104 protein-coding genes and 4 tRNA genes (1 of these 108 running past the window's edge) are annotated in these 111,776 nt (G+C 62.1%); 59 read left to right on the top strand and 49 right to left on the bottom strand.

Annotated elements, in window-relative coordinates; translation table 11 throughout:
- Together radA and AC1RL5_RS23260 are read left to right on the top strand one after the other, a co-directional pair.
- Window positions 1–510 carry the 3' portion of a DNA repair protein RadA gene (gene radA, locus AC1RL5_RS23265; protein WP_011063580.1) on the top strand. It extends 858 nt beyond the left edge of the window, so 510 of the gene's 1,368 nt are visible here — the last part of the coding sequence; its start codon lies beyond the left edge, outside the window; the stop codon is at window positions 508–510.
- A gap of 34 nt (window positions 511–544) precedes the next feature.
- Complete coding sequence (locus AC1RL5_RS23260) at window positions 545–1,273, top strand: hypothetical protein (RefSeq protein ID WP_072452980.1); 729 nt, start codon at window positions 545–547, stop codon at window positions 1,271–1,273.
- A 7-nt stretch (window positions 1,274–1,280) separates the two neighbouring features.
- Here AC1RL5_RS23260 and AC1RL5_RS23255 read toward each other — a convergent pair whose 3' ends face one another.
- Window positions 1,281–1,649, bottom strand: coding sequence for a PilZ domain-containing protein (locus AC1RL5_RS23255; RefSeq protein ID WP_011063578.1), 369 nt, complete (start codon window positions 1,647–1,649; stop codon window positions 1,281–1,283).
- A gap of 54 nt (window positions 1,650–1,703) precedes the next feature.
- Window positions 1,704–2,165 (bottom strand): methyltransferase family protein, encoded by a 462-nt coding sequence (locus AC1RL5_RS23250; protein ID WP_015637107.1) that lies wholly within the window; start codon window positions 2,163–2,165, stop codon window positions 1,704–1,706.
- A gap of 216 nt (window positions 2,166–2,381) precedes the next feature.
- Here AC1RL5_RS23250 and AC1RL5_RS23245 point away from each other — a divergent pair, with 216 nt between their 5' ends.
- From AC1RL5_RS23245 to yjiA, 3 genes are all read left to right on the top strand, one after another.
- The gene (locus tag AC1RL5_RS23245) at window positions 2,382–4,448 is read left to right on the top strand and encodes a carbon starvation CstA family protein (RefSeq protein WP_011063576.1); all 2,067 of its coding nucleotides are present in this window, start codon (window positions 2,382–2,384) and stop codon (window positions 4,446–4,448) included.
- 16 nt (window positions 4,449–4,464) lie between these two features.
- Entirely contained in the window at window positions 4,465–4,662 is a 198-nt protein-coding gene (locus AC1RL5_RS23240) for a YbdD/YjiX family protein (protein ID WP_007937254.1), read from the top strand.
- Between the two features lie 114 nt (window positions 4,663–4,776).
- The gene (yjiA, locus tag AC1RL5_RS23235; protein WP_492590087.1) at window positions 4,777–5,748 is read left to right on the top strand and encodes a GTPase; all 972 of its coding nucleotides are present in this window, start codon (window positions 4,777–4,779) and stop codon (window positions 5,746–5,748) included.
- A 6-nt stretch (window positions 5,749–5,754) separates the two neighbouring features.
- Here yjiA and AC1RL5_RS23230 read toward each other — a convergent pair whose 3' ends face one another.
- The 5 genes from AC1RL5_RS23230 to AC1RL5_RS23210 form a co-directional block, all read right to left on the bottom strand.
- Window positions 5,755–6,450: a GntR family transcriptional regulator gene (locus AC1RL5_RS23230; RefSeq protein WP_011063574.1), complete on the bottom strand. Its 696-nt coding sequence runs from the start codon at window positions 6,448–6,450 to the stop codon at window positions 5,755–5,757.
- Between the two features lie 35 nt (window positions 6,451–6,485).
- Window positions 6,486–7,199 (bottom strand): FadR/GntR family transcriptional regulator, encoded by a 714-nt coding sequence (locus AC1RL5_RS23225; RefSeq protein ID WP_041119954.1) that lies wholly within the window; start codon window positions 7,197–7,199, stop codon window positions 6,486–6,488.
- 79 nt (window positions 7,200–7,278) lie between these two features.
- Window positions 7,279–8,592 carry a C4-dicarboxylate transporter DctA gene (locus tag AC1RL5_RS23220; RefSeq protein ID WP_015637104.1) on the bottom strand — a complete coding sequence of 438 codons (1,314 nt, stop codon included), beginning with the start codon at window positions 8,590–8,592 and terminating at the stop codon, window positions 7,279–7,281.
- Window positions 8,593–8,944: 352 nt separating this feature from the next.
- Complete coding sequence (gene glyA, locus AC1RL5_RS23215; RefSeq protein ID WP_041119952.1) at window positions 8,945–10,198, bottom strand: serine hydroxymethyltransferase; 1,254 nt, start codon at window positions 10,196–10,198, stop codon at window positions 8,945–8,947.
- Between the two features lie 196 nt (window positions 10,199–10,394).
- On the bottom strand, window positions 10,395–14,243 hold the full coding sequence (locus AC1RL5_RS23210; RefSeq protein WP_072452984.1) for a bifunctional diguanylate cyclase/phosphodiesterase: 3,849 nt from the start codon (window positions 14,241–14,243) through the stop codon (window positions 10,395–10,397).
- A 282-nt stretch (window positions 14,244–14,525) separates the two neighbouring features.
- Here AC1RL5_RS23210 and ettA point away from each other — a divergent pair, with 282 nt between their 5' ends.
- Window positions 14,526–16,190, top strand: a complete 1,665-nt coding sequence (gene ettA, locus AC1RL5_RS23205; RefSeq protein WP_011063569.1) for an energy-dependent translational throttle protein EttA — start codon at window positions 14,526–14,528, stop codon at window positions 16,188–16,190.
- A gap of 287 nt (window positions 16,191–16,477) precedes the next feature.
- Window positions 16,478–17,815 carry an NADP-specific glutamate dehydrogenase gene (gdhA, locus tag AC1RL5_RS23200; RefSeq protein ID WP_041119950.1) on the top strand — a complete coding sequence of 446 codons (1,338 nt, stop codon included), beginning with the start codon at window positions 16,478–16,480 and terminating at the stop codon, window positions 17,813–17,815.
- Between the two features lie 6 nt (window positions 17,816–17,821).
- On the opposite strand, the gene AC1RL5_RS23195 is transcribed toward gdhA, so the two are convergent.
- The 4 genes from AC1RL5_RS23195 to AC1RL5_RS23180 form a co-directional block, all read right to left on the bottom strand.
- Complete coding sequence (locus AC1RL5_RS23195; protein WP_072452986.1) at window positions 17,822–18,313, bottom strand: GreA/GreB family elongation factor; 492 nt, start codon at window positions 18,311–18,313, stop codon at window positions 17,822–17,824.
- Window positions 18,314–18,386: 73 nt separating this feature from the next.
- Window positions 18,387–18,743, bottom strand: a complete 357-nt coding sequence (locus tag AC1RL5_RS23190) for a hypothetical protein (protein WP_011063566.1) — start codon at window positions 18,741–18,743, stop codon at window positions 18,387–18,389.
- Between the two features lie 159 nt (window positions 18,744–18,902).
- Window positions 18,903–20,756, bottom strand: a complete 1,854-nt coding sequence (locus tag AC1RL5_RS23185) for an Lnb N-terminal periplasmic domain-containing protein (protein WP_492590085.1) — start codon at window positions 20,754–20,756, stop codon at window positions 18,903–18,905.
- Window positions 20,757–20,848: 92 nt separating this feature from the next.
- A complete protein-coding gene (locus tag AC1RL5_RS23180) occupies window positions 20,849–21,337 on the bottom strand; it encodes a DUF3015 domain-containing protein (RefSeq protein ID WP_011063564.1) in 489 nt (162 codons plus the stop codon).
- Window positions 21,338–21,613: 276 nt separating this feature from the next.
- Between AC1RL5_RS23180 and AC1RL5_RS23175 the strand changes: the two genes are divergently transcribed.
- Together AC1RL5_RS23175 and AC1RL5_RS23170 are read left to right on the top strand one after the other, a co-directional pair.
- A complete protein-coding gene (locus tag AC1RL5_RS23175) occupies window positions 21,614–24,052 on the top strand; it encodes a Lon protease family protein (RefSeq protein ID WP_015637098.1) in 2,439 nt (812 codons plus the stop codon).
- A gap of 214 nt (window positions 24,053–24,266) precedes the next feature.
- On the top strand, window positions 24,267–24,608 hold the full coding sequence (locus AC1RL5_RS23170; RefSeq protein ID WP_047289320.1) for a PA4575 family protein: 342 nt from the start codon (window positions 24,267–24,269) through the stop codon (window positions 24,606–24,608).
- Window positions 24,609–24,611: 3 nt separating this feature from the next.
- Here the strand turns inward: AC1RL5_RS23170 and AC1RL5_RS23165 are convergent, their stop codons facing one another.
- The gene (locus AC1RL5_RS23165) at window positions 24,612–26,438 is read right to left on the bottom strand and encodes a hypothetical protein (RefSeq protein ID WP_072452988.1); all 1,827 of its coding nucleotides are present in this window, start codon (window positions 26,436–26,438) and stop codon (window positions 24,612–24,614) included.
- A 162-nt stretch (window positions 26,439–26,600) separates the two neighbouring features.
- On the opposite strand from AC1RL5_RS23165, the gene AC1RL5_RS23160 reads away from it, so the two are divergent.
- The 3 genes from AC1RL5_RS23160 (at window position 26,601) to bamJ (ending at window position 28,274) form a co-directional block, all read left to right on the top strand.
- Window positions 26,601–27,089 (top strand): TIGR00645 family protein, encoded by a 489-nt coding sequence (locus AC1RL5_RS23160; RefSeq protein ID WP_015637095.1) that lies wholly within the window; start codon window positions 26,601–26,603, stop codon window positions 27,087–27,089.
- Window positions 27,090–27,223: 134 nt separating this feature from the next.
- Window positions 27,224–27,529 carry a DUF6482 family protein gene (locus AC1RL5_RS23155; protein ID WP_011063559.1) on the top strand — a complete coding sequence of 102 codons (306 nt, stop codon included), beginning with the start codon at window positions 27,224–27,226 and terminating at the stop codon, window positions 27,527–27,529.
- A 127-nt stretch (window positions 27,530–27,656) separates the two neighbouring features.
- Window positions 27,657–28,274, top strand: coding sequence for a BamJ family beta-barrel-assembly machinery protein (gene bamJ, locus AC1RL5_RS23150; protein ID WP_007924751.1), 618 nt, complete (start codon window positions 27,657–27,659; stop codon window positions 28,272–28,274).
- Window positions 28,275–28,363: 89 nt separating this feature from the next.
- On the opposite strand, the gene AC1RL5_RS23145 is transcribed toward bamJ, so the two are convergent.
- The 3 genes from AC1RL5_RS23145 to AC1RL5_RS23135 all read right to left on the bottom strand — a co-directional run bounded on the left by AC1RL5_RS23145 (window position 28,364) and on the right by AC1RL5_RS23135 (window position 30,271).
- Window positions 28,364–28,633: a PA4570 family protein gene (locus tag AC1RL5_RS23145; RefSeq protein ID WP_011063558.1), complete on the bottom strand. Its 270-nt coding sequence runs from the start codon at window positions 28,631–28,633 to the stop codon at window positions 28,364–28,366.
- A gap of 205 nt (window positions 28,634–28,838) precedes the next feature.
- Window positions 28,839–29,180 carry a zinc ribbon domain-containing protein YjdM gene (locus AC1RL5_RS23140; protein WP_011063557.1) on the bottom strand — a complete coding sequence of 114 codons (342 nt, stop codon included), beginning with the start codon at window positions 29,178–29,180 and terminating at the stop codon, window positions 28,839–28,841.
- Between the two features lie 122 nt (window positions 29,181–29,302).
- A complete protein-coding gene (locus AC1RL5_RS23135) occupies window positions 29,303–30,271 on the bottom strand; it encodes a polyprenyl synthetase family protein (protein ID WP_011063556.1) in 969 nt (322 codons plus the stop codon).
- Window positions 30,272–30,649: 378 nt separating this feature from the next.
- Between AC1RL5_RS23135 and rplU the strand changes: the two genes are divergently transcribed.
- The 5 genes from rplU (at window position 30,650) to AC1RL5_RS23110 (ending at window position 34,459) form a co-directional block, all read left to right on the top strand.
- Entirely contained in the window at window positions 30,650–30,961 is a 312-nt protein-coding gene (rplU, locus tag AC1RL5_RS23130; RefSeq protein ID WP_003228361.1) for a 50S ribosomal protein L21, read from the top strand.
- Between the two features lie 35 nt (window positions 30,962–30,996).
- Window positions 30,997–31,254: a 50S ribosomal protein L27 gene (rpmA, locus tag AC1RL5_RS23125; protein ID WP_003228360.1), complete on the top strand. Its 258-nt coding sequence runs from the start codon at window positions 30,997–30,999 to the stop codon at window positions 31,252–31,254.
- Window positions 31,255–31,449: 195 nt separating this feature from the next.
- Complete coding sequence (gene cgtA, locus AC1RL5_RS23120; RefSeq protein ID WP_011063554.1) at window positions 31,450–32,673, top strand: Obg family GTPase CgtA; 1,224 nt, start codon at window positions 31,450–31,452, stop codon at window positions 32,671–32,673.
- 186 nt (window positions 32,674–32,859) lie between these two features.
- Window positions 32,860–33,978, top strand: a complete 1,119-nt coding sequence (proB, locus tag AC1RL5_RS23115; RefSeq protein ID WP_011063553.1) for a glutamate 5-kinase — start codon at window positions 32,860–32,862, stop codon at window positions 33,976–33,978.
- Window positions 33,979–33,997: 19 nt separating this feature from the next.
- Entirely contained in the window at window positions 33,998–34,459 is a 462-nt protein-coding gene (locus tag AC1RL5_RS23110) for a CreA family protein (protein ID WP_072452991.1), read from the top strand.
- A gap of 116 nt (window positions 34,460–34,575) precedes the next feature.
- Here AC1RL5_RS23110 and rpsT read toward each other — a convergent pair whose 3' ends face one another.
- Window positions 34,576–34,854 (bottom strand): 30S ribosomal protein S20, encoded by a 279-nt coding sequence (gene rpsT, locus AC1RL5_RS23105; protein ID WP_007924739.1) that lies wholly within the window; start codon window positions 34,852–34,854, stop codon window positions 34,576–34,578.
- A 252-nt stretch (window positions 34,855–35,106) separates the two neighbouring features.
- On the opposite strand from rpsT, the gene murJ reads away from it, so the two are divergent.
- The 6 genes from murJ (at window position 35,107) to ispH (ending at window position 42,563) form a co-directional block, all read left to right on the top strand.
- Window positions 35,107–36,645 carry a murein biosynthesis integral membrane protein MurJ gene (murJ, locus tag AC1RL5_RS23100; RefSeq protein WP_011063551.1) on the top strand — a complete coding sequence of 513 codons (1,539 nt, stop codon included), beginning with the start codon at window positions 35,107–35,109 and terminating at the stop codon, window positions 36,643–36,645.
- A gap of 128 nt (window positions 36,646–36,773) precedes the next feature.
- Window positions 36,774–37,718: a bifunctional riboflavin kinase/FAD synthetase gene (gene ribF / locus AC1RL5_RS23095; RefSeq protein WP_176876778.1), complete on the top strand. Its 945-nt coding sequence runs from the start codon at window positions 36,774–36,776 to the stop codon at window positions 37,716–37,718.
- Window positions 37,719–37,731: 13 nt separating this feature from the next.
- Entirely contained in the window at window positions 37,732–40,563 is a 2,832-nt protein-coding gene (gene ileS, locus AC1RL5_RS23090) for an isoleucine--tRNA ligase (protein ID WP_015637091.1), read from the top strand.
- Window positions 40,556–41,068: a signal peptidase II gene (lspA, locus tag AC1RL5_RS23085; protein WP_011063548.1), complete on the top strand. Its 513-nt coding sequence runs from the start codon at window positions 40,556–40,558 to the stop codon at window positions 41,066–41,068. Before ileS ends, lspA begins: the two co-directional genes overlap by 8 nt.
- Window positions 41,061–41,513 carry an FKBP-type peptidyl-prolyl cis-trans isomerase gene (gene fkpB / locus AC1RL5_RS23080; RefSeq protein WP_011063547.1) on the top strand — a complete coding sequence of 151 codons (453 nt, stop codon included), beginning with the start codon at window positions 41,061–41,063 and terminating at the stop codon, window positions 41,511–41,513. Before lspA ends, fkpB begins: the two co-directional genes overlap by 8 nt.
- A gap of 102 nt (window positions 41,514–41,615) precedes the next feature.
- Window positions 41,616–42,563: a 4-hydroxy-3-methylbut-2-enyl diphosphate reductase gene (gene ispH / locus AC1RL5_RS23075; RefSeq protein WP_103408138.1), complete on the top strand. Its 948-nt coding sequence runs from the start codon at window positions 41,616–41,618 to the stop codon at window positions 42,561–42,563.
- Here the strand turns inward: ispH and AC1RL5_RS23070 are convergent, their stop codons facing one another.
- Entirely contained in the window at window positions 42,564–43,088 is a 525-nt protein-coding gene (locus AC1RL5_RS23070) for a GspH/FimT family protein (protein ID WP_103408139.1), read from the bottom strand.
- Between the two features lie 131 nt (window positions 43,089–43,219).
- Between AC1RL5_RS23070 and AC1RL5_RS23065 the strand changes: the two genes are divergently transcribed.
- The 7 genes from AC1RL5_RS23065 to thiO are packed head-to-tail and all read left to right on the top strand — an operon-like array spanning window position 43,220 to window position 49,939.
- Window positions 43,220–43,690 (top strand): GspH/FimT family pseudopilin, encoded by a 471-nt coding sequence (locus tag AC1RL5_RS23065; protein ID WP_177191013.1) that lies wholly within the window; start codon window positions 43,220–43,222, stop codon window positions 43,688–43,690.
- A complete protein-coding gene (pilV, locus tag AC1RL5_RS23060) occupies window positions 43,687–44,130 on the top strand; it encodes a type IV pilus modification protein PilV (RefSeq protein WP_015637088.1) in 444 nt (147 codons plus the stop codon). Before AC1RL5_RS23065 ends, pilV begins: the two co-directional genes overlap by 4 nt.
- Complete coding sequence (locus AC1RL5_RS23055) at window positions 44,127–44,837, top strand: PilW family protein (protein WP_072452999.1); 711 nt, start codon at window positions 44,127–44,129, stop codon at window positions 44,835–44,837. The genes pilV and AC1RL5_RS23055 overlap by 4 nt, the downstream gene beginning before the upstream one ends.
- Entirely contained in the window at window positions 44,837–45,319 is a 483-nt protein-coding gene (locus AC1RL5_RS23050) for a pilus assembly PilX family protein (RefSeq protein WP_258538618.1), read from the top strand. Before AC1RL5_RS23055 ends, AC1RL5_RS23050 begins: the two co-directional genes overlap by 1 nt.
- Window positions 45,306–48,368: a pilus assembly protein gene (locus AC1RL5_RS23045; protein ID WP_492590082.1), complete on the top strand. Its 3,063-nt coding sequence runs from the start codon at window positions 45,306–45,308 to the stop codon at window positions 48,366–48,368. Before AC1RL5_RS23050 ends, AC1RL5_RS23045 begins: the two co-directional genes overlap by 14 nt.
- 15 nt (window positions 48,369–48,383) lie before the next feature.
- Window positions 48,384–48,785 (top strand): type IV pilin protein, encoded by a 402-nt coding sequence (locus AC1RL5_RS23040; protein WP_072453005.1) that lies wholly within the window; start codon window positions 48,384–48,386, stop codon window positions 48,783–48,785.
- A gap of 53 nt (window positions 48,786–48,838) precedes the next feature.
- A complete protein-coding gene (thiO, locus tag AC1RL5_RS23035) occupies window positions 48,839–49,939 on the top strand; it encodes a glycine oxidase ThiO (protein ID WP_047289300.1) in 1,101 nt (366 codons plus the stop codon).
- Here the strand turns inward: thiO and AC1RL5_RS23030 are convergent.
- From AC1RL5_RS23030 to AC1RL5_RS23020, 3 genes are all read right to left on the bottom strand, one after another.
- Window positions 49,936–51,270 (bottom strand): sigma-54-dependent transcriptional regulator, encoded by a 1,335-nt coding sequence (locus tag AC1RL5_RS23030; RefSeq protein WP_492590080.1) that lies wholly within the window; start codon window positions 51,268–51,270, stop codon window positions 49,936–49,938. The genes thiO and AC1RL5_RS23030 overlap by 4 nt on opposite strands.
- A gap of 425 nt (window positions 51,271–51,695) precedes the next feature.
- Window positions 51,696–51,929 carry a PP0621 family protein gene (locus AC1RL5_RS23025; RefSeq protein WP_207239590.1) on the bottom strand — a complete coding sequence of 78 codons (234 nt, stop codon included), beginning with the start codon at window positions 51,927–51,929 and terminating at the stop codon, window positions 51,696–51,698.
- Between the two features lie 124 nt (window positions 51,930–52,053).
- Window positions 52,054–53,079 carry an outer membrane protein assembly factor BamD gene (locus tag AC1RL5_RS23020; protein ID WP_011063536.1) on the bottom strand — a complete coding sequence of 342 codons (1,026 nt, stop codon included), beginning with the start codon at window positions 53,077–53,079 and terminating at the stop codon, window positions 52,054–52,056.
- Window positions 53,080–53,229: 150 nt separating this feature from the next.
- Here AC1RL5_RS23020 and rluD point away from each other — a divergent pair, with 150 nt between their 5' ends.
- The 7 genes from rluD (at window position 53,230) to AC1RL5_RS22985 (ending at window position 58,320) form a co-directional block, all read left to right on the top strand.
- The gene (rluD, locus tag AC1RL5_RS23015; protein WP_492590078.1) at window positions 53,230–54,192 is read left to right on the top strand and encodes a 23S rRNA pseudouridine(1911/1915/1917) synthase RluD; all 963 of its coding nucleotides are present in this window, start codon (window positions 53,230–53,232) and stop codon (window positions 54,190–54,192) included.
- Window positions 54,189–54,914 (top strand): peptidoglycan editing factor PgeF, encoded by a 726-nt coding sequence (pgeF, locus tag AC1RL5_RS23010; protein ID WP_072453009.1) that lies wholly within the window; start codon window positions 54,189–54,191, stop codon window positions 54,912–54,914. The genes rluD and pgeF overlap by 4 nt, the downstream gene beginning before the upstream one ends.
- Before the next feature lie 130 nt (window positions 54,915–55,044).
- Entirely contained in the window at window positions 55,045–57,609 is a 2,565-nt protein-coding gene (clpB, locus tag AC1RL5_RS23005) for an ATP-dependent chaperone ClpB (protein WP_011063533.1), read from the top strand.
- 296 nt (window positions 57,610–57,905) lie between these two features.
- Window positions 57,906–57,981, top strand: a tRNA-Asn gene (locus AC1RL5_RS23000).
- 9 nt (window positions 57,982–57,990) lie between these two features.
- A tRNA-Pro gene (locus AC1RL5_RS22995) sits at window positions 57,991–58,067 on the top strand.
- 5 nt (window positions 58,068–58,072) lie between these two features.
- Window positions 58,073–58,148: transfer RNA gene (locus tag AC1RL5_RS22990), tRNA-Lys, on the top strand.
- Between the two features lie 95 nt (window positions 58,149–58,243).
- Window positions 58,244–58,320: transfer RNA gene (locus AC1RL5_RS22985), tRNA-Pro, on the top strand.
- Between the two features lie 224 nt (window positions 58,321–58,544).
- Here AC1RL5_RS22985 and AC1RL5_RS22980 read toward each other — a convergent pair.
- Window positions 58,545–59,756 carry an aminopeptidase P family protein gene (locus AC1RL5_RS22980; protein ID WP_072453018.1) on the bottom strand — a complete coding sequence of 404 codons (1,212 nt, stop codon included), beginning with the start codon at window positions 59,754–59,756 and terminating at the stop codon, window positions 58,545–58,547.
- 284 nt (window positions 59,757–60,040) lie between these two features.
- Between AC1RL5_RS22980 and AC1RL5_RS22975 the strand changes: the two genes are divergently transcribed.
- Both AC1RL5_RS22975 and AC1RL5_RS22970 read left to right on the top strand, forming a co-directional pair.
- Window positions 60,041–60,799, top strand: a complete 759-nt coding sequence (locus tag AC1RL5_RS22975) for a LuxR family transcriptional regulator (RefSeq protein WP_011063531.1) — start codon at window positions 60,041–60,043, stop codon at window positions 60,797–60,799.
- Window positions 60,800–60,894: 95 nt separating this feature from the next.
- A complete protein-coding gene (locus AC1RL5_RS22970) occupies window positions 60,895–61,785 on the top strand; it encodes a proline iminopeptidase-family hydrolase (RefSeq protein ID WP_072453021.1) in 891 nt (296 codons plus the stop codon).
- Between the two features lie 56 nt (window positions 61,786–61,841).
- Here AC1RL5_RS22970 and AC1RL5_RS22965 read toward each other — a convergent pair whose 3' ends face one another.
- The 3 genes from AC1RL5_RS22965 to AC1RL5_RS22955 all read right to left on the bottom strand — a co-directional run bounded on the left by AC1RL5_RS22965 (window position 61,842) and on the right by AC1RL5_RS22955 (window position 64,193).
- The gene (locus AC1RL5_RS22965) at window positions 61,842–63,140 is read right to left on the bottom strand and encodes an NAD(P)/FAD-dependent oxidoreductase (protein WP_015637074.1); all 1,299 of its coding nucleotides are present in this window, start codon (window positions 63,138–63,140) and stop codon (window positions 61,842–61,844) included.
- 60 nt (window positions 63,141–63,200) lie between these two features.
- Entirely contained in the window at window positions 63,201–63,374 is a 174-nt protein-coding gene (locus AC1RL5_RS22960) for a DUF3094 family protein (RefSeq protein WP_015637073.1), read from the bottom strand.
- A gap of 189 nt (window positions 63,375–63,563) precedes the next feature.
- A complete protein-coding gene (locus tag AC1RL5_RS22955; protein ID WP_011063528.1) occupies window positions 63,564–64,193 on the bottom strand; it encodes a DUF1780 domain-containing protein in 630 nt (209 codons plus the stop codon).
- 143 nt (window positions 64,194–64,336) lie between these two features.
- Between AC1RL5_RS22955 and AC1RL5_RS22950 the strand changes: the two genes are divergently transcribed.
- From AC1RL5_RS22950 to AC1RL5_RS22940, 3 genes are all read left to right on the top strand, one after another.
- Window positions 64,337–64,804 carry a hypothetical protein gene (locus AC1RL5_RS22950; RefSeq protein WP_026019989.1) on the top strand — a complete coding sequence of 156 codons (468 nt, stop codon included), beginning with the start codon at window positions 64,337–64,339 and terminating at the stop codon, window positions 64,802–64,804.
- Window positions 64,801–65,490, top strand: coding sequence for an energy-coupling factor ABC transporter permease (locus AC1RL5_RS22945; RefSeq protein WP_047289276.1), 690 nt, complete (start codon window positions 64,801–64,803; stop codon window positions 65,488–65,490). The genes AC1RL5_RS22950 and AC1RL5_RS22945 overlap by 4 nt, the downstream gene beginning before the upstream one ends.
- Before the next feature lie 63 nt (window positions 65,491–65,553).
- On the top strand, window positions 65,554–65,769 hold the full coding sequence (locus tag AC1RL5_RS22940) for a hypothetical protein (RefSeq protein ID WP_011063525.1): 216 nt from the start codon (window positions 65,554–65,556) through the stop codon (window positions 65,767–65,769).
- Between the two features lie 19 nt (window positions 65,770–65,788).
- Here the strand turns inward: AC1RL5_RS22940 and yacG are convergent, their stop codons facing one another.
- The 4 genes from yacG to AC1RL5_RS22920 are packed head-to-tail and all read right to left on the bottom strand — an operon-like array spanning window position 65,789 to window position 68,701.
- A complete protein-coding gene (gene yacG / locus AC1RL5_RS22935) occupies window positions 65,789–65,992 on the bottom strand; it encodes a DNA gyrase inhibitor YacG (protein ID WP_047289273.1) in 204 nt (67 codons plus the stop codon).
- On the bottom strand, window positions 65,989–66,612 hold the full coding sequence (coaE, locus tag AC1RL5_RS22930; protein ID WP_011063523.1) for a dephospho-CoA kinase: 624 nt from the start codon (window positions 66,610–66,612) through the stop codon (window positions 65,989–65,991). Before coaE ends, yacG begins: the two co-directional genes overlap by 4 nt.
- Window positions 66,609–67,481, bottom strand: coding sequence for a prepilin peptidase (locus tag AC1RL5_RS22925; RefSeq protein WP_492590076.1), 873 nt, complete (start codon window positions 67,479–67,481; stop codon window positions 66,609–66,611). The genes coaE and AC1RL5_RS22925 overlap by 4 nt, the downstream gene beginning before the upstream one ends.
- A 2-nt stretch (window positions 67,482–67,483) precedes the next feature.
- Window positions 67,484–68,701, bottom strand: coding sequence for a type II secretion system F family protein (locus AC1RL5_RS22920; protein ID WP_072453029.1), 1,218 nt, complete (start codon window positions 68,699–68,701; stop codon window positions 67,484–67,486).
- Window positions 68,702–69,030: 329 nt separating this feature from the next.
- Here AC1RL5_RS22920 and AC1RL5_RS22915 point away from each other — a divergent pair, with 329 nt between their 5' ends.
- Both AC1RL5_RS22915 and AC1RL5_RS22910 read left to right on the top strand, forming a co-directional pair.
- The gene (locus tag AC1RL5_RS22915; RefSeq protein WP_072453032.1) at window positions 69,031–69,447 is read left to right on the top strand and encodes a pilin; all 417 of its coding nucleotides are present in this window, start codon (window positions 69,031–69,033) and stop codon (window positions 69,445–69,447) included.
- A gap of 228 nt (window positions 69,448–69,675) precedes the next feature.
- Entirely contained in the window at window positions 69,676–70,032 is a 357-nt protein-coding gene (locus AC1RL5_RS22910; RefSeq protein WP_011063519.1) for a BON domain-containing protein, read from the top strand.
- 210 nt (window positions 70,033–70,242) lie between these two features.
- Here the strand turns inward: AC1RL5_RS22910 and AC1RL5_RS22905 are convergent, their stop codons facing one another.
- From AC1RL5_RS22905 to dksA, 16 genes are all read right to left on the bottom strand, one after another.
- Window positions 70,243–73,161: a DUF748 domain-containing protein gene (locus AC1RL5_RS22905; RefSeq protein ID WP_072453034.1), complete on the bottom strand. Its 2,919-nt coding sequence runs from the start codon at window positions 73,159–73,161 to the stop codon at window positions 70,243–70,245.
- A 105-nt stretch (window positions 73,162–73,266) separates the two neighbouring features.
- Window positions 73,267–74,283: a class I SAM-dependent rRNA methyltransferase gene (locus tag AC1RL5_RS22900; protein WP_072453037.1), complete on the bottom strand. Its 1,017-nt coding sequence runs from the start codon at window positions 74,281–74,283 to the stop codon at window positions 73,267–73,269.
- Between the two features lie 146 nt (window positions 74,284–74,429).
- Window positions 74,430–75,608 (bottom strand): acetyl-CoA C-acetyltransferase, encoded by a 1,179-nt coding sequence (locus AC1RL5_RS22895; protein ID WP_053150637.1) that lies wholly within the window; start codon window positions 75,606–75,608, stop codon window positions 74,430–74,432.
- Between the two features lie 159 nt (window positions 75,609–75,767).
- Entirely contained in the window at window positions 75,768–76,634 is an 867-nt protein-coding gene (locus AC1RL5_RS22890) for an oxygenase MpaB family protein (RefSeq protein ID WP_011063515.1), read from the bottom strand.
- A 53-nt stretch (window positions 76,635–76,687) separates the two neighbouring features.
- Complete coding sequence (acs, locus tag AC1RL5_RS22885; protein ID WP_072453143.1) at window positions 76,688–78,625, bottom strand: acetate--CoA ligase; 1,938 nt, start codon at window positions 78,623–78,625, stop codon at window positions 76,688–76,690.
- 128 nt (window positions 78,626–78,753) lie between these two features.
- Entirely contained in the window at window positions 78,754–80,418 is a 1,665-nt protein-coding gene (gene pgi / locus AC1RL5_RS22880) for a glucose-6-phosphate isomerase (RefSeq protein ID WP_103408067.1), read from the bottom strand.
- 246 nt (window positions 80,419–80,664) lie between these two features.
- Complete coding sequence (locus tag AC1RL5_RS22875; RefSeq protein ID WP_072453146.1) at window positions 80,665–80,832, bottom strand: aspartate 1-decarboxylase; 168 nt, start codon at window positions 80,830–80,832, stop codon at window positions 80,665–80,667.
- 105 nt (window positions 80,833–80,937) lie between these two features.
- Window positions 80,938–81,798, bottom strand: coding sequence for a pantoate--beta-alanine ligase (gene panC / locus AC1RL5_RS22870; protein WP_041119923.1), 861 nt, complete (start codon window positions 81,796–81,798; stop codon window positions 80,938–80,940).
- On the bottom strand, window positions 81,795–82,595 hold the full coding sequence (gene panB / locus AC1RL5_RS22865) for a 3-methyl-2-oxobutanoate hydroxymethyltransferase (RefSeq protein WP_492590225.1): 801 nt from the start codon (window positions 82,593–82,595) through the stop codon (window positions 81,795–81,797). The genes panC and panB overlap by 4 nt, the downstream gene beginning before the upstream one ends.
- Before the next feature lie 394 nt (window positions 82,596–82,989).
- Window positions 82,990–83,469 carry a 2-amino-4-hydroxy-6-hydroxymethyldihydropteridine diphosphokinase gene (gene folK / locus AC1RL5_RS22860; RefSeq protein WP_011063510.1) on the bottom strand — a complete coding sequence of 160 codons (480 nt, stop codon included), beginning with the start codon at window positions 83,467–83,469 and terminating at the stop codon, window positions 82,990–82,992.
- Window positions 83,470–83,472: 3 nt separating this feature from the next.
- Window positions 83,473–84,864 (bottom strand): polynucleotide adenylyltransferase PcnB, encoded by a 1,392-nt coding sequence (locus AC1RL5_RS22855; protein WP_011063509.1) that lies wholly within the window; start codon window positions 84,862–84,864, stop codon window positions 83,473–83,475.
- A 744-nt stretch (window positions 84,865–85,608) separates the two neighbouring features.
- Window positions 85,609–87,036 (bottom strand): sigma-54-dependent transcriptional regulator, encoded by a 1,428-nt coding sequence (locus tag AC1RL5_RS22850; protein ID WP_011063508.1) that lies wholly within the window; start codon window positions 87,034–87,036, stop codon window positions 85,609–85,611.
- A 22-nt stretch (window positions 87,037–87,058) separates the two neighbouring features.
- On the bottom strand, window positions 87,059–90,013 hold the full coding sequence (locus tag AC1RL5_RS22845; protein ID WP_185021770.1) for a sensor histidine kinase: 2,955 nt from the start codon (window positions 90,011–90,013) through the stop codon (window positions 87,059–87,061).
- Complete coding sequence (locus tag AC1RL5_RS22840; protein ID WP_003176118.1) at window positions 89,997–90,173, bottom strand: hypothetical protein; 177 nt, start codon at window positions 90,171–90,173, stop codon at window positions 89,997–89,999. Before AC1RL5_RS22840 ends, AC1RL5_RS22845 begins: the two co-directional genes overlap by 17 nt.
- Window positions 90,174–90,250: 77 nt before the next feature.
- A complete protein-coding gene (gluQRS, locus tag AC1RL5_RS22835; protein WP_093410309.1) occupies window positions 90,251–91,147 on the bottom strand; it encodes a tRNA glutamyl-Q(34) synthetase GluQRS in 897 nt (298 codons plus the stop codon).
- A gap of 138 nt (window positions 91,148–91,285) precedes the next feature.
- Window positions 91,286–91,726 (bottom strand): RNA polymerase-binding protein DksA, encoded by a 441-nt coding sequence (gene dksA, locus AC1RL5_RS22830; RefSeq protein WP_011063504.1) that lies wholly within the window; start codon window positions 91,724–91,726, stop codon window positions 91,286–91,288.
- Window positions 91,727–92,068: 342 nt separating this feature from the next.
- Here dksA and AC1RL5_RS22825 point away from each other — a divergent pair, with 342 nt between their 5' ends.
- Both AC1RL5_RS22825 and sfsA read left to right on the top strand, forming a co-directional pair.
- Complete coding sequence (locus tag AC1RL5_RS22825; protein ID WP_011063503.1) at window positions 92,069–93,241, top strand: pyridoxal phosphate-dependent aminotransferase; 1,173 nt, start codon at window positions 92,069–92,071, stop codon at window positions 93,239–93,241.
- Complete coding sequence (gene sfsA, locus AC1RL5_RS22820; protein WP_041119917.1) at window positions 93,241–93,954, top strand: DNA/RNA nuclease SfsA; 714 nt, start codon at window positions 93,241–93,243, stop codon at window positions 93,952–93,954. The genes AC1RL5_RS22825 and sfsA overlap by 1 nt, the downstream gene beginning before the upstream one ends.
- Here the strand turns inward: sfsA and AC1RL5_RS22815 are convergent.
- On the bottom strand, window positions 93,951–94,268 hold the full coding sequence (locus AC1RL5_RS22815) for a Rieske (2Fe-2S) protein (RefSeq protein ID WP_072453155.1): 318 nt from the start codon (window positions 94,266–94,268) through the stop codon (window positions 93,951–93,953). The two genes, sfsA and AC1RL5_RS22815, sit on opposite strands and share 4 nt — an antisense overlap.
- Window positions 94,269–94,487: 219 nt before the next feature.
- Here AC1RL5_RS22815 and AC1RL5_RS22810 point away from each other — a divergent pair, with 219 nt between their 5' ends.
- Genes AC1RL5_RS22810 through AC1RL5_RS22795 form a run of 4 tightly spaced genes read left to right on the top strand, consistent with a single transcriptional unit; the run spans window position 94,488 to window position 98,049 of the window.
- Window positions 94,488–95,363, top strand: a complete 876-nt coding sequence (locus AC1RL5_RS22810; RefSeq protein ID WP_492590227.1) for a heme/hemin ABC transporter substrate-binding protein — start codon at window positions 94,488–94,490, stop codon at window positions 95,361–95,363.
- Window positions 95,360–96,397 (top strand): FecCD family ABC transporter permease, encoded by a 1,038-nt coding sequence (locus tag AC1RL5_RS22805; RefSeq protein WP_011063499.1) that lies wholly within the window; start codon window positions 95,360–95,362, stop codon window positions 96,395–96,397. The genes AC1RL5_RS22810 and AC1RL5_RS22805 overlap by 4 nt, the downstream gene beginning before the upstream one ends.
- Complete coding sequence (locus AC1RL5_RS22800) at window positions 96,397–97,164, top strand: heme ABC transporter ATP-binding protein (RefSeq protein ID WP_011063498.1); 768 nt, start codon at window positions 96,397–96,399, stop codon at window positions 97,162–97,164. The genes AC1RL5_RS22805 and AC1RL5_RS22800 overlap by 1 nt, the downstream gene beginning before the upstream one ends.
- A gap of 21 nt (window positions 97,165–97,185) precedes the next feature.
- Complete coding sequence (locus tag AC1RL5_RS22795; RefSeq protein WP_492590229.1) at window positions 97,186–98,049, top strand: ChaN family lipoprotein; 864 nt, start codon at window positions 97,186–97,188, stop codon at window positions 98,047–98,049.
- 233 nt (window positions 98,050–98,282) lie between these two features.
- Here AC1RL5_RS22795 and AC1RL5_RS22790 read toward each other — a convergent pair whose 3' ends face one another.
- The 4 genes from AC1RL5_RS22790 to AC1RL5_RS22775 form a co-directional block, all read right to left on the bottom strand.
- On the bottom strand, window positions 98,283–99,083 hold the full coding sequence (locus AC1RL5_RS22790; RefSeq protein ID WP_011063496.1) for a Crp/Fnr family transcriptional regulator: 801 nt from the start codon (window positions 99,081–99,083) through the stop codon (window positions 98,283–98,285).
- 13 nt (window positions 99,084–99,096) lie between these two features.
- Window positions 99,097–99,369, bottom strand: a complete 273-nt coding sequence (locus AC1RL5_RS22785; RefSeq protein ID WP_011063495.1) for a TfoX/Sxy family protein — start codon at window positions 99,367–99,369, stop codon at window positions 99,097–99,099.
- A gap of 226 nt (window positions 99,370–99,595) precedes the next feature.
- Window positions 99,596–99,940, bottom strand: coding sequence for a pentapeptide repeat-containing protein (locus AC1RL5_RS22780; RefSeq protein WP_011063494.1), 345 nt, complete (start codon window positions 99,938–99,940; stop codon window positions 99,596–99,598).
- 93 nt (window positions 99,941–100,033) lie between these two features.
- On the bottom strand, window positions 100,034–101,590 hold the full coding sequence (locus tag AC1RL5_RS22775) for a bifunctional aminoglycoside phosphotransferase/ATP-binding protein (protein ID WP_072453162.1): 1,557 nt from the start codon (window positions 101,588–101,590) through the stop codon (window positions 100,034–100,036).
- A 115-nt stretch (window positions 101,591–101,705) separates the two neighbouring features.
- On the opposite strand from AC1RL5_RS22775, the gene mrcB reads away from it, so the two are divergent.
- From mrcB to msrQ, 9 genes are all read left to right on the top strand, one after another.
- On the top strand, window positions 101,706–104,030 hold the full coding sequence (gene mrcB / locus AC1RL5_RS22770) for a penicillin-binding protein 1B (RefSeq protein ID WP_072453164.1): 2,325 nt from the start codon (window positions 101,706–101,708) through the stop codon (window positions 104,028–104,030).
- A gap of 16 nt (window positions 104,031–104,046) precedes the next feature.
- Window positions 104,047–104,793, top strand: a complete 747-nt coding sequence (locus AC1RL5_RS22765) for a tetratricopeptide repeat protein (protein WP_072453167.1) — start codon at window positions 104,047–104,049, stop codon at window positions 104,791–104,793.
- On the top strand, window positions 104,793–105,128 hold the full coding sequence (locus AC1RL5_RS22760; RefSeq protein ID WP_011063490.1) for a YqcC family protein: 336 nt from the start codon (window positions 104,793–104,795) through the stop codon (window positions 105,126–105,128). The genes AC1RL5_RS22765 and AC1RL5_RS22760 overlap by 1 nt, the downstream gene beginning before the upstream one ends.
- Window positions 105,129–105,710: 582 nt before the next feature.
- The gene (locus AC1RL5_RS22755; RefSeq protein WP_026019946.1) at window positions 105,711–107,435 is read left to right on the top strand and encodes an acetolactate synthase 3 large subunit; all 1,725 of its coding nucleotides are present in this window, start codon (window positions 105,711–105,713) and stop codon (window positions 107,433–107,435) included.
- Between the two features lie 2 nt (window positions 107,436–107,437).
- Window positions 107,438–107,929 carry an acetolactate synthase small subunit gene (gene ilvN, locus AC1RL5_RS22750; RefSeq protein WP_011063488.1) on the top strand — a complete coding sequence of 164 codons (492 nt, stop codon included), beginning with the start codon at window positions 107,438–107,440 and terminating at the stop codon, window positions 107,927–107,929.
- Between the two features lie 45 nt (window positions 107,930–107,974).
- On the top strand, window positions 107,975–108,991 hold the full coding sequence (gene ilvC, locus AC1RL5_RS22745) for a ketol-acid reductoisomerase (protein ID WP_007959661.1): 1,017 nt from the start codon (window positions 107,975–107,977) through the stop codon (window positions 108,989–108,991).
- A 146-nt stretch (window positions 108,992–109,137) separates the two neighbouring features.
- Complete coding sequence (gene pssA / locus AC1RL5_RS22740; protein ID WP_011063487.1) at window positions 109,138–109,995, top strand: CDP-diacylglycerol--serine O-phosphatidyltransferase; 858 nt, start codon at window positions 109,138–109,140, stop codon at window positions 109,993–109,995.
- Window positions 109,996–110,058: 63 nt separating this feature from the next.
- The gene (msrP, locus tag AC1RL5_RS22735; protein WP_103408064.1) at window positions 110,059–111,072 is read left to right on the top strand and encodes a protein-methionine-sulfoxide reductase catalytic subunit MsrP; all 1,014 of its coding nucleotides are present in this window, start codon (window positions 110,059–110,061) and stop codon (window positions 111,070–111,072) included.
- Window positions 111,072–111,692 (top strand): protein-methionine-sulfoxide reductase heme-binding subunit MsrQ, encoded by a 621-nt coding sequence (gene msrQ / locus AC1RL5_RS22730; RefSeq protein ID WP_103408063.1) that lies wholly within the window; start codon window positions 111,072–111,074, stop codon window positions 111,690–111,692. Before msrP ends, msrQ begins: the two co-directional genes overlap by 1 nt.
- The last annotated feature ends 84 nt before the right edge of the window (window positions 111,693–111,776 follow it).

Here is a 111,776-nt window from a genome sequence, read left to right as displayed (position 1 = left end):
GCCCAGGAAGAGGTTCCGGGCAGCGTGGTGATGGCCACCTGGGAAGGCACCCGGCCGATGCTGGTGGAGGTCCAGGCGCTGGTGGATGACAGCCACCTGGCCAACCCGCGCCGGGTGACCCTGGGCCTGGACCAGAACCGCCTGGCCATGCTGCTGGCGGTGCTGCATCGCCATGGCGGCATCCCCACCCACGATCAGGATGTGTTCCTCAACGTGGTGGGCGGGGTCAAGGTGCTGGAAACCGCCTCCGACCTGGCGTTGATGGCCGCCGTGATGTCGAGCCTGCGCAACCGTCCGTTGCCCCATGACCTGCTGGTGTTTGGCGAAGTCGGCCTGTCGGGTGAGGTGCGCCCGGTGCCCAGCGGTCAGGAGCGCTTGAAGGAAGCGGCCAAGCACGGCTTCAAGCGAGCTATCGTGCCCAAGGGCAACGCGCCGAAAGAGGCGCCGCCGGGCTTGAAGATCATTGCCGTGACCCGCCTGGAGCAGGCGCTGGATGCACTTTTCGAGTAAGCATGCTGGTCTTTTTTGAAAGGAAGCAGGTGATATGGCCATGAGCGGATTCAGGAGGCGGGTGTTGGGTTGGGGGTTGCTGGGCTATTGCGGCCTGGCCCTGGCACAGCCGGCCGAGGTGCCGGAAGGCTATCGGATTGCCCAGCAGGTGCTGGTGGGCGACGGTTCGGTGCTGGAGGTGCTGGAGGATGTGCGCATCACCCCCCAGTTGCATGCCGATAGCTGGGGCAATGGCCTGGACGCCGACAGCTTTGCCGAGCCGGAGGGGGATCAGCCGAGCGCGCCGTTGGGAGCCCAGGCGCGCCTGGTGTCCGATAGCGGCGAGGTACTGGCGCAGAAGTCCCTGGGCTACCCGATGGCCACCGTGGAAAAGGCACCGCTGAACGGCCTGCCGTCCCCGGCGTTTTTCCTGACCATCGACCAGACCGCTCCCATGGGCAGCTACAGCGGCCCGGCCACCCAAGTGCTGATGCCGGAGCAGAATCAGTTGGACCCGGTGCTGTGCCAGGGGGAGGGCGCGGAGAAGCAGCCGCTGGTGTTTGCCCAGACCGGCAAGGCGGCCTGGCAGATCGTACCGTCCGTTGGTGGCGGCACGGAAAGCATCCAGCAGGTGTCGTCCGCTTCATCGATGGAGAACGAAGAGTTCGTCACCACCTATCGCACCTTCCGTTATGCCGACGGCCAGTGGACTGTCGCCACGCGCCAGCAGGCGGGTTACTGGGACACGGAAAGCGAGTTTCCCGAGCCCGCGCTGTTTCCCTGAAAGGGCATCAGATATCGATTAAGGCCCCGAGCTCGCGCTCAAGCTCCTCGGGGTCTCCCAGGTTCAACTCGATCAGGCGCCTGAGGTGCTCGATGGACTCCAGGCCGATGTGCAGGCAGACGAAGCCCAGTTGGCCCTTATTGTCATGGGCCAGTTGTACGTCCATGCGCACATCGGCGTCGGAGCTCAGGTGAATGTCGGCCTCGAAGGGGCGCGCCGGGTCGCCCAGCCACGGATCGGGGCGCTCGATCAGCAGGCCCTTCAGTGAAAGATCCAGCAGCCGTACCGGCCAGCGGTGGGTGCCTTGGCTGAGTTCGGTCCGGGCATCGAAGGCGATGCGTTTGAAGCGTCGGCGGTCGTCGTGTTGCTCGGTCATGGGCTGGCCCTCTGCATGGTGCCCTGAACTATAGACCCCGGTTCGCGCCTGTCGCTACAACCAGCGCCGGACCTTGCGGCAGTAGTCACGGTAGGGCTGGCCAAAGAGCTCCAGCAGTTGTCTCTCGTCCGGGCGGATCACCGTGCGGTTCATCAGGTACAGCAGCCCCGGCAGCAACAGCCAGGGCCACAGGTTGCCCAGCAGCAGGGCAATGGCGCAGTAGCCCAGGGTGTCGCCCAGGTTGATCGGGTTGCGCGAGATGGCGAAGGGGCCATCGCGGAGCAACTGGTCGGGCTGGTCGAAGTTGCTGGAGGTGGTGCGCTGTTGCCGGAAACGCCACATGGCCCAGAACGACAGGCCCTGCCCGAAGACGATCAGGATCACTGCCAGGCTGCGCACGCCGTTATTGACCGGCAGCGGCAAGGGCAGCCAGCCGCTGAGAAAAAGCGCCAGGGTCAGGCACAGTAAATACAGGAGTGGCGGTGGCAATGGCGGTTGTTCGGGTGGCGTTGACATGGAGGTTCCTGCGCCAGGGCTCAAGCGTGCGACTGTCGGCAAGTGCCCAGGGTTCCGTTTTTTTCCTGGCGTGCGCCGCTCAGGCAGATCGGGAGCAAGAAAAACCGCCCTCATAAGTTAAAAGAAGGCTCTAGACCAACGTGGGGGGTGGTCTTTAAGAGCAGTAGCGCTACACTCGAAACGCGGTTTTTCTATCCTCCTGGCTGGAATAAAAAAATGAAAAATAATAATAGCCTGTTGCGCCATGTTCCTTGGCTGCTGCTGGCAATCGTAGGAGCTTGCGCCCTTGGCGTAGTTGCATTGCGTCGCGGCGAGGCGATCAACGCCTTGTGGATTGTGGTCGCCGCCGTGGCCATCTATCTGGTGGCGTACCGGTATTACAGTCTGTTCATTGCCAACAACGTGATGCAGCTGGACCCGGGCCGGGCCACGCCCGCCGTGGTCAACAATGATGGTCTGGACTACGTCCCGACCAACAAGCACATCCTCTTCGGTCACCACTTCGCGGCCATTGCCGGCGCAGGCCCCCTGGTGGGCCCGGTGCTGGCGGCGCAGATGGGCTACCTGCCCGGCACCCTGTGGCTGATTGCCGGGGTGGTCCTGGCCGGCGCGGTGCAGGACTTCATGGTGCTGTTCCTGTCCACCCGGCGTAACGGCCGTTCCCTGGGCGACATGGTCCGTGAGGAAATGGGCCGCATCCCCGGGACCATCGCGCTGTTCGGCTGCTTCCTGATCATGATCATCATCCTCGCGGTGCTGGCGCTGATCGTGGTCAAGGCCCTGGCCGAGAGCCCGTGGGGCATCTTCACGGTGATGGCGACCATCCCGATCGCGGTGTTCATGGGCGTGTACATGCGCTACATCCGCCCGGGCCGCATTGGTGAGATCTCGTTGATCGGCGTGCTGCTGTTGCTCGGCTCCATCTGGCTGGGTGGCCAGGTGGCGGCGGATCCGGTGTGGGGCAAGATGTTCACCTTCACCGGCGTGCAGATCACCTGGATGCTGATCGGCTACGGTTTCGTCGCGGCAGTACTGCCGGTGTGGCTGATCCTGGCACCGCGGGACTACCTGTCGACCTTCCTCAAGATCGGCACCATCATCGCTCTGGCGATCGGCATCCTGATCACCATGCCCGAGCTGAAGATGCCGGCCCTGACCCAGTTCACCGACGGCACCGGCCCGGTGTGGAAAGGCGGCCTGTTCCCCTTCCTGTTCATCACCATCGCCTGTGGTGCGGTCTCCGGCTTCCATGCGCTGATCTCCTCGGGCACCACGCCCAAGCTGCTGGATAACGAAGCCAACGCCCGCTACATCGGCTACGGCGGCATGCTCATGGAGTCCTTCGTGGCGATCATGGCCATGGTCGCGGCCTCGGTGATCGAGCCGGGCGTGTACTTCGCCATGAACAGTCCGGCGGCCATCGTCGGCGGCGACGTGGTGGCGGTAGCCCAGACTGTCAGCAGCTGGGGCTTTGCGATCAGCCCGGACCAACTGCAGGCGGTGGCCAAGGACATCGGTGAAAACACCATCCTGGCCCGTGCCGGCGGCGCGCCGACCCTGGCAGTGGGGATCGCGCAGATCCTCCACCATGTATTGCCGGGTGAGAACACCATGGCCTTCTGGTACCACTTCGCGATCCTGTTCGAAGCCCTGTTCATCCTCACTGCGGTGGACGCCGGTACCCGTGCCGGGCGCTTCATGCTCCAGGACCTGCTGGGCTCCTTCGTTCCGGCGCTGAAACGCACCGAGTCGTGGACCGCCAACCTGATTGCCACCGCAGGCTGCGTGGCGCTCTGGGGCTACCTGCTGTACCAGGGCGTGATCGATCCTCTGGGCGGCATCAACACCCTGTGGCCGCTGTTCGGCATCTCCAACCAGATGCTGGCCGGTATCGCCCTGATGCTGGGTACCGTGGTGCTGATCAAGATGAAGCGCCAGCGCTACATCTGGGTCACCCTGCTGCCGGCTGTGTGGCTGCTGATCTGCACCACCACCGCAGGCTTCATCAAGCTGTTCGACGCCAACCCGGCGATCGGCTTCCTGTCGCTGGCGAAGAAATACAGCGATGCAATGGCCAACGGCCAGATCATCGCTCCGGCCAAGGACATCACGCAGATGCAGCACGTGATCTTCAACGCCTACACCAACGCGACCCTGACAGCCCTGTTCCTGCTGGTGGTGTTCAGCATCCTGTTCTACGCGCTCAAGGTCGGCATCGCCGCCTGGGGCAGCAAGGAGCGTACGGATAAAGAATCGCCCTATCAGGCCGTGCCGGACGCGTAACTCGAGGATTGCAACGATGTTCAATGACCTAAGTCGCCTCGGTAAATACCTCGGTCAGGCCGCGCGCCTGATGGTCGGCATGCCCGACTACGACAACTATGTCGAGCATATGCAAACCAAGCACCCGGACAAGCCGGTGATGTCGTACGAGGCGTTCTTCCGGGAACGCCAGGAGGCGCGATACGGCGGTAAGGGCGGTCCGAAGTGCTGTTGAAACACAGCGTTTGAGCCACACCCCTGTAGGAGCCGGTTTGCCGGCGATAGCGGTTCTTCGGACGCCATCGCCGACAAGCCGGCTTCTACGTTTTTATGCGTGGGAGATCCTGTTTTGCACAACCCTATTCCCGTGACCGTGCTCAGCGGTTTTCTTGGCGCCGGCAAGACCACTTTGTTGCGCCACCTGCTCAAGGCCGAGCACGGCCTGAAGATCGCCGTGATCGAGAACGAATTCAGCGATGCCGGCATCGACACCCAGTTGCTGGGCGAGCAGCCGGTACAGGTCATGACCCTGTCCAACGGCTGCGTCTGCTGCACTATCCACACCGACCTGACCAAGGCCCTGTACCTGTTGCTGGAGCGTCTGGACAGCGGCGAGATCGCCTTTGACCGGCTGGTGATCGAGTGCACCGGGCTGGCCGATCCGGCGCCGGTGGCACAGACCTTCTTCATCGATGAGGAACTGCGCGAACGCTATATCCTCGACGGCATCATCACCCTGGTGGACGCCAAGCACGCCGAGTTCCACCTGACCCAGACCATTGCCCAGGCGCAGATCGGTTTTGCCGACCGGCTGCTGGTGAGCAAGCGTGACCTGGTGGACGAGGCGACTTTCGAAGCCCTCTGCCAGCGCCTGACCCGGATCAACCGCCGGGCACCGATCCGCCTGGTGGAGCACGGCCAGATCGACCTGACCGAGCTGCTGGATGTGCGGGGGTTCAATCTCAATGCCGACCTGGGGGGCGGCCTCAGCCTGCGGCCAGTGAGCAAGGCGCCGTCAGTGGACCGGATTTCCAGCCTGGTGCTGCGCACCGAGCAAGCCCTGGACCTGGATCGCCTGAGCGAATTCATGAATGAGCTGCTGGAAGACCACGGCAAGCAACTGCTGCGCTACAAAGGTGTGCTGAGCGTTATCGACGAGCCCCGGCGCATGGTGTTCCAGGGCGTGCTCAAGCTCTATGGCTTCGATTGGGACAGCGAATGGGCCGAAGGCGAAGTGCGCGAGAGCGTGATGGTGTTCATTGCCGACGATCTGCCGGAAGAGAAGATCCGGCAGGGGTTCGAGCGGATGCTCGCGGGCTGATGGCGGCTACAGGCCGCCCAGCAGGCGCTGCTCCAGGTGCGCCAGGTGCTGGTTCATCAGGGTTTCGGCCTTTTCGGCATCGGCCTCCTGTAGTGCATCGATGATCTTCGAGTGTTCCTGCCAGGAGCAGTAGTTGCGGGCCTGGCCCTCGAACTGGGCGATGGCCAGTGAGGTCAGGGGCACCAGGCTGCCGAGGAACTGTGCCAGGGGCCCGTTGCCGGCGATTTCCGCCAGTTGCAGATGGAACTCCCCGGACAGGCGGATAGCCGGCCCGCGCTGGTCGCGGGCAATGGCCTCGCGCTCCTGGGCGATCAACTCGCGCAAGGGTTGCAACTGGCGCCGGGGCTGCTGGCAGGCCAGGCGCACCAGGGTGATTTCCGTCAGGCGCCGGGCATGCAGGATCTGCCGGGTCTGTTCCAGGTCCGGCGCCGCCACCTGGGGCCGGTAATTGGGCCGCAGGATCACCACTTGCTGATGGGAAAGCCGCGCCAGGACCTGGCGCACTATGCTGCGGCTGACGCCGAAGGCCTGCCCCAGGCTGTCTTCGGTGAAGCGGCTGCCGGGAGCGATGCGCTGTTCGAGAATGGCGTCGAAGATCTGCGGGTAGACATCATCCACCAGCAGCTTCCTTTCGCCCCGAGGGCGCCTTGGCAGGCTGGCCACCCGGGTGAAGGGATTGTTTTTCAGGGCGTAGCTGACCATGGCCTGTCTCCAGTCCGGTTGCTGACTCGGGGGGATTACTGGGCGCTGTTGCCCAGGTGATCGTCCGGGATATTCAGTTCGATGCCCATGCGCTGGCCTTCCTGGAGGATGTGCCGGCGCATCTCGGCGCTGGCCAGGGCGCTGTTCTTGTTGCGGATGGCCCGCACCACCGCCTCATTTTCTTCCAGGCGTTCGGCCAGGTGCTCCGGTGAATTGCGCAGGATCTGTGCACTTTGCTTGAGGGCATTGCTGGTCTGTTGCACCACGTTCTGGAAGATCGGGTTGCTGGTCAGGGTGAACAGTTCCTCGTGGAAGGCGATGTAGGCGTTGACCCCGGCTTCGCTGTCGCCGGCTTCAAGGGCTTCGCGCATGTCCATCAGGGTCAGGCGCAACTGGCCGACTTCCTTGCTGCTGATGGATTGCGCCACCAGGCCGACGATGAAGGGCTCCAGGGTGTAGCGCAGTTGCAGCACGTCTTCGAGGCTGGCCCCGGCCACTGCACTGTCGCTGCCCTGCGCTTCGTCCAGGGGGGTGTCCAGCACCACCACGCCTTTGCCGGGCATGGAGCGCACCAGGCCCAGGGTCTCCAGGACGATCACCGCTTCGCGCAGGCTGGGGCGGCTGATGCCCAGTTGCTCGGCCAATTCGCGTTGCCCTGGCAGCATGTCGCCGGAGCGCCACTGGCCGCGGGCCAGGGCGGCCCGGAGCTTTTCTACCACTGAATTCACCACTGTTGACGAGCTGATCACTGTTGACTCCATGAACGATTAATAGCGCGCTGTTGCCGCGCCGAGTGTTGTGCCTGCCGATGACAGGCACAAGATCGGGTCAAAATTCCTGCTGGTGGGCGCCGGTCACCGGTTTTCGGGCCTGGAAGGTGTAGCCCTGCTGGCCGCTGAGCACCTTGTTGGCCCGCTGCACGTCGATGTCCTTTTCCCAGCGGGCGATGGCGACGGTGGCCACGCAGTTGCCGATCAGGTTGGTCAAGGCGCGGCCAATGCCCATGAACCAGTCCACCGCCAGCACCAGCACCAGGCCCACCACCGGAATCGCCGGGATTGCAGTCAGGGTTGCCGCCAGGATCACCAGCGCCGAGCCGGGGATGCCGTGGGCGCCCTTGGAGGTGATCAGCGACACCAGAAGAATGGTCAAGAGGTCCGACATGGACAGCGGAGTGCCGGTGGCGTTGGCAATGAAGACGATGGCCAGGGTCAGGTAGATGGAGAAGCCGTCGAGGTTGAACGAGTAGCCGGTGGGAATCACCAGGCCTACGGTGGAACTGCCGATCCCCAGGTGTTCCAGCTTGCGCATGATCTGCGGCAGCACGGCGTCGGAGGAAGCGGTGCCGAGGACGATCAGCAACTCTTCGCGCAGGTACTTGAGAAAGGGCAGCATGCGCAGGCCCGACAAACGCATCACCAGGCCCAGGATCACCGCAACGAAGGCAAAGCAGGTCAGGTAGAACAGCCCCACCAGGCTGCCCAGGTGCTGCAGCGAATCCAGGCCGTACTTGCTGGTGGTGAAGGCGATGGCACCGAACACGCCGATGGGCGCCAGACGCACGATCATGCCCATGATGCGGAAGATCACATGGCTCAGTTCGTTGATCAGCCGGGAGATGCCCGAGGCGGCTTCACCCACCAGGTTAAGGGCGCTGCCGAACAGCACCGAGAACAGCAGTACCTGGAGGATGTTGTTCTCGGCGAAGGCACCGATCACCGAGGTGGGAATCAGGTCCATGAGGAACTGAGTGGTGGTGTGCATGTGCTGGCCACGCTGGGCGATGTCGCCCATGTCCGCGGTGGACAGTTGCTCCAGATGGATGTTGGCGCCGCTGCCGATGCCGGTGCTGAAGGCCATGATCAGGCCGATCACCAGGGCCACGGTGGTGAGGATCTCGAAGTAGATCACCGACTTGAGGCCGATGCGGCCGACCTTTTTCAGGTCGCCGGCACCGGAGATGCCGCTGACGACCACGCAGAACACGATCAGCCCGATCAGCATCTTGATCAGCTTGATGAAACCATCGCCTAGGGGTTTGAGCTGGGAGGAGTATTCGGGGAGGGTGAGTCCGCACACGATGCCGAGCATCAGTCCGAGGACAACCTGGAGGAAAATCGAACGCGAGCACCATCTGAGCATGGGGGGAATCCTGGTCGGTGTCCTGTCTGCCGTGCGCGGGGGATGCGCAGCGGATGGAGGACTTAATTATTGTGGTCTTACCGGTATGTCCAGTGCAGGCGCAGTCTACGCTCGGGTTTTATGGGTTTACAAGGGGGAGGGTGCAGATTGGCTTTACCGGTCTGACCAGTGGTTTTTCCTCCCCTGGCCACTGTAGCCGTTGTCGCAGGCTGCGATCGGCCGGACCAGCCGCCCGGGTATCCTGCGTTCGCAAGACCTCGCAGGCTCCTTTCACCGCCTGTCTGCGCGGCCCTGCGGGCACAAAAAAGCCCGGCACTGGGCCGGGCTTTTTCTGCTGCGGTCTGCGGGCTGATTAAGCGCCGTATACCGGCAGCTTCTTGCAGATGGCCTTGACCTTCTCACGCACGGCGTCGATCACCGCTTCGTTGTTCAGGTCCGCCAGGATGTCGCAGATCCAGCCGGCCAGTTCCTTGCACTCGGCTTCCTTGAAGCCACGAGTGGTCACGGCCGGAGTACCGAAGCGCAGGCCGGAGGTGACGAACGGGGAGCGTGGATCGTTTGGCACGGAGTTCTTGTTCACGGTGATGAAGGCTTTGCCCAGAGCGGCGTCAGCGTCCTTGCCGGAGATGTCCTGCTTGATCAGCGACAGCAGGAACAGGTGGTTCTTGGTACCACCGGACACCACGTCGAAACCGCGCTCGATGAACACTTCGGCCATGGCCTGGGCATTCTTCACCACTTGTTCCTGGTAAGCCTTGAACTCAGGCTGCAGTGCTTCCTTGAAGCAGATGGCCTTGGCGGCGATCACGTGCTCCAGTGGGCCGCCCTGGGCGCCAGGGAATACGGCGGAGTTGAGCTTCTTCTCGATGTCGGCGTTGGCGCGAGCTAGGATCAGGCCGCCACGTGGACCGCGCAGGGTCTTGTGGGTGGTGGTGGTCACGACGTCAGCGAATGGCACCGGGTTCGGGTAGACGCCAGCGGCGACCAGACCGGCCACGTGGGCCATGTCGACGAACAGGTAGGCACCGACCTTGTCGGCGATATCGCGAAAGCGCGGGAAGTCGAGGATCTGCGAGTAGGCAGAGAAGCCGGCCACGATCATTTTCGGCTTGTGCTCGACGGCCAGGCGCTCGACTTCGTCGTAGTCGATCAGGCCGTTGGCGTCGATGCCGTACTGGATAGCGTTGTACAGCTTGCCGGAGGAGGACACCGCGGCGCCGTGGGTCAGGTGACCGCCGTGGGCCAGGCTCATGCCCAGGATGGTGTCGCCGCCTTGCAGCAGGGCCAGGTAGACCGCGGCGTTGGCCTGGGAACCGGCGTGTGGCTGGACGTTGGCGTAGTCGGCGCCGAACAGCTCCTTGGCGCGGTCGATGGCCAGTTGTTCAACCACGTCGACGTATTCGCAGCCGCCGTAGTAACGCTTGCCCGGGTAACCTTCGGCGTACTTGTTGGTCAGTACCGAGCCTTGAGCTTCCATCACCGCTGGGCTGGTGTAGTTTTCCGAAGCGATCAGCTCAATGTGCTCTTCCTGGCGCTGAGCTTCTTGCTCCATGGCGGCAAAGAGATCGGCGTCGTACTTGGCAATAGTCAAATCACGGCTGAACATGGCGGTCCTCAAGGATCGGGGGCAGAAAAGGGAGGCATTCTAACCCAATGGGTTTTAGATGGCATATGAAAGGACATCATGTCGCAGACAAGTGGCCTTCACTTGGGTACGGGCTCGTGCAGGAGCTGGCTTGCCAGCGAAGAGGCCCCTGAGACCGCCTTCGCCGGCAGGCCGGCAATTACGCAAGCAGGAGATGTTAGTCGAACATGAACAGGGCGTCGTTGCTGAACTGCGCCTCGAAGCGGTTGGCCGGCATCGGCCGGCCGAACAGGTAGCCCTGGACCTCGTCGCAGCCATGTTCGCGCAGGAACTCCAGCTGTTCGTGGGTTTCCACGCCTTCGGCGATCACCGCCAGGTTCAGGCTGTGGGCCATGGCGATGATGGCGCGGGCGATCTGCGCATCCTGCTCGCCGGACGGCAGGCCGTCGACGAAGGTGCGGTCGATCTTCAGCACGTCGATGGGGAACTGCTTGAGGTAGTTCAGCGATGAGTAGCCGGTGCCAAAGTCGTCCACCGCGATGCTCAGGCCGAGGTTCTTCAGGCCATCGAGAATCTGCATCGCCTCGCTGACTTCGCGCATCAGGATACTTTCGGTCAGTTCCAGCTCCAGGCACGCCGGTGGCAGGCCGGTGTCCTTGAGGATGGTGGCGATGCGCATGCCCAGCTGGCCGTCGGAGAACTGCCGGGCGGAGATGTTCACCGAAACCTTCGGCACCCGCACCTTGGCCTGGTGCCAGGACTTGAGCTGGCGGCAGGCTTCACTGATCACCCAGTCGCCCACATCCACCACCAGCCCCAGTTCTTCGAGCACCGGAATGAAGTCACCCGGCGGTACCAGGCCGCGACGCGGGTGGCGCCAGCGCAGTAGCGCCTCGGCGCCGGTCAGGCGCTTGCCGTCGCCGCTGAACTGCGGTTGGTAATAAAGCACGAATTCTTCCTGCTCCAGGGCGTGGCGCAGGTCGCTTTCCAGTTCCAGGCGCTCCAGGGCGCTGGCGTTCATGTCCGCCTGGTAGAACTGGAAGTTGTTCTTGCCGCGTTCCTTGGCGTGGTACATCGCGGTGTCGGCGTTCTTCATCAGCTGGCTCAGCTCGTTGCCATCCTGGGGGCTCAGGGCGATGCCGATACTGGCGGTAACAAAGAACTCGCGGCCTTCGAGGACGAAGGGTTTGACCAGGCTGGCGAGAATCTGCTCGGCCACATGGATCGCCCGGTTCAGCGCCATCTCACGGCTGGAGCGCGGCTGCAGGAGCAGGGTGAATTCGTCGCCGCCCATGCGTGCCACGGTGTCGTCGTCATCGACGCAGCCCAGTAGGCGCGTGGCCATTTCCTTGAGCATGCGATCGCCGGCGGCATGGCCCAGGGAGTCGTTGATCGGCTTGAAGCGGTCCAGGTCGAGGAACATCAGCACCACCCAGGACTTCTGTCGTTCTGCCGATTGCAGGGCGGTGTGCAGGCGGTCCTGGAACAGGGTGCGGTTGGGCAGGTGGGTCAGGGCGTCGTAGTAGGCCAGGCGGTGGATGCGCTGTTCACTGGCCTTGCGTTCGCTGATGTCGCTGAAGAAGCACACGTAGCTGGCCAGGTCGCCTTCATCGTCGAGCACTGCGGTGATCCCGACCCACGCCGGGTAGTGCTCGCCATTGCGGCGCTTGAGCCAGACTTCGCCTTCCCAGGTGCTGTGCTGGTTCAGTTGCTTGAGTACATAGCGCAGGTGGGCTTCCTGCTGGTCGTCCACGGTGAGCATGTTCGGCAACTGGTCGAGCACCTGGGACACCGCGTAGCCGCTGACCCGGCTGAACGCCTCGTTGGCCTGGACGATATAGCCGGCGGGGTCGGTGATCAGGATCGCCGAGGTCGAGTGCTCGAATACCGTGGCCGCCATGCGCAGGTCCTTTTCCGCTCGGCGCTGCTGGCTGATGTCGCGGCCGACCCCGAGCACGCCCTCGAAGGCGCCATGCTCGTCCCACACCAGTACCAGGCGCAGTTCGATGGGGATCTTGCGGCCATCGGCCCGCAGGCAGTCGAACAGGAACAGCTGGGTCTGCACCTGGCTGCGCAATTGCGCCAGTTGCTCGGGTTTGTCCAGGGCCTTGCTGACCCGGTCCATGAGGGTATAGATGCCGCTCAGCTGCTGCGGGTTGGCGATGGTCGACTGCCAGCCGTTCTGGAAGATCCACTCCACGTCGTAGCCGAGCACCGCGTGCACCGAGGGGCTGACGTAGTTCAGCGAAAGCTTGCTGTCGGTGGAGAAGATCACGTCGCTGATGCTTTCGGCGAGCATGCGGTAGCGCTGCTCGCTGTCACGCAGGGACTCGCTGGCCTCGATCTGGTCGGTGATGTCCTTGGCCACGCCGATGATCCGCGTCACCTGGTCGTAGCGGTCCCGGGCCAGGGCCTGCTCGCGGATCTCGAAGCGCCGCCACTGGCCGCTGCGGTGGCGGAAGCGCAACTGGCATTGCAGCAATTGGGCATAGGCCGAGTGCCGCTGCTCCTGGCGCAGGCGGTGGTACAGGTCGGCGTCTTCCGGGTGCAGGAGGATTTCCCAGAAGTACTCGCCCATCTGGTGCAGCTCGGTCTTGTTGTAGCCCAGGGTCTGGCCCAGATGGTGGTTGCTGAAGATCATCCGCTGGCTGATCACATCCTGTACGTATAGGTGATCGGGTACGGTGCGCACCACGTCCGACCAGAACCCTTCGCGCTCCAGCAGTGAAAGTTCGATCAGCTTGCGGCTGGTGATGTCGCTGATGCTTAGGATCACCGCGCTGTAGTCCGCGATGGCCTCGGGCAGGCGCAGGACCAGCCACAGATGCTGGTCGTTGCCCTGGGCGTCGCTGAGCTTGATCTCCAGTTCCAGCTGTTTCTGCTGGTTGATCACGGCTTCGAGCAACTGGCTGCCGATGGCGTTGCCGTTCTTCGGGCTGCCTTCGATCAGCAGTTGCCAGGCCTGCTCGCTGGATTCGACGTTGAGCAGGCGCAGGGCAACCTGGTTGACCTCGGTGATGCGCAATTCACTGAGCAGTTGCAGGCGGTGGCCAGGGTCGCTGGCCTGCCAGCGCTTGAGTTGGTCGCTGTTGTGCAGGTTGTGCTTGTCGAGCAACCCTGGAAGCCCGGAGATATCCATGACGCACAAGGCCACGCCGGTGCCTTCGAAAATGTCCTGATAGCGCCGCCGGCCTTCGTGCAGTTGGCGCTGGCGCCGGCGCATGTTCAGCAGGGCGATCACCGGCAGCAGGGAGAAGGCCAGGCCCAGCAGGCACTTGCCAATGAAGGCCGGCAGCAGCGCCTCGAGCACGGCCCGCTGGTCGAACAGGCCGCGCAGTTGCCAGTCGCTGTTGCTCAGGGGCACCAGCAGTACGCTGCTGGCCATTTCGTCGGGATCCAGCATGCCTGGGGTCGAAGTGCTGCGCTCATCGCGCTTGATCACCTGGTGGCTGAGGCGGTTCTCGATCACCCAGGTGGGCTTGAAGCCTTCTTCGCTTTGCCGTACCAGGGTCTGCAGAAAGCTCGGAGCCAGGCGCAGGACCCAGTAGCCGCGGCTCCCGCCGCTGGACTGGTGCAGCAGGACATGCACCACCGAGCCATCGGCGGGGTTGCTGTAGTAGTAGCGTTGGGCATGGCTGCGCTGGACCAGCTCGGCGAGCCACAGGGCGTCCTGGCTATCGGTGGCGCTGTCGCTGAGGATCTGCCCCTTGCTGTCCAGCAGGGCAAAGCTGCGTACGTCTGGCAGCGAGCGCTGGAGTTTCTGAAGCAGTTGCTGTTGCTGCTGGCTGTCCTGCGGCGCCTCGATGATGGGCAGCAGATTGAGGGCGATCTGGGCGTTGAGCGCCAGGTTCAGGCTCAGGTGGTCGGCCAGGTCGGCGCTGTAGTCGATGGCATGCTGACGTTGGTCGTGGCGGGTCTGTTGCAGTTGATCGAGCAACTGCCAGAACAACAGGGCCAGCAGCAACAGCACCAGCGTCGCCAGTGCGCCTTTGAGTGTGCCACGCATAGGATAGGCCGGCCCGGGGGCAGCGGCGCGCGCGGGCTTTGGCGAAGTGACGTTGAACAAGCTGTGATCCTGCGGTTTGGCTGGGCTGGCGCGACGTGCACTATAAGCCGGACGCCCGAAGGGCGGCTAGCATGCCTTGAGTTGTGGCAAAGTGCCAGTCCCGCCTGGCTGGACCTGGATCGTGCATTGAGGTAGTTTTGCCGGTTACGCGGGAGCGTTCCAGCTCCAGACAATCAGGCTTTTTCCGCCCGTCGGTATTGATCATGGTCAATGCCGGCGCAGCGCATGGCCTGGCCCGGGCCCGGCCCGTTCTATTCATCTGTCACTGACGCTAGGTTCACCATGGCTCAATACGTCTTCACCATGCATCGGCTGGGCAAGGTTGTTCCGCCGAAGCGGGAAATCCTGAAAAACATCTCCCTGTCCTTTTTCCCTGGCGCCAAGATCGGCGTGCTGGGCCTCAACGGTTCGGGCAAGTCCACGCTGCTGAAGATCATGGCCGGCGTCGACACCGAGTTCGAGGGCGAAGCCCGCCCGATGCCGGACCTGAACATCGGTTACCTGCCCCAGGAACCCCAGCTGGACCCGGCCAAGACCGTGCGTGAAGTGGTCGAGGAAGCGGTCAGCGTGATCAAGGACGCCCAGGCGCGCCTGGACGAGGTCTACGCCGCCTATGCCGAGCCGGATGCCGACTTCGACAAGCTGGCCGCCGAGCAGGCCAAGCTGGAAGCCATCCTGCAGGCCAGCGACGGCCACAACCTGGAGCGCCAGCTGGAAGTGGCCGCCGACGCTCTGCGTCTGCCGGCCTGGGACGCCAAGGTCGAGCACCTGTCCGGTGGCGAGAAGCGTCGTGTGGCCCTGTGCCGCCTGCTGCTGTCGGCCCCTGACATGCTGCTGCTCGACGAACCCACCAACCACCTGGACGCCGACTCCGTCGCCTGGCTGGAGCACTTCCTCCACGACTTCCCGGGCACCGTGGTTGCGATCACGCACGACCGTTACTTCCTGGACAACGTTGCCGGCTGGATTCTGGAACTCGACCGCGGCGCCGGCATTCCTTACGAGGGCAACTACTCCGGTTGGCTGGAAGCCAAGTCCGACCGTCTGGCCCAGGAATCCAAGCAGCAGTCGGCCCATGAAAAGGCCATGAAGGAAGAGCTGGAGTGGGTGCGCAAAGGCGCCAAGGCCCGCCAGTCGAAATCCAAGGCTCGTCTGCAACGCTTCGAGGAAATGCAGTCCCAGGAATTCCAGAAGCGCAGCGAAACCAACGAGATCTACATCCCGGCCGGCCCGCGCCTGGGTGACAAGGTCATCGAATTCAAGAACGTCACCAAGGGCTACGGCGATCGCGTGCTGATCGACAACCTGTCGTTCTCCATGCCCAAGGGCGCCATTGTCGGCGTGATCGGCGGTAACGGTGCCGGTAAATCGACCCTGTTCCGCATGCTCATGGGCAAGGAAACCCCGGATTCGGGCAGCATCGAGATCGGTGAAACCGTGCAGCTTGCCTGCGTGGACCAGAGCCGTGAGGACCTGGACGGCAGCAAGACCGTGTTCCAGCAGATCTCCGACGGCTCCGACCAGATCCGCATCGGCAACTACGAGATCCCGTCGCGTACCTACGTCGGCCGTTTCAACTTCAAGGGCGGCGACCAGCAGAAGTTCGTCAAGGACCTGTCCGGTGGTGAGCGCGGCCGCCTGCACCTGGCCCTGACCCTGAAGGAGGGTGGCAACGTCCTGCTGCTCGACGAACCTTCCAACGACCTCGACGTTGAAACCCTGCGCTCCCTGGAAGAAGCCCTGCTGGACTTCCCGGGCGCCGCCATTGTGATCTCCCACGATCGGTGGTTCCTGGACCGGGTGGCCACTCACATCCTGGCGTACGAAGACGACTCCCAAGCGGTGTTCTTCGAAGGCAACTACACCGAGTACGAAGCCGATCGCAAGAAACGCCTGGGCGAAGCCGCAGCGCAACCGCACCGGGTACGGCACAAGAAGCTGGCCTGATCGGTTAACTGCTTGAAAAAACGGGGCCTTCGGGCTCCGTTTTTTTATGCCTGGCAGAAACCAAGGCGGTTAATTTTGGGGCGTGGCTCAACGTTCAAAGTGAGTGCAAAGCAGTCAATTTTTGTCACCAATTCGGTGCGTAAAACAGCTGAAGAACCGGGCTATTTATATTTATTGCACCATTTAAATTCATATCTGCGACATTTTGCGCTGTCGCGGTGCGGATTGAATTGATAAAGTCCCGGGCAAATCTCTTCTTAACGACAATAAATTTGCCGAGACTTCCCATGATCGAATCCGTCGAAGACTTCCTCGCCCGCCTGAAAAAACGCGACCCGGACCAGCCTGAATTCCATCAGGCGGTGGAAGAGGTCCTGCGCAGCCTCTGGCCGTTTCTCGAAGCCAATCCGCACTACCTGAGCTCCGGTATTCTCGAGCGGATCTGTGAGCCGGAACGCGCGGTGGTGTTTCGCGTGTCGTGGGTCGACGATCAGGGCAAGGTCCGGGTCAACCGCGGCTTCCGCATCCAGATGAACAGCGCCATCGGCCCGTACAAGGGCGGCCTGCGCTTCCATCCCTCGGTCAACATGGGCGTGCTGAAATTCCTCGCCTTCGAGCAGACCTTCAAGAACTCCCTGACCTCCCTGCCCATGGGCGGCGGCAAGGGCGGTTCGGACTTCAACCCCAAGGGCAAGAGCGACGCCGAGGTGATGCGCTTCTGCCAGGCCTTCATGAGCGAGCTGTACCGGCATATCGGTGCCGACGTTGACGTCCCAGCCGGCGACATCGGCGTGGGTGCTCGGGAAATTGGTTTCCTCTTTGGCCAGTACAAGCGCCTGAGCAACCAGTTCACGTCGGTGCTGACCGGCAAGGGCATCAGCTACGGTGGCAGCCTGATCCGCCCCGAGGCCACGGGCTTTGGCTGCGTGTACTTCGCCGAGGAAATGCTCAAGCGCCGCGGTGATCGGGTCGAAGGCAAGCGCGTGGCCATCTCCGGCTCCGGCAACGTGGCCCAGTATGCGGCACGCAAGGTCATGGACCTGGGTGGCAAGGTGATCTCCCTGTCCGATTCCGAAGGCACCCTGTATTGCGAGTCGGGCCTGAGCGAAGAGCAGTGGCTGGCGGTACTGGAACTCAAGAACGTGCAGCGTGGGCGTATCAGCGAGCTGGCGAGCCAGTTCGGCCTGGAGTTCCGCGCCGGCAAGACTCCGTGGGACCTGCCGTGCGATATCGCCTTGCCCTGCGCCACGCAGAATGAACTGGACGCCGAGGCGGCCCGTACTCTGCTGCGCAACGGCTGCACCTGTGTCGCCGAAGGTGCCAACATGCCGACCACTCTGGAGGCTGTGGATATCTTTATCGACGCGGGCATCCTCTTCGCCCCGGGCAAGGCGTCCAACGCCGGTGGCGTGGCGGTGAGTGGCCTGGAAATGTCGCAGAACGCCATGCGCCTGCTGTGGACCGCGGGTGAAGTGGACAGCAAGCTGCACAACATCATGCAGTCGATCCACCACGCTTGCGTGCACTATGGCGAAGAGAATGGCCGGATCAACTACGTGAAGGGCGCGAACATCGCCGGCTTCGTCAAGGTCGCCGATGCCATGCTGGCCCAGGGCGTGGTCTGAACCGTCTCAGGCCGGTTCGATGCGGATGATCTCGATCAACTGATTGCCCGCCGGCCTTTGCCACAGGACTTCGTCCCCCGGTTGTGCTCCCAGTAGGGCACGACCCAGGGGCGAGGCCCAGTTGATCAGGCCCCTGGCCGCATCCGCTTGATCCTCCCCCACCAATTGCACGCTGTGCTGGCGATCCTGTTCATCGGCGAAGGTCACCCGGCTGCCGATCTGCACCTTGTCGGTTGAAGTGGCCGTCGTCACCACTTGGGCGCTGTGCAGGCGCTGGGTGAAATAGCGCAGGTCGCGCTCAAGTTCGGCCATTCGCTGCTTGTCGGCGTCATCCCCCAGGTCGTTTTGCTCGCTGTGCTGGCTGTGCAGCAGGGCAACCCTGGCCTGCAATTCGGCAAGGCCCTGGGGCGTGACGTAATTGGGCTGGGCGCTGATCTGGCGCTCCACCGGCTGCTCGGCCTGGGCGGCTTGATCTTCATTGACGAAAGCGCGGCTCACGGTTTTCTCCTTGAAGGGAGGCGGGTGGACCATGGTTGCAGGCTTTTCACCTGGGCGGTTACCTGAAAGCGACCTACGGCGAGCGATAGGCCCGGGCCGCATCGCGGTCCTTTTCCTGCTGCCAGGCTCGCTCGCGCTCGTCCCAGTGCCGCTCTCGATACTCGTTGCGGTCCTGGTTCTCCAGCATGGCCTGGCATTGGCGGAAACCATCGTTCCAGCCTTCGGCGTATTGCGCGTCCTTGAGGTAGCGCGGTACGTCCTTGCGAAACTCTCCGCTCATGGAACCCGCCGCCTGGCGGCCGCTGACGCAGCCGGCATCGAAGCCATCGGCAAAGGCCGGCGGATAGCCCTGCGCCAGCAGATGCTCATGGGTTGATTCACAGCCACCGACTAGCGCCAGCAACAGCGCTGCCCACCCGTACCGCCACATTTTCGTCTCCCAGGCTTCCTCTGCATGAAGTCTAGAAGGGCGTTTGTCAGCAAGCCGTGAAAGCCGGGTGATCAACCTATTTATCCGTGGCCGCTGGTGCAGGCTGCGACAAGGTTCGCAGCACCTTCCAGGGCCCTTGAGAGCGGCCTCTGGCTGCCTTTAGTAGTGATACCACTTGAGTTCGAGCATGACCTCGTTGACCGGAGTCGCCAGTTGGCTGAACTCCCGCTGTGCGCTCAGGCGCAGGCCCAGGTTGCGCGACAGCTCCCACTGCTGGTTGAGGCTCAGGCTGCGGCGTACCTCGCCATTGGTGAAGTAGTCGCCCTTGGCCTCAAGGCTGAAGTTGCCCAGCGGGTTTTTCCACAGCAGCCCGGAGTTGAAGCCCGCTGCCGGGGCGATGAAACCGGCGAAGTCGGCGTTGTGCTCGACCCGTACCGTGCCCAGGACAAAGCCCAGGGTGTCCTCGCCCAACTGCCAGGTGCCGCCGGCCCCGCCGTTGACGTGGCTGACCAGGGTCTCGTCGTCGTGTTTGCCCGGTACTCGCTCCAGGCCGCCGGTGACCTGCCAGGACCAGGGTTGCAGCAGCTCGTTGCGTGGGGTCAGGGAACGGATGGTCGCCAGGTCCAACTGTTGCAACTGCCAGTGGTTGCCTTCGTACTGGCGCAGCTTCATCTGCAGGATCTCGATCTGCGCCCCCAGGGGGAAGCCTTCGGCGTTGTCGTTGAGGTCGTGATAGGCCATGCGCAGGCCGTACTCGGCGAAGGCCTTGTCGTCCCGGGTGCCGACTCCCAGCTGCCAGGTGCGCGACTGGTGGCCGTCTTCCGGCAGGCCGGGGCGCTGGATCTGCAGCTCCGGTGCCGGGTTCTGGTTGATTGCCCGCAGCAGTTCGAAACTGCGTTGCGAGCGCTGCGCATCTCGCTCCAGGCCGTTGGCCCGGTAGCGTTCAAGACGGTAGGCGGCATCCACGATCAAGGCCTGGCGATCCCGGGGCAGAGCCTTCAGCTCAGGGGCCTGCAATTGCTTCTGGTCAGCGCTGACCTTGAGCACCCATTGCTGTTCCTCCGGGTCCAGGGGCTGGGCGCGGCTCAGCAGCTCCCGCTCCCGGGACGGGCGATAGTCGATGCGTTCCACCAGCCCGGCGTCCTTGACTGCCTTGACCGTATCGGTAGGGATCGCCGTCAGCGGGAACTGTTCGGTCAGGCGCAGGCTAGGGCGCGCCACTTGCAGCAGTTCCAGGAGCCGGTAGGAGCAGTTTTCATCGAAGAAGAAGTAGTCGAACTTGATCTGCTTGAGTTCCCAGACATGCTCCACCATGCGTTCGGTTTCGGCCTGGGTCAGGTTCAGGCGGTACTCCCACAGGTCGCGGTTTTCCAGGCTGCGGTATTCCGAGAGCTTCTCCTGGTAGGGCACCAGAGCGAACAGCCCCGGATAGCCGCCCATCAGGCCTTTCCAGGCGTAGAGAATGCTGTTGTCCGAGCCCTCGATATAGGCCCCGAAGTTGATTGCGTAGCTGAGCAGCGCGGTGTTGTTGCTCTGTACGTCCGCCTGATCGATGCGCAGCAGGGTGTGGCCGAACATCGACGAGGGGCTGTTCAGGTAGGCCGCGGGAAAGATCATCACCGTGCTGTGGGGCGAGACATCCTTGAACCATTGCTTGAACTCGGCGCACTCCACCGGAGGCAAGTCATTCAGGCCCAGTTGCGCCTTGAGCCAGCGGGTGCGGGACGGATAGACGCACTGGGCATGCTGGTCACCCGCATCGGCGGGGGCGTAGAGGGCGTTCAGGGTCGCGGCCAGCTCAGCGTCGGGATGATGGGCACCGTCGGCAGCGAGGAAGAATTTCGGGTCGCTGACATAACTGCGCCAGCCGCCGAGCTTGGCAGTTTCGTAGTGACCTATGGATATCCAGAAGGGGTCATTGGCCAGTTGCTGCAAACGTTGAGGGTCGATGTGAGGCGCGGCATACAGCGGGGCGCAGACACAGAGCGCCAGGTAGGCAAGGCGTTTGAGCATGTTGGGCAACTTAAGTCGGAAATACAAAGACCCAAGGTGGGCAAGGTCCGGAAAATAAAACCCGCTCCTCGCGAGGAGCGGGTGGGGCGAGCTTAAGCTGGGGTTGCGTACTTGGCCAGGCGCGCGTCGTTTTTCAACACGGCCAGGGTATTGGTGTGCACATCTTCCGCGGTCACGTCAGCCTTGCTGAAGATCTGTTGGAAGTGCTCGTGGGTAACCGCGGCAAAGTGCGCGCGATCCTCAGGGGCTACACCGAGTACCACGGCGTAGGTGGTCAGGGCTTCGCCTTGACCCTTGGCCATGTCTTCGGAGAGCTCGTTCATCATGCCGTTCATGGCGAACCAGGACTTGCCGCCATAGGTCAGCGAGGCATTGGTCGAGCAGCCGTTGGTACCGGAGGTCATGCCGAAAGTGGCGTTGCCTGAGGTGCCGTTGGTGGTGGATGCGAGGAAGTGCGCCGGAGTGCCGCGTTGGCCTTCGAACAGCATGTTGCCCCAGCCGCAATCCGGGCCGCCTGGCGCCTGGGCCATGGCGTTGAGGGATACAGCGGTGAAAAGAGTACCGAGAAGAATCCGTTTCATAGCGTTGTTCTCTTTGTGTGCATACCAATGGACAGGGAGACTGGCCCATGTGGGCGCCAGTGGGCCGGTTATCTATCCAGCCGCGCAGTTTGGAGTTTAGGCAGGTTCCTCAGGTTCCGTAACTATTTACAAAACAATACCTGAAACAGCTGGTTTTACTTGGTGCGGGTCGTGGCCTGCGGCTTGTCTATGCTTTCCCCTGAGGCGCGCCTTGCCAGCCGGGCATACCCGGCGCCAGAATGCCGCCATCTGCCCCGCCTGATGTAAGGAAGCCCGATGCCTGATCCTGTTGCTGCCAGCCTGCGTCTTGCGCCTGAAGCGCTGACCCGTCCTTTCTCTGCTGAACAGTTCAGCTTCTCCACAACCAATGATCTGGAGCCCTTCCGCGGTGTGCTAGGCCAGGAACGTGCGGTCGAAGCCTTGCAGTTTGGCGTGGCCATGCCGCGCCCCGGCTACAACGTCTTTGTCATGGGCGAGCCGGGCACCGGCCGCTTCTCTTTCGTCAAACGCTATCTGAAGGCCGAAGGCAAGCGCCTGCAGACCCCGTCGGACTGGGTCTATGTCAACAACTTCGACGAGCCCCGGGAACCCCGGGCACTGGAGCTGCCAGCGGGGGCCGCGGGCAGTTTCATCAGCGACATCAACGGCCTGATCGATAACCTGCTGGCCACCTTTCCGGCGGTCTTCGAGCACCCCTCGTACCAGCAGAAGAAGAGCGCCATCGATCGCGCCTTCAACCAGCGCTATGACCGCGCCCTGGATGTGATCGAGCGCCTGGCCCTGGAAAAGGACGTGGCGCTGTACCGCGACAGCAGCAACATCGCCTTTACCCCGATGTTCGAAGGCAAGGCCCTGGACGAGGCTGAGTTCGCCCAGTTGCCCGAGGCCGATCGAGAACGCTTCCACGAGGACATTTCCGCCCTGGAGGAGCGCCTCAACGAAGAACTGGCGAGCCTGCCGCAATGGAAGCGCGAGTCGAGCAACCAGTTGCGCCAGCTCAATGAAGAAACCATCACCCTGGCCCTGCAGCCCTTGCTCGCGCCGCTGTCCGAGAAGTACGCGGAAAACGCCGCGGTCTGCGGTTACCTGCAGGCCATGCAGGTCTATCTGTTGAAGACCGTGGTCGAACAACTGGTGGACGACAGCAAGACCGACGCCGTGGCGCGCAAGCTGCTGGAAGAACAGTACTGCCCGAGCCTGGTGGTCGGTCACCCGGCCAGCGGTGGCGCCCCGGTGGTATTCGAGCCCCATCCGACCTACGACAACCTGTTCGGGCGCATCGAGTACAGCACCGACCAGGGGGCGCTCTACACCACCTACCGGCAGTTGCGCCCTGGCGCCTTGCACCGGGCCAATGGCGGTTTCCTGATTCTGGAAGCCGAGAAGATGCTCAGCGAACCCTTTGTCTGGGACGCGCTCAAGCGCGCCCTGCAATCGCGCAAGCTGAAGATGGAGTCGCCACTGGGCGAGATGGGCCGCCTGGCCACTGTGACCCTGACGCCGCAGGTGATTCCGCTGCAGGTCAAGGTCATCATAATTGGCGCCCGCCAGTTGTATTACACGCTGCAGGACCTGGATCCGGACTTCCAGGAGATGTTCCGGGTACTGGTGGATTTCGACGAAGACATTCCGATGGTGGACGAAAGCCTGGAGCAGTTCGCCCAGTTGCTGAAAACCCGCACCTCGGAAGAGGGAATGGCGCCACTGACCGCCGACGCCGTGGCGCGGCTGGCCACCTACAGTGCACGCCTGGCGGAGCATCAGGGGCGCTTGTCGGCGCGTATCGGTGATCTGTTCCAACTGGTCAGCGAAGCCGATTTCATCCGGCACCTGGCTTCGGATGAAATGACCGACGCCGGGCATATCGAGCGCGCGCTGAAGGCCAAGGCCACGCGTACCGGGCGGGTGTCGGCGCGGATTCTCGACGACATGCTGGCGGGCATCATCCTCATCGACACCGATGGTGCCGCGGTAGGCAAGTGCAACGGTCTGACGGTGCTGGAGGTCGGGGACTCGGCCTTTGGCGTGCCGGCGCGGATCTCGGCCACGGTCTACCCCGGCGGCAGCGGTATCGTCGACATCGAGCGCGAGGTCAATCTCGGCCAGCCGATTCACTCCAAGGGGGTGATGATCCTCACGGGTTACCTGGGCAGCCGTTACGCCCAGGAGTTCCCCCTGGCGATTTCCGCGAGCATCGCCCTGGAGCAGTCCTATGGCTATGTGGACGGTGACAGTGCTTCGCTGGGCGAGGCCTGCACGCTGATTTCGGCGCTCTCCAAAACCCCGCTCAAGCAGTGCTTCGCCATTACCGGCTCGATCAACCAGTTTGGTGAGGTGCAGGCGGTCGGCGGGGTTAACGAGAAGATCGAGGGCTTCTTCCGTCTGTGCGAGGCCCGTGGCCTGACCGGGGAGCAGGGGGCGATCATTCCCCAGGCCAACGTCGCCACACTGATGCTCGACGAGAAGGTCTTGCAGGCGGTGCGAGCCGGGCAGTTCCATGTGTATGCGGTGCGCCAGGCCGATGAGGCCCTGAGCCTCCTGGTGGGCGAGCCGGCTGGTGAGCCGGATGCCGAAGGGCAGTTCCCCGAGGGCAGCGTCAATGCGCGTGTGGTGGAGCGGCTGCGGGTGATTGCCGAGATGATCAGCGAAGACGACCTGAAGGAGGCCGAGAAGGAACAGGCCCAGGAGGCGTTGGCCGATACCAAGCCGGCGTGATGCTGTTCGATGGCGAGGGGGGTGTTCCCTCGCCATTGGCGCCAGGCCGCTGACGCCAATTTTTCAAAATAGACCATTCGGCGCCTGTTGGATCGGTCAACTTTGTTTATCAGGCTTTTCTTCTATTCTCAGGGCAAGGAGAACGACAGTCGTCGCTGGATCGAAACAGCCTTGCGTTGAAGGCTGAATAGTGGATCTACCGAGGGTCGCCGCCATGTCGCGCAACCTTTGCCTTACTCGCCAATGCCTTGGCCTGGTTACCCGTATCGAATGCATTGTTCGCCCTTTGGCGGGGGACAACGGTATGTGGACCCTTCTCTTCGCCGCCGGAATGGCCGGTGAACAACCCTCGGCGATCAAGTCCCAGGGGCCGTTCTGCGGACCTGTGGTGGCCGAATCGATCCTCGATTCGATCGTTGAAAGCCTGACTACCCACGGTTACCAACTGGCCGACGATCCGCAGATATGGTGCCTGCATCTGCAGGCCCAACTGCGGCAGATCAACGGTGAGCGGGGGCGTCACGCCGGGGATTTCCAGTTCCGTCCCGAACACTGATGGCTAGGGTGGTGTCGGCTCGGCTTTGTCGAGTTTGACCTCGAAGCCGTATTCGACGGCATTGAGTTCGCTGCGCTCGTAGCTTTCCAGTTGGCTGGGCTGGCCGTAGAAGTAATGCACGTCGAACAGCGCGGGCCCGTTGTTCGAGGCGTCGTGGCTGACGGCAAGGATCTCCTTCAGGTACTGGCCACTGTCGTCCTTGGCATAGAAGCGCCAGGCATCCCCGGGAAAGAGCTTCTGGTCGACTATCAAGGCATTGCCCTTGAGCTCCAGGCCCTTGGGCAGTTGCTGGGCATTGATGGTTTTTTTCTCGATGTTGGCGAGAAACAGCGGGATAGAGCCGACGGCATAGGCCGGGGTTTCCGGGAACAGGTTCAGGTCATAGGTGATGACGCCACGCATGGGGTCGATTTCAAAGGCCTCGTCCGGCAGTTCGATCGGTTCGCCACGCTGGCCCTTGTCGTCCTGAGTGAAGAAGGTCAGCGGGGTGTCTCCGGCATTGAACTCCGAGCCCAGCAGTTCGTCGTTGAAGGTCCGCGGGTGGCTGAACTCAATGCGTGCTGCACTGGCATCTTCTACCGATTGGCTGATGGTCACGGACTTTTTCAATGAGTCCTCATCAAGCTCCGCGCCCTTGAGGTAGCTGGCGGCCTGATCGTCATAGACCACCACCGGCATCGGCAGTGGCTGGATGTTCTTGTCGGTGGTGAGCCGATCGAAGCGGTGTACCGGCAGGTCGAGGTCCTTGCGGGTCACGCTGGCCTGAGCGAAGTCGAGTACGGCGACCTCCAGCTTGTCGATCTGGCCGTTGAAATACACCTTGGCGTAATGCTGGGTGTGCTGCTGGTCGAAGGCTTTCTGCTCATCCTCCAGTTGCTTCTCGAAGGCCTCGCTCCAGCTCTTCTGCTTCTGCATCTCGGCCAGTTGCTGGCGGTAAAAGGCGACCTGCTGGGCGCTCTCATTGATCGAGCCCGACCGAGAGAGGATTTGTCCGCTGCTGTCCCGAGCCTGCGCCAGCAAGGGGTTGAGGGAGGCGTCGTCGGCTTCCTCAGGCAGGGCGGCGTTATTGCTCAGTTCGATTTCGGCGACATTCTTTTCCAGCGCCAGCAAGGTCAGGCTGATGTTGCCGTCCTGGCGTGGCTTGCCGATGTCGGCCCGGGTCAGTTCGAAGGTCAGGGTGCGGCCGGGAGCTATCACTTCCAGTTTGCCCTGCAGCGAGACTGGCTGCGGCTGGTTCTTGTTGTCCACTTCCAGGCCCTCGATGAAGGGATAGGTCACGGTCAGGTCATCCGGGTTGGTCAGGTTGGAACTTGACGGGCTGAGTTGAATCCCCGGGTCGGTTTCCGACCATTCGGGCTGAAAGGGGATGACCTTCTTGTTGCTCAGGGTGACGGACTGCCACTCCAGGCCATGGGGAAAGGGGAACTGCGCGGGCATGTTGAAGCTGAAGGGGAACACCGGCTGCAGGTCGGTCAGGTAGTCCGAGCTGGAGGGCTTGCGCAGCACGAACAGGCCATTGACGTAGGTGTCCACCAGCGCCTGGGCCGTGGGGTAATGCTTGAGCAGGGCCAGGCTGTCGTCACCGTATTCGGTTTCGATCGGCTTGCTGTCGAGCTTGATCTGCGCACGCTCCAGCAGCAGCAGTGAGCCGCCGAGGTCGGCGATGGCGTCCTTGAGCTTGGGGTCCTGGATGGCGTCCAGGGATTTTTCAAACTGTGCGGTCCTCTCTTCGAGGCTGGCCTGCTTCTTTTCGTCGCTGGGTGAACAGCCGCCGCTGATCAGCAGCGCCAGACCAAGGCCGAAGCTGGCCAAAGGCAATCGCAAATCCATTTTCCAGTCTTCCTGTCCAGTGTCGGTGGGCGGTGGCAATGGCTTCGACACTAGCAGAAAAAACGTTCGGAAAAACCCGTGGGTCAGGGGATTGTCTGTGGTTTATGGGCTTTTGGCGCGCTGATATACTCGCCGCCGTTTTTACACCGGGTACGAGATTCAATGGAACGTTTTATCGAAAATGCAATGTATGCCTCACGCTGGCTGCTGGCGCCGATCTACTTCGGATTGTCCCTGGGCTTGCTGGCACTGGCATTGAAGTTTTTCCAGGAAGTCTTCCACGTTATTCCCAATGTGTTCTCCATGGCCGAGTCCGACCTGATCCTGGTGCTGCTGTCGCTGATCGACATGGCGTTGGTGGGTGGCCTGCTGGTGATGGTGATGATTTCCGGCTACGAAAATTTCGTGTCGCAACTCGACATCGATGAGGACAAGGAAAAGCTCAGCTGGCTGGGCAAGATGGATTCTTCGTCGCTGAAGATGAAAGTGGCGGCGTCCATCGTCGCGATCTCCTCGATCCACCTGCTGCGGGTGTTCATGGACGCCAAGAACACCCCCACCGAGTACCTGCTGTGGTACGTGGTGATCCACATGACCTTCGTGATCTCGGCATTTGCCATGGGGTACCTGGACAAGCTGACCAAGCACTGACCGCCCCTGCCCACCGGACACCTGCCGCCCGGCCGTTGCGAAACGGACGGGCGGCGTTGTTTGTGGCTTGTGCTTTTTCCGGGCGGGGCATATCCCTGTAGGGGTCATGGCTTTCAATTGCACGAGGTGCGCTCATGAACCTGCAGGAAATGAATGCCTACGCCATTGCCGGAAAAGTCGATGAGTTGAACCTGATTTCGCTGGAAGGCGGAATCTACCTGCTTGAGGCGCGCATGCACGGGGCTGCATACCCGTTGAGCGACGCCCATGGGCAGATGTTTCATCTGCGTTCGGTGGAGCATGCCCGTGAAGTGCTGCAGTCGTTTCCCAAGCTGCCGTTCAACCTGATCCACACCTCGGTGCATGACGAGATGTGCGGGTTGTCTGCCAGCGCCGAGGAAAGCCTCAAGGTGCCGATCACCCTGCACTCCGGCTGGTAGCGCCGGGGTTGCGCTGATTGTCGCCGGACTTCTGTGCTAGTCTGCTCGCCCTTTTGGTTCCGGGCGCTCCGGAAGGTGCTGTGTTTCCACGGCCTTTCCCGAGCCGTCCGCACAGCGGAGCAGTGTCATGTCCGAAGTAAATCTGTCCACCGACGAAACCCGCGTCAGCTACGGCATTGGCCGTCAGCTGGGCGACCAACTGCGTGACAACCCGCCACCGGGCGTGAGCCTGGATGCAATCCTGGCCGGTCTGACCGACGCTTTCGCCGGTAAGCCGAGCCGTGTGGGTCAGGAAGAAATGTCTGCCAGCTTCAAAGTCATCCGCGAAATCATGCAGGCTGAAGCCGCTGCCAAGGCCGAAGCGGCTGCCGGTGCCGGTCTGGCATTCCTGGCGGAAAACGCCAAGCGTGAAGGCATCACCACCCTGGCTTCCGGCCTGCAGTTCGAAGTGCTGACCCAGGGCGAAGGCGCCAAGCCATCCCGTGAAGACAGCGTTCGCACTCACTACCACGGCACCCTGATCGACGGCACTGTGTTCGACAGCTCCTATGAGCGCGGCCAGCCTGCCGAATTCCCGGTTGGCGGCGTGATCGCTGGCTGGACCGAAGCGCTGCAACTGATGAACGCCGGTAGCAAATGGCGTCTGTACGTGCCGAGCGAACTGGCTTACGGCGCACAAGGCGTGGGCAGCATCCCGCCGCACAGCGTCCTGGTGTTCGACGTCGAGCTGCTGGACGTTCTGTAACCCTGTAGGAGCCAGCTTGCTGGCGATGAAGGCTGCGCACTCGCGGTCTGCTCATCGCCGGCAAGCTTGCCCCTTGATCGGCTTAGGTTTCATAGACGGATTTTTGCGCCCAGGCTTTGACCATCGGTGCCGGTCGGCCGCAAGGCTCTGGCGTAGCAGAACAAAAACAGGTTGCGCACCAATTCCTTGAGTACCAGCGGTTCGCTGGAGCTCAGGCCGTTCAGGTCCAGATCTCCCTGGTCCTGCAGCTCGTTCAGGGCTTCCTCTTCCAGCACCGCACAGACTTCCCCGGTTTCCCGATGCAGGATTCGCAGGTAAGGGTGTGGGCGGTCCAGCCAGGCATCAATCAAATAAGTCATGGTCGTCATCTCCTTGAATGGGGTTCAATGAGAATAATTCTTATTCAATGAATAGCAAGTGCCTATTGGCGGTTTCTGCTTTTTTCTGTGCAGAAATTGTTTTCGATCAAATCGACTGGCTTTCTGCTAGCAAGGTTGCGGGTTGACCGAGCGGGGAGGGGCGTAGGGGGGGGCCCTCTCGCGGCGGGCGCGAGAGGGGGGGGATTCAGACCTTGCGGACGAACTCGGACTTGAGTTTCATCGGGCCGATACCGTCGATCTTGCAGTCGATGTCATGGTCGCCATCGCACAGGCGGATGTTCTTGACCTTGGTGCCGACCTTGACCACCAGCGAGGTGCCCTTGACCTTGAGGTCCTTGATCACGGTAATGGTGTCGCCGTCTTGCAGCACGTTGCCCACCGAATCTTTCTTCACGGCTTCATCGGATACGGCTTCGGCTTCACCGCTGGCGGACCACTCGTGGGCGCACTCAGGGCAGATCAGCTGGGTGCCGTCCTCGTAGGTGTATTCGGAATTGCATTTTGGGCAGGGTGGCAAAGTGCTCACTTAAGCTCCTCAAAGTCAGGATGGCTAAAAAGCGCACATTGTATAGGGTTTTGTGGGCGAGAGGGGATGAAGGGGCGGCAGGGCAACGAGCCGGCTCCTGTGATGAGCAGGAGCCGGGCTGTTTAGTGGGTGCGGGCGACGGCGAATTCGCTCAGTTCCACCAGGGCATCGCGGTACTCGCTCGGTGGCAGGGCTTCCAGGCAAGTGATGGCGCGCGCAACGTAATCGCGGGCCAGTTGTGCGGTGTAGTCCAGGGAGCCCGAGGCCTCGACGGCGGCACGGATGCTTTCCAGATCTTCGATGCCGCCTTTCTGGATCGCCTGGCGAACCAGGGCTGCCTGCTCCGGTGTGCCTTCGCGCATGGTGTAGATCAGCGGCAGCGTCGGCTTGCCTTCTGCCAGATCGTCACCGACGTTCTTGCCCAGGGTCTCGGCATCGCCGCGGTAGTCCAGCAGGTCGTCCACCAGTTGGAAGGCCACGCCCAGATGGTCGCCAAAGGTGCGCAGGGCCTCGGCCTGTTCCTCGGTGGCGCCGGCCAGTGCGGCGGCGCTGTGGGTCGAGGCTTCGAAGAGCATCGCGGTCTTGCCACGGATGACTTCCATGTAGGTTTCTTCGGTGGTGCTGGCGTCACGCACCTTGGAGAGCTGCAGGACTTCGCCTTCAGCGATGATCCGGGTGGCCTGGGACAGGATGCGCATGACCGGCATCGAGCCCAGCTCGACCATCATTTCGAACGAGCGCGAGTACAGGAAGTCGCCCACCAGTACGCTGGGAGCGTTGCCCCACATGGCGTTGGCGGTTGAGCGGCCACGGCGCATGCCGGACATGTCGACCACGTCGTCATGCAGCAGAGTGGCGGTGTGCAGGAATTCGATGGTGGCGGCCAGCAGGCGCAGGTCGTCGCCTTCGCGGCCCAGGGCCTTGCCGCACAGCAGCACCAATAAAGGACGCAGGCGCTTGCCTCCGGCCGAGGTGATGTAATCGCCGATTTTGGAAACCAGCGGAACTCGGGAGGTCAGCTGTTTCTTGATGATGCCGTCGACGGCGCTAAAATCGTCCGCCACCGCGCGGTAGAAAGCTTGGGGTTGCATCAGCGACAGGTGCTCCAGAAGGGTTGCGCGGCATGCTAGGACCCACGTCCGCGGGTGTCAAGGCGCGGTCCCGCACGGCTAAAGCCCCGACGGGCTGTAATTTGTCAGGGTAAAACACTGGGGTATAGTCGCGTGCTGCCATTAAACCCAGGTTTCAGGGGGTTAGGTCCCCGGCGTCAGGGCTGGCAGCGTTGTCCGACGTGGCCTGAACGGCACTTGCAAGGCCATTGAGCCTTGCGTACAATCGCGCACCCTGAACTTCCTGGGCAGCACCTGCCTTACGCAATTGCACTTGGGCCGTTCCAGCCCCATGCAGCCATGCCAGCCAATACCTCTTCTTATAAAGAGCTGGGTGAGCAGGATTATCGGAGAAATACCATGTACGCAGTAATCGTTACCGGCGGTAAGCAATACAAGGTCGCTGAAGGTGAATACCTGAAGATCGAAAAACTGGAAGTCGCTACTGGCGAATCCGTGACTTTTGACCGCGTTCTGTTGGTCGCCAACGGCGACGACGTGAACATCGGCGCACCTGTTGTTGCTGGCGCAACCGTCAAGGCTGAAGTGATCTCCCAAGGTCGTCACGATAAAGTCCGCATCATCAAGTTCCGTCGCCGTAAGCACCACATGAAGCGTATGGGCCACCGCCAGTGGTTCACCGAGATCAAAATCACCGGTATTCAGGCTTAATTTCAGCCTAATTCCTCACTAGGAGAATTGAACTCATGGCACACAAAAAAGCTGGTGGTAGTACCCGTAACGGTCGCGACTCAGAAGCCAAACGCCTTGGCGTGAAGATGTATGGCGGCCAGGTCATCAAGGCCGGCAACATCATCGTGCGTCAGCGCGGCACCCAATTCCACGCTGGCTACGGCGTTGGCATGGGTAAAGATCACACCCTGTTCGCGAAAATCGAAGGCGTGATCAAGTTTGAAGTAAAAGGCGCCTTCGGTCGTCGTTACGTGAGCGTCGTCGCAGCTTAATTGCGCGATCGCTGGAAAAGCCCTGTCTCGCGACGGGGCTTTTTCGTTTGTGGGATGAGTCTCTTGCAAAACTGTTTGTACGAGCTGCCAGCGTTGGATGTTTCGGTCGTTGATTGAGGTCGCTGCGCTCATTTTTGCAAGAGTCTTATGTCTTAGTGCTTTTCAGCTCGCCCGTGTGGCGAGAGGCGTTTGAACATGAAGTTTGTTGATGAAGTATCGATTCGAGTAAAGGCTGGCGACGGCGGCAATGGTTGCATGAGTTTCCGTCGGGAAAAGTTCATCGAGAACGGTGGTCCCAACGGTGGTGATGGTGGTGATGGCGGCTCGATCTACATGGTCGCCGACGAAAACCTCAATACCCTGGTGGACTACCGCTACACCCGGCACTTCGATGCCGAGCGCGGCTCCAACGGCGGCAGTACCGACTGTACCGGCAAGAAGGGTGAGGATCTGGAGCTGCGGGTTCCGGTCGGTACCACGATCATTGATGCGGGTACTCAGGAAGTCATTGGCGACCTGACCAAGGCTGGCCAGCGGTTGATGGTGGTGCAGGGCGGCTGGCACGGTTTGGGCAACACCCGTTTCAAGTCCAGTACCAACCGTGCGCCGCGCCAGACCACTCCGGGCAAGCCGGGTGAGCAGCGTGATCTCAAGCTGGAGCTGAAGGTGTTGGCGGACGTGGGTCTGCTGGGCTTGCCGAATGCGGGCAAAAGCACCTTTATCCGCTCGGTGTCTGCGGCCAAGCCGAAGGTGGCCGATTACCCGTTCACCACCCTGGTGCCGAACCTGGGTGTGGTCAGCGTCGATCGCTGGAAGAGCTTCGTGATCGCCGACATTCCGGGTCTGATCGAGGGTGCTTCCGATGGTGCCGGCCTGGGGATTCGCTTCCTCAAGCACCTGGCGCGTACGCGCATCCTGCTGCACCTGGTGGACATGGCGCCGCTGGATGAAAGCAGCCCGGCGGATGCGGCAGAGGTGATTGTCAATGAGTTGATGAAGTTCAGCCCGTCCCTGGCCGAGCGCGAGCGCTGGCTGGTGCTGAACAAGTCCGATCAGATCCTCGAGGAAGAGCGTGAAGAGCGGGTCAAGGAAATCGTTGATCGCCTGGAGTGGACGGGGCCGGTATACGTGATCTCGGCCATCTCCAAGGATGGTACCGAGCGCCTGAGCCGCGACATCATGCGTTACCTGGAGGATCGTGCCGATCGCCTGGCAGCCGACCCTGCCTATGCCGACGAGTTGGCTGAGCTGGATCAGCGCATCGAAGACGAGGCGCGTGCCCAGTTGCAAGCCCTCGACGATCAGCGTGCTCTGCGCCGCAGTGGCGTGAAGAGCGTCCATGACATCGGTGATGATGACTGGGACGAAGAAGACGTTGACGATGAGGATGGTCCGGAAATCATTTACGTCCGCGACTGATTCGGCAGGAGCGGGCTTGCCCCGCGAAGACGGTTTATCTGGCAGGGTGCGGTGTTATCATCGCTGCCAAGCCAGCTTCCAAGGCGCCGCTCATTTGAGCGGCGTTTTGGTGTCTGCAGGATACAAATACGAATAACCCCATGAGTGGCGCTCGGTCGCGTCGCTCGCTGGCAAAGGTTGAATAAGATGCGGAGCAAGGTGACAGGTGCGCAGCGCTGGGTCGTTAAGATCGGCAGTGCGCTGCTGACGGCGGACGGCAAGGGGCTGGATCGCACGGCAATGGGTGTGTGGGTGGAGCAGATGGTGGCCTTGCATGAGGCCGGCGTCGAGCTGGTACTGGTTTCCTCCGGTGCTGTAGCGGCCGGCATGAGCCGCTTGGGCTGGACCGCACGACCGAGTGCGATGCATGAGTTGCAGGCCGCTGCGGCCATCGGCCAGATGGGGCTAGTGCAGGCCTGGGAGTCGAGCTTTGCCGAGCATGGCCGGCATACTGCACAGATTCTCCTGACCCATGACGACCTCTCCGATCGCAAGCGCTACCTCAATGCTCGCAGTACCTTGCGTGCCCTGGTGGAGCTCAAGGTGATCCCGGTGATCAACGAGAACGACACCGTGGTGACCGACGAGATCCGCTTTGGCGACAACGATACCCTGGCGGCGCTGGTGGCCAACCTGGTTGAGGCTGATCTGCTGGTGATTCTTACCGACCGTGACGGCATGTTCGATGCCGACCCGCGTAACAATCCTGATGCCCAGCTGATCTATGAGGCGCGGGCCGACGACCCGGCGCTGGATGCGGTGGCCGGTGGTACGGGCGGTGCGCTGGGGCGTGGCGGCATGCAGACCAAGTTGCGTGCGGCGCGGCTGGCTGCGCGTTCCGGGGCGCATACAATCATCGTTGGTGGGCGTCTGGATCGCGTGCTGGACCGCCTCAAGGCTGGCGAGCGCATTGGCACGTTGCTATCGCCGGAGCGCGGCATGCTGGCGGCGCGCAAGCAGTGGCTGGCCGGGCATCTGCAGACCCGTGGCACCCTGGTGCTGGATGAGGGGGCGGTGTCGGCTCTGTCCCAGGGTAACAAGAGCCTGTTGCCGGTGGGGGTCAAGCAGGTCCAGGGTGGTTTCCGGCGTGGTGAGATGGTGGTGTGCGTAGCGCCGGATGGTCGTGAGATTGCCCGTGGCCTGGCCAACTACAGTGCGCTTGAGGCGCAGAAGATCATTGGTCAGCCGTCCGACGCTATTGTCGGTGTCCTGGGGTATATGGCGGAGCCTGAACTGGTACACCGCGATAATCTGATTCTGGTGTAAGTGGCGTAAGGAAAAGCGTATGCGCGTAGCAAAAGGATTGTTGGGCTTGCTCTTGGCGATGCCGTTCATGGTGTCGGCGGAAGAGATCGGTCAGGTGTCCACGGTGTTCAAGTTTGTCGGGCCGAACGATCGGATCGTGGTCGAGGCGTTCGATGATCCCAAGGTCGATGGGGTGACGTGCTATCTGTCGCGAGCCAAGACGGGTGGGCTCAAGGGTGGCCTGGGTTTGGCGGAAGATCGTGCGGAGGCCTCCATTGCCTGTCGTCAGGTGGGGCCTATTGCGTTCAAGGGTGAGCTCAAGGATGGCGACGAGGTATTCAAGGAGCGCACCTCGCTGGTATTCAAGACCATGCAGGTGGTGCGTTTCCTGGATAAGAAGCGCAATACCCTGGTGTACCTGGTCTACAGCGATCGCCTGATCGAGGGTAGTCCGCAGAATGCGGTGACGGCTATCCCGATCCTGCCCTGGCCGCACCCGTAACGGAGTTTCTCCTGGCATGCTGGCCCTCTGTTGAAGGCGGGGCTGGTTTGCCGGGTGGGTAAATCGCGGGCAATAAAAAACCGACCCTTGGGTCGGTTTTTTAACAAGCGTGTCGCTTAGGCTGCAGCAGCAAGGTTCAGAGCCTTGATGTGGCCATTCAGACGACCTTTATGGCGAGCAGCCTTGTTCTTGTGGATGATGCCTTTATCGGCCATGCGGTCGATAACTGGCACAGCCAGAACATAAGCAGCTTGCGCTTTTTCAGCGTCTTTTGCGTCGATGGCTTTAACTACATTCTTGATGTAGGTACGAACCATGGAACGCAGGCTGGCGTTGTGGCTGCGACGCTTCTCAGCCTGTTTTGCACGTTTTTTGGCGGAAGGTGAGTTGGCCACCGTCGAGCTCCTCGAAAGACTTTTTGGGAAATAGCAAACAAAATAGGCCGCGAATCATGCCGATGAGTTGAAGTCTTGTCAAGGGCGGGTGATGCGTTCCGCTGAGTGGTCGATCTGAAGAGGCGGGATATTTATTTCCGGCGCTTGACCTGTAAACTCGCGAGCTTTGGCTCTGTGCTGTTGCGGCGCGGAGTATCGCATAAGTGGGTGTCTTTTCGCCTGCTGTTTATCTACAAGGCGCAAAACCTTTTCATGAACCTGCTCAAGTCGTTGGCCGCCGTCAGCTCTATCACGATGCTTTCCCGGATACTGGGGTTTGTGCGTGACACCATCATCGCGCGCACTTTCGGTGCCGGGATGGCCACCGATGCCTTCTTCATTGCCTTCAAGCTGCCCAACCTGCTGCGGCGCATCTTTGCCGAAGGCGCGTTCTCCCAGGCGTTCGTGCCGATCCTGGCAGAGTACAAGAGCCAGCAGGGGGAAGAAGCGACCCGTACCTTCATTGCCTATGTCTCGGGTCTGCTGACCCTGGTCCTGGCGCTGGTGACGGCTTTAGGCATCATCGCCGCGCCCTGGGTGATCTGGGCCACGGCACCGGGGTTCGTCGACTCTCCGGAAAAGTTCGCCCTGACCTCTGACCTGTTGCGGGTGACCTTTCCTTATATATTGCTGATCTCGCTGTCGTCTCTGGCCGGGGCAATCCTCAACACCTGGAATCGTTTCTCGGTGCCGGCCTTCGTGCCGACCCTGCTCAACGTCAGCATGATCATTTTTGCGGTGTTTCTGACGCCGTACTTCGATCCGCCAGTGATGGCTCTGGGCTGGGCGGTGCTGGCTGGCGGCCTGGCGCAGTTGCTGTATCAGCTGCCGCACCTGAAGAAGATCGGCATGCTGGTGCTGCCGCGCCTGAACCTGCGGGATACCGGGGTCTGGCGGGTGATGAAGCAGATGCTGCCGGCGATTCTCGGGGTTTCGGTGAGCCAGATCTCGTTGATCATCAACACCATCTTCGCCTCTTTCCTGGTAGCCGGTTCGGTGTCGTGGATGTATTACGCCGACCGCCTGATGGAGCTGCCGTCCGGTGTGCTGGGGGTGGCGCTGGGCACCATTCTTCTGCCGACCCTGGCCAAGACCTACGCCAGCAAGGACCGCCACGAGTATTCGCGGATTCTCGATTGGGGCCTGCGCCTGTGTTTCATCCTGGTGCTGCCGTGCTCCCTGGCCCTGGGTATCCTCGCCGAGCCGCTGACCGTGTCACTGTTCCAATACGGTGAGTTCAGTGCCTTCGATGCGTCCATGACCCAGCGTGCGCTGGTGGCTTATGCCGTGGGTTTGCTGGGGATCATCGTGATCAAGGTGCTGGCGCCGGGCTTCTATGCGCAGCAGAACATTCGTACACCGGTGAAAATCGCCATCTTTACGCTGATCGTCACCCAACTGCTGAACCTGGCTTTTATCGGTCCCCTGAAACACGCGGGCCTGGCCCTGGCCATCAGCGCCGGGGCCTGTATCAACGCCGGACTGCTGTTCTACCAGTTGCGCAAGCAACAGATGTTCCAGCCGCTGCCGGGGTGGGGGCGGTTCACCTTGAAGTTGCTGTTGGCGGTCGCGGTCATGTCCGCGGTGTTGCTGGGCCTGATGCATTTCATGCCGGCCTGGGATCAAGGCCACATGCTCCAGCGGTTCCTGCGCCTGGGCGTGCTGGTGGTGGCTGGGGTGGTGGCATATTTCGGCATGCTGGCGCTGCTGGGCTTCCGTTTGCGCGACTTCAATCGCAAGGCCTTGAACTGACGGCTGTTTAGTCGCCAGGGCAGGGCAGGCATCGGTTTTGTCGGATCAACCACATTGGGTGCGGTGCTGCCTGTCGTCGGCCGCCGGGTGTGGTTATAATCGACCACTTTATGAGCAAGAAGCGCGTTATGCAGCTGGTTCGAGGCCTCCACAATCTGCGCCCCCAGCATCGGGGCTGCGTCGCCACTATTGGCAACTTTGACGGTGTTCACCGTGGTCACCAGGCTATCCTGGGCCGGCTGCGCGAACGTGCGCTCGAGTTGGGCGTGCCCAGCTGCGTGGTGATTTTCGAGCCCCAGCCGCGGGAATTCTTTGCCCCCGAGACGGCTCCGGCGCGTCTGGCCCGCCTGCGGGACAAGCTGCAGTTGCTGGCTGACGCCGGTGTCGACCGGGTGCTGTGCCTGGCCTTCAACCAGCGCCTGAGCAAACTCAGCGCCAAAGAGTTCGTCGAGCGAATCCTGGTGGATGGCCTGGGTGTACAGCACCTGGAGGTGGGTGATGACTTCCGCTTCGGTTGCGACCGGGTCGGTGATTTTGACTTCCTGCAGCAGGCCGGCGCCACCCACGGCTTTACCGTCGAGGCGGCGCAGACCGTCGAGCTCGACGGCCTGCGGGTGAGTAGTACCCAGGTCCGCAATGCCCTGGCCGCCGCCGATTTCGATCTGGCCGAGCGCCTGCTGGGTCGCCCGTACCGCATTGCCGGGCGGGTGTTGCACGGCCAGAAACTGGCGCGCCAGTTGGGTACGCCCACTGCCAATGTGCAGTTGAAGCGCCGTCGCGTGCCGCTTTCCGGGGTGTACCTGGTGAGTGTCGATCTCGATGGCAAGACCTGGCCCGGCGTCGCCAATATCGGCGTGCGGCCCACTGTTGCAGGTGATGGCAAGGCCCACCTGGAAGTACATCTTTTAGATTTTGCCGGCGATCTGTATGACCGGCGTTTGACGGTGGTTTTCCACCACAAGCTGCGTGAAGAGCAGCGTTTCGCCTCCCTGGAGGCGTTGAAGACGGCGATCAATGCGGATGTTGCCGCCGCCCGTGCCCAAGTGGCACGTATCCATAGCGCCAATCGCTAATGAAGAGCCTTAAATGACCGACTATAAAGCCACGTTAAACCTTCCGGACACCGCCTTCCCAATGAAGGCCGGCCTGCCTCAGCGCGAACCACAGATTCTGCAGCGTTGGGACAGCATTGGCCTGTACGGAAAGTTGCGCGAGATTGGCAAGGATCGTCCCAAGTTCGTACTGCACGACGGTCCTCCCTATGCCAACGGCTCGATTCACATCGGTCATGCGGTCAACAAGATTCTCAAGGACATGATCATCCGCTCGAAAACCCTGGCGGGTTTCGACGCGCCTTACGTTCCTGGCTGGGACTGCCACGGTCTGCCGATCGAGCACAAGGTCGAGGTGACCCACGGCAAGAACCTGTCCTCGGACCAGACCCGCGAGCTGTGCCGCGCCTACGCTTCCGAGCAGATCGAAGGGCAGAAGGCCGAGTTCATCCGCCTGGGTGTGCTGGGCGACTGGGCCAATCCCTACAAGACCATGAACTTCGCCAACGAGGCCGGGGAGATCCGTGCCCTGGCGGAAATGGTCAAGGGCGGCTTCGTGTTCAAGGGCCTGAAGCCGGTGAACTGGTGCTTCGACTGCGGCTCGGCCCTGGCTGAAGCAGAAGTCGAGTATCAGGACAAGAAGTCCGCGACCATCGACGTGGCCTTCCCGGTCGCCGACGAAGCCAAGCTGGCTGGCGCCTTCGGCCTGGCCAAGCTGGCCAAGCCTGCTGCCATCGTGATCTGGACCACCACCCCCTGGACCATCCCGGCCAACCAGGCGCTGAACGTACACCCCGAGTTCAACTACGCCCTGGTCGACACCGGCGAACGCCTGCTGGTGCTGGCCGAAGAGCTGGTGGAATCCTGCCTGGCCCGCTACAACCTGGAAGGCTCGGTGATTGCCACGGCTCCAGGTTCGGCCCTGGAACTGATCAATTTCCGTCATCCGTTCTACGATCGTCTGTCGCCGGTGTATCTGGCCGAATACGTGGAGCTGGGTGCCGGCACTGGCGTGGTTCACTCGGCCCCGGCCTATGGTGAAGACGACTTCGTGACCTGCAAGCGTTATGGCATGGTCAACGACGACATCCTCAACCCGGTGCAGAGCAACGGTGTCTACGCGACATCGCTGGAGTTCTTCGGCGGCCAGTTCATCTGGAAGGCCAACCCGGCCATTGTCGACAAGCTGAGCGAAGTCGGTGCGTTGCTGCACACCGAAACCATCAGCCACAGCTACATGCACTGCTGGCGCCACAAGACCCCGCTGATCTATCGCGCCACCGCGCAGTGGTTCGTTGGCATGGACAAGCAGCCGGAAGCCGGCGACACCCTGCGCCAACGCGCCCTGCAAGCCATCGAAGACACCCAGTTCGTACCGGCCTGGGGCCAGGCACGCCTGCACTCGATGATCGCCAACCGCCCGGACTGGTGCATCTCCCGCCAGCGCAACTGGGGTGTGCCGATCCCGTTCTTCCTGAACAAGGAAAGCGGCGACCTGCACCCACGCACTGTCGAGCTGATGGAAGAAGTGGCCCAGCGCGTCGAGCAGGAAGGCATCGAGGCCTGGTTCAAGATGGACGCCGCTGAGCTGCTGGGCGACGAAGCCGCCCAGTACGACAAGATCAGCGACACCCTGGACGTCTGGTTCGACTCCGGCACCACTCACTGGCACGTGCTGCGCGGTTCGCACCCCATGGGCCACGAAAGCGGCCCGCGGGCCGACCTGTACCTGGAGGGCTCCGACCAGCACCGTGGCTGGTTCCACTCGTCCCTGCTCACCGGTTGCGCCATCGACAACCACGCGCCGTACCGCGAACTGTTGACCCACGGCTTCACCGTGGACGAGAACGGCCGCAAGATGTCCAAGTCCCTGGGCAACGTGATCGCGCCACAGAAGGTCAACGACACCCTGGGTGCCGACATCATGCGCCTGTGGGTCTCGGCCACCGACTACTCCGGCGAGATGGCGGTTTCCGATCAGATCCTGCAGCGCAGCGCCGACGCCTACCGGCGGATCCGCAACACTGCGCGTTTCCTGCTTTCCAACCTGAGCGGCTTCAACCCGGCCACCGACCTGCTGCCGGCCGAAGACATGCTGGCCCTGGACCGTTGGGCCGTGGACCGTACCTTGTTGCTGCAGCGCGAGCTGGAGCTGCACTACGGCGAATACCGCTTCTGGAACGTCTACTCCAAGGTGCACAACTTCTGCGTGCAGGAGTTGGGCGGCTTCTACCTCGACATCATCAAGGACCGCCAGTACACCACCGGCGCCAACAGCAAGGCGCGCCGCTCGGCGCAGACCGCGCTGTACCACATCTCCGAAGCGCTGGTGCGCTGGATCGCACCGATCCTGGCCTTCACCGCCGATGAGCTGTGGGAGTACCTGCCGGGCGAGCGTAACGAATCCGTGATGCTCAACACCTGGTACGAAGGCCTGACCGAATTGCCCGCTGACTTCGAACTGGGCCGCGAGTACTGGGAAGGCGTGATGGCCGTCAAGGTTGCGGTGAACAAGGAGCTGGAAGTTCAGCGCGCGGCCAAGGCCGTCGGTGGCAACCTGCAAGCCGAAGTCACCCTGTTTGCCGAGGATGGCCTGGCCGCTGACCTGGCCAAGCTGAGCAACGAACTGCGTTTCGTGCTGATCACTTCGACCGCCAGCCTGGCCCCGTTTGCCCAGGCACCAGCGGACGCCGTGGCCACCGAAGTACCGGGCCTCAAGCTCAAAGTCGTCAAGTCGGCCTTCCCCAAGTGCGCCCGGTGCTGGCACTGCCGTGAAGACGTCGGCGTGCACCCTGAGCATCCGGAAATCTGCGGTCGTTGCGTAGACAACATCAGCGGAGCAGGCGAGGTCCGTCACTATGCCTAACGCCGCAGGCCGATTCGGCCGTCTGGGCTGGCTGTGGTTGAGCGTGCTGGTCCTGGTCATCGACCAGGTCAGCAAGCTGCACTTCGAAAGTTCGCTGAGCATGTACCAGCAGATCGTGGTGATCCCGGATTACTTCAGCTGGACCCTGGCCTACAACACCGGCGCCGCCTTCAGCTTCCTCGCCGACGGCTCCGGCTGGCAGCGCTGGCTGTTCGCCCTGATCGCGATTGCGGTCAGTGCGGTGCTGGTGGTCTGGCTCAAGCGTCTGGGGCGCAATGAAACCTGGCTGGCCATCGCTCTGGCGCTGGTGCTGGGCGGGGCCCTGGGTAACCTGTACGACCGCATCGCCCTGGGCCATGTGATCGATTTCATCCTGGTGCACTGGCAGAACCGCTGGTACTTCCCGGCATTCAACTTCGCCGACAGTGCCATTACCGTTGGCGCGGTGATGCTGGCCCTGGATATGTTCAAGAGCAAGAAAACCGGAGAAGCCGTTCATGACTGAACAGGTATTGACTGAACAACGCATCGGTCAGAACACGGAAGTCACTTTGCATTTCGCATTGCGCCTGGAGAACGGCGACACCGTAGACAGCACGTTCGACAAGGCCCCGGCGACCTTCAAGGTCGGCGATGGCAACCTGCTGCCAGGGTTCGAGGCGGCGCTGTTCGGCTTCAAGGCCGGCGACAAGCGCAACCTGACCATCGAACCGGAAAACGCCTTCGGCCAGCCCAACCCGCAGAACGTGCAGGTCATCCCGCGTTCGCAGTTCCAGGACATGGAGCTTTCGGAAGGCTTGCTGGTGATCTTCAACGATGCGGCGAACACCGAGTTGCCAGGTGTGGTCAAAACTTTCGATGACGCGCAGGTGACCATCGACTTCAACCACCCGCTGGCCGGCAAGACCTTGACCTTCGACGTTGAAATCATCGACGTCAAAGCGCTTTAAAAGCATCGCCGGCATGCCGTCTTCTATTATCCAGGAGCCGGCTGCCGGCGATCCGCTGTCTACAACGATCTAACTTCTTGCGCGCAAGACACGAGGCACAGCATGCAAATCAAACTCGCCAACCCCCGTGGCTTCTGCGCCGGCGTGGACCGGGCGATCGAAATCGTCAATCGCGCCCTGGAAGTCTTCGGGCCGCCGATCTACGTCCGGCATGAAGTGGTGCACAACAAATTTGTCGTCGAAGACCTGCGCAATCGTGGAGCGATCTTCGTCGAAGAGCTGGAGCAGGTGCCGGATGATGTCATCGTTATCTTCAGCGCCCACGGTGTTTCCCAGGCAGTGCGCAGCGAGGCTGCAGGTCGTGGCCTCAAAGTGTTCGACGCCACCTGCCCGCTGGTGACCAAGGTGCATATCGAAGTGGCGCGCTACAGCCGCGACGGCCGTGAATGCATCCTGATCGGCCACGCCGGCCACCCCGAGGTCGAAGGCACCATGGGCCAGTACGACGCCAGCAATGGTGGCGCCATCTACCTGGTGGAAGACGAAAAGGATGTGGCCGAGTTGCAGGTGCACAACCCCGAACGCCTGGCATTCGTGACCCAGACCACCTTGTCCATGGATGACACCAGCCGGGTGATCGATGCCTTGCGCACGCGCTTTCCAGCCATCGGCGGGCCACGCAAGGACGACATCTGCTACGCCACGCAGAACCGTCAGGACGCGGTCAAGCAACTGGCCGACGAATGCGACGTGGTGCTGGTGGTCGGCAGCCCCAACAGCTCCAACTCCAACCGCCTGCGCGAGCTGGCCGAACGCATGGCCACCCCGGCCTACCTGATCGACGGTGCCGAAGACCTGCAGCGCAGCTGGTTCGATGGTGTGGAGCGCATCGGCATTACCGCCGGTGCCTCGGCCCCGGAAGTGCTGGTGCGTGGCGTGATCCAGCAACTGCAGGCCTGGGGTGCCACCGGCGCCGATGAGCTGGCCGGCCGCGAAGAAAACATCACCTTCTCCATGCCCAAAGAGCTGCGGGTTCGCTCGCTGCTCTGATCAGCCGACGCCTGCACACAAGGCCTGCTCGGCGTTTTCGCTGCGCAGGCTGACCCTCCCGCTACGTGACAGCACCACTTGATGGCGGCTGTACTCTTGGCCTGCCTGGCAGACATGGAGTGTTCCGGCCTGGAAGGCGCCACTGGGCAGCAGCGGATGGCCCAGGGCACTGAAGCGCACGAAGTGCTGCACCGGGCGATTGCCCACGATCAATACCTGCCCACTGCCTTGGCGCTCGATCAGTTGCGGGTTGCGTGCGTCCTGGGCGCCCTTGCCGCTGATATCCAGGATGATCCTCCAGCCCCGGCTCCAGTCGTCCTCCAGACCATGAATCAGGACCGTGCGCTGGTGCAGGATCGCTGCCGCCCGGGCGTTGCGCAGGCCACTGGCGAGCATCTGCGCGGCGTCCTGCTGGCGATTGGAGCGCAGGAGCTCACTCATGGCGCTACCGGAAAGCGGCAGTAGCAGGGCCAGCAGAACCAGTGCGGTCAGCAGTTCAATCAGGCCGAAGCCTTTCTCATGCATGGGGTCTCCCTCCCTGGGGACGACGGTTTCACGCAATCCGTGCGTGTTCATTGAGCAAATGGCCAAAGCGCCGGTCTATGGAGGGTCCGGGCGCTTGCCTGTTATAGCCGATGACACTTCCAAGGCCGGCCATGAATTTGCATACAAAGGGTTTCACCTTGCTGGAATTGCTCGTCGCCCTGGCGATCGCGGCCCTTCTTCTGGGCCTGGTGGTGCCAGCCTATCGCGCCACCGTGCAGCGAGTGCGTGCCGACACCGAGATCAATCAACTACGTCAGGCCCTGGCTTACGCACGGTTGGAAGCGATCAATCGCCGCCAGAGGGTCGGGATTCGCCCGGCTGCCAAGGACGCTCCCTGGAACGGCGAATTGATGGTGTATGCGGGGCAGGACCCCGGAGGCAATGTATTGCGGGTTGTTCCAGCCATCAGTCCGGGCGCCACCCTGACGCTAACCTCAGATGACCACAGCATCGATTTCAATCGCCTCGGCGGCTTGGCGGCCAGTGATGCGCTGCACATCGTCTATGGACTGGACCAGCAGCGGCGGGTGATCAGTGTCTGTCTCAATGGGCGGGTGATAGCAGCGGAGAACTGCGGATGAACGTGCGGGATGCACAGGATGGCATGACCCTGATCGAGGTGCTGGTGGCGCTGTTGATACTGGCGGTGGGCCTGCTGGGTGCGGCGGCGGTGCAGATCAAGGCGCTGCAGTACACCGACAGCTCGCGGATGACCACCCAGGCCAGCTTTATCGCCTATGACATGCTCGACCGGATCCGCGCCAACGCCGCCGCCGACTACAGCGTGGCGATACCGGCAGAGGGCAACCCGGGCAATGTGCGGGATCAGGACCTGTACGACTTCGCCGCCAATATCGCGAGCTTCGCCGGCCCCAGCGGCAAGGGCAGCATCAGCGTCAAGCAGCATGTCTACACTATTCGCATCACCTGGGACGACTCCCGTGCCGAAGGCCGGGAGGGCAGCCTGCGTAGCCTGGAGCTCAGCAGCCGGGTTGCAGCGCAACCGGGAGGCTTGCCGTGAACCGGGCCGATAGTGGCTTCGGCCTGGTGGAGATGATGCTGGCACTGGCCTTGAGCCTGGTGCTGGTACTGGGGGTGGCCCAGGTATTCATTGCGGCGAAGAACACCTACCAGAGTCAGAGCGCTGCCGCCTACCTGCAGGAGGATGCTCGCTTTGTCCTGAGCAAGATGCTTCAGGAAATCCGCATGGTGGGGCTGTTCGGTTGCCTGCGGACCATCAGTGATGCCAGCACGGCGCGGGAGTTCTCGCACTATGCGGCGACACCGATCCAATGGGACAACGCCGAGCAGAAACTGACCCTGATCACCGCCGATGTCGGGGACGATGGCGGTGCGCCGACCTGGAGCGTGGTCAGCGACTGCCAGCGCAGCGCCGTAGCCTATTCAGGCGCTCATCGAGGAGCCGGCGCTGAGCAGGTGTTCGCCCTGCGCCGGCTGTTCTACAGCCTGAAGAATCGCCAGTTGCTGCTGGGCAGTGGCCTTGGCAAGCAGCAAGCGGTGCTGCTGGACAACGTCGAAGCCTTTGATGTGAGTTTCGGCATGGCCCGTTCGGCCACCGACATTGCCGCCTCCAGCTACAGTCGCAACCCATTGGACCCGGAACGGATCCGCAGTGTGCGCTTGCGCCTGACCCTGGCTGACCCCCATGACCGCGTGCGCCCGCAGACCTATAGCGTGGTCGCGGCCCTGCGCAACAGGTTGCCCTGATGGCGCGCTTGCGAGGTCGGGTTCCTCTCGGGCAGCGGGGTATGGCGTTGCTGGTCAGCCTGGTGTTCCTGTTGCTGCTGACCCTGATCGGGCTCTCGTCGCTGCAGAACGCCACCCTGCAGGAAAAAATGGCCGCCAGCCTGGCTCTGCACAACCGCGCATTCCAGGCCGCCGAAGCCGCGCTGCGGGTGGGGGAGAGTGCGGTGCAGCAGGATGATTTTCGCTTGCCGGTATGTGCCAGCCCTGTTCAGTGCGCGCCTCCCGCCGAATCAGCGCTGGTCAAGGCTCCTGGAGTCAATGCTGCTTCGGCGGTGCTGTGGATCGCTAGCGGCTCTGGCTTCTACGGGGTGCAGAACCTCGGTGTTTCACAGGATGCGGTGAATGTGCCGAGCAATACTCCGGCCACCTTGTATCGCGTGACCGCTGTCGGTCTGGCCGGGCAATCGCGCAGTGTGCTGGAGAGCATCTATGCCAAGTATTGATCGGGGCATGCGTCGGCCCGGTTGGCGAAGCCTGGGCGCGCTGCTGCTGAGCCTGTTGCCGGTGCCTCTAGCCATGGCGTTCAACCCTGCCAGCACCCCGCTTCTTGGTGCCGCGGCGGTGGCGCCGAACGTGATGCTGGTGCTGGATGACTCCCAGGGCATGAACAGCATTGTCCATGCCCGGGAGTTCGATCCGCTGCTCGCCCGGGCTGCGGTCTGGCGCTGTGCCGGAGTGGGGGGCGAGTGTGCTCGGGGTGAGCGACTTGCAGGCCAGGCGATTGCCTTGTCCAGCCTCGGCGAGTCGGGGTGCCGGGCAGGCTTTCACAGCTTCCATGATCCCGAGCGTGGGGTGCGCTGCCTGAAGCTGCCGGACCCGGTTGGGGCGGGAAATACGCTGTACTCCGCGGACTACCTGTCCTGGCTACTGGCGCAGGCCAAGGGACGGGAGCGAGACTTCACTGACGGTTCCATTCCCAACGACTACCGGATGAATGTGGCGCGGCGGCTGGCCACGGCCCTGGTTACCCGGTATCGCTGGCTGCGCCTGGGGTTGGCCACCTTCAACCCGCCGGCCCCGGGTGATCCGGGCCCTGGGGGTTACATTGCCCGTCCCATCAGTGACCTGTCGGCCATTGAAGGCGCTGTGAGCCCGGCCCAGGCCGAGGCCAATTACCAGGCCCTGCTGGCGACAATCAACGGCCTCAAGGCCGGCGGTCATACGCCGTTGGCGGAAACCTACTACGAGATCACCCGCTACCTGCGCGGCATGGTGCCGTACTACAACCTTTCACCGGCGCTCTACAGCAGCCCCATTCAATACCGTTGCCAGAAGAACTACGGGGTGGTGATCAGTGCCGGCGCGGCGGATCACGATACTCAGTTCCCGCTCAACGACCCTTTAGGGGCGGGGCGCCTGCCCAACTGGGACGGGGTCGGCAACGATGGTGGCGAGCGCGATGGGCAGACTCTATTCCTCGATGACCTGGCCAAGTTCGCCTTCGATATCGACTTGCGTGGCCCAGGAGTGGATGAGGCCGGTAAAAGCTGGGCGGAGGTGGATTTCCCCCGTCAGTACCTGAATACCTTCACGGTGGGTTTCCAGGCCCACAATCCTCTGCTGATGGGCGCTGCGGACTACGGCCAGGGTGAGTATTTCCAGGCCCGCAGCAACCTTGAAGGCGTGCTGGCAGGCGTTCTGGGCGAAGGCGTAGCCAGTGCCGTGACTGCCGGCAGTGGTGTACTGGATGCCGCCAGTGGTCGTTATTACCAGAGCCAGTACGACCCGGTCGATTGGCATGGCACGATCCGCGCCTACGGCATCGACAATCAGGGCCGAGTGGCTGTCGGTTCGCCGTTGTGGAGCAGCGATAGTGGCGTGGATGGTGCCGGCGCGGCGGTAATCCATGAGACCTGGAACACTGCCAGCCGGCGTCCGGTGAGCCTGGCCTACGGCAACTTGTCCACCGCTCAGCGTGGCGAACTTGAGCAGTCGTTGCCTGCAGGTGTCAGTGGCGCCGAGTTACTGCGCTGGAGCCAGGGCCGCTCCGTGAGCGGGCTCAGGGAGCGCCGCTATCAGTTGGGAGATATCGTCAATTCGCCGCTGGTGCTGGCAACTGCCGGGCAGCGCAGTGCTGTCGATGGGGCTGCCGGGGGCGACTACAGCCGCTACCTGGCACAGAAGGCCACGGCCATGGCGACGCGCTTGTTGGTGAACAGCAATGACGGGTTGTTCAATGTGTTGGACCCGGCCAGCGGTGAGCGCCTCTATGGCTACATGCCCTCCAGCGCGTTGGGCGCCCTGGCGCAGGTCGCAGATCCCGGTTATCGGCGGGGCGAGCGCCATCGCTATCTGGTGGATGGTCCCCTGGCGGTGTTCGATGGGCAGCGGGGCGGTGCCTGGCAAACCCTGGCCCTGGGGGGCGTCGGGGCGGGCGGCAAGAGTTTCTTTGCGGTGCGTCTGTTCGACGCCGTGCACGGCAATGCGCCTGGCGCCTTGTGGGAAATCGGCGCTCCTCCCGAGCCGGACCGCAATCATCCTTTCAATGACCTGGGGTATGCCTATGCCCGCCCACAGGTAGCGCGCTTGGCCGATGGACGCTGGGCGGCTTTCATCGGCAATGGCTACGGCAGCCATTCCGGGGTGGCAGCGCTGTATGTGGTGGACCTGAATGATGGCTCGCTGATTCGCGAGATCGCCATTGACGACCAGCCTGACAATGGCCTGTCGTCCGTCACCCTCAAGGTCAATGCACGCAATGAAGTGCAGGCGGCCTATGCGGGCGACCTCAAGGGGCGAATGTGGAAATTCGAGCTGTCCGGCAACGATAGCGCCAGCTGGCATCTGGCATTTGCCGGGCAGCCCTTGTTCCGCACCGCGGGAGGCGCCAGCCAGCCGATCAGCGCACCGCCGCGCCTGCTCGATCATCCCCGTGGTGGCCAATTGGTGCTGTTCGGTACGGGCAAGCTCAACGAGACCCGGGACAAGCAAAGCCGGGCGCGCCAGGGATTCTATGGCGTGTGGGACGCCGAGGGCGGTCCTGGGGGCATTGGCGAAAGTCAGTTGCAGGTGCAGCACCTTGAGGCCGGGTTCAGCGCGGCGGCCGGCAGTTTCCTGCGCAGCACCCTCAACGAGGTGCGTTATCCGGCGCAGCGCGGCTGGTACCTGCCCCTGGTACAAGGTGGCCTGGCAGCCGGCGAGCGGGTGCTCAACGAGGCGACCCTGGTGGCCGGCAGGGTGGTGTTCAGCACCCTGCAACTGGAGCCCGACGACCCTTGTTCGAGTGCCAGCAGTGGGAAATTGATCGAGCTGGAGGTGTTCAGCGGTAAGATGCTCGACGCTGCGGTGCTCGACACCAATGGCGACGGGGTCGTGGATGACCAGGACCAGCCCTCCAGCGGCGTGCGCTACGTCGGCACCGTGCCCAGCCTTGGCGGAGTTGCCAGCAATGGCGCCCGCAAGATCATCAGTGACTCCAGGGGTGGCATCAGCACCCTGGTGGAAAGGCCCGGCGGTGGCAGCCGGCGCATCCTGTGGCGACAAATCCAGTAAGCGAGATTCTTGACCATGCGCAGATCCAACCAAGGTTTTACCCTGATCGAAATCATGATCGTGATTGCGATCATCGGTCTGGTCCTTACCTTGAGCCTTCCCAGCATCACCGAATACGTGAAAAAACCGCACCGCAGCGAAATCGCGGTACTGCTTACCGAGCAGGCGCAGCAGCTTGAACGGCATTTCTCCAAGGCTGGGGTCTACAGCAACGCCCCGGACCTGAGCGCCGGCAATGAGTACTACAGCATTACCGCAACCCTGACCGACACCGGTTTCTCCCTGACCGCGACCCCGAAGGACGATGGGCTGATGGCGGCGGACAAGTGCGGCAGTTTCAGCATCGACCAGACCGGCGCGACCCGCATCAGCGGCCAGGCCGAAGGGCTGACCGCCAAGGATTGCTGGGGGCGCTGAGCACCTGATTCGGGCCGCGGCGCCCACTGTCTTTCTCATGATTGGATCGGACTATGGCTAAGCAACAGCAAGTGCTGGTGGTGGGCGGCGGGGTGATCGGCCTGCTCACCGCCTTCAATCTGGCGTCCCAGGGCCAGCAGGTACGGCTTCTGGAACGTTCGGACCTGGGGCGTGAATCGTCCTGGGCCGGTGGTGGGATCGTCTCGCCGCTTTACCCCTGGCGCTACAGCCCGGCGGTCACTGCCCTGGCGCACTGGTCGCAGGATTTCTACCCACAACTGGCCCAGCAACTGTTCAGTGCCACCGGTGTCGACCCGCAAGTGCATGTCACCGGCCTCTACTGGCTGGACCTGGAGGATGAAGCCCAGGCCCTGGAGTGGGCCAAGCGTGAAGGCCGGCCGCTGAGTGCTGTGGATATCTCGGCGGTGCATGACGCGGTGCCGGTGCTGGGCAATGGTTATCAACAGGCGATCTACATGGCCGATGTGGCTAACGTGCGCAACCCGCGCCTGGTCAAATCCCTGAAGGCGGCGTTACAGGCGTTGCCTAATGTGCAAATCGATGAGCAATGCACCGTCAGTGGTTTTATCCGCGAAGGCCAGCAAGTGGTGGGGGTCGATAGCTCGCTGGGCGAGGTTCGCGCCGATCAGGTGGTGCTCTGCGCGGGGGCCTGGAGTGGCGAACTGCTGGGCAGCCTGGGCCTGGAACTGCCGGTGGAGCCGGTGAAGGGGCAGATGATCCTCTACAAGTGTGCTGCCGACTTTCTGTCCTGCATGGTCCTGGCCAAGGGGCGCTATGCCATCCCGCGGCGCGATGGCCACATTCTGGTGGGCAGCACCCTGGAGCATGAAGGCTTCGACAAGACCCCGACCGTTTCGGCCCTGGAGAGCCTCAAGGCCTCCGCGGTCGAGCTGATTCCCGCCCTCGCCGAGGCCGAGGTGGTCGGGCACTGGGCCGGGCTGCGCCCGGGCTCTCCGGAAGGCATTCCCTACATCGGGCCGGTTCCGGGCTTTGCTGGCCTGTGGCTCAACTGCGGGCACTACCGCAATGGCCTGGTGTTGGCGCCGGCCTCCTGCCAGCTGTTCTGCGACCTGCTGCTGGGGAACCCGCCGATCATCGACCCGGCGCCTTATGCGCCTGAAGGTCGGATCTAGTCCAGCCCGAGCTTCTTCATGCGGTAACGCATCGAACGAAACGACAGGCTCAGCCGCCGGGCCGCCGCCGTGCGGTTCCAGCGGGTTTCCTCCAGGGCCTGGAGCAGCAGTTGGCGCTCCACCTGTTGCAGGTGCAGCGCCAGGTCTAGCTGGGTAGCCGCCGCCGATGATCGGGCTTCAAGGCTGCCGGCTCTGGGCAACTGCAGGTCGTCTGTTTCTATCCAGCGTCCTTCGCATAGGGTCTGCGCCCGTTCCAGCAGGTTTTCCAGCTCTCGCACGTTGCCCGGAAAGTCATAGCGCTCCAGGGCTTGCAGGGCTTCGGGACGTAGCTGGACGGCAGGCTGTCCGCTGTCCCTGGCCAGACGCTGCAGGACGTGCCCGGCCAGTGCGGGGATGTCGCCACGGCGCTCGCGCAACGCAGGGACTCGCAACTCGATGACGTTCAGGCGGTAGTAGAGGTCCTGGCGAAAGCGTCCGGTCTCTACCTCGTTTTTCAGGTCCTTGTGGGTGGCACAGAGAATCCGCACGTCGACGGTTTTTTCCTGTTGGCTGCCTACAGGGCGCACGGATTTTTCCTGCAAGGCTCGCAGCAGTTTTACTTGCATGGCCAGGGGCAGGTCGGCGACCTCATCAAGAAACAGGGTGCCGCCGTGGGCGGCCAGAAATAACCCGGGCTGATCGCTGACGGCGCCACTGAAGCTGCCTTTGCAATGGCCGAAGAGTTCACTCTCCATCAATTCGGAAGGAATCGCCCCGCAGTTGACCGGGACGAACGGGTATCGGGCCCTGGGGCCAAGCTGGTGGAGCAGACGGGCGACCCGTTCCTTGCCACTGCCGGATTCACCGCTGATATAGACCGCCGCCAGGCTGTGGGCCAGCTTGTCGATGTGGCGACGCAGGGCATTCATGGGCGCCGAGTCTCCCAGCAATTGCCGGGCTGGGTCCTCCGTTGCGCAGTCCGTGGCCTGCTTCAGGCTGGCACCTACCCAAGCGCGCAGTTGCTTGAGGTCCAGAGGCTTGTGCAGCAACTGGCAGGCTCCGGCCTGCAGGGCACCCGCGCTGGCCTGTGCACAGGCGCCGTTGCTTAGCAGCGCCACAGGAAGGTTGGGGTGGGACTGGCGGATGTGCCGCAGCAGCTCCAGCCCGCTGCCGTCCGGTAGCTGCAGGTCGGTCAGGCACAGGTCAAAGCGCTCCCGGGCCAGGCGGCCACGGGCTTCCTGCAGGGTGCGCGCACTTTGGGTGTGCAAGCGCATTCGGCCCAGAGTGATCTCCACAAGGGCGCGGGTTTCCGTGGCGTCATCGACCACCAGCACCGATTGCCGTGGGTTCATGGCGGCTGCAGTTTTCATCCGTGAGTGAGGAGCGGGCGACAGTGCTCGCCCGATGGGCGTGAACTCAAGTCTAGGCCCGACGCGGTAGCGGCGCAGGGGATGGGCCACTGGTCATCCTGCCGGGCGTCCTGAAGGTGCGCGTCGTCGGGACGTTGTGGTGCCCGTGGATGGGGGGCTACAGCGCTCTGCCCGAGAGCGAAACGGCGAGTGGGCGCCAACAGGCTATTTTGTCGCCAATTGTTCGGCCGGGGTTGGCACTTGGGCCTTCCCGTTCCTGAGTAGAGGTTCGAAGCCTGGGAGAGGCGAGGGAGGAAGGGGGCGACGAGCCGGTTCATGCGCTGACCAAGGCCTGGAATAGTCCGTGTCAGACGCCATTTTTCGCCCCCGAGTTCCTTGCCTCGGCTATCCGCAGTGGGCCTGGCGGCTCAGCGGTCCTGGTTTCCCGGCCCTTGTTGCAGGTGTGCCTGGCTGCAGTACCACTGTTGCGACTGGCTCAGGGCCCGGTCCTGGGGCAGGTGCACGCCGCAATGGGCGCAACGCACCATGGGCGTAGTGGCCGGTTCATTGGGGGCGCGAGGGGCGGCGACAGGACGCTTGAACTTGCGCCAGAACCATACCGCGGCGGCAATCAGAGCGATCCAGAACAGTAGACGAACCATGGCAACCAGCTTTTTGAAGGGGGAGGGGGCAGTTTAGCCAAGCGCCCGACGGGCGCACAGGCCCATCAGTGCGCGGGCATAAAAAAGGGAGACTTCAAGTCTCCCTTTCCGGCCTGCGGGGTGATCAGTCGAACACGCCGAAGGTCATGTAGCTGAACCAGGAACGGTCGCTATTGTTGTTGCCGGCAGCCTCGTGCTCTTCTTCCTCGACCACGTCGCCGTTGCTGTCTTTAGGCTTGAGCTCGGACGGAATGGCGTCCTTGGCATCCTGGTACTGCTTCATCACGTCCTGGTTGGCGCGGGTTTCTCCCGGCGGCAGCGGTGGACGGGACTCGATCAGGCCCAGGGTGGCCTTGCTCAGCCACGAACGGTTGTCGGCCTCAGCTACGCGTGGCACGAACTGACCGTCCACCAGGCTTGGGTGGTTGGGGTAGTTGAGCTTGAGAGTTTCCAGGCTGGTGGCAGCCAGTTCATCCAGGTGCAGGCGCTGGTAGGCCTCGGTCATCACCGCCAGGCCGTCGCCGACCGATGGGGTTTCCTGGAAGTTCTCCACTACGTAGCGGCCACGGTTGGCGGCGGCGACATAGGCCTGGCGGGTCAGGTAATAGTCGGCTACGTGGATCTCGTAGGCAGCCAGCAGGTTGCGCAGGTAGATCATGCGCTGCTTGGCGTCCGGCGCGTAGCGGCTGTTGGGGAAGCGGCTGGTCAGCTGGGCGAACTCGTTGTAGGAGTCGCGGGCGGCACCCGGGTCACGCTTGGTCATGTCCAGCGGCAGGAAGCGCGCCAGCAGGCCGACGTCCTGGTCGAACGAGGTCAGGCCCTTGAGGTAGTAGGCGTAGTCCACGTTCGGGTGCTGGGGGTGCAGGCGAATGAAGCGCTCGGCGGCGGACTTGGCGGCCTCCGGCTCGGCATTCTTGTAGTTGGCGTAGATCAGCTCGAGCTGTGCCTGATCGGCGTAGCGACCAAAGGGATAGCGCGATTCCAGGGCCTTGAGCTTGGCAGTGGCGCTGGTATAGCTGTGGTTGTCCAGGTCGGTCTGCGCCTGCTGGTACAACTCGACTTCGCTCAGGTTTTCGTCAACGACTTCCTTCGATGAGCAAGCAGCGGTCAGTGCGAGGATGGCGATCAGCAGCAGGTGTTTCACTTGCATGGCGGCTTGCGTCCCTATGACGGCCGCTGTCTTGGGCGGGGCCGTCCTGTTATGATGAGCGCCCCGTTGAAAGCCTCGGGGCAAAAGACGCCGTATTTAACCACAAGCGCGCAGCCGAAACCAAAGGCTGTGCCGACGCCCAGTCCGAGCATGTCCGATAAAATTGAACTTCGCGCAGAGGTGCCGTCCGAACTGGGCGGTCAACGCCTCGATCAAGTCGCCGCCCAACTATTCGCTGAGCATTCGCGCTCGCGCCTTTCCGCCTGGATCAAGGACGGCCGCCTGACTGTGGACGGAGCGGTCATCCGCCCGCGGGACATCGTGCACGGCGGCTCCATTCTTGAGCTGACTGCCGAGCAGGAGGCCCAGGGCGAGTGGATCGCCCAGGATATCGAGCTGGATATCGTCTATGAAGATGACGATATCCTGGTGATCAACAAGCCTGCGGGCCTGGTGGTGCACCCGGCTGCCGGCCATGCCGACGGCACCCTGCTCAATGCCCTGCTGCATCACATCCCGGACATTATCAATGTGCCGCGGGCCGGTATCGTCCACCGCCTGGACAAGGACACCACAGGACTGATGGTGGTGGCCAAGACCATCCAGGCGCAGACCCAACTGGTGGCCCAGCTGCAAAGCCGCAGTGTCAGCCGCATCTATGAATGCATCGTGATCGGCGTGGTAACCGCCGGGGGCAAGATCAACGCTCCGATCGGCCGTCATGGCCAGCAGCGCCAGCGCATGGCGGTGATGGAAGGCGGCAAGCAGGCCGTCAGCCACTACCGGGTCCTGGAACGTTTCCGTTCCCACACCCATGTGCGGGTCAAGCTGGAAACCGGTCGTACCCACCAGATCCGGGTGCACATGGCCCACATCAACTTCCCGCTGGTGGGGGATCCAGCCTACGGCGGCCGCTTCCGCATTCCGCCGGCGGCGAGCCAGACCATGGTCGACTCGCTGAAGAACTTCCCGCGTCAGGCCCTGCATGCACGCTTCCTGGAGCTGGATCATCCGACCACCGGTATGCGCATGAGCTGGGAATCGCCGCTGCCGGACGATTTCGTCTGGCTGCTGTCGCTGCTCAAGCAGGACCGTGAGGCGTTCATCGGATGAATGACTGGCTGATTCCCGACTGGCCCGCGCCGGCCGGAGTCAAAGCCTGTACTACCACCCGCGCTGGCGGCGTCAGCCTGACGCCGTTCGACAGCCTCAACCTGGGCGACCATGTCGACGATCAGCCGCAAGCAGTGGCCGAGAATCGCCGTCGCCTGAGCGAACACTTCGGCATCGCCCCGGCCTGGCTGCAACAGGTGCACGGGGTGGCCGTGGCCCACGCCGATCCTTCCATGGCCGCGACCGCGGACGCCAGTTGGTCCGCCACCCCGGGCGTTGCCTGTGCGGTGATGACGGCCGACTGCCTGCCGGCACTGTTCTGCAACCGTGCCGGAACCCGAGTCGCCGCGGCCCATGCCGGCTGGCGCGGGTTGGCGGCGGGCGTGCTGGAAGCCACCCTCGACAGCCTGGATACGCCCTGCGCCGAGGTGCTGGTGTGGTTGGGGCCGGCCATTGGCCCGCAGCGCTTTGAAGTGGGGCCCGAGGTGCGTGAAGCCTTCTTCGCCCAATTGCCGGCAGCCGAGCAGGCCTTTGTGCCGAGCGCCAATGCCGGGCGCTTCATGGCCGATATCTATCAGCTGGCGCGCCTGCGCCTGGCTGCCTGTGGTGTGACTGCCGTGTACGGTGGCGGCTACTGCACCGTCAGCGATCCCCGCTTCTTTTCCTACCGGCGCAGCCCGCGTACCGGGCGTTTTGCCTCCCTTATCTGGCTTGAGCGCTAGACTAATCTGACTTGTGTCAAGCTGCTGACGCTTGAATCTCCCAGAATCGACCGCATCTAGTGAAACATCTGGCAGGTTTCTCTATTTAGGTGTGTCCATCGCTCCGGCCTGCTCAAAAGGAAGGTGACTAATGCGTATAGACCGATTAACCAGCAAATTGCAGCTGGCCTTATCCGATTCTCAATCTCTGGCGGTTGGCCTCGATCATCCGGCCATTGAACCGGCGCACCTGATGCAGGCGCTGCTGGAACAGCAGGGCGGCTCGATCAAGCCTCTGCTGATGCAGGTGGGCTTCGACGTCAACAGCCTGCGCAAGGAACTGAGCAAAGAGCTCGACCAGCTGCCGAAAATCCAGAACCCCACTGGCGACGTCAACATGTCCCAGGATCTGGCGCGCCTGCTCAACCAGGCCGACCGCCTGGCGCAGCAGAAAGGCGACCAGTTCATCTCCAGCGAGCTGGTGCTGCTGGCCGCCATGGATGAGAACAGCAAACTCGGCAAATTGTTGTTGGGCCAGGGCGTGAGCAAGAAAGCCCTGGAGAACGCCATCAACAACCTGCGTGGCGGTGAAGCGGTGAATGACGCCAACGTCGAAGAGTCGCGCCAGGCCCTGGACAAGTACACCGTCGACCTGACCAAGCGCGCCGAAGACGGCAAGCTTGATCCGGTAATCGGCCGTGACGACGAAATTCGCCGGACCATCCAGGTGCTGCAACGCCGGACCAAGAACAACCCGGTGCTGATTGGTGAACCAGGCGTGGGTAAGACCGCCATCGCCGAAGGCCTGGCCCAGCGGATCATCAACGGCGAAGTGCCCGATGGCCTCAAAGGCAAGCGCTTGCTGTCCCTGGACATGGGCGCCTTGATCGCCGGCGCCAAATATCGTGGCGAGTTCGAAGAGCGCCTCAAATCCCTGCTTAATGAACTGTCGAAGCAGGAAGGGCAGATCATCCTGTTCATCGATGAGCTGCACACCATGGTCGGCGCTGGTAAAGGCGAAGGCTCGATGGATGCGGGCAATATGCTCAAGCCGGCCCTGGCCCGTGGCGAGCTGCACTGCGTGGGCGCCACCACGCTCAACGAATACCGCCAATATATAGAGAAGGACGCAGCCCTCGAGCGGCGCTTCCAGAAAGTGTTGGTGGATGAGCCGAGCGAGGAAGACACCATTGCTATCCTGCGTGGGCTGAAAGAGCGCTATGAGGTGCACCACAAGGTGGCGATCACCGACGGCGCGATCATTGCCGCGGCCAAGCTCAGCCATCGTTACATCACCGATCGGCAGTTGCCGGACAAGGCCATCGACCTGATCGACGAGGCCGCCAGCCGCATCCGCATGGAGATCGACTCCAAGCCGGAAGTGCTGGACCGTCTGGAGCGGCGCCTGATTCAGCTCAAGGTTGAATCCCAGGCCCTGAAGAAAGAAGACGACGAGGCCGCGATCAAGCGCCTGGAGAAACTCCAGGAAGAGATTGTCCGCCTGGAGCGTGAATACGCTGACCTGGAAGAAGTCTGGACTTCGGAGAAAGCCGAAGTGCAGGGTTCTGCGCAGATCCAGCAGAAGATCGAGCAGTCGCGCCAGGAACTGGAAGCGGCGCGTCGTAAAGGCGATCTCAATCGCATGGCCGAGTTGCAGTACGGGGTGATCCCGGACCTGGAGCGCAGCCTGCAGATGGTCGACCAGCACGGCCACAGCGAGAACCAGTTGCTGCGCAGCAAGGTTACCGAGGAAGAGATTGCCGAAGTGGTGTCCAAGTGGACCGGCATTCCAGTGTCGAAAATGCTTGAAGGCGAGCGCGACAAGCTGCTGAAGATGGAAAGCCTGCTGCACGAGCGGGTGATTGGCCAGAACGAAGCCGTGGTGGCGGTGGCCAACGCTGTGCGCCGTTCCCGAGCCGGGTTGTCCGACCCGAACCGGCCCAGCGGTTCGTTCATGTTCCTCGGCCCGACCGGCGTGGGTAAGACCGAACTGTGCAAGGCCCTGGCGGAATTCCTCTTCGATACCGAAGAGGCCATGGTGCGGATCGACATGTCCGAGTTCATGGAGAAACATTCCGTGGCTCGCCTGATCGGTGCGCCACCAGGCTATGTCGGTTATGAAGAGGGCGGTTACCTGACCGAAGCCGTGCGTCGCAAGCCGTACTCGGTGATTCTGCTGGACGAGGTCGAGAAGGCGCACCCGGATGTGTTCAACATCCTGCTGCAGGTCCTGGAAGATGGCCGTCTGACGGACAGCCACGGGCGTACCGTGGATTTCCGCAATACGGTGATCGTCATGACCTCCAACCTGGGGTCGGCGCAGATCCAGGAGCTGGTAGGGGATCGCGAGGCACAACGTGCGGCGGTGATGGACGCGGTGTCCACCCACTTCCGGCCGGAGTTCATCAACCGGGTCGACGAAGTGGTGATCTTCGAGCCTCTGGCACGGGATCAGATCGCCGGCATCACGCAGATCCAGTTGGGTCGCCTGCGCAGTCGCCTGGCGGAGCGCGAGCTGAGCCTGGAACTGAGCGACGAGGCCTTGGACAAGCTGATCGCTGTGGGTTACGACCCGGTGTATGGCGCACGGCCGCTGAAACGGGCCATCCAGCGCTGGATCGAGAACCCGTTGGCGCAGTTGATCCTCTCCGGCGGTTTCCTGCCGGGAGCCACGGTTACCGCCTCGGTGCAGGACGACGAAATCGTCTTCGCCTGATCACTGATCGGTGGGTTTATAGAGGAGGCCTCGCATTGCGAGGCCTTTTTTTTCACTAGGGCGTTGAACTGTAAGGAAAAGGCTTGTAAAGTGCGCCCCGCAGTCAGTCACCCCCGAGGTTTTTTCTGATCAAGAAGAAACCGGCAATGAAGTCGCAAATCATTGTCTTAAAAGCAATTTAAGGGGTTGACAGGGGTTTTTAAGATTGTAAAATAGCGCGCCTCAGAGACATGAACGTAGCGATGCGAACAAGTCGAAGAGGATGAAGTAAAAAGTTGTAACTTGAAATATGTAGTTCCGTGATAGCTCAGTCGGTAGAGCAAATGACTGTTAATCATTGGGTCCCAGGTTCGAGTCCTGGTCACGGAGCCAATTTCAAACCGGGGTATAGCGCAGTCCGGTAGCGCGCCTGCTTTGGGAGCAGGATGTCAGGAGTTCGAATCCCCTTACCCCGACCATTTTTGGGTCGTTAGCTCAGTTGGTAGAGCAGTTGGCTTTTAACCAATTGGTCGTAGGTTCGAATCCCACACGACCCACCATTTTTGAAACCAGTTAGCGCTGGAATCGAATCTTAAGAACAGAGGCCAAAAGCGCTGTTCGAAGAAGGCGCCTCTAGAAGGTGCCTTTTTTTTACCGGGGTATAGCGCAGTCCGGTAGCGCGCCTGCTTTGGGAGCAGGATGTCAGGAGTTCGAATCCCCTTACCCCGACCATATTCACGAAAAAGGGCACCTCATTGAGGTGCCCTTTTTCGTATGCCTGTGGAAAAGTTCGCAGCCCCGCTGGCGTCGAGCCTAGGGTAGGTTACCTACAGCCCTTGATGCCTCGATTGTGCTTGTGCTGAATGTTCTCCGTCACAGTATTTGGCTGATGACTCGAGTCATGGCTGAAGCGGCGAGCCTTTTCTGTGGGGGAGGGCGTTTTCCAGGCAGTTGAGTCAACTGCCAATGATGTTGTGCCGCGGCCCGTACGGCAGCCCGGTGATATTGCACGCGCCGTGCTCGTCGACGATCAGGATGTCGTGTTCCCGATAACCGCCGGCACCGGGCAGGCCTTCGGGCAGCCTGATCATCGGTTCGATGGACACCACCATGCCGGGCTCAAGAATGGTCTCCACATCCTCACGAAACTCCAGCCCGGTCTCGCGCCCATAGTAGTGGTTGAGGATGCCGAACGAATGGCCATAGCCGAAGGTACGGTATTGCAGCAGGTCGTGCTCCAGGTAGAGGGCGTTCAGTTGTCGAGCGATATCGCTGCAGCGTGCGCCGGGCTTGACCAGTTGCAGCCCGGCTTCATGCACCTGGACGTTGATCTCCCACAATCGCAGGCAGGCGTCGGGGCAATGGCCGAGGAACAGCGTGCGCTCCAGGGCGGTGTAGTAGCCGGCGATCATCGGGAAGCAGTTGAGGCTCAGCACTTCTCCTGGGCTGACCCGTCTCGAGGTCAGTGGATTGTGGGCACCATCGGTATTGAGCCCGGACTGAAACCAGGTCCAGGTATCCATCAGTTCGGCCCCCGGAAACGCCTCGGCAATCGCCCGCACCATGGCCTGGGTGGCGTGTCCGGCCACCTCGTATTCCGGTACCTGGTCGTGCAGGGCTTCGATGGCGGCGGCCCCGCCGATGTCTGCAATCCGCGCACCCTGGCGGATCAGCGCTTGCTCTTCGGCGGACTTGAGCATGCGCAGGTTCATGCAGGGCGCGGCGATGTCCAGTAACTGTGCCTGGGGATAGAGCTCGGCAAAGGCCCGGTGATTGGGCAGGGTCAGATGATCGAACTCCAGCCCCAGGCGCGAAGCGCGGGGCAGGGCCTGCTTGACCGCGACGAAGAAATTGCCCCGCTGCCAGTCGGTGTAGATCACCTGGGCATCGCAGGTCGCCCGTCGCCCCGGTTGGCCGCCGTCGATATTGGCGCTGATCAGCACGCTGTGGTCCTGGGTCACCACGAGGGCGTACTGGCGGCCGAAGGAGCAATACAGGAAGCCGGCGTAGTAGTTGATGTTGTGGTACGAGGTGAACAGCGCGGCGTCAATGTCCTGTTGCGCCATGTAGGCCCGCAGGGCGCCCAGGCGTCGAGCGTATTCTTTGGGGGAGAAGGTGGCAGGGGCTTTGTCGCCGTTGTGCAACTCAAGCGTCTGGGGCATCTGCATGGCCTGGGTCCTTGTCTGCTATGAGCGATGCATGGCGCCACACGGGGTGGGCCGTGACACAGCATTGCAGCAGATAGGGCGGGGGCAGGCATGTGCGGTACCGACCTTGAGCTGGTTGTCAGCGCTGTTTTGCGGGTCATGGCCATGGGCGCCGATGACGCTGGGGCAAGCGTTGGTTGCACCGCAAACCTAGTATTTCTTATAGGTTTTGCCTGGCCCGTTGCTGCCGGGCGTGGCATTCTGGCCCTTCGCTGTTAAGGATCAACAGTAAGGAAGCGGCAAGGATGCAGAGCAGGCTCGCGGAATTTGATACCCATCTTTTGTCCGGAAACTCGCTGCATGAGCGAATGACGGGAACCATGACACTGGCCTCGGAACTGGGTTTCGATGCCCTGGTTTATGACTACAGCCCGGTGCCTTTCGATCAGGCAGGCGAGCTGATCATCCCCAGTGCCATGGTCTGCAATACCCCCAGGGACTGGCTGGAGCTCTGGTGCGATCAGGGTTACTACCATATCGACCCGGTCCAGCAGGTTGCTCTGGACAGCTCCTCGCCCTTTATCTGGTCCTACAAGCCCGAGGCGGAAACCGTCCTGCGCCAGGCCCTCGGGCAGCAGCACGCTCCGGTATCCAGTTACCTGCACCATCATCAAATGGCCCATGGCATGACTGTGCCCATCCATTTACCCAGGGGCGGTTTCGCCAGCCTCACCGGTTTGCGCTCCGGCAATGCCACGGTGGCATTACAGGACTTGCAACAGGTTCAGGGCCACTTCACCCTGCTTGCTCATGCGTTGCAGGAGCATCTCTATCCACAGCTCAGCAAATGCGTTCGCAGTTATCCGGTTGATCTGACCCGGCGTGAACGCGAGTGCCTGAAATGGGCTGCAGAGGGCATGACTTCCGGCGAGATTGCCGAGCGCCTGCAGCGTTCGCAGGCCACGATCAACCTGCACCTGACCTCGGCGATGCACAAGCTGGGCGCCAGGAATCGGGTTCAGGCGGTGGTTCGCGCGGTTCACTATCGCCTGCTGGGGAACTGAGGCGAGTAGCGCAGGCTCTGCCGCACTGGAGGCGTTGGAGCGCGGAACGGAAGATTGAACGACACAGGCTGATTGTCATCAGGGAGCGATGCGCAATGAATGCAAGCAAACCACCACTGGAAGGCTATGCCTCCTTTGGCGTCCATCAGACGTGGTATCGGGTCACCGGGGATCTGCACAGCGGACTTACGCCCCTGGTGATTCTGCACGGCGGTCCGGGCTGCACCCATGACACCCTGGACGCCTTCAGGGATGTGGCCGCCAGTGGTCGGGCGATCGTTCAATTCGATCACCTGGGAAGTGGCCTCTCCACTCGTCTGGATGGCAAGCCGCCGTCGTTCTGGAGCCTTGAACTCTACCTGGAGCAGTTGGACAACCTCCTGGACCACCTGCGCATCAGCCAGGACTACGCCCTGCTGGGTCACTCCTGGGGAGCTGCGCTGGCCAGCGAGCACGGGGTGCGCGCGCCGGCCGGCTTGCGTGCGCTGATCCTGGCCAATGCGCCAGCCGACATGCGCACCTGGGAAGCCGAGACCCTGAAACTGCGCACAGCCCTGCCTGAGGAAGCGTTGCAGGTGCTGGCCTGGCATGAGCAGCCGGGCTCCCCTCGTGGCGCCGAATATGTGCAGGCCTGGCAGTTGTACTTTGAACGGCATGTATGTCGGCTGCGCCCGTGGCCTGAAGAGGTGGCGCGGATGTTTGCCCAGGGCCGTGGTGCCGATGGCGCGGAGCGGAGGGGAGGTTTTCCGCTGATGGACAACCTGCGGGACTGGAGCATCGTCGAGCGCCTGGAACGCATCGAGGTGCCGACGCTTTTGATCTGTGGCCGCTACGATGAAGCCACGCCAGTTGTGGTCAGACCCTACCTGGAGAAGATTCCCGGCATTCGCCTGGCGTTGTTCGAACACTCCAGCCACATGCCCCACGTCGAGGAGCGGGTCGCCTGCATGGGCACCGTCGTGAATTTTCTCGATGAATGCCTGTAACCGCACGCCAGCACCCCACGCTACGTTGCGTAGCGGGGGCGTGGTTTTTCAGGGGCCTAGTGCAGCTTCAGGCGTGGATCGGTACCGCGGCCGATTCGGCTGCCAAGCATCAGCATCGCGGTGCGGAAGACTCCGTACAGCGCCATCTGGTGCATGCGATACAGCGAGATGTAGAACATCCGCGCCAGCCAGCCTTCGAGCATCACGCTGCCAGTGAGGTTGCCCATCAAGTTGCCCACCGCCGAGAAGCGCGACAGCGAGATCAGTGAGCCGTAGTCGGTGTACTTGTAGGTCGGCAGGTCCTTGCCTTCGATGCGCAGCTTCAGCGACTTGGCCAGCAACGAGGCTTGCTGGTGCGCGGCCTGGGCCCGTGGCGGCACATTGCGGTCGCTGCCTGGTTGCGGGCAGGCGGCGCAGTCGCCGAAGGCAAAGATGTTCTCGTCGCGAGTGGTCTGCAGGGTCGGTAGTACCTGCAGTTGGTTGATGCGGTTGGTCTCCAGGCCGTCGATGTCCTTGAGGAAGCCTGGCGCGCGAATGCCCGCGGCCCAGACCTTGAGGCTGGCGGGAATGGTCTGGCCGTCGGCGGTGATCAGGCTGTCGGCGGTCACTTCGCTGACCGAGGCGTTGGTCAGCACCTTGACCCCGAGTTTCTCCAGGGTCTTGTGCACCGGGCCGCTGATGCGTTCGGGCAGGGCAGGCAGCACCCGTGGCCCGGCCTCGATCAGGGTGATGTGCATGTTTTCCGGGAGAATCCGGTCCAGCCCGTAGGCCGCCAGTTCATGGGCCGCGTTGTGCAGTTCTGCCGCCAGTTCCACGCCAGTGGCGCCGGCGCCGACGATGGCCACGCTGATCTGCTCCACGGTATCGGTCTGCCCGGCATGGGCTCGCAAGTAGTGGTTGAGCAGTTGCTGGTGGAAACGCTCGGCCTGCTTGCGGGTGTCGAGGAACAGACAATGCTGGGCCGCGCCCTGGGTGCCAAAGTCGTTGGTGGTGCTGCCCACGGCGATCACCAGGGTGTCGTAGCCCAGCTCCCGGGCCGGCAATAGCTCCACGCCTTCTTCGTCGTAGGTGGCGGCCAGTTGGATCTTCTTGCGCTGCCGATCGAGCCCGCTCATGCGGCCCAGCTGGAACTCGAAGTGGTTCCATTTTGCTTGGGCGACGTAGTTGAGTTCGTCTTCGGAGGAGTTCAGCGAACCGGCAGCCACTTCGTGGAGCAGCGGTTTCCAGATGTGGGTCAGGTTGGCGTCCACCAGCATCACACTGGCGGTGCCGCGCTTACCCAGAGTCTTACCCAGGCGGGTCGCCAACTCCAGGCCGCCGGCGCCGCCGCCAACGATGACAATACGATGAGTCATAGGGATATCTCGCAAGGCTAAAAGAAATCGGTGCAGTCAACCGAGCGAGCGCGAAGCAGCTCATAGCGTCAGGTAACTGATGAAACGGCTCAACAGGCCCAGGGCGACGGTCACCGCAATCACCACCACGAGGAGCATCCACGGCCGGAAGGGCCGGCGCTCGACTCGATGCTGGGGCAGTTGCAGGTATTCTTCGACATGGCGTTGGTCGTCGGGGTTCAGGCGGCTGCTCATAAAAGACCTCGTCAGATAGACGTCGCAACGTTGAGGAATGTTACAGCGCGGTGTTATCCGGCATGAACGGAGCATAGCCGCTGCCGCGTGAGGGCTCGCTGGCACGGGCCCGGCGTTGGCAGGCAAGTGTGCTTTTTTACCATTGCCGGGCGGATTGCGCCATGGCTACACAGGCCGCATTGACCGGCGTTACAAACTGATGCCGACGTCGAAGAGGATGCTGCGGCCCAGGTTGCTGCGCAGGAACTCCGGTGCATCCGGGTGGGCGAACAGCACGCGGGCGAACGTCGGCCCCACCAGGGACAGCGAGCGCCAGCCCTGGCGCAGGTATTCGGTGGGGGGCGGGAAGTGGCTGTTGAGATCCAGGACTTCGCGTTTCAGGGCGGCGAAGGCAATGATGTCCAGCTCGCCGAGGTTCATTCCGCGTTCCTGATAGTTGTGGGCCTTCTTGCGCAAGGTCGGTGCCAGGCGCAGCAACAGTTCGCTGGCCGGGATGCGCTTGGGCTTGGCTTCGCGGCGCACCAGCTGGCTCAGGGAGAACGCGCTGCGCCGGCGCTGCAGTTCGTCACGCCATTCATCGTTGAGCCTGCGGCCTTCGTCGAGGACGAAGAACACTTCGAAGCTGGCCTCGCGAAACAGCACATCGGGGGGCTCTTGCCCGGCGGCGGTGAACTCGTCGTTGCGGTAGGGAATGTTCAGGCCTTGCAGCAGGCGCTGGCAGACCCAACGCTCACGCTCCCATTTGCGGGCATTGGACAGGAACGCGTTGGCTTGTTCGGCCTGGATGGTAAGCAGGCGCAAAAAATCTGAGTCATCCATACCCCCAAGCTTAGCGCTCAAATATGACCTTAAAAACCACGGCCGTGCAAAAACCTCCGCAGGTGTTGCCGGCAACCTCGCTGGAGCCTGTCCAGGGGCGGTGTAGACTGTCTGCCGTCCAACCATTCGATAAGGAGTGCGCAGTGAAGCGCTGGTCAATGCTCTTGCTGGCCCTGTTGCCGTTGTGGGCCCAGGCCCTAGAAATAGGAGAGCGCCTGGCGCCCTGGACCCTGCTGGATCAATTCGACCAGCCCTACAGCCTCGATTCCCAGGCGCGGATCCTGTTGGTGGCACGTAGCATGGACGCCGCCAAAGTGGTGAACGCGGCGCTCAAGGACAAACCCAAGGGCTACCTGCAGGAGCGCCACGGGGTGTTTGTCGCCGATATCCAGCGCATGCCGACAGTGATCGCCAAACTGTTTGCGGTGCCGGCCATGAAGGATTACCCCTACCGAGTGATGCTCGATCGCGATGGGCGCGTGGCACCACGCTATCCCGCCGCCGAGGATCAGGTGCTGTGGCTGCAACTGCAGGATGGGCAACTGGTCGCCCGGCAGGCGTTCGCCACGGCCGCGCAATTGGCTGCGGCGCTGGAGCGGGCCCAGCCATGATCAGCGCGGCGCTGCTGTCGCCGCAAAGCCTGATTGGCGGCTGGCTGCTGTATGTGCCAGTACTGATCTGGGCGGTACTGCGGGCGCCCTGGGTCGAGCTGTTTACCGACAGCCGGCGCCAGCACTTGCTGTTTGGCACGGTGTTCGCCTTGTTTCTGCTGTGGCTGGTGCGCCGGGATTTCGACACCGGGGTCTCCTACCACTTCATCGGCATGACCGCAGTAACCCTGCTGCTGGACTGGCCGCTGGCGATAGTTGGCGGCTTGATCGCACAGTTGGGCCTGCTGGCCCTGGGCCGGCAGGACCTGGCGGCGCTGGGGGTCAATGGAGCCTTGCTGATCCTGCTGCCGGTGGCGGTCACCGAGGCCTGCGCCTGGCTGGTGGAACGGGCCCAGCCGCGCAATCCCTTCGTCTATATCTTCTGCTCGGGGTTCTTTGCCGCGGCACTCTCGGCATTGTTATGCCTGCTCTGCGGCCTGGGCCTGCTGTGGTTCGATGAACGCTTTGCCATGCCCGAATGGCTGGAAGATTTTGTCGGCTACCTGTGGCTGATCATCTTCCCGGAAGCCTTTATCAACGGCATGGTGATCAGCGCCCTGGTGGTGTTCTGCCCGGAATGGCTGGAAACCTTCAACCGCACCCGCTACCTGTCGGCTCCCTGGAAAGACGAGGATCCGCGCCCTTGATCCATATCAATCCACGGTGTTTTGCCGGGCTGCATGCTCGGCAAAAATCTCAGGAGTGCGGTCATGAGTGTCTACCAGTGGGCCCGGCAGGAAGTGCGCGACAGTCTGCACAATGCTCAGCAGGAAGGTTTTGAACCGGGGTTGAGCCTGCGCGCCCTGCTCAGTGCGGTGGTGCAGCAAAGCAAGAGTGTGCGCAGCATCGAGGACCTGGCAGACGAGCTGCAGTTTCTTGCGGAGAACCTCGACGACGATCAGGACTACAGCTTCATGCGGCCCTGACCGGCGCCGGGGTCAGCACTCAGTGAGCGCGAGGGGGCAGCTCTTCGGAGAACAGGTCGTCCTCGGCATCCGGGCTCACCGGAATCTTGTGCTCCTCGGCAGCCCAGGCGCCCAGGTCGATCAGCTTGCAGCGATCGGAACAGAAGGGCCGATTGATGTTGGCCGCGGTCCATTCCACGGGGGCGCCACAGGTTGGGCATTCGACGGTCAGGGGTTGGCTCATGACTGGCCTCCACGCAAAGTTAGGTAAAAGTGATGCAGGCGCTCGACCTCGCTGCGCAACCAGGCGTGGTCGCGGTCGTTGACCAGCACGTCATCGGCATGGCGCAGGCGTTCCTCACGGCTGGCCTGGGCCTGGAGAATCGCCTGGACCTGCTGTTCGCTGATCTGGTCGCGCTGCAGGGTACGCTCGATCTGCAGTTGCTGGGGCACGTCGATCACCAGAATCCGCTGGGTCATCCGCGACTGGCCGGATTCGATCAGCAGCGGCGACACCAGGATTGCGTAGGGCGATTCGGCGCGGGCCAGGTGGCTGACAATTTCCTCGGCGATCAGCGGGTGCAGCAGGGCTTCCAGCCAGCGACGCTGTTCGGGCACCTCGAAGATCAGCTTGCGCAGAGCCGCGCGATCCAGTTGGCCGTCGGCCTGCAGCACGCCTTGGCCAAAGTGCCGGGCAATCTGTTCCAGGGCCGGGCGGCCGGGCTCCACTACCCAGCGGGCGGCATGATCGGCATCGATCACATGTACCCCCAGGTCGATGAAGTGCTGGGCGGCGGCACTTTTGCCGCTGCCGATGCCGCCGGTCAGGCCGAGGGTCCAGGGTGTGTTAACGGAGCGAGTCATTGGAAACCGACAAACTGCAGATAGAAGTCGGTTATTTGACCACCCCAGAGCAAGGCAATCCAGCCGGCAATGGCCAGAAAGGGTCCAAAGGGGATTGGCGTCGAAGTCTTTTCCCGGCGCAGGCGCAGCAGGATCGTGCCGAGAATCGCCCCCAACAGGGATGACAGCAGCAGGGTCAGCGGCAGGATCTGCCAGCCGCCCCAGGCCCCGAACAGGGCCAGCAGCTTGAAATCACCGTGGCCCATGCCCTCCTTGCCGGTCAGCAGCTTGAACAGCCAGAACACCGACCACAGGAACAGGTAGCCGATCACCGTCCCCCATAGTGCATCCTCCAGGCTGATCAGCAGGCCGAAGCTGTTGGCGATCAGCCCCAGCCACAACAGTGGCAGCACCAGCACATCCGGCAGCAGCTGGTGATCGGCGTCGATCAGGCTCATTGCCAGCAGCCCCCAACTGAGGATCAGCATCAGCCCGGCCGCCCAGCCGAAGCCGAAGTGCCAGGCGATAAAACCCGAGATCAGCCCGCAGGCCAGTTCGGTCAACGGGTAGCGCGGGCTGATGGAGCTATTGCAGTGGGCGCAGCGGCCACGCAGCCACAGGTAACTGAGCAGCGGAATGTTTTCCCAGGGGCGGATCGGCTGCGCACAGTGCGGGCACTGGGAGTGCGGCAGCATCAGGTTATAGGGCGCAGCCACAGATTCCGGCTCCAGCCCCAGCACGTCGCGGGCCTGGGCTCGCCAGTCGCGTTCGAGCATTTTCGGCAGGCGCCACACCAGCACGTTGAGAAAGCTGCCGACGATCAGGCCCAATACCAGGGCCGCAGCCACGAAGGCCATGGGGTAGAGAGTGAGGGCGTCAGTCAGGGGCATGTTCAGATCGCTGTACCGAGTTGGAAGATAGGCAGGTACATGGCAACCACCAGGGCGCCGACGATACCCCCCAGGACCACCATGATCAACGGCTCCATGAGGCTGGTCAGGCTGTCCACCAGGTTGTCCACCTCGACCTCGTAATGGATCGCGACTTTTTCCAGCAGATGATCCAGGGTTCCGGACTCTTCGCCGATGGCGGTCATCTGGATCGCCATGGTCGGGAAGATGCCGCTGGCGCGCATGGCAAAGTTCAATTGCATGCCGGCGGCGACCTGCTGGCGGATCCGTTGCACCGCTTGCCTGAAGACCGGGTTGCCGCTGGCTCCGGCCACTGAATCCAGGGCCTGCACCAGGGGAACGCCGGCGGCGAAGGTGGTGGCCAGGGTCCGTGCGTAGCGGGCCACCGCGGATTTGTGCAGCAGTGGCCCGGCCAGGGGCATGTGCAAAAGGCCGACATCCAGGCGGTCACGCAAGCTCGGGGAGCGCTGATAGGCCAGGCGCGCCGCAAGCCCGCCCAGCACACCGGCAGCCAGCAGCAGCGTCCCCTGCTGCTGGATGAAATGTGACAGAGCGATGACCCACTGGGTGAGCAGTGGCAGCTCGGCATTGAAACCGGCGAACAAACTCTGGAATTGGGGGACCACCTTGAGCAGCAGGATGCTGCTGACCACGACCGCCACGCCGATCACCGCCAAGGGATAGACCATGGCTTTCTTCAGCCGCGCCTTCAGCTTCTCGCTCTTTTCCTTATAGGTGGCGACTCTCTCCAGCAGGGTATCCAGGGCGCCGGCCTGCTCGCCGGCGTCCACCAGGTTGCAGTACAGCGGGTCGAAGTGGCGCGGCTGTCTGCGCAATGCCGTGGCCAGGCTGGAGCCGGCCTCGATGTCGCGCTTGAGGCTGGCCAGCAGTTGGCGCATCTGCGGATGCTCGAAACTTTCGGCAATGATGTCGAAGGATTGCAGCAGCGGCACCCCGGCCTGCATCAGCGTGGCCAACTGCCGGGTGAGCAGGGCAATGTCCCGTGCCCCGACTCGCTGATGCAGGCGCAGCCAGCCCTTGGGTTTGCGTCGGACTCGGGTTGGGGTGATGCCCTGTCTGCGCAATTGCGCCCTGATCAGGGCCGGGGTCGCGGCGCTGAGTTCTCCGGTGAGGGGGCGGCCCTGGCTGTCGGTGCCGTGCCAGAGATAGACACTGGTCGCGGGTGCTTTTACCGCCATGGTTCGATCCTTGGTGCAAGGGTGGATAGGGAGGCGCAAGCGCCCTGCTGTGTTCGAACGGGTGATAGATCACCCTGACCCCCGGACGTTCCTTGGTGGGGGCGCGAGCCGACCGTCGGGTCGCCAGGCACCTGTCCAAGCCTAGCTGGCGAGGCGCTGCCCGAGAGGGGCAGGGGCTGACGAAATTTGTCAGTTTGTGCGACTCCTTGCGCTCAAGGCCATGGGCTATCGCGGCTGCAGGCCACGTAATCCGTGGGTTATCCCCTGGCACAGGCTGTGCTTCACGCCTTTGTGCTCATGCAACATTCGTCCATGCCAGGAGGCAACCCATGAAACATCAATCCGGTTTTACTCTGATCGAATTGCTGGTGGTGGTAGCCATCATCGGCATCCTCGCCACCGTGGCGATGCCGATGTATGCCAAGTACCAGGCGCGGGCCAAGGTGATTGCCGCCCTGTCCGAGGCGTCGGCCCTGAAGGTCAACGTCGAGGATCTGCTGAACCAGGGGACTGATCCGACCCTGGCCCTGGCCGGGGGCACGGCCCAGACCGCCAACTGCCGGATGAGTGCCGGCGGGACGGCGGCCACCGGTGAAGGCAGCATTGGCTGCACCCTGCTCAATGCGCCGGGGCCGGTGCTGAACAAGACCCTGACCCTGACCCGTTCGGCGACTTCAGGATGGACATGCACCACCACTGTGGAGGCCGACTATGCGCCCAAAGGCTGTGGTACGGAGGGGGCTTGAGGAGGCTTTTAACGATTGGCCAGGCCGCGCTGAAAAAGCCGCAACTTGCATGCAGATTGGCGGGCAGTCATGCATTTTGCATGATGCCGAATTATTAATGATTTTATAACTTATTGATTTTTAAGAATATTTATAGGCTCCTAGACTTGGCACAGCACCTGCAATATCCCTCATAACCCTGTTGCCAGGACACGGCGCAGGCTTTCTTAAAGAACAGGAGTTACTCGTATGAAGAAGTTCGCTATCGCTGCCGCAACTGCTACCGCTCTGACCCTGACCATGGCTAACGCAGCATTTGCGCAGACCACTCAAAACACCCAGTCGCCCATGGTGGTGGCTGCCGGTGAAGTGACCAAGGCCAAAGAGGCCACCTCCGATACCTGGATCACCACCAAAGTGAAAAGCGATCTGGTAACCGAGAAAGGCATTCCTGGCACCGACATCAAGGTTGAAACCAACAAGGGCGTTGTTTCGCTGTCGTCCACTGTTGCGGTAACCGAGGCTCAGAAAGCTACCGCCGTGGCCATCACCAAGAAAATCAAAGGCGTCAAGGCAGTTTCCGCTGACGGCCTGAAAGCCGAGTAACACTCACGCTTCTCGCCTGGACAGGGAGAGGGTGCGGTAGACGAGCCCAGTGATACGTCTGCCGCTTCTCAAAAGGGTTCATGCGGAAGATCACAAGGACGTGATCATTACAGGCCCCGGCACTGAGTGTCGGGGCCTGTTCTATTGTGGGCGCCAGGCAGGCGCTGCAGGAGAGACCGGCCGGGCTGGGTGGAGCCCGGCGCGAGAGGTTTATTCGCTGTCCAGGTGCAGCGGGGTGACGACCCGGCCATCGCTTTCGGCCTGGCCCAGGTTGGCATCGATGAAGTAGACCCGGTCGTCGGCCAGTTGGCCCTTGTCCACCAGGAAGTCCTTGATGCTGCTGGCGCGCTCCTGACCCAGTTGTCGCAACAGCACGTCGCTGCTGCTCCAGAACTTGATCAAACCTTCACGCAGCTTGGCGCTGCGTTCGTCGCGGCTGAGCTGGGTCCATTCCGCCGGCGGCTGCTGTTTCAGGCGGGTGCGGTAGATGCCTTCCAGCAGAGGGGCCTTTTCGCCCTCGGGAACCTGCAGCAGGGACGCCTGGGCGGGGACCTTGTCACCGCGGCGCTGGAGGATCTTGTAGTAGTTGTACTGGTATTCGCGCTCCAGCCGCTGTTCGGCGATCAGCGGGCCGTCACTGCTCTGGGCGCTGGTACCTTCGATTTCCAGGCGCAGGGTCGGACGCTCCTTGAGCGCCTTGGCCAGGGTGGTCAGGGCCGACTCGGATTCCTTGCTCAGGTCGCTGGAGCCTGGAGCGAAGGACACGTTGCTCAGGTCTTCCGAGCCACCACCGCTGACCAGCCCGCCAATGAACTTGAAGGGTGCCTGGGCGGCGCGCAGCACCAGATTGCGCAGGGTCTGCCAGACAATCGGCATCACGCTGAACTGCGGGTTGTTCAAATCACCGGAGATAGGCAGCTCGATGGAGATCTTGCCGTCCGTATCTTTCAGCAAGGCCACTGCCAGGCGGATCGGCAGATCCACGGCGTCCGGGCTGTCGACCTTTTCCCCCAGTTGCAGCTGCTCGACCACCAGTTTGTTCTCGGCCTTGAGCTGGCCCTTGGTGATCATGTAGTGCAGGTCGAGGTTGAGCCGGCCCTTGCGGATGCGGAAACCGGCGAATTTCCCGGAGTAGGGGGTCAGGGTGGTCAGTTCCACTCGTTTGAAGCTGGTGGCGATATCCAGGGCGGCCATCGGATCGAACGGGTTGACGCTGCCCTTGATGGTCACCGGCGCATAGCGGTCGACCTTGCCCTTGACGTCCACGTCTGCCGGCTTGGCCTGGCGGCTGTCGATGGTGCCGACATGGCCGTTGAGCTGCTGGATGGCGGTAGCGAAGTTAGGCGTCAGGCTCAGGTCGGCGAAGTTCGCCGAACCGTCGTTGATGGCGATTTCACCGATGTGGATGCCCAGGGGCTTGCTTGAGCTTGGCTCGGCCTTCGTCGAGGATTTGCCACCACTACTGGGTGGTTGTGGAATCAGCAGGTCGTCGATGTTGGTGGTGCGGTCATCGTTGATGATGAAGCGTGCATAGGGCTGCATCAGGTTGACCCGGCTGATGGTCAGGCTGTCACCGTGCTGATAGTTCAGGCCTTCTACCACCACTTGTTTCCATTTCACGAAGTCGCGGGTCTTGAGGGTGTCCAGGGTGTGCAGCTGGTCCACATTGGCCCGGCCGGTGACGCTGAAAGTCAGGGGTTCGACTTTCTTCAGGTCCACTGCCAGATCACTGCCGAGCATGCCGCTGCGCAGTTCCAGGCGGATGAACGGGCTGATATAGGACTGGGCGACGCGCAGGTCGATGTCCCGGGTCTGCACCTTGAGTTTGGCGCTGACGGGGTTGAGGTTGACCTCGCCGGTGGCGTTGACCTTGCCTTGTTTGCCCAGGCCGGTATCGAGCTTGAGGGTGAAGGGCGACTGGTTGAGGCTGTCGAAGTTCTGCAGGTCCAGGTTCAGCGGCCCCAGCTCCAGGGCTACGGCGGGCTTGGCCTTGCGATCGGCCAGGTGCACCTGGTAGTTGCGCAGTTGTACGTCCTTGAGCAGCACCTGCCAGGGTTTACCTGGTACTGCTGGTTCCTTGGGCGCGTCGGCAGCGGCCGGCTCGGGTTTTGGCGCCGGTTTGGCCGGCTGACTGGCGAAGAGCTTTTGCCAGTCCAACTGGCCATCGGCTTCAAGGGCGGCCCAGGTTTCGAGCTTTTGGCTGCGGACCTTGCCGACAATCACGTGCTGCTTGGCCAGGTCGACTGTGGTTTCGCTGACGTCCAGGCGCTCCAGACGCGCCAGTGGGCGACCGTCCGGGGCCTTGATGGCAAAGGGCGCGACGCTGATGGAGGTGTTGTCCAGCAGCAGCTCGGTTTCCTTGGCCAGGCTGAATTTGTAGTGGGTACTGAGGTTGACCACGCCGTCTTCCAGCACCAGCGGCACCGCATCGCGCACATAGGGCCACCAGGCTTTCATCTTGCCGTCGGTGACTTTCAAGGTGCCTTCGGAGGTCAGCGGCGTCACGCTGAAGTTGCCGCTCCAGTCGATCTGCCCGCCCTCGGGGCCGCTGGCGACCAGCGTCATGTCGGCGCTGTCGTCCGGCAGGGTACTGAGGTTCTTCAACTCAAAATCGAGCTTGTTGTAGAGGAATTCGATGGGTTCGCTGGGGCGCAGGTCCTGGAAATGCAGGTAGCCGCCGGCCAGCTTGATGCGTTCGATGCGTACCGGGAAGGGTTTTGCGTTGGGGTCGCTTGGGGTCGGTTCGCTGGCCGGCAGCTTGAACAGGGCCAGGAGGTTGAGCTTGCCTTCCTTGTCGAAGAGGATTTCGGTCTTGGGCTGGTCCAGCTCGACATCCGCCAGGTGCAGCGCACGTTTCCACAGGCTGTCCAATTGCAGATTGGCGTAGAGGCGATCGAAGGCGATCTGCTCCTTGCCCGGTTCACCGATGCTCAGGCCCCAGAGGGTCAGCTCCAGGCTGAAGGGATTGAGCTCGATGCGCTGGATATGGGCTGGGGTGGTGGCGTAGTTGGCCAATTGCTGGTTGGCCACCCGCAAGGCAATGCCCGGCAGAATCAGAAAGCCCAGCAGACTGTAAAGGGCGAGAGCGGTCAACAAGGCGCAAAGAGCGCGAATCAATCCTTTGGTCATGCGAGGCTTCATCTATCTGAATCGGAAGTGCCTTGGAGTATGGCACGCGTTTACGGTTCCGAAACCACTCCAGTCTTCAGGATTGTTCAGATTTCCTGCTCTTGGTCAAAGTTGCAGGATCAAGGTTTTCAGTGGGGGTTGCCCGTCTTGGGAGGGGAAGTCCGCGGCGGGCGCCAGGACCTGGCAGTCGCGAACCGGACGCCCGGCCTTCTCGGCGCAGCGCAGTACTTGTTCACGCCAGTCCGGCATTGAGACCTTGGCCAGGTTGTTGCAGCAGATCAGCACGCCGTCTTCGGCGGTGGCCAGCAGTGCCGGCTTGAGCAGGCTCTGGTAGTCACGCAGCAGGTCGACCGTGCCGAAGGCGCTTTTGGCCCAGGCTGGCGGATCCAGCAGTACCAGGTCGTACTGGCGCTGTTCAAGGCGCGGATAGCTGGGCAGTTTCTGCCCGCGGCGCTGGCTGATGGGCAGGCCCGCCAGTTGGCGGATGGCCGGGAAATAGTCCGACTGCACGAACTGCATCTGTGGCAATTGCGGGTTGAGCTGGCCGTTCTCCCGTCCGACGGCGAGGTTGCCCTCGGCGAAGTCCAGGTTGCATACCTCGCGCGCGCCGCCAGCTGCGGCGCTGAGGCCTACGCCACAGGTGTAGGCGAAGAGGTTGAGCACGCTTTTACCCGCGCTGTGCTGCTTGACCCAGCCACGGGCGTTGCGCAGGTCGAGAAACAATAGCGGGTCCTGCCCGGCGTGGCGTCCACGCACGCGGTAATTCAGGCCCCATTCGTGGCCAACCAGGTCCTCCAGGGCGGCCTCTTCGGCGCGGTACACCGAGTCTTCGCGGTCGATCCGCGAGTTGCCCCGGGAGCGGTCGTTGTAGACCAGCAGGGTCGACAGGTTCAGATGCTGATTGATGCTGGCGTGCAGTTGCAGCAGGGCGTCGCGTTCCAGCGTCTGGTGAAAGCTCTGTACCAGCAATTGCGGGCCATAGCGGTCGATGGTCAGGCCGCCGGCACCTTCCTGGCTGCCGTGGAACAGGCGATAGCAGTCGGTGCCTTGCTGATGCAGCTCGGCGAGCAGGTCCTGGCGGTGATCGAGAGCGGCGCGCAGCGCCTGATTCAAGGAGGACATGCGGAGCGCCTTGGAGCTGAGGAGTGAGGCGCGGCAGTTTACCAGCGTCCCGTCCGTTGTAGGAGCCAGCTTGCTGGCGAAGGCGCTCTCACGGGCACCTTCGCTGGCAAGCCAGCTCCTACAAGGAGGGCGGTTTTGCGTGGAGGTTAGCGCTCGATCGCCAGGGCCACGCCCTGGCCGCCGCCGATGCACAGGGTCGCCAGGCCCTTTTTGGCATCACGCTTGATCATTTCATGCAGCAGGGTCACCAGCACCCGGCAGCCCGATGCACCAATCGGGTGGCCGATGGCGATCGCACCGCCGTTGACGTTGACCTTGCTGGCGTCCCATTCCAGCTCCTTGGCCACCGACAGCGACTGCGCGGCGAAGGCTTCGTTGGCTTCGATCAGGTCCAGCTGGTCCAGGGTCCAGCCGGCCTTGTCCAGGCAGCGGCGAGTGGCCGAGACCGGGCCGATGCCCATGATCGCCGGGTCGACGCCGGCGTTGGCGTAGGCGGCAATTTTTGCCAGCACCGGCAGGCCCAGGGCCCGGGCCTTGCTGGCGCTCATCAGCATCACCGCGGCGGCGCCGTCGTTCAGCGCCGAGGCGTTGCCGGCGGTGACGCTGCCGTCTTTCTTGAACGCCGGCTTGAGCTTGGCCAGGGCTTCGGCGGTGGTGCCGGGGCGTGGCTGCTCGTCGGTGGCGAAGGTCAGCGGCTCGCCCTTGCGCTGGGGAATCTGGATCGGGGTGATCTCGTCGACAAAGCGCCCGGCCTCGATGGCTGCTGCGGCTTTGTGTTGGGAAGCGGCGGCGAAGGCGTCCTGGGCTTCACGGCTGATGCCGTATTTCTCCACCAGGTTCTCGGCGGTGATGCCCATGTGGTAGTCGTTGAAGGCATCCCACAGGCCGTCGCTGATCATGGAGTCGATCATCTGGCTGTGGCCCATGCGCAGGCCGGTGCGGGCGCCGGGCAGCACGTAGTTGGACAGGCTCATGTTTTCCTGGCCGCCGGCGATGATCACCTCGGCATCGCCGCAGCGGATGGCCTGGGCGCCCAGGTGCAGGGCCTTGAGGCCGGAGCCGCAGACCTTGTTCAGGGTCATGGCGGGCACGGCGTGGGGCAGGCCGGCCTTGATCGCGGCCTGGCGGGCGGGGTTCTGCCCGGCGCCGGCGGTGAGCACCTGGCCCATGAGCACTTCGTCGACCTGGGCCGGGTCGATGCCGGTCTGGGCCAGCAATTGGCGGATGACCGCGGCGCCCAGGTCAACGGCGGGAATGTTCGCCAGGGAGCCCTGGAAACTGCCCACGGCGGTGCGGGTGGCGGCAACGATTACGACGTCTTGCATGATCGGGTCCTTGTGTTCGGTGGCAGGGACCTGTGGCGTGGTGCGGGTGTTGGCCGGGCGGCACAGGCACTGGAAATTGGCGAAATCATGGTTGCACACAACCCCGGGAGCCGGCCAATCGCGAACCGGCCGGTCGGGTTGTGCTTGAACGGTCGGTTTTTACAGGCCCATGCGTCGTTTCGCCCGGTGCACGGAACTGTCCCGTACCGCCCAGCGCAGCATCGGCGTGCTGCGCTTGACGCTGGCACGAATCAGTTGGCGTTGCAGCGGGTTCTGATTGACCTCGAGCATGGCGCTGGCCCAGTCCGGCAGCAGGTCGATGCCGGCCTGCATCATCAACGAACCGAAGGGTTTGGCCAGGCGGCTGGGGGCTGGGGCAGCCAGCAGCAGGCGCAGGACTTCCCGGCTGCGCTGGTCGCAGAGCAGTTGGGGGCGCATGGCCTGCAGGTAGTCGGCCACGGCGCGCCGCGAGCGCGGCACGTCCCGGGCTCCCAGGCGTTCGGCGATCAGGGCGATCTCGTCGTAGTAGCGATCCTGGTCAGCCCCGGAAAGATGAGGGTTGAGGTAACGCAAGTGCGCGGCAAGAAAACTGCTGACCTCAGCCACGTGAACCCAGGTCAGCAGATCGGGGTCGCTGGCGGCATAGGGGCGGCCATCGGGGGCGGTGCCGACTATGTGCAAGTGAATGCTGCGTACCTTGTCGATCAGCCATTCGGCGTCCTGGCGGGAGCCGAAGGTGGTGCCGGAGATGAACTGCCCGGTGCGGCGCAGGCGGCCGATCATGTCCTGGCGAAAGTTCGAGTGATCCCAGACGCCGGCCAAGGCCAGAGGATGCAGGGCCTGCATCAACAGGGCGCTGATGCCGCCGATCAGCATGCTGCTGAAGTCGGCGTGCACCTGCCAACTGACGGACCCCGGCCCGAACAGGCCGGGGTCACCTTTGGGATGTTCCAGGTCGAGTTGGCCCAGAGACAGGCCGGACAGGCTCATGACCTGGCTTTCGATGCGGCTGCGAATGAATTCCATGACAGCTCGGTGTGGCTATTTAAAAAAGAAGCGCGGCGGATGCCGCGCCGGTTTCAAACGTTCAGGCGTTTGTCGATCAGGCCGTCCACCACGCTGGGGTCCGCCAGGGTCGAAGTGTCACCCAGGGTATCCAGTTCGTTGCAGGCGATCTTGCGCAGGATACGCCGCATGATCTTGCCCGAGCGAGTTTTCGGCAGGGCCGGAGCCCACTGGATCAGCTCCGGCTTGGCGAAACTGCCGATCTCGCGGCTGACCAGGGCCAGCAGTTCCTTCTTCAGTGCCTCGTCGGGCTCGACGCCCTGCATCGGTGTGACGAAGGCATAGATTCCCTGGCCCTTGAGATCATGGGGGTAACCGACCACCGCCGCTTCGGCGATGCTGTCGTGCAGCACCAGGGCGCTTTCCACTTCGGCGGTGCCGATGCGGTGCCCGGAAACGTTGATCACGTCGTCGATGCGCCCGGTGATCCAGTAGCTGCCATCCTCGTCGCGCCGGGCACCATCACCGGTGAAGTAATAGCCGGGGTAGGGAGCGAAATAGGTTTCGACCATGCGCTTGGGATCGCCATAGACGCTACGGATCTGCGCCGGCCAACTGGCCTTGATTGCCAGGATGCCGCTGCCTGCCCCATGGATTTCCTTGCCCTGGTCGTCCAGCAGCACCGGTTGTACGCCGAACATCGGGGTCGAGGCGCATCCGGGCTTGATCTGCCGGGCGCTGACCAGGGGGCTGAGCATGATGCCGCCGGTTTCGGTCTGCCACCAGGTATCGACAATCGGGCAGCGTTGTTCGCCGACCACGTTGAAATACCACTCCCAGGCTTCCGGGTTGATCGGCTCGCCGACGCTGCCGAGCAAGCGCAGGCTGGCGCGGGAGGTGTTCTGTAGCGGGGCGCTGCCTTCGCGCATCAGGGCACGCAGAGCGGTGGGCGCGGTGTAGAAGATGTTCACCTGATGCTTGTCCACCACCTCCCAGAAACGCGAGGTGCTGGGGTAGTTGGGCACGCCTTCGAAGATCAGCGTGGTCGCGCCGTTGGCCAGGGGGCCGTAGAGGATGTAGCTGTGGCCGGTGACCCAGCCGACGTCGGCGGTGCACCAGAAGACTTCGCCGTCGCGGTAGTCCAGCACGTACTTGAAGGTCATGGCGGCCTGTAGCAGGTAGCCGCCGGTGGTGTGCAGCACGCCCTTGGGTTTGCCGGTGCTGCCGGAGGTATAGAGGATGAACAGCGGGTCTTCGGCGTCCATCGGCTCGGGGGCGCATTGGTTGCTGGCGCCAGCCACGGCCTGTTCATAGGAAATGTCGCGATCTGGCAGCCAGTTCACCGGGTTGCGGGTGCGTTCGACCACCAGCACGCTGCTGACATCCGGGCAACTGAGCAGGGCCTTGTCGACGTTGCTCTTCAGCGGAATCAGTTTGCCGCCGCGCACGCCTTCATCGGCGGTGATCACGGTGCGGCAGTCGGCGTTGAGAATGCGGTCGCGCAGGGCCTCCGGCGAAAAACCGCCGAACACCACCGAATGCACCGCGCCGATCCGGGTGCAGGCGAGCATGGCGTAGGCCACTTCGGGAATCATCGGCATGTAGATGCACACCCGGTCGCCCTTCTTCACGCCACGGCTTTTCAGCACGTTGGCCAGGCGGCAGACCCGGTCGTGGAGTTCTTGGTAGGTGATGCGCTGGGAGTCTGCCGGGTTGTCACCTTCCCAGATGATCGCCGCCTGATTGCCGCGTTTTTCCAGATGACGGTCGATGCAGTTGTAGCTGACGTTGAGTTGGCCACCGCGAAACCAGTTGGCCTCGCCGGTGCGCATGTCGTGGCTGTGGACGCTGTCCCAGGGGCTGCTCCAGTGCAGGAAGCGCCTGGCCTGCTCGGCCCAGAACTGGTCCGGCTGCTCAATGGACTGGCGGTAGAGGTGGTGGTAGTCGTCCTGGCTCATTTGTGCCGCCCGGCGGACGGCATCGGCTTTCGGAAAAGTGCTGATATCGAACATGACGGTTCCTTATTCTTGTTTTGCGACAAGTCATAAGGGTGCGCACAAGTGCCGGGAAGGTTCAAGTGGGGAAGGGCCGGGGCCCGGACAGGAGCCGGTGTGGCCGGCTCCTGGGGTGACAGGGTCGATCAGCCGCGGTGACGGCCGCGGAAGTAGTTGATCAGGCCTTGGGTCGATGCGTCGTCGGCCAGGGTTTCGTCGCTGCCGACCAGGCGGTTGTAGACGCCTTTGCCCAGCTCCTTGCCCAGCTCCACGCCCCACTGGTCGAAGGCGTTGATGCCCCAGACCACGCTTTGCACGAAGACCTTGTGTTCATACAGCGCCACCAGTGCGCCAAGGCGTCGCGGGCTGATGCGCTCCACCACCAGGGTGTTGCTCGGACGGTTGCCGGGAATCACCTTGTGCGGTGCCAGCTTCGCGATTTCGGCTTCGCTCAGGCCTTTCTCGCGCAGTTCGCTCTCGGCTTCGGCGCGGGTCTTGCCCAGCATCAGTGCCTGGCTCTGGGACAGGCAGTTGGCGTACAGCCATTGATGGTGGTCGGCCACCGGGTTGAAGCTGACGATCGGCACGATGAAGTCGGCCGGAATCAATTGGGTGCCCTGGTGCAGCAACTGGTGGTAGGCATGCTGGCCGTTGCAGCCCACGCCGCCCCAGATCACCGGGCCGGTATCGGTGGCCACCGGGGTGCCGTCCTGGCGCACGCTCTTGCCGTTGGATTCCATGTCCAATTGTTGCAAGTGCTTGGTGATGTTGCGCAGGTAGTGGTCGTACGGCAGGATCGCGTGGCTCTGCGCGCCCCAGAAGTTGCCGTACCACACGCCGAGCAGGGCCAGCAGCACGGGCATGTTCTGTTCGAACGGCGCGCTCTGGAAGTGCTGGTCCATGGTGTAGGCACCGGACAGCAGCTCCTTGAAGTTGGACATGCCGATGGCCAGGGCGATCGGCAGGCCGATGGCGGACCACAGCGAGTAGCGCCCGCCGACCCAGTCCCACATCGGGAAGATGTTCTCTTCGCGAATGCCGAAGGCCACTGCCGCCGCATTGTTGCTCGACACGGCGATGAAGTGGCGGTGCAGTTCGGCCTCCGAGCCGCCCTGGGCCAGGTACCAGGCCCGTGCTGCCTGGGCGTTCTTCAGGGTTTCGAGGGTATTGAAAGACTTGGAGGAAACGATGAATAGCGTAGTTTCTGCACGGATTTTCGCAGAAAGCTCATGGAACTCGCTGCCATCGATGTTCGCCAGGTAATGGCAGCGCACGCCTTTCTGGGCATAGGACAACAGCGCTTCGGAAACCAGCTCCGGGCCGAGGAAGGAGCCGCCGATGCCGATGTTCACCACGTCGGTGATGGGCTTCTCGGTGTAGCCGCGCCACAGGCCGTCGTGGATGCGGCCCACCAGCTCGGTGATCTGGTTCAGTACCTTGTGCACTTCGGGCATCACGTTGACACCGTTCACCGACAGCTTGTCGCCCACCGGGCGGCGCAGTGCGGTGTGCAAGGCTGGGCGGCCTTCGGAAGCGTTGATCAGTTCGCCGGTGATCATGGACTTGATGGCGTCTGAGAGGCCGACTTCCTTGGCCAGGTTCACCAGCAGGTCGCGGGTTTCGCTGGTGATCAGGTTCTTCGAATAGTCGAGAAACAGCCCGCAACTGCTCAGGGTGAATTGGCTGAAGCGCTGCGGATCGGCATTGAACGCCTCGCGCATGCTGAAATCCTGCATGGCTTGGCGGTGGTCTTTCAACGCTTGCCAGGCGGGCAGAGCGGTAACGTCATGAGGAGTGCGGTAGTACGCCATCGCTGCGGTTTTCCTTTTGCTTGAACTGCCTTTTGGACACTGAAAAGCCCGGAACGTCCTGCGCGGTCTCAAGGACCCGTTGGGCCGGCCCTGTGCTGATACGTTTAATCACTCGGGGGGATAACAGTAACCCCGGCGTGCTGTTCTGTCTTGGCTTTGTCCGACTGGTGGCCAGTACTATTTTGTACTCAGCGGGCCTGCCTGGTCTGGATTCGGGATTTCAATGGGTAGAAATAGGGGGAAGCGTCAGGCGACCTGATCCGCAATCGCAGGGCTGGTAAGGCTCTGCTCATTGCCAGGGGCCATGTGCAGCATGCGCGGCTTGAAACCGAGCGGTTCGGCTTCACTGCAGGGAGCATAGGTACAGAGGGTCGCTCGATCACCGACCTTGGCCTTGAACATGATGGTGTACATGGGGTGTTCCCTGGGGCGGATCCTTGAACGGGGCCCGCAGTCATGGGCTGCAGGCCCCAGCCGGCGGCAGTTTGCCCGAAGGTTGGAGTTCGGGCAATCGGGCGTTCATGCCGGTGTGTCGAGGTCCAGGTGCAGGTTGTCGATCAACCGTGTCGCGCCCAGATAGGCTGCCACAAGAATCACCAGTTCACGGTCTTGCGCGGTGGCTGGACGCAGGTTCTGTGCCTGGCGGATTTCCAGGTAGTCACGACGCAGACCGGCGGCTTCAAGCTGCTGCTGTTGTTCGGCCACAAGCTTGGGATAGTCGCGTTCGCCGTTCCTGATGGCCTGGGCAATCTGGCTCAGGCTGCGGTACAGCACCGGGGCGATAGCGCGCTGCTCTTCGCTCAGGTAGCCGTTGCGCGACGACAGGGCGAGGCCGTCGGCGGCACGTACCGTTGGCTCACCGATGATCTGGATCGGCATGTTCAGGTCGTGCACCAGGGCCCGAATCACTGCCAACTGCTGGTAGTCCTTCTGGCCAAACACCGCGAGATCGGGCTGGACCATGTTGAACAGCTTGCTGACCACTGTAGCCACGCCTTCGAAATGCCCGGGACGGCTGGCGCCGCACAGGCCTTCGGACAGCTGGGGAACGCTGACCCGGGTCTGCCCGGCCATGCCGTCGGGGTACATTTCTTCGACGCTGGGGGCAAACAGCAGGTGGCAACCGGCTTCCAGCAATTTTTCCTGGTCGGCGGCGAGGGTGCGTGGGTACTTGTCCAGGTCTTCGCCGGCACCGAACTGCAGTGGGTTGACGAAGATGCTGGCGACCACGAAGTCCACCCGCTGGGCGGCTTTGGCCACCAGGGCGGCGTGGCCACTGTGCAGGTTGCCCATGGTGGGCACGAAGCCGATCCGCTTGCCCTCACTGCGCGCGCGGGCGACCGCGGCGCGCAATTCGCGCACGGTTTTGACTGTATTCATGCAGAGAACCCGTGTTCGGCGCCAGGGAAGGTGACGGCTTTGACTTCTTCGACATAGGCGCTCAAGGCGGCCTGGATACTGTCCTTGCCTGCCATGAAGTTCTTCACGAACTTCGGCGAGCGACCACTGAGGGACAGCCCCAGCATGTCGTGGAGCACCAGGACCTGGCCGTCGGTAGCATTGCCGGCACCGATACCTATTACCGGGATCTTCACCGCCTGGGTGATTTCCGCCGCCAGCTCGCTGGGCACGCACTCCAGCAGCAGCATTGCCGCGCCGGCCTGCTCCAGGGCGATGGCATCGGCACGCATCTGCCGCGCCTGGCTTTCATTGCGGCCCTGGACCTTGTAGCCGCCCAGAACGTTCACGGTTTGTGGCGTCAGCCCCATGTGCACGCAGACCGGCACTCCACGCTCGTTCAGCAGGCGCACCGGCTCGGTCAGCCAGGCTGCGCCTTCGATCTTGAGCATATGGGCGCCGGCCTGCATCAGCTGGGCCGAGCTGCTCAGGGCCTGTTCAGTGGTGGCGTAGGACATGAATGGCAGGTCGGCCAAGATCAGTGCCCCGTTGTTGCCGCGTTTGACCGCCGCGACGTGATAGGCCATGTCAGCGGTGCTGACGGGCAGTGTGCTGTCGTGTCCTTGCAGCACCATGCCCAGGGAGTCGCCTACCAGCAGGACTTCGACTCCCGCCTCGCAGCAGGTGTGGGCGAAGGTGGCGTCGTAGCAGGTCAGCATGGTGATTTTCTCACCTTTCTGCTTGAGGCTTTGCAGGGTGGTCAGAGTGATGTCTGGCATGAAAGGGGTCCTCATTTCAGGCGCTTTGGAAACTACTGCGAGTAACGCGCGTGATTCTTCGTTATTCAGGCGCACGGTCTTTTGTCGTGCTTATACAGCCTGGTTCCAAGCGATTTGAACGGGCTTGCGGGAGTCGCGCCTGTGGCGTCGGGCCCATCATTCTGTGCCCAGAAGAGGTGCCATGCCAGCGGGTGCCACCGCCGTTGCACAACTGCCCCTGCCTGGCGTTTCCCGGGCTCGCCGCGAACCGACCTCACTTGAATTGCGCCCTTTAGCGCCGTGATGGCGGCAACGGGACGCCTATAGTCGTGAGGAGAACTCGGGAAGTCAATTAGATGTGTTACCGCATTGTTACGCTGCCAGTGTTACCGCCGTTACTGATGCGTTTCAGCGGTCAGGCCAGGCGTTCCAGGCCGACAAATGGGCAGGCAGCGAGCAGTTCGTGCAGGGTGCGGCCGTCAGCCAGTTGCAGGTCGGCAGGGGCCAGTTCCGCCAACGGGTAGAGCACGAAGGGGCGTGCCTGCATGTGGTAATGGGGGACTTTGAGGCGGGGTTCGTCGATCAGTCGATCGCCGAACAACAGGATGTCCAGATCCAGGGTACGTGGGCCCCAGCGCTCATTTCGCTCGCGGCCTTGCTGGTTTTCGATGGCCTGCAAGGCGTCCAGCAGGGCTAGCGGCGCCAGCGCGCTGTCCAGCGCCGCGACGGCGTTGGTATAGCGTGGCTGGCCTGGGAGCAATGAGTCGCTCTGGTAGAAGGCCGATACGCCGTGCAGGCGGCTTTCGGGCAACTGCGCGAGGGCCTCGATGGCACTGCGCAGTTGTGCTTCAGGGGCTGCCAGGTTGCTACCCATGCCGATATAGATGCGTTCCATCTATTACTCGCCCGATGCGCCGCTGCTGCGCTTGCGCTTGGCACCGCTGCTGCGCCGGCGCTTGCGTGGCGCGCCACTGGCGTCTTCCTTGCCGCTGAGGTCGCGGATCATGTCGCGGCGTTCGGCGTCATTGGCGTCCTGATAGTCGGTCCACCATTCCCCCAGGCCATCGGTCTGCTCGCCGGCGCTTTCGCGCAGCAGCAGGAAGTCGTAGCCAGCGCGGAAGCGCGGATTGTCCAGCAACTGGTCGGCGCGCTTGCCGCTGCGCCGTGGCAGGCGTTCCTGCATATCCCAGATTTCGCGGATCGGCATGGTGAAGCGCTTGGGAATAGCGATGCGCTGGCACTGTTCGGCGATCAGCTCGTGGGCGGCTTCCTGCATGGCCGGAATCGGCGGCATGCCACGCTCCTGCAGGCGCAGCACTCGGGCCGGCAGGGCTGGCCAGAGCAGGGCGGCGAACAGGAAGGCTGGGGTCACCGGCTTGTTCTGCTTGATCCGCAGGTCGGTGTTGACCAAGGCTTCGCTGATCAGCGTATGGGTGTAGGTCGGGTTGTACTCCAGGGCTTCGGCGCTGGCCGGGAACAACGGGTCGAACAGTTGCAGGTCCACCAGCATTTCGAAGGTGTCCGCCGCGTAGCCGGAGAGGAACAATTTGAGCACTTCTTCGAACAGGCGCGCCGAGGGGATTTCCCGCAGCATCGGTGCCAGTTCGCGAATGGGGGCGGCGGTGTGTTTCTCGATGCCGAAGTTCAGTTTTGCTGCAAAGCGTACTGCCCGAAGCATACGTACGGGGTCTTCCTGATAACGCTGGCGAGGATCGCCGATCAGGCGGATCAGGTTGTTGCGAATGTCGTGTACGCCATTGGCGTAATCGAGAATGCGCTCGCTGACCGGATCGTAGTACAGGGCATTGATGGTGAAGTCGCGACGTTGCGCGTCCTCTTCCAGGGTGCCATAGACGTTGTCCCGCAGGATCCGCCCGCTTTCGTTGCGCGATGACTGGTTACTGTCCTCGTCGTCTTCGTTTTGCGGGTGATTGGCGCGGAAAGTCGCAACTTCGATGATTTCGCGACCGAAGTGGATGTGCACCAGCTTGAAACGCCGGCCAATGATGCGCGCGTTACGGAACTCGGCCTTGACCTGTTCCGGCGTGGCGCTGGTGGCGACGTCGAAGTCCTTGGGGGTGATATTGAGCAGCATGTCGCGCACGCAGCCACCCACCAGGTAGGCCTGGTAGCCGGCGTTCTGCAGGCGTTCGACGATATTCACCGCATACCGGCTGAACTGGGCACGTTGCAGCGAATGCTGGCTGCTATTGAGCACTTCAGGCGTGCTGCGTTTATGTTGCGTACGACGCAAGGGAGAACGGAATGACTGGAACAGCTTCTTCAGCATGGGATGCACTGTTTGAAGGAATATTCGGCCAAAACGAAGAGTGGCCGCATGATGGGCGGGGATTCTAGCATTTAGTCGGAGGATGGTGTAGGAAGCTGCCGCGACTTGTACAGGCTGGCGCTGAACTGCGGTTTGGCGAGGTTGGATGGGGGCGGGTGAGTGAAAACACGAATTCCGGAAACCACAAGGGGAGCCGAAGCTCCCCCAGAATAGTTGCGTGCTCTATTTTTATTATTGGTTTCGGGCTTCTTGTTTTTGTTAAACGCCCTTGTCATCTGGTTTACCCAGGATGACCCTCCCAATCGGGAGCCAAGAGCAAACGGATTGCTTTGATCGCTGAGTTGCAATGACCTTTCGATCCAACCAGTTCAGGCTCTGCCTTAGGGCAGTTTTTGTTGTTCTCGGCCTGGTTGTGGGGCAAGCCCCAAATACAACGCCTCTCCAAAAGAATCAGTTAGCTGCGCCTCCGCCGTGTTGTTTTTATTATGCGTGAGTCGATTCGTCTTATTTTTATTGTCTTGTGCATTGCTTGTTATTGTTCTTGTACCAAACATATAGCAGGTGCCGTGCCAACTTTTGCGATCCCCAGTAAAACAAGGGGTTAGGCGTGCCGTTGGGTGTTTTTCAGGGCAAAAAAAACCGGGGCTTCGTTACCTTTAGCCCCGGTTCCTGTTACGTGCGATGGAGCAGGTAACAGTTTTTTTCACAAAAGCGAGTGTTACCCGCGTTTTCGTCAGCCGTAGTTCAGCTTTCGCTGGCGACCCCACTCTTGCGCCGTGGGATGCCCAGGCGCTGACGACGTTCCCACAGGCACTTGCGGCTGACGCCCAGTTTGCGTGCCAGCTCGGTCTCGGTCATGTGGTCCTGGTGTTCGAGGACGAAGTGCTGGAAGTAGTCCTCCAGGGACAGGTCTTCGGTCGGTTCGTGGCTGGTGTTACCCGCTTGTGGGGGCAGGCCGACGAAGTCATCGTCTTCCAGGTCGCTCAGTTCGATGTCGATGCCCAGCAGGTCGGCCGAGATTTCCGGGCTTTCGCACAGAATGACCGCACGCTCGACAGCGTTCTCCAGTTCGCGCACGTTCCCCGGCCAGGAGTAATGGCGGATGGCCTGTTCTGCATCGGCGGCGAACTTAAGGTCCGTGCGGCCGACGCGTGCGCTCTGGCGGGCCAGAAAGGCATTGGCAATTTCATTGACGTCTGCACCGCGCTCACGCAGGGCCGGCAGTTTCAGGGCAATCACGTGCAGGCGGTAGTACAGGTCTTCACGGAACTGGCCTATTTTCGACAGGCTTTTCAGGTCGCGGTGAGTGGCTGCAATCAGGCGCACATCGACTTTCTGTGACTGCACCGAGCCGACACGGCGAATCTCGCCTTCCTGCAGTACTCGCAGCAATCGCGCCTGCGCCTCCAGCGGTAGCTCGCCAATCTCGTCGAGGAACAGGGTGCCGCCGTCCGCAGCTTCTACCAGGCCAGCACGGCCGGCGCTGGCACCGGTGAACGCACCTTTCTCGTGGCCGAACAGTTCGGACTCGATCAGGGTTTCCGGAATGGCTGCGCAGTTCACCGAAATCATCGGTGCCTTGGCACGCTTGGACAGGTTGTGCAGGGCTCGGGCCACCAGTTCCTTGCCGGTACCGGATTCACCCTGAATCAGTACATTGGAGTCAGTGGGCGCCACTTTGCGGATCTTGCTGTACAGATCCTGCATGGGAGCGCAGGAGCCGATGATGCCGATTTCGCCATTGTTGTTGCCCGCACCGGCCCGCTCCGCAGTGGCGCCAGCCTTGGCGGCCGGACGGTCTGGCGGGGCATTTTCGGCGCTTTGCCGATCCCGCAGGATCCGCGCCACGGCTTGGAGCATTTCATCGTGATCGAACGGCTTGGCGATGTAGTCCACCGCGCCCATTTTCATCGAGTCCACGGCCGAGCGCAGGCTGGCGTAGCTGGTCATGATCAGCACCGGAGTGCCCTGGCCGAGCTTGATCAATTCGGTGCCCGGGGCGCCTGGCAGGCGCAAGTCACTGACGATCAGATCGAAAGTGGGAATGCTGAAGCGTTCCTGTGCCTCCTGCACTGAGCCGGCTTCGCTGACCTGGTACTGGTTGCGTTCCAGCAGGCGGCGCAGGGCGGAGCGGATAATGGTTTCGTCTTCGACGATCAGAATATGCGGCATTGATTCAATTCTCTCGACGGTCTCAGTTCACAGCGGACGTCGCTTCGACATGACGCGGTAAAGTCACCCGGATACGGGTGCCGCGTTGGCTTTGAGGATCGGCCGGGCTGTCGATGGTGATTTGTCCATAATGCTCTTCAACGATGGAATAGACCAGTGCAAGGCCCAGACCGGTGCCTTCCCCAGGGTCCTTGGTGGTGAAAAACGGTTCGAACAATCGGTCCATGATGTTCTTCGGAATGCCGCTGCCTTCGTCCTCCACGATCAGGTCGACCGTGTGCTCGAAAGCCTCGCTCTTGACGCGTACCGCGCAGCCAGGAGGGGAGGCGTCGCGGGCGTTGGAAAGGAGGTTGATCAGTACCTGGGCAAGGCGCTGGGGATCACCGTCGACCCAGTGGTCGGGATCGCACAGGTTGAAGAACTGCACCTCGAAATTGCGCCGGTTCAACGCCAGCAGGCCAATGGCGTCCTGGGCCACTTCGGCCAGGCACACCGCCTCGTCGTTGTGCTGATGGCTGCCGGCGTGGGCGAAGCTCATCAGCGACTGGACGATGCGCGAGATGCGTTTGGTCTGTTCGAGGATCTGCTCGCTGATTTCCGTCAGTTCGCCGTCCTCTTCCCGTTCTTCGCGCAGGTTCTGCGCCAGGCAGGCGATGCCGGTAATCGGGTTGCCGATCTCATGGGCCACCCCGGCCGCCAGGCGCCCGATGCTGGCCAGGCGTTCGGAGTGCACCAGCTTGTCTTCCAGGGTCTGGGTTTCGGTCAGGTCTTCCACCAGTAGTACCAGGCCGCTGTTGCCTGGGGCCAGAGGCTCATCGATGGCGGCCTTGTGCAGGTTCAGCCAGCGGGTCTGGCCATCGAGGGCCAGGTGCTGTTTGTGCAAGTGTTCGTCCGGCAGGTTGATAAAGCCCTGCAGCAGGTCCTTCCACGGGTTGGTAATGGTGCTCAGGCGCGAGCCCACCACGTGCTGGGCAGGTATGCCGGTGAGCTCCTCCATGGCCTTGTTCCACATGAGGATCTCCTGGTCCTTGGCCAGGGAGCAGACCCCCATCGGCAGCTCTTGCAGGGTTTGCCGGTGATAGCGGCGCAGGGCATCGAGCTCGGCGGCCAGGCCAGTGAGGCGTGAGTGGTAGTCCTCCAGCCGGCTTTCGATGAAGTGGATGTCCTCGGTGACGTAGTTTTCTCCACCGGCCTTGTAGGGCAGGAAGGTTTCCACCATGTCCTGGGCGACGCTGGGGCCCATCAACCCGGACAGGTTGGCTTCGATGCGGTCGCGCAGGCGCCGCAGGGCGTAAGGTCGGCGTTCGTCAAAGGGCAGATACAGATCACGCAGGGCCTGCTCCACTTCCTTCTGGGCTGCCTTGGCCCCCAGCGGCTTGGCCAGTTGGGTGGCGAACTCCTGGGGCGAGGCGGCGTGCAGTTCCCGGCGCTGCGGACGGCGCACGTTGTCCACGGCACAGGCTTCGGCGGCGCTGGCCTCCTCGGTGCTGGCATTGGTGAACAGCGAGATCAGGGTGAACATCAGGACGTTGGCCGCCAGCGAGGCGATGGCCGCCATATGCCAACTGGTGTCGTCCAGGACGTAGATCATGTTCAGCAGCGGGATGTAGAAACCCTGCAGGTTGCCGATCAACGGCAGCAGCATGGTCACCAGCCACACCAGGATCCCCGCCAGCAGGCCGGCGATGAAGCCCCGGCGGTTGGCGGTTGGCCAGTATAGTACCGACAGCACGCCCGGAAGAAATTGCAGGGTGGCGACGAAGGCCACGATCCCCAGGTTGGCCAGGTCCTGCTCGGCGCCCAGCAGCAGGTAGAAGGCGTAGCCGGCCATGATAATGGCGACGATCAGGGCGCGGCGGGTCCACTTCAGCCAGCGGTAGATGTTGCCCTCCGCCGGTGGCTGGTAGAGCGGCAGCACCAGGTGGTTCAGGGCCATCCCCGAGAGCGCCAGGGTGGTGACGATGATCAGGCCGCTGGCGGCCGACAGCCCGCCGACATAGGCCAGCAGAGCCAGGGCCGGGCTGTTGGCGGCGATGCCGATGCCCAGGGTGAAGTATTCCGGGTTGGTGGTAGCGCCGAGCTTGAGGCCGGCCCAGAGAATCAGCGGCACTGCCAGGCTCATCAGCAGCAGGAACAGCGGCAGCCCCCAACTGGCGCTGACCAGGGCGCGAGGGTTGAGGTTCTCGGTAAAGGTCATGTGGTACATGTGCGGCATGACGATCGCCGAGGCGAAGAACACCAGTAGCAGGGTGCGCCACGGGCCTTCCTGAAGGGGTGTATGCAGTGCGGCAAGGGCAGTCTGGTTCTGCAACAGCCAGAGTTCCAGTTGCTGCGGGCCGTCGAATACCCCGTACAGCGCGTACAGGCCGACACCGCCAATGGCGATCAGCTTGATCACCGATTCGAAGGCAATGGCGAACACCAGGCCTTCATGTTTTTCCCGGGTGGCGATATGCCGCGAGCCGAAGAAGATCGTGAACAAGGTGATCAGCGCGCAAAAGCTCAGCGCCACCCGATGTTGCACCGGCTCGTGGGTGAGAATGCCAATGGAGTCGGCCACGGCCTGGATCTGCAGCGCCAGTAATGGCAGTACGCCGATCAGCATGAAGATCGTGGTCAGCGCACCGGCCCAGGTACTGCGAAAACGGAAGGCGAACAGGTCGGCCAGGGATGACAGCTGGTAGGTGCGGGTGATTTTCAGGATCGGGTAGAGCAGTACCGGTGCCAGCAGGAAGGCCCCGGAAACCCCCAGGTAGCTGGACAGGAAGCCATAGCCGTACTGGTAGGCCAGGCCGACCGTGCCGTAGAACGCCCAGGCACTGGCATAGACCCCGAGTGACAGGGTGTAGGTCAGCGGGTGGCGAATGATCGAACGAGGGATCATCCCGCGCTCACTGATCCAGGCAACGCCGAACAGCACCGCCAGGTAGGCGGCGCTGATCAGGATCATCTGGGTCAGGCTAAAGCTCATCGGCATCTTTTTGGCTCTGCAGGATGAAGGTCACGACGATCAGAATCAGCCAGAGCAGATACGGGCGATACCAGGCGCCAGTAGCATCGATCCACCAATCCATGATGGCGGGGGAGAACAGATAGATCCCCACTACCAGGAGCAGGACCAAGCGATAGATGTACATCTCGGCCTCTCTTTATTGTGTGCGTGCCCGAAAACGTGCGGCGATGGTAACGGATGGGCGCCAAGCTGCAAGTGGCGTCAGCTTAATTGCGCTTCCGGCACGCTCAGTGTGCGTGGAATCAAGGCGGCATCCCAGTGGGCCATGCCCCAGGCCATTATCTGCGCGACGCTGGCGCCATCGAGGTCGGCCGGTGGCTTCTGGCCCAGTGCCCGCAGGGCGCGCAGCAGCAGGGGCGGGGCCTGATCCTCGGTCAGCGGGGGCGAGCGGTAGGACTTGCCCAGTTTGTGCCCGTCCGGCTGGGTGATCAGCGGTACATGCAAGTAGCGGGGCAGGGAAAGGCCCAGCAGTTCCTGCAGGTACAGCTGGCGCGGTGTGGAATCCAGCAGGTCGGCGCCGCGCACGATATCAGTGATGCCTTGCCAGGCATCGTCGAGCACCACGGCCAGTTGGTAAGCGTAGAGACCGTCGCGGCGGCGGATCACGAAGTCCCCCACTTCCCGACCCAGGTGCTGGCGGTATTCGCCCTGGACCCGGTCGACGAAGCGATACTCCAGTTCGGGTACCCGCAGGCGGATCGCGGCGTCGTCCTGGGCGTGGCCGAGGTTGCGGCACAGTCCCGGGTAAATGCCATGGTAGGGCTCCAGCTGTTTGCGCGAACAGGTGCAGGCATAGGCCAGGCCCTGCTGGAACAGGCGATTGAGGACTTCGCCATAGGCGTCGTGGCGATCGCTCTGGCGGATCATCTGCCCATCCCATTCGAAACCGTAGCTTTCCAGTGCCTTGAGAATGGCCGCCTGGGCACCGGGCTCTTCCCGGGGCGGGTCAAGGTCCTCCATGCGTAGCAGCCAGCGGCCGCCGACGGCGCGGGCATCGAGATAGGAGGCAAGCGCGGCAACCAGAGAGCCGAAATGCAGATAGCCGCTGGGAGTGGGGGCGAAGCGCCCGATGTACGAGGAAGAGGTGGAGGCAGTCATGGAGCGGATGTTACTTCGTCTGGCCCCGGGGTGACGATGGTGCCGGGGGATCGCTTTGGCGAGTGGGCTTGCTCTTGCAGGGAAGGTAGAAACGAAAACGGAGCGTGGGTACGCTCCGTTTCAGGTTCCAGCCGGCGATTATTTGCCGACCTGTTTTTCCTTGATTTCCGCCAGTGTCTTGCAGTCGACGCACATATCGGCGGTTGGGCGGGCTTCCAGCCGGCGGATGCCGATCTCGACGCCGCAGGATTCGCACCAGCCGTATTCTTCGTCTTCGATCAGTTGCAGGGTCTTGTCGATCTTCTTGATCAACTTGCGCTCGCGATCGCGGGCCCGCAGTTCGAGGCTGAACTCTTCTTCCTGGCTGGCACGGTCAGCCGGGTCGGGGAAGTTGGCCGCTTCGTCTTTCATGTGATCAACAGTGCGGTCGACTTCCTGCATCAAGTCCTGTTTCCACTTGTTCAGGATCTTGGTGAAGTGCTCGCGCATGGGCTTGCCCATGTACTCTTCGCCCGCAGTTTCAACGTAAGGTTCAAAACCGCTGATCGATTGAATCTGTTGCTTTGCTTGGGTGGGCATGAATGGACCGCCTCTACTCTTGTAATCCATTGCGCAGGATTGCTCCATCTCCGACACTTGCCGGCCCTGCGGCTGCAAGCGGGCGAACTTACCAGATCAAACCAGAGCGCGCTACTCCCGGTTGTCGAGCCTATGTCTTGCTTCGTCCATGGATATGGGAAAAGTCTGACATGGCTTGCTGATCGGTTCGTTCAATCATTGATTTTAGTCAAGTCTGCGGGTTGTGTTGGCGCCAGTTGGCGCAAGCAACAGACCGCTCGGATCCGCCTGGGTTCTCCCGGGCTTGATCAGATGGGTAGAATCGGTCCTTTGCTCCCCCCTCGAATCAATGAAGGAAGGCTAATGGCTCAGCCCTACAGTGCGCGTAGTCGCGCTATCGAACCTTTCCATGTCATGGCCTTGCTGGCCCGCGCCAATGAGCTGCAAGCCGCCGGGCATGATGTGATTCACCTGGAAATCGGCGAACCGGACTTCACCACCGCCGAGCCGATCATCAAGGCCGGGCAGGCCGCGCTGAGCGCCGGCAAGACGCGCTACACCGCAGCCCGCGGAATTCCCGAGCTGCGAGGGGCGATTTCCGGCTTCTATCAGCAGCGTTACGGCCTGGACATCGATCCCGAGCGGATCATGATCACCCCCGGTGGTTCCGGTGCCCTGCTGTTGACCAGCAGCCTGCTGGTGGACCCGGGCAAGCACTGGCTGCTGGCGGACCCGGGTTATCCGTGCAACCGGCATTTTCTGCGTCTGGTGGAAGGCGCTGCGCAGTTGGTCCCGGTGGGGCCGGATGTGCGTTACCAACTGACGCCGGACCTGGTGGAGCGCTATTGGGATCAGGACAGCGTGGGCGCCCTGGTGGCCTCGCCGGCGAACCCCACCGGCACGGTCCTGAGCCGGGACGAGTTGGCGGGGTTGTCCACCGCGATCAAGGCTCGCAACGGGCATCTGGTGGTGGACGAGATCTACCATGGCCTGACCTATGGCACCGATGCCGCCAGCGTTCTGGAGGTGGATGACAGCGCTTTCGTCCTGAATAGTTTCTCCAAATATTTCGGCATGACCGGCTGGCGCCTGGGCTGGCTGGTAGCTCCGCCGGCAGCCGTGGGTGAACTGGAAAAGCTGGCACAGAACCTCTATATCAGTGCGCCGAGCATGGCCCAGTATGCTGCGCTGGCGTGCTTCGAGCCGCAGACCCTGGAAATCCTCGAGGAGCGCCGCGCCGAGTTCGGGCGCCGCCGGGATTTCCTGCTGCCAGCCTTGCGTGAGTTGGGCTTCGGCATCGCTGTGGAACCTGAAGGGGCGTTCTACTTGTACGCGGACATCAGCGCCTTCGGCGGTGATGCCTTCGCCTTTTGCCGGCACTTCCTGGAAACCGAGCACCTGGCCTTTACCCCTGGCCTGGACTTCGGCCGGCATCAGGCTGGCCATCATGTGCGCTTTGCCTATACCCAGAGCCTGGAACGCCTGCAGGAGGCGGTTGAGCGTATCGCCCGTGGCCTGCAGAGCTGGCACGCCTGATGCGCTTCGATCCTCCCCTGGAAGAGGGGCGTCTGCTGCGTCGTTACAAGCGCTTCCTGGCGGACATCGAAACCACCACCGGCGAGCTGTTGACCATCCATTGCCCCAATACCGGCTCGATGCTCAATTGCATGGTCGAGGGCGGGCAGGTGTGGTTCAGCCGCTCCAATGACCCCAAGCGCAAGTTGCCGGGCACCTGGGAAATCAGCGAAACCCCTCAAGGCCGCCTGGCCTGCGTCAACACCGGGCGGGCCAACGGGCTGGTGGAAGAAGCCTTGCGCTCGGGGCTTATCAGCGAGTTGAACGGCTTCACCGGGCTCAAGCGCGAGGTGCCTTACGGGCAAGAGAACAGCCGCATCGATTTTCGCCTGGATTACCCGGACGGTCCGGCGTACGTCGAGGTCAAAAGCGTCACCCTGGGCTTCGATGGCACACCGGTGGCAGCGTTTCCCGATGCCGTGACCCAGCGCGGCGCCAAGCATCTGCGGGAACTGGCGAGCCTGGCCCGGGAGGGCGTGCGGGCGGTTCAGCTGTATTGCGTCAACCTTTCGGGCATCGACGCGGTGCGGCCGGCGCAGGAGATCGATCCGGGTTACGCCGCTGCCCTGCGCGAAGCCCGCGCGGCGGGGGTTGAGGTGCTGGCCTATGGTGTGTGCCTGACGGCCGAGCAAGTGTGCATCGACCGACGTCTTGAGGTGTTGCTCGGGGATTAGAGGTCCACCCAGATCCCCTGGCTGTCTTCATGGCAGTCGATGCTCTCCAGGAACTGGCCGGCGCAAGGTCCGGCCACGCACTCTCCGCTCTCGATCAGAAACAGGGCGCCATGGGTGGCGCACTGGATCAGGCTGGCGCTGGGGTCGAGGAACTGGTCAGCCTGCCACTCCAGCGCCACTCCCCGGTGCGGGCAGCGATTGGCATAGACATAGGCTCGCTGCTCGCGCCGCACGGCGAACAGCTTCAGCCCCGCGAGCTGGAAGCCCCGGCTGCCGGCTTCGGGCAGATCGTTGCCGGCGCAAAGAAATTTCATGGCTATCCTCTTGGTCCGAAGGCTCTGCGTCCAGGCTGTCACAGTTTCTTTCCGGCTGCAGGATGAAACATGTCGGCGCTTGACGGCTAAATGAAAACAATTATCAAATGGCCGCCCCGCCCGTTACGGGACGCTTGTTCCTTTCGATGCCCGGCCTGTCCGGCATGTCACATGGACAGCAGCTGCGCGGGCCCCCACTTTAATGAAGGAAATGTTCTTATGCGCCTGAGTGCCTGCGCCATTGCGTTCTGTGCCGGATTGCTGGTGAGCCAGTGGGCCACCGCTGATGAGTTGCCGCAGCGTTGGGTCAGTGCCGGTGGGGCCTTGTCCGAGTGGATAACGGCTCTGGGGGCCGAGTCCAAGCTGGTGGGCGTCGATACCACCAGCCAGCACCCGGAGTCGCTCAAGGCGCTGTCGAGCATCGGCTATCAGCGTCAGTTGTCGGCCGAAGGCATTCTCAGCCTGCGGCCGCAGATTCTGGTGGGTACCGAGGAGATGGGGCCGCCGCCAGTGCTTTCGCAGATCCGCAGTGCCGGGGTCAAGGTCGAACTGTTTTCCGCCCAGGCCGACTTGCCGACCTTGCAAGCTACCCTGCAGCACCTGGGGCTATTGCTGGGCCGAGAAGAGCAGGCCAGGCAACTGTTCCAGGGCTATCAGCAACAACTTGGGCAGCAGCAGGCCTGGCTCGCCCAGGCTCAAGCGCAGCACGCGGCGCCCGGGGTGCTGTTGTTGCTCGGGCATGCCGGCGGCAAACCCCTGATCGCCGGCAAGGACACCGCCGCGAATTGGCTATTGCAACAGGCCGGTGGGCGCAACCTGGCGACTCATACCGGCTATAAGCCGTTCTCGGTCGAATCCCTGGCGGGCTTGAATCCGGATGTGCTGGTGTTCTCCGATCGCAGCCTGACCGGCGATGCCGCTCGTGCCGCACTGTTCAAGGAGAACCCGGTGCTGGCATCCACACCGGCGGCCAAGGCCGGGCGGGTGGTGGAACTGGACCCGACCTTGCTGGTGGGAGGCCTGGGCCCTCGCTTGCCTGATAGCCTGAAACGCCTCTCCAGCGCCTTTTATCCCCAGGCCAAGCCGGCCCAATGAGTCGTCTGGTCAAGCCTCGAACACTGTTTATCGGGCTGGGTGTCCTGTGTCTTGTGGCGATCTGGCTGTCCCTGGCCCTGGGCCCTGTCAGCCTGCCCTTGTTTGATACCTTGCGTGCCGCCTTGCGCCTGCTTGGATTGCCGATCGACGGGCAGGGTCTGGAGCAGGCGGAACTGATCCTGGGACAGATTCGCTTGCCCCGGACTCTGCTCGGTCTTGCGGTCGGCGGAGTTCTGGCGCTGTCCGGGGTCGCCATGCAGGGGCTGTTTCGCAACCCCCTGGCGGACCCGGGGTTGGTGGGGGTTTCCAGTGGTGCAGCATTGGGTGCGGCCATCGCCATTGTTGGCGGCTCGATGTTCGGCGGCCTGCCAGAGGCTGTCGGCCCTTATTTGCTCTCCCTGTGTGCCTTCCTTGGCGGCCTGGGGGTGACGGCGCTGGTGTATCGCCTGGGGCGGCGCAACGGGCAGACCCATGTGGCAACCATGCTGCTGGCGGGGATTGCCCTGACGGCGCTGGCCAGTTCGGCGGTGGGGTTGTTCACCTATCTGGCGGACGATGCCACGTTGCGCACTCTGACTTTCTGGAACCTGGGCAGCCTGAATGGTGCCAGTTACCAGCGCTTGTGGCCCTTGCTGCTGGTGACCGCCGCGGTTGCGCTGTGGCTGCCGCGCCGGGCCAAGGCGTTGAATGCACTGCTGTTGGGCGAGTCCGAGGCCAAGCACCTTGGCATCGATGTCGAAGGCCTCAAGCGCGAGCTGGTGTTCTGCACCGCGCTGGGTGTGGGCGCTGCCGTGGCGGCGGCGGGAATGATCGGTTTTGTCGGCCTGGTGGTGCCGCATCTGGTGCGCCTGTTGTCCGGTCCGGATCACCGAACCTTGCTCCCGGCCTCGATCCTGGCCGGAGCCAGCCTGCTGCTGTTGGCTGACCTGGTGGCGCGCCTGGCGCTGGCGCCTGCCGAGTTGCCCATCGGTATCGTCACGGCCTTTATCGGTGCGCCATTCTTTCTGTACCTGTTGTTGCGAGGGCGTGCCTGATGCTGCGAGTCGAGAACCTGCATGTGCGGCGCGGCGGCAAAGACGTCCTGGCTGGCATCGACCTGCAGTTGCTGCCGGGCGAGGTGCTGGGAGTCCTCGGCCCGAACGGTGCAGGTAAAAGCAGCCTCTTGGGGGGCTTGAGTGGTGAACTGGCGGCTCATCAGGGGCAGGTGCTGCTGGATGATCAGGAACTGGCTCATTGGTCGGGCGCCGAGCGTGCGCAGCGCCTGGCAGTGCTGCCCCAGGCTTCGAGCCTGGATTTCGCCTTTCGTGTGGAGGAGGTGGTGGCGCTGGGGCGTTTGCCCCATCAGACCGGGCGCGTGCGTGACGAGGAAATCGTCAACGCTGCTTTGAATGCTGCCGATGTGGCGCACCTGTCGGGGCGCAGCTATCTCGCGCTGTCCGGCGGCGAGCGCCAGCGGGTGCATCTGGCGCGGGTCCTGGCGCAACTGTGGCCGGGCCAGCCAGGGCACAACCTGCTGCTGGATGAGCCGACTTCTGCACTAGACCCCTTGCACCAGCACGTCACCTTGCAGGCCATTCGAGCCTTCGCCGACCGCGGCGCGGCGGTGCTGGTCATCCTGCATGACCTGAATCTGGCTGCGCGTTATTGTGACCGGGTCTTGTTGCTTGAAGGCGGCCGCCCGCATTCATTGGGAACACCGACCGCGGTACTGCGGCCTGAGCCCCTGAAGGCGGTGTTCGGCCTGGAAGTTCTGGTGCAGGAGCATCCCGAACGCGGGCACCCGTTGATCATCGCCCGCTGAGGCGAAGCCCGGAGAGACCTGATGCGCGTATTGCCATTGTTGCTGGCCATGCTGCTGGCCGCCTGTCACAGCATGCCGGGGATCCTGCCGCCGCCGGTGGCTTCGGCGCCCGGCAGTATCATTGAGCTGCGCAGTGCCAAGGCGCTGACCCCTGTCGAACTGGTAGGGCGCCTGGCACGGGCCCCCCGAGTGATCATTGGCGAGCAGCATGACAATCCCGATCATCATGCCCTGCAACTCTGGCTCTTGCGCTCCATGGCCCGGGAGCGGCCACAGGGCAGCCTGTTGCTGGAAATGCTCAACCCGGATCAGCAGCCAGAAGTCGATGGGGTAAAACGCTCCATTGATGGGGGGCGTTTGCCTGATGACCTACCCGGCAGGTTGGCCTGGCAATCAGGCTGGGATTGGAGCCTCTACGGCCCGCTGGTGGGTTTTGCCCTGCGTCAGCCCTATCCCTTGCTCGCTGCCAATCTGGATCGCCAGGAGGTGCGTGCCATTTATGCACGGGCGCCCGTCCTGACCGGCACACGGAGCAACGCACCGTCGGTGATCGAGGCATTGGCCGGGCAAATCCGCGAATCGCACTGTGGCTTGCTGCCGGAGAGCCAGGTGCCGGCAATGCGGGCGGTGCAGCAGCAACGGGACCGACGCATGGCTGAACAGCTGCTGGCGGCTCCGGCTCCGGCCCTGTTGCTGGCCGGGGCGTTTCACGGTCGCAAGGATCTTGGCGTGCCCCTGCATCTTGCCGATCTGGACCGAGGCCAGGAGGTGGTGGTGTTGATTCTGGCGGAGCAGGGGCAACAGGTTGCCGCGGCATCGGCCGACTACGTCTGGTACACACCGCCCCAGTCCGCCAAGGACTATTGCGCGCAACTGAGGCCCTGATCGGAGGGCTTTTCTGCGGGCAAAAAAAGACCCGGCAAGAGCCGGGTCAAATAACCGTGATTAGCCTGATGAGGAGATAATCTGAGAGTCCGAACCACTGGTCTTCCAGGTTATCGACTGATCTCGCGATCAGTTGTGATAATCATAACGATTCTCATTTCGAAGTCAACAAGGCTTTTCAGATTTCTGCATATTTTGCCAAACGTCCGTTTGGATCTGCCTGGAATCCGGGGTCAGTTCGGGTTGTTCAAGGTCATGAGCCGGGTCACTTCCTTGTTCAACAGGTCGATGCGGCGCGCCATGCTTTCGATCAGGCTGTGGGCAATGCGCGGATTGCTCTGGGTCAGGCTGAGAAACTGGTCCTTGGGAATCAGCATGATGGTGCTGGGTTCGCTGGCGATCACGCTGGCACTGCGTTTTTCTCCGGTGAACACTGCCATGGCGCCGAAAATCTCGTCCTTGGGGACGTCGCCGACCTTGTGTCCGTCGACGAAGGCCTGTGCATGGCCTTCGAGTATTACAAACACATGATCTGCCTCATCCCCCTGGGTAATCAGCCTTTCGCCCGCCTCCACGCGCTTGAAACCGTTGCTGCTGCGCAACTCTGGCGGCTTGAGACGGGCAATGGCATCGGACAGCAGGGCGGTCTGGCCGATCAGGTACTGTACGAGCAGTTCCGAGCGTTGTACGTCGGCCTGGATGTGTCGAAACACTTCAGTCCTCAGATAGGGAATCAGTTGCAGCGGCGTATCGCAGTGCAGTTGCCACTGCGGGAGTTCGATGCCGCGCCGCAGCCCCACCAGGTCGCCTTCATGCAGGTAGAACAGTGGCCGCTCTTCGACACTGGCCTGGATCACGCCACTTGCCAGCAGGAACAACTGGTCGCCGGGCAATACGCTGGACAGCTCAGCGATGGGGCCAAGCTCCAACGTCGGGCCGCTGGGCGCAAGCCCGTCCAGCAATTGCGGCGGAATGCTCTGCAGTCTGTTGATCAAGGCGTCGGCGTAAGCCGGCTGCTCCCCCATTAGATACATTTGGCTCTGCCAGTCAGTTTTTGTGACGAGAGGAAATGGCGTCCAGTTGCTTGTTCAACGCCTCTTTGCGTTCGGCGGGAAGGTCGTTCCAGTGCATGTCCATCAGGGCGCCTTCAATGGCATAGAGCAAGACTTTCGACGCACGAAAACCACGGGTCCGCACGGCCCGGTAGGCGTCCACCGCGCCCAGGCGGCGCAAGTCGGAAGCGCTATGGATGCCCACTGCATGCAGCCATTGTGCCGATGTCTTGCCAAGGTTCTTCAGGTGTTGCAGTTCATCATTCATTAAGCCTCCTGGCGATGGCCGAATGGTGAGTGGGCAGCCTCTGAGGAGTGTAGCGCTCAGTAGAAAACGCGCTGTTCTTTGGTCGGGTTTGGCGCAAATGCTTCTAAGGGAGCAGCGGTGAAGCTCGAAGGGAAGGGGGCAGGCCATGCGAAAGGCGGGGTGCAGGCGAGAAAGCGGACCAGGTCCGGCGCTGAACAGAGCGCCGGACAAAGACGGGTGGCGGGGGTCAGCGAGTGCGGTAACGCAGGCGGGTGCCGAAATTGACCGACATGAGAATCTCGTCGGCGCTCAGTTCCACCGGAAAGTAGGCGCCGGAAATCTGTGCATGGGCGAGGCTGGCGCCTTCCATGGACGAGTTTCTCAAGTCCAGCCCGCGCAGGTCCGCGGAGCGAAAGTAGGCGTCAGTGAAATCGATGCCTTGTGCGTTCAGTTCCCGCAGGTCGAGGCCGCGGAAATCCCCGCCGCGCATGTCGATGGGTTGGTCTTTCGGGCGTTCGCGGTTGAAGCCGACGATGTCGTCTTTATGCAGCAGGGCGTAAAGCGGAGTGTCGAGAAGTTTCGGTTGGCTCATGGCGACGTCACCAGTGTTGGATTTATGACGCCAGTATAGTGCCACTATTTTTCAGCCGTGAAGTCTTTGCCACTCCACGGCTGAAATGACCGTTTACAGGCCTGGGAGGCGTTGGCGAATGTTGGCAACCAGGGCGTCCAGGCTGCCGCTTTCGTTGGTTTCTATGCGCTTGCTGCGCAGCAGCTCTTCGTCGGTCAGTGCTTCACGAGTGGCTTGCTGGTTGGCAATCACTTCCAGAGTGGCGTCGGATGGATCGTTCTGATCGGCCTGGCGCTGGGCCAGCCAACTGGCAACCACTGCCTCAGGGGCGTTGCAGTCGATGATCAGGCAGGGCGTACCAGTGGCCTCGGCCACTTTGGCCGCGGCATCGCGCTGGGCTCGTTTGAGGTAGGTCGCGTCGATCACTACCGGGTAGCCGGCACGCAGGATGGTTTCGGCGATTTCATGCAGGCGCGCGTAGGTGGCGCTGCTGGCTTCGCTGCTATAGATGCCCGCGTGTGGGTCGTTGGGCACCTGTTGCTCGCCGAACAGGCGCTTGCGCTCTACGTCGGAGCGCAGGCGAACGGCGCCCAGTGCCTCTACCAGGCGCATGGCCACGCTGCTCTTGCCGACTGCCGAGATGCCTGAGGTGATGGCCAGGAAACGCGATGGAATGGTGCTGTAGCTCTCCGCCAGATTGGCGTAGTTGCGGTACTGGCGCAGGGTGGTGGCGCGCTGCACCGGCGTGGCATCGGCAGGCATGCTGAATAGGCTGACCTTGGCGCGTACCAGGGCACGGTAGGCCTTGTAGAAATTAAGCAGCTCCAGGCCCTGGTAGTCGCCGGTCAGTTCCAGGTACTGGCTGATGAAGCGTCGCGCCAGGCTCTTCAGGCCGCGGTCTTCCAGGTCCATGGCGAGGAAGCCGGTATCGGCGTAGACGTCGGTGAAACGAAACGGTTCGTTGAATTCGATGCAGTCGAAAATCACCACCTTGCCGTCGATCAGGGTGGCGTTGCCCAGGTGGATATCGCCATGGCATTCACGGATGAAACCTTCGCTCTTGCGTTGGGCCAGCAGAGGCTTGAGGCGTTCGAAGCTGGTTTCGGCCCAGGCTTGCAGGGCTTCAAGTTGTTGCAGATCGGCCTTCTCGCTGAGGAATGGGCGGATTTGCTCGAAGTTCTGGCGCACCGGAGCCATCACACTCTCCGGGGTGCCGGCTTCATGCTCAGCTGGAACCTTGGGCGCGTTGAGGTGGAAGTGGGCGATCTGCCTGGCCATCTCATCGATGTGCGCAGTGGTCAGTTCGCTGTTGGCCTGCAAGGTGCTGAGCAACTGGCTTTGCGGGAACTGACGCATTTTCAGTACGTATTCGATAGCCGGACCATCGCCGCCCAGTACCGGGGCTTCGGCGCTACCGGTGATCGGCAGGACTTCCAGGTACAGGTCCTCGGTCAGGCGCTGGTTCAGGCGCAGCTCTTCGCCGCAGAAGTGCTCGCGGGCGTCCAGGCTGGTGAAGTCGAGGAAGCCGAAATTGACCGGCTTCTTCACTTTATAGGCAAAGGGGCCGGTGAGCAGAACCCAGGAGATGTGGGTTTCGATGACCTGAAACCCTTCTACGGGATGAGGAAACAAGGCGGGGTTTTGCAGGGCAGCGATCAGTGACTGGCTCACAGGCGATCCTTCAGAGTCGGGAAAATCGAGGGCGTCATTATGGCCGCTGAGCGCACTAAGGCAAACCTCGGGTGGCGCATGTTGACGATGAATAAAGTGCGTATAATCCGCCGCCATGACTCGTACCCGATCCCCTCGTTCTGCTAAAAAAACGCCGTCTGGTGGCCTGCGCCCCTGGCTGGGCTGGGCCCTCAAGCTCAGTCTGGTCGGTTTGGTGGTGCTCGCCGGCTTTGCGGTTTACCTCGATGCCGTGGTCCAGGAAAAGTTCTCCGGCAAGCGCTGGACCATTCCGGCCAAGGTCTACGCCCGCCCTCTTGAGCTGTTCGTCGGACAAAAGCTCAGCAAGGACGATTTCCTCACGGAACTCGACGCTCTGGGCTATCGCCGTGAAAGTGTCGCCAACGGCCCGGGCGCAGCCTCGGTCAATGGCAATACCGTGGACCTAAACACCCGCGGCTTCCAGTTCTATGAAGGGCTGGAGCAGGCTCAGCCGGTGCGCGTGCGCTTCTCCGGTGATTACGTGGCGGAACTTTCCGGCAGCAAGGGGGCCAAGCTCGCGGTGGTGCGCCTGGAGCCATTGCTGATCGGCGGCCTGTACCCGAAGAACCTCGAAGACCGGATCCTGATCAAGATCGATCAGGTTCCGCCGTATCTGCTGGAAACGCTGGTGGCGGTGGAAGACCGCGACTTTTATTCACACCACGGGGTGTCGCCCAAGTCGATTGCCCGTGCGATCTGGGTCAACACTTCGTCCGGCCAGATGCGCCAGGGCGGTAGTACCCTGACCCAGCAGTTGGTGAAAAACTTCTTCCTGACCAACGAGCGCAGCCTGTCGCGCAAGCTCAATGAAGCGATGATGGCGTTGTTGCTGGAGCTGCATTACGACAAGCGCGAAATTCTCGAGGCCTACCTCAACGAGGTCTTCGTCGGCCAGGACGGTCAGCGTGCGGTGCACGGTTTCGGTCTGGCCAGCCAGTTCTTCTTCAGCCAGCCCCTGTCCGAACTCAAGTTGCACCAGGTGGCGCTGTTGGTCGGGATGGTCAAAGGACCTTCCTATTACAACCCGCGGCGCTACCCGGAACGTGCCCTGGAGCGGCGTAACCTGGTGCTCGATCTGCTGGCACAGCAGGGCGTAGCTACCCCGGAACAGGTGGAGGCGGCGAAGAAGATGCCGCTGGGCGTAACCAAGCGCGGCAGCCTGGCGGACAGTTCCTTCCCCGGTTTCCTCGACCTGGTCAAGCGTCAGTTGCGTGAAGACTACCGTGATGAAGACTTGACTGAAGAAGGCCTGCGGATCTTCACCAGTTTCGATCCGATCCTGCAGATGAAGGCCGAAGCCTCGGTCAACGACACCTTCAAGCGCCTGGCCGGGCGCAAGGGCTCGGAAGACGTCGAGGCGGCGATGGTGGTGACCAACCCGGAAACCGGTGAGGTCCAGGCCATGATCGGCAGTCGTCAGGCCAGCTTTGCCGGTTTCAACCGGGCCTTGGATGCGGTGCGCCCGGTGGGCTCGTTGATCAAGCCGGCGGTCTACCTGACCGCCCTGGAAAAGCCCAGCCAGTACACCCTGACCAGTTGGCTGTCGGATGAGGCGTTCTCGGTAAAAGGTGCAGACGGCCAGGTGTGGAAGCCGCAGAACTATGACCGGCGCTCCCACGGTACGGTGTTCCTGTACCAGGGCCTGGCTCACTCCTACAACTTGTCTACCGCACGGCTCGGCTTGGAAGTGGGTGTGCCCAATGTCCTGAAGACCCTTGGGCGCCTGGGGGTGACCCGCGAGTTCCCGGCCTTCCCATCGATGCTGCTGGGGGCAGGGGGCATGAGCCCGATGGAAGTGGCGACCATGTACCAGACGCTGGCCAATGGCGGCTTCAATACGCCGATGCGCGGGATTCGCAGCGTGTTGACAGCGGAAGGCGAGCCGCTCAAGCGCTATCCGTTCCAGATTCAGCAGCGCTTTGATGCCGGCTCGATCTATCTGATTCAAAGCGCAATGCAGCGGGTGATGCGCGAAGGCACCGGCAGCTCGGTGTACAACGTTTTGCCCAAGACTCTAGCGTTGGCGGGCAAGACCGGTACCAGTAACGATTCCCGTGACAGCTGGTTCGCCGGTTTCAGCCAGGACCTGCTAGCCGTGGTCTGGCTGGGTCGCGACGATAACGGCAAGACGCCGTTTACCGGTGCTACCGGTGCCTTGCAGGTGTGGACCAGTTTCATGCGCAAGGCCGACCCGCTGCCGCTGGATATGCCGCAGCCGGACAACGTGGTTCAGGCCTGGGTCGATTCGCGTACCGGGCAGGGCTCCGATGCCAACTGTCCGGGGGCTGTGCAGATGCCGTATATTCGCGGCAGCGAACCGCCTCCCGGTGCTTCCTGTGGGGGAGAAACCCCGGCAGGCGGCGACTCGGTGATGGACTGGGTCAAGGGCTGGATGAACTAAGCGATGAGGGTTTGACGTGAACAAGTGGTGGGTTCCAGCTATTACAGCTCTGGCGTTGCTCAACGGTTGCGCCAGTGTGCAGCGCGGCTCTATTCCCGTCGTGGATTCCGGCACTGCCGTGTCCAACAGCGAGCGGATTTCCGCTTCCGGAGGCTTTCGCCAGACGACCATCAAGCGCCCGGCGCAGGCTCAGGCACAGGCGATTCCGGAAGATTCCGGCGTAGTGGTAATGGTTCCGGGCGGCGGCGCTACGGCCTCGGCGCCGATCAGCAGTTCGCCCATTACTCCGGGGCCGGTCACTTCAGGGCCTATTACCCCGGGGCCGGTGGACGGCTCCGGTTATCAGTCGGCACCGATCAGCCAGGGCACTTACAACATGCCTTCTACGCCCAGTGGCATCCCTTCGGCCCGGGCCGGTGGTCTGTCGGCCGATGAGCAACTGGATGGCCCGGTGCTGGCGTTGCTGACCACTGCGCAACAACAGCAGTCCAGTGGTGACTTGAACGGTGCTTCCTCCAGCCTCGAGCGAGCGCAGCGTGTTGCGCCACGCGAGCCGCAGGTGCTGTATCGCCTGGCTCAGGTACGCATGGCCCAGGGGGATGCGCCCCAGGCCGAGCAGTTCGCTCGCCGTGGCCTGAGCTTTGCCAACGGCCGCCCTGATCTCCAGGCAAGCCTGTGGGAGCTGATTGCCCAGGCGCGTGAGAAGCAGGGTGATGCCGCAGGTGCAGCGCAGGCGCGCCAGAAAGCTCGGGTTTCGCTGTGATGGATGGGCGCTTTCCCAGGATCGCCGAACAGTTGCTGCTGATCGAGCGTGAGTTGCGTGTGCAGGGCCTGTGGGACGACGCTGTGCCCAGCGCCGAGGCACTGGCCAGCACTCAGCCCTTTGCCGTGGATACTCTGGAATTCGAGCAATGGCTGCAGTGGATCTTTCTGCCCCGTATGAAGATGATTCTGGAGCAGGATTTGCCGCTGCCCAATGCGTCAGGTATTCAGGAAATGGCCGAGATGGTGTTCTCCACTCGCCCGATGCAGGGGCGCGACCAGCAGTTGCGAGTTCTGCTCAAAGAGTTTGATCAGCTCATCGTTGCTACTCGCTGAAACACGACTGCCAGGTATACCTGGCAGTCGCCTCCCTCCATGCTGCCCACTTCAGTCTCGCTCTCCCGAGGTGACAACTTCGGAGGGGTCATGTCTGTCCGTGCATTGCTGTTGTTGCAGTGCATGACGTTCCTCTCGGCTCTCTGGCAATAGGGTTTCGCCCAAAGTCCGGGTTCGCATTTCTGAGTTGCTTGCTGAAGATTGCGCAATTGAAGCGCAGACAGCAGTCGTTTTTGGGTTTTTTCTTGCGTTCTCATGCGCTTAGTTCGAATTAACCACATAGACGACTTGACTTGAAGAGGACGAAACAGAAGAATCCAAAGTCCGCTGTAGAGGGACTGCCAGAAGCAGACCCACTCAGCAGATCATGAGGCGCACATCCGCGCCGAAGTGCTACACCCGCAACGCGTTACCTCGCGCTGGGTGGGAAAACCCCGCAACACTTTGGGGCGCTCCCAATACTTGCTCAGTCAGTGCTGACGTAGTCGGCGACCACCGTCGCTCATGCTCTGCTGAGAAGTAAACCTATTAAGACCCGCTCCCTTTTGAGGGCGGTATTCTGGCGTTTTAGAGGTGAACAACGTGGAGCTTTTATCTGGCGGTGAGATGCTCGTCCGCTTTTTGCGTGACGAAGGCGTCAAATATATCTACGGGTACCCGGGTGGTGCTCTCCTTCATGTTTACGATGCCCTGTTCAAAGAACCGGAAGTGACCCACATCCTGGTTCGTCACGAACAAGCGGCGACCCATATGGCTGACGGCTATGCCCGTGCCACCGGTAAAGCCGGCGTGGTACTGGTGACCTCCGGCCCGGGCGCGACCAATGCCATTACCGGTATTGCCACCGCCTATATGGACTCGATTCCCATGGTGATCATTTCCGGCCAGGTGCCCAGCACCATGGTGGGCACCGACGCGTTCCAGGAAACCGACATGATCGGTATCTCCCGGCCGATCGTGAAGCACAGCTTCATGATCAAGCACGCTTCGGAAATCCCGGAAGTCATGAAGAAAGCCTTCTACCTGGCGCAATCCGGTCGTCCTGGTCCGGTGGTGGTCGATATCCCCAAGGACATGACCAACCCGGCTGAAAAGTTCGAATACGTTTTCCCCAAGAAAGCCAAGCTGCGCTCCTACAGCCCAGCTGTTCGCGGTCACTCCGGGCAAATCCGCAAGGCGGCAGAAATGCTCCTGGCGGCCAAGCGCCCTGTGCTTTATGCAGGCGGCGGCGTGATTCTCGGCGGCGGTTCCGCACCGCTGACCGAACTGGCCAAGATGCTCAATCTGCCAGTGACCAATACCTTGATGGGCCTGGGCGCCTATCCGGGCACTGACCGGCAGTTCGTGGGCATGCTCGGCATGCACGGCAGCTACACCGCCAACCTGACCATGCACCATGCCGACGTGATCCTGGCCGTGGGCGCGCGCTTCGATGACCGGGTAATCAACGGTGCGCCGAAGTTCTGCCCGAATGCCAAGATCATCCATGTCGATATCGACCCGGCTTCCATCTCCAAGACCATCAAGGCCGATGTGCCTATCGTCGGTCCAGTGGAGAGCGTCCTGACCGAAATGGTCGCGGCACTCAAGGAAATCGGCGATACCCCGAACAAGGAGACGGTCGCCAGTTGGTGGAAGCAGATCGAGGAATGGCGTGGCGATCGCGGCCTTTTCCCGTACGACAAGGGCGACGGCAGCATCATCAAGCCACAGACCGTGATCGAAACCCTGTGCGAAGTCACCAAGGGCGATGCCTATGTGACCTCCGACGTGGGGCAGCACCAGATGTTCGCGGCGCAGTACTACCGGTTCAACAAACCCAACCGCTGGATCAACTCCGGTGGCCTGGGCACCATGGGCTTCGGTTTCCCGGCGGCCATGGGCGTGAAATTGAGCTTTCCGGATAATGATGTCGCCTGCGTCACCGGTGAAGGCAGTATCCAGATGAACATCCAGGAGCTGTCGACCTGCCTGCAGTACGATCTGCCGGTCAAGATCATCAACCTGAACAATGGTGTGCTGGGGATGGTGCGCCAGTGGCAGGACATGAGCTACGGCAGCCGTCATTCGCACTCCTACATGGAATCGCTGCCTGACTTCGTCAAGCTGGTCGAAGCCTATGGTCACGTGGGCATGCGTATCACGGATCTGAAGGATCTGAAGCCGAAGATGGAAGAAGCGTTCGCCATGAAGGATCGCCTGGTGTTCCTCGATATTCAGGTCGACACCAGCGAGCACGTCTATCCGATGCAGATCAAAGACGGCTCCATGCGCGATATGTGGCTGAGCAAGACGGAGCGTACTTAATCATGCGGCACATTATTTCCTTGCTTCTGGAAAACGAACCGGGTGCTCTGTCTCGTGTTGTAGGTCTGTTCTCGCAACGCAACTACAACATCGAAAGTCTGACGGTGGCGCCGACTGAAGACCCGACTCTGTCGCGTCTGACCCTGACCACCGTTGGCCATGACGAGATCATCGAGCAGATCACCAAGAACCTGAACAAGCTGGTTGAGGTGGTGAAGCTGGTAGACCTGTCGGAAAGCGCGCACATCGAGCGTGAGCTGATGCTGGTCAAGATCAAGGCCACTGGCGCCCAGCGCGCCGAGGTTAAGCGCACCACCGATATTTACCGTGGGCAGATCGTTGATGTCAGCGCCAGCGTGTATACCGTTCAACTGACCGGTACCAGCGACAAGCTCGACAGCTTTATTCAATCGATCGGCACCGCATCGATTCTGGAAACCGTACGCAGTGGTGTCACCGGGATTGCCCGTGGCGACAAAGTACTGAGCATCTAACTCAAATTAGCGAATGGCCGGAACGGCCTGATATAGGGGAAATTCATGAAAGTTTTCTACGATAAAGACTGCGACCTGTCGATCATCCAGGGTAAGAAAGTTGCCATCATCGGCTACGGTTCCCAGGGCCACGCTCAAGCATGCAACCTGAAGGATTCCGGCGTAGACGTGACTGTCGGCCTGCGTAAAGGCTCGGCTACCGTTGCCAAGGCTGAAGCCCACGGCCTGAAAGTGACCGACGTTGCTGCAGCCGTTGCCGGTGCCGACCTGGTCATGATCCTGACCCCGGACGAGTTCCAGTCCCAGCTGTACAAGAACGAAATCGAGCCGAACATCAAGAAGGGCGCCACTCTGGCCTTCTCCCACGGCTTCGCGATCCACTACAACCAGGTTGTGCCTCGTGCCGACCTCGACGTGATCATGATCGCGCCGAAGGCTCCAGGCCACACCGTACGTTCCGAGTTCGTCAAGGGCGGTGGTATTCCTGACCTGATCGCGATCTACCAGGACGCTTCCGGCAACGCCAAGAACGTTGCCCTGTCCTACGCCGCAGGCGTGGGCGGCGGCCGTACCGGCATCATCGAAACCACCTTCAAGGACGAGACTGAAACCGACCTGTTCGGTGAGCAGGCTGTTCTGTGTGGCGGTACCGTCGAGCTGGTCAAAGCCGGTTTCGAAACCCTGGTTGAAGCTGGCTACGCTCCAGAAATGGCCTACTTCGAGTGCCTGCACGAACTGAAGCTGATCGTTGACCTCATGTACGAAGGCGGTATCGCCAACATGAACTACTCGATCTCCAACAACGCTGAGTACGGCGAGTACGTGACTGGTCCAGAAGTCATCAACGCCGAATCCCGTCAGGCCATGCGCAATGCTCTGAAGCGCATCCAGGACGGCGAATACGCGAAGATGTTCATCAGCGAGGGCGCTACCGGCTACCCATCGATGACCGCCAAGCGTCGTAACAACGCCGCTCACGGTATCGAAATCATCGGCGAGCAACTGCGCTCGATGATGCCTTGGATCGGTGCCAACAAAATCGTCGACAAAGCCAAGAACTAAGTTCGAGTCTTGTCAGGGAAAACGCGGCCTAGGCCGCGTTTTTTCGTTTGCATGGATAGGTTCTGGTATAAAGCTGGATCCTTTGTGGCCGAATCGCGGCCCTGGGTATCTGTCGAAACTTTTCACACCGTTGCAAGGTAATGTCCATGAGCGAACGTCCCGAAGAGCCAAACCAGGCCTCTGACGCCGAAAGCCTGCTACCGATCGATGAGCATGTCGAAGAAGGGCATGACGCTGAAGGCCGTAAAGTCCGGCATCGTGGTATCTATCTTCTGCCGAATCTGTTCACCACTGCGAACCTGTTCGCGGGGTTCTATTCCATCATTAGCTCTATGAGTGCCCAGAGTGCAATGAGCGCCGGAGATGCGGCCGGGGCGAGCAAGTACTTTGCCTTTGCCGCGATCGCCATTTTCGTGGCCATGGTGCTCGATGGCCTGGATGGGCGTGTTGCCCGCATGACCAACACACAGAGTGCTTTTGGCGCTGAATACGACTCACTGTCCGATATGGTTGCATTCGGCGTAGCGCCGGCGTTGTTGGCCTTTGGCTGGGCCCTGGGTGATATGGGCAAGGTCGGCTGGATGGTCGCCTTCATCTATGTGGCAGGCGCGGCCTTGCGTCTGGCGCGTTTCAATACTCAAGTCGGTACTGCCGACAAGCGTTATTTCATCGGCCTTGCCAGCCCGGCAGCGGCGGGTGTGGTGGCTGGTATCGTCTGGGCCTTCAGCGACTACGGGATCCAGGGGTCGAAGATGTCGTTCCTGGTGGCGTTGATGGTGGCCGCCGCAGGCATGCTGATGGTCAGTAACATCAAGTACAACAGCTTCAAGGACCTGGACCTGAAAGGGCGTGTACCTTTTGTGGCGATCCTGGCGGTGGTACTGGTGTTTGCAGTGGTGTTCAGCGATCCGCCGCGCATTCTGCTTTTGGTGTTCCTCGCCTATGCGGCGTCGGGCCCTATCCAGTATCTGTTGCACCTGCGTCGTCGCAAAAGCGTCGAGTGATGTAATTTCCCCCATACTCCGCAGTCTATTGGTACATCTGTCCTCCAATACTGCGGAGTTGCCATGTTATTCAAATTCCCCAAGTCGTCCGACTGCAATGAGTCGCAGGTTACGCCCGAATCTCTTTACCTCTCTCGACGCAGCCTGCTCAGTGGTGCGGTTGCGGGCATGGCGTTTGCCAGCTTGCCGCGATGGGCAGCAGCACAGGACGCGTCGCGTTATGCCGATGTTGAGCCGGGTCAGGCTCCCGCGTGGTTCTCCGACAAGCTGTCTACCACTCGGTGGCAAGCAGTAACCGTCAGGGATGAGGCGATCACGCCTTTCAAGGACGCGACTCACTACAACAACTTCTACGAATTCGGCACTGACAAGGGGGACCCGGCGGCCAACGCAGGTGCGCTCAAGACTCAGCCGTGGAGTGTGGTTGTGGATGGTGAGGTGGCTAAGCCAGGCCGCTACGCCCTGGAAGATTTCATGAAGCCCTACTTGCTGGAGGAGCGTATTTATCGACTGCGTTGCGTAGAGGCCTGGTCGATGGTGATTCCCTGGATAGGTTTTCCAATCTCTGCCTTGCTCAAGCAGGTGGAGCCCACCAGCAGCGCCAAGTTCATTCGCTTTGAAACGTTGCAGGATCCCAAGAGTATGCCGGGCCAGCGCTCCGGCTTTGCCTTGATCGACTGGCCCTATGTCGAGGGATTGCGTCTTGATGAGGCGATGAATCCATTGGCGATTCTTGCGGTGGGGATGTACGGGCGTGAACTGCCTAACCAGAATGGTGCGCCGCTTCGCCTTGTAGTGCCTTGGAAATATGGCTTCAAAAGTGTGAAGTCGATTGTGCGCATCAGCCTGGTCAGCGAGCAGCCCAAGACTACCTGGCAGAGCATTGCGGCCAACGAATATGGTTTTTACGCGAATGTGAATCCAACGGTTGATCATCCGCGCTGGACCCAGGCCCGGGAGCGGCGCCTACCCAGCAGTCTGTTCAGTCCCAATGTGCGGGAAACCCAGATGTTCAACGGTTACTCGGATGAAGTCGCGTCTTTATATAGCGGCATGGATCTGCGGAAGAACTATTGATGCGTTATTCGTTCTGGCGTATCGGCGTCTTCATCGCTGCGGCTATCTGGCCGCTGTATTGGCTGTATGAAGCCTGGGCTTCGGTCCTGGGGCCGGACCCGGGCAAGGTGCTGGTTGATCGCCTGGGGTTGGGCACGCTGGTGCTGTTGTTGATCACCTTGGGCATGACTCCTTTGCAAAAACTCACGGGGTGGCCGGGCTGGATCGCTGTGCGCCGACAGTTGGGGTTGTGGTGCTTCGCTTATGTAGTGCTGCACCTGAGTGCTTATGGGGTATTCGTCTTGGGGTTGGACTGGTCGCAGCTGGGAGTTGAGTTGCGCAAGCGCCCCTATATCTTTGTCGGAAGCCTGGGGTTCCTCTTTCTGTTGTTATTGGCTGTGACATCCAATCGTTATAGCCAGCGTCGCTTGGGCGCGCGTTGGAAGAAGCTGCATCGCCTGGCTTATCTCATCCTGGGGCTGGGGCTGCTGCATATGCTATGGATTGTCCGGGCGGACCTGAAGGAGTGGTCGGTCTACGCTTCTATAGGGGGGCTGTTGTTGCTGCTGCGTGTTCCTCCTGTAATGCGCCGGATTCCGCGCCTAATCGCTAAAAAAGCATCTTCTGCAACAAAATCGTAATTAACCCTTGACGGCAGATTCTACAGGTCTATAATTCGCCCCACTTCCGGCGCAGTCGAAACGGAAAACTCCTTGAGATTCAAC

The sequence above is a fragment of the Pseudomonas sp. GW822-FHT06D10 genome, from assembly GCF_058799535.1.
The sequence above is the reverse complement of the archived record's forward strand: the minus strand, read 5'-3'. Positions and strand labels throughout refer to the sequence as shown.

Excerpts from the sequence above, each read along its gene's own strand:
- AC1RL5_RS23260 (WP_072452980.1), top strand. The coding sequence starts at position 545 with ATGGCCATGAGCGGATTCAGGAGGCGGGTGTTGGGTTGGGGGTTGCTG.
- AC1RL5_RS23255 (WP_011063578.1), bottom strand. The coding sequence starts at position 1,649 with ATGACCGAGCAACACGACGACCGCCGACGCTTCAAACGCATCGCCTTC.
- AC1RL5_RS23250 (WP_015637107.1), bottom strand. The coding sequence starts at position 2,165 with ATGTCAACGCCACCCGAACAACCGCCATTGCCACCGCCACTCCTGTAT.
- AC1RL5_RS23245 (WP_011063576.1), top strand. The coding sequence starts at position 2,382 with ATGAAAAATAATAATAGCCTGTTGCGCCATGTTCCTTGGCTGCTGCTG.
- AC1RL5_RS23240 (WP_007937254.1), top strand. The coding sequence starts at position 4,465 with ATGTTCAATGACCTAAGTCGCCTCGGTAAATACCTCGGTCAGGCCGCG.
- AC1RL5_RS23230 (WP_011063574.1), bottom strand. The coding sequence starts at position 6,450 with ATGGTCAGCTACGCCCTGAAAAACAATCCCTTCACCCGGGTGGCCAGC.
- AC1RL5_RS23220 (WP_015637104.1), bottom strand. The coding sequence starts at position 8,592 with ATGCTCAGATGGTGCTCGCGTTCGATTTTCCTCCAGGTTGTCCTCGGA.
- glyA (WP_041119952.1), bottom strand. The coding sequence starts at position 10,198 with ATGTTCAGCCGTGATTTGACTATTGCCAAGTACGACGCCGATCTCTTT.
- ettA (WP_011063569.1), top strand. The coding sequence starts at position 14,526 with ATGGCTCAATACGTCTTCACCATGCATCGGCTGGGCAAGGTTGTTCCG.
- gdhA (WP_041119950.1), top strand. The coding sequence starts at position 16,478 with ATGATCGAATCCGTCGAAGACTTCCTCGCCCGCCTGAAAAAACGCGAC.
- AC1RL5_RS23190 (WP_011063566.1), bottom strand. The coding sequence starts at position 18,743 with ATGTGGCGGTACGGGTGGGCAGCGCTGTTGCTGGCGCTAGTCGGTGGC.
- AC1RL5_RS23185 (WP_492590085.1), bottom strand. The coding sequence starts at position 20,756 with ATGCTCAAACGCCTTGCCTACCTGGCGCTCTGTGTCTGCGCCCCGCTG.
- AC1RL5_RS23180 (WP_011063564.1), bottom strand. The coding sequence starts at position 21,337 with ATGAAACGGATTCTTCTCGGTACTCTTTTCACCGCTGTATCCCTCAAC.
- AC1RL5_RS23175 (WP_015637098.1), top strand. The coding sequence starts at position 21,614 with ATGCCTGATCCTGTTGCTGCCAGCCTGCGTCTTGCGCCTGAAGCGCTG.
- AC1RL5_RS23170 (WP_047289320.1), top strand. The coding sequence starts at position 24,267 with ATGTCGCGCAACCTTTGCCTTACTCGCCAATGCCTTGGCCTGGTTACC.
- AC1RL5_RS23165 (WP_072452988.1), bottom strand. The coding sequence starts at position 26,438 with ATGGATTTGCGATTGCCTTTGGCCAGCTTCGGCCTTGGTCTGGCGCTG.
- AC1RL5_RS23160 (WP_015637095.1), top strand. The coding sequence starts at position 26,601 with ATGGAACGTTTTATCGAAAATGCAATGTATGCCTCACGCTGGCTGCTG.
- AC1RL5_RS23155 (WP_011063559.1), top strand. The coding sequence starts at position 27,224 with ATGAACCTGCAGGAAATGAATGCCTACGCCATTGCCGGAAAAGTCGAT.
- bamJ (WP_007924751.1), top strand. The coding sequence starts at position 27,657 with ATGTCCGAAGTAAATCTGTCCACCGACGAAACCCGCGTCAGCTACGGC.
- AC1RL5_RS23145 (WP_011063558.1), bottom strand. The coding sequence starts at position 28,633 with ATGACTTATTTGATTGATGCCTGGCTGGACCGCCCACACCCTTACCTG.
- AC1RL5_RS23135 (WP_011063556.1), bottom strand. The coding sequence starts at position 30,271 with ATGCAACCCCAAGCTTTCTACCGCGCGGTGGCGGACGATTTTAGCGCC.
- rplU (WP_003228361.1), top strand. The coding sequence starts at position 30,650 with ATGTACGCAGTAATCGTTACCGGCGGTAAGCAATACAAGGTCGCTGAA.
- rpmA (WP_003228360.1), top strand. The coding sequence starts at position 30,997 with ATGGCACACAAAAAAGCTGGTGGTAGTACCCGTAACGGTCGCGACTCA.
- cgtA (WP_011063554.1), top strand. The coding sequence starts at position 31,450 with ATGAAGTTTGTTGATGAAGTATCGATTCGAGTAAAGGCTGGCGACGGC.
- proB (WP_011063553.1), top strand. The coding sequence starts at position 32,860 with ATGCGGAGCAAGGTGACAGGTGCGCAGCGCTGGGTCGTTAAGATCGGC.
- AC1RL5_RS23110 (WP_072452991.1), top strand. The coding sequence starts at position 33,998 with ATGCGCGTAGCAAAAGGATTGTTGGGCTTGCTCTTGGCGATGCCGTTC.
- murJ (WP_011063551.1), top strand. The coding sequence starts at position 35,107 with ATGAACCTGCTCAAGTCGTTGGCCGCCGTCAGCTCTATCACGATGCTT.
- ribF (WP_176876778.1), top strand. The coding sequence starts at position 36,774 with ATGCAGCTGGTTCGAGGCCTCCACAATCTGCGCCCCCAGCATCGGGGC.
- ileS (WP_015637091.1), top strand. The coding sequence starts at position 37,732 with ATGACCGACTATAAAGCCACGTTAAACCTTCCGGACACCGCCTTCCCA.
- lspA (WP_011063548.1), top strand. The coding sequence starts at position 40,556 with ATGCCTAACGCCGCAGGCCGATTCGGCCGTCTGGGCTGGCTGTGGTTG.
- fkpB (WP_011063547.1), top strand. The coding sequence starts at position 41,061 with ATGACTGAACAGGTATTGACTGAACAACGCATCGGTCAGAACACGGAA.
- ispH (WP_103408138.1), top strand. The coding sequence starts at position 41,616 with ATGCAAATCAAACTCGCCAACCCCCGTGGCTTCTGCGCCGGCGTGGAC.
- AC1RL5_RS23070 (WP_103408139.1), bottom strand. The coding sequence starts at position 43,088 with ATGCATGAGAAAGGCTTCGGCCTGATTGAACTGCTGACCGCACTGGTT.
- AC1RL5_RS23065 (WP_177191013.1), top strand. The coding sequence starts at position 43,220 with ATGAATTTGCATACAAAGGGTTTCACCTTGCTGGAATTGCTCGTCGCC.
- pilV (WP_015637088.1), top strand. The coding sequence starts at position 43,687 with ATGAACGTGCGGGATGCACAGGATGGCATGACCCTGATCGAGGTGCTG.
- AC1RL5_RS23050 (WP_258538618.1), top strand. The coding sequence starts at position 44,837 with ATGGCGCGCTTGCGAGGTCGGGTTCCTCTCGGGCAGCGGGGTATGGCG.
- AC1RL5_RS23045 (WP_492590082.1), top strand. The coding sequence starts at position 45,306 with ATGCCAAGTATTGATCGGGGCATGCGTCGGCCCGGTTGGCGAAGCCTG.
- AC1RL5_RS23040 (WP_072453005.1), top strand. The coding sequence starts at position 48,384 with ATGCGCAGATCCAACCAAGGTTTTACCCTGATCGAAATCATGATCGTG.
- thiO (WP_047289300.1), top strand. The coding sequence starts at position 48,839 with ATGGCTAAGCAACAGCAAGTGCTGGTGGTGGGCGGCGGGGTGATCGGC.
- AC1RL5_RS23030 (WP_492590080.1), bottom strand. The coding sequence starts at position 51,270 with ATGAACCCACGGCAATCGGTGCTGGTGGTCGATGACGCCACGGAAACC.
- AC1RL5_RS23025 (WP_207239590.1), bottom strand. The coding sequence starts at position 51,929 with ATGGTTCGTCTACTGTTCTGGATCGCTCTGATTGCCGCCGCGGTATGG.
- AC1RL5_RS23020 (WP_011063536.1), bottom strand. The coding sequence starts at position 53,079 with ATGCAAGTGAAACACCTGCTGCTGATCGCCATCCTCGCACTGACCGCT.
- rluD (WP_492590078.1), top strand. The coding sequence starts at position 53,230 with ATGTCCGATAAAATTGAACTTCGCGCAGAGGTGCCGTCCGAACTGGGC.
- pgeF (WP_072453009.1), top strand. The coding sequence starts at position 54,189 with ATGAATGACTGGCTGATTCCCGACTGGCCCGCGCCGGCCGGAGTCAAA.
- clpB (WP_011063533.1), top strand. The coding sequence starts at position 55,045 with ATGCGTATAGACCGATTAACCAGCAAATTGCAGCTGGCCTTATCCGAT.
- AC1RL5_RS22980 (WP_072453018.1), bottom strand. The coding sequence starts at position 59,756 with ATGCAGATGCCCCAGACGCTTGAGTTGCACAACGGCGACAAAGCCCCT.
- AC1RL5_RS22975 (WP_011063531.1), top strand. The coding sequence starts at position 60,041 with ATGCAGAGCAGGCTCGCGGAATTTGATACCCATCTTTTGTCCGGAAAC.
- AC1RL5_RS22970 (WP_072453021.1), top strand. The coding sequence starts at position 60,895 with ATGAATGCAAGCAAACCACCACTGGAAGGCTATGCCTCCTTTGGCGTC.
- AC1RL5_RS22965 (WP_015637074.1), bottom strand. The coding sequence starts at position 63,140 with ATGACTCATCGTATTGTCATCGTTGGCGGCGGCGCCGGCGGCCTGGAG.
- AC1RL5_RS22960 (WP_015637073.1), bottom strand. The coding sequence starts at position 63,374 with ATGAGCAGCCGCCTGAACCCCGACGACCAACGCCATGTCGAAGAATAC.
- AC1RL5_RS22955 (WP_011063528.1), bottom strand. The coding sequence starts at position 64,193 with ATGGATGACTCAGATTTTTTGCGCCTGCTTACCATCCAGGCCGAACAA.
- AC1RL5_RS22945 (WP_047289276.1), top strand. The coding sequence starts at position 64,801 with ATGATCAGCGCGGCGCTGCTGTCGCCGCAAAGCCTGATTGGCGGCTGG.
- AC1RL5_RS22940 (WP_011063525.1), top strand. The coding sequence starts at position 65,554 with ATGAGTGTCTACCAGTGGGCCCGGCAGGAAGTGCGCGACAGTCTGCAC.
- yacG (WP_047289273.1), bottom strand. The coding sequence starts at position 65,992 with ATGAGCCAACCCCTGACCGTCGAATGCCCAACCTGTGGCGCCCCCGTG.
- coaE (WP_011063523.1), bottom strand. The coding sequence starts at position 66,612 with ATGACTCGCTCCGTTAACACACCCTGGACCCTCGGCCTGACCGGCGGC.
- AC1RL5_RS22925 (WP_492590076.1), bottom strand. The coding sequence starts at position 67,481 with ATGCCCCTGACTGACGCCCTCACTCTCTACCCCATGGCCTTCGTGGCT.
- AC1RL5_RS22920 (WP_072453029.1), bottom strand. The coding sequence starts at position 68,701 with ATGGCGGTAAAAGCACCCGCGACCAGTGTCTATCTCTGGCACGGCACC.
- AC1RL5_RS22915 (WP_072453032.1), top strand. The coding sequence starts at position 69,031 with ATGAAACATCAATCCGGTTTTACTCTGATCGAATTGCTGGTGGTGGTA.
- AC1RL5_RS22910 (WP_011063519.1), top strand. The coding sequence starts at position 69,676 with ATGAAGAAGTTCGCTATCGCTGCCGCAACTGCTACCGCTCTGACCCTG.
- AC1RL5_RS22905 (WP_072453034.1), bottom strand. The coding sequence starts at position 73,161 with ATGACCAAAGGATTGATTCGCGCTCTTTGCGCCTTGTTGACCGCTCTC.
- AC1RL5_RS22900 (WP_072453037.1), bottom strand. The coding sequence starts at position 74,283 with ATGTCCTCCTTGAATCAGGCGCTGCGCGCCGCTCTCGATCACCGCCAG.
- AC1RL5_RS22895 (WP_053150637.1), bottom strand. The coding sequence starts at position 75,608 with ATGCAAGACGTCGTAATCGTTGCCGCCACCCGCACCGCCGTGGGCAGT.
- AC1RL5_RS22890 (WP_011063515.1), bottom strand. The coding sequence starts at position 76,634 with ATGGAATTCATTCGCAGCCGCATCGAAAGCCAGGTCATGAGCCTGTCC.
- acs (WP_072453143.1), bottom strand. The coding sequence starts at position 78,625 with ATGTTCGATATCAGCACTTTTCCGAAAGCCGATGCCGTCCGCCGGGCG.
- pgi (WP_103408067.1), bottom strand. The coding sequence starts at position 80,418 with ATGGCGTACTACCGCACTCCTCATGACGTTACCGCTCTGCCCGCCTGG.
- AC1RL5_RS22875 (WP_072453146.1), bottom strand. The coding sequence starts at position 80,832 with ATGTACACCATCATGTTCAAGGCCAAGGTCGGTGATCGAGCGACCCTC.
- panC (WP_041119923.1), bottom strand. The coding sequence starts at position 81,798 with ATGAATACAGTCAAAACCGTGCGCGAATTGCGCGCCGCGGTCGCCCGC.
- panB (WP_492590225.1), bottom strand. The coding sequence starts at position 82,595 with ATGCCAGACATCACTCTGACCACCCTGCAAAGCCTCAAGCAGAAAGGT.
- folK (WP_011063510.1), bottom strand. The coding sequence starts at position 83,469 with ATGGAACGCATCTATATCGGCATGGGTAGCAACCTGGCAGCCCCTGAA.
- AC1RL5_RS22855 (WP_011063509.1), bottom strand. The coding sequence starts at position 84,864 with ATGCTGAAGAAGCTGTTCCAGTCATTCCGTTCTCCCTTGCGTCGTACG.
- AC1RL5_RS22850 (WP_011063508.1), bottom strand. The coding sequence starts at position 87,036 with ATGCCGCATATTCTGATCGTCGAAGACGAAACCATTATCCGCTCCGCC.
- AC1RL5_RS22845 (WP_185021770.1), bottom strand. The coding sequence starts at position 90,013 with ATGCCGATGAGCTTTAGCCTGACCCAGATGATCCTGATCAGCGCCGCC.
- AC1RL5_RS22840 (WP_003176118.1), bottom strand. The coding sequence starts at position 90,173 with ATGTACATCTATCGCTTGGTCCTGCTCCTGGTAGTGGGGATCTATCTG.
- gluQRS (WP_093410309.1), bottom strand. The coding sequence starts at position 91,147 with ATGACTGCCTCCACCTCTTCCTCGTACATCGGGCGCTTCGCCCCCACT.
- dksA (WP_011063504.1), bottom strand. The coding sequence starts at position 91,726 with ATGCCCACCCAAGCAAAGCAACAGATTCAATCGATCAGCGGTTTTGAA.
- AC1RL5_RS22825 (WP_011063503.1), top strand. The coding sequence starts at position 92,069 with ATGGCTCAGCCCTACAGTGCGCGTAGTCGCGCTATCGAACCTTTCCAT.
- sfsA (WP_041119917.1), top strand. The coding sequence starts at position 93,241 with ATGCGCTTCGATCCTCCCCTGGAAGAGGGGCGTCTGCTGCGTCGTTAC.
- AC1RL5_RS22815 (WP_072453155.1), bottom strand. The coding sequence starts at position 94,268 with ATGAAATTTCTTTGCGCCGGCAACGATCTGCCCGAAGCCGGCAGCCGG.
- AC1RL5_RS22810 (WP_492590227.1), top strand. The coding sequence starts at position 94,488 with ATGCGCCTGAGTGCCTGCGCCATTGCGTTCTGTGCCGGATTGCTGGTG.
- AC1RL5_RS22805 (WP_011063499.1), top strand. The coding sequence starts at position 95,360 with ATGAGTCGTCTGGTCAAGCCTCGAACACTGTTTATCGGGCTGGGTGTC.
- AC1RL5_RS22800 (WP_011063498.1), top strand. The coding sequence starts at position 96,397 with ATGCTGCGAGTCGAGAACCTGCATGTGCGGCGCGGCGGCAAAGACGTC.
- AC1RL5_RS22795 (WP_492590229.1), top strand. The coding sequence starts at position 97,186 with ATGCGCGTATTGCCATTGTTGCTGGCCATGCTGCTGGCCGCCTGTCAC.
- AC1RL5_RS22790 (WP_011063496.1), bottom strand. The coding sequence starts at position 99,083 with ATGTATCTAATGGGGGAGCAGCCGGCTTACGCCGACGCCTTGATCAAC.
- AC1RL5_RS22785 (WP_011063495.1), bottom strand. The coding sequence starts at position 99,369 with ATGAATGATGAACTGCAACACCTGAAGAACCTTGGCAAGACATCGGCA.
- AC1RL5_RS22780 (WP_011063494.1), bottom strand. The coding sequence starts at position 99,940 with ATGAGCCAACCGAAACTTCTCGACACTCCGCTTTACGCCCTGCTGCAT.
- mrcB (WP_072453164.1), top strand. The coding sequence starts at position 101,706 with ATGACTCGTACCCGATCCCCTCGTTCTGCTAAAAAAACGCCGTCTGGT.
- AC1RL5_RS22760 (WP_011063490.1), top strand. The coding sequence starts at position 104,793 with ATGGATGGGCGCTTTCCCAGGATCGCCGAACAGTTGCTGCTGATCGAG.
- ilvN (WP_011063488.1), top strand. The coding sequence starts at position 107,438 with ATGCGGCACATTATTTCCTTGCTTCTGGAAAACGAACCGGGTGCTCTG.
- ilvC (WP_007959661.1), top strand. The coding sequence starts at position 107,975 with ATGAAAGTTTTCTACGATAAAGACTGCGACCTGTCGATCATCCAGGGT.
- pssA (WP_011063487.1), top strand. The coding sequence starts at position 109,138 with ATGAGCGAACGTCCCGAAGAGCCAAACCAGGCCTCTGACGCCGAAAGC.
- msrP (WP_103408064.1), top strand. The coding sequence starts at position 110,059 with ATGTTATTCAAATTCCCCAAGTCGTCCGACTGCAATGAGTCGCAGGTT.
- msrQ (WP_103408063.1), top strand. The coding sequence starts at position 111,072 with ATGCGTTATTCGTTCTGGCGTATCGGCGTCTTCATCGCTGCGGCTATC.